The organism is Micromonospora sp. NPDC000316 (assembly GCF_042898885.1).
Lineage (GTDB): Bacteria > Actinomycetota > Actinomycetes > Mycobacteriales > Micromonosporaceae > Micromonospora.
On record NZ_JBIAZG010000003.1, the window covers coordinates 281636 to 395590 of the forward strand.

Consider the following 113955-nt stretch of genomic DNA (forward strand, 5'->3'; position numbering starts at 1 on the left):
CGAACTGCGGGGCGCGGCTGAGCAGCTCGCCGTCGGCGGCGACGATCATCGAGTCGCCCTCGAAGACCAGCTCGTCCTGGCCGCCGATCATGTTGACGTACGCGATGGCGGCGCCCGCCTCGGCGGCCCGGCGCCGGACCAGCGGCAGCCGTACGTCGTCCTTGTTCAGCTCGTACGGCGAGCCGTTGATGTTGACCACCAGGCCGACGCCGGCCTGCCCGGCGGCGGCGAACGGACCGCCGGCCTGCCACAGGTCCTCGCAGATGGTCAGCGCGACGTCCACGCCGCCGATGCGGACCACTGTCAGCTCGTCACCGGGGATGAAGTAGCGGTCCTCGTCGAAGACGCCGTAGTTGGGCAGGTGGTGCTTGAAGTAGCGGGCGGCCACCGCGCCCCGGTGCAGCAGCGCGGCGGCGTTGCGGGCGCCCCGGCCCGGCTCGGCGTCACCGCTGACCTGCGGTGGGCCGTCGGCGTCGAGGTAGCCGACCACGACCGGTAGGTCACCGAGGCCGTCGGCGGCGAGGTCAGCGGCGAGCCGTTCCAGGGCGGCCCGGGACGCGGCGATGAAGGAACGCCGGAAGACGAGGTCCTCGACCGGATAGCCGGTGAGCATCATCTCCGGGAAGAGCACCAGTTGGGCGCCGGCGTCGGCCGCCTGGCGGGTCCAGCTGCGGACCAGGTCGGCGTTGCCGGAGAGGTCGCCGACTCTCGGGTTGACCTGGGACAGGGCGAGACGCAGGGTGGGCATGTGTTCATCTTGCCCCAGCTTCGCCGGGGCAATCCGTACCCTCGGACGAGATGGCGGCCACGCTGCGCCACACCCGGCCGCCGGGCGCCCGCCGGTGCGGCGCGGTGCCGCTCGGCGGGCGGGACACGAGGGGACGGGCGGCGATGGTTCGCGTAACGTCTGCGTAACCAGGCCCGGGAACACTGGGCGATCAGGTCGGGTGCACCCGACCAAGGCGGACAAAAGAGTGTCGCGAGGGGTTGGGGAAGTGGACCGTCAGCAGGAGTTCGTCCTCCGCACGCTGGAAGAGCGGGACATCCGGTTCGTCCGGCTGTGGTTCACGGACGTGCTGGGCACGCTCAAGAGCGTCTCGGTGGCGCCCGCGGAGCTGGAGTCGGCCTTCGAGGAGGGCATCGGCTTCGACGGCTCGGCGATCGAGGGCTTCGCCCGGGTCTTCGAGTCGGACATGGTGGCCATGCCCGACCCGACCACCTTCCAGGTCTTCCCGTTCGAGGGCGGGGTCAGCGGCGAGAGCGCGCGCATGTTCTGCGACATCCTGCTGCCCGACGGCGGGCCCTCCTGGGCCGACCCGCGGCACGTGCTGCGCCGCGCGCTGTCCAAGGCCGCCGAGAAGGGCTTCACCTTCTACACCCACCCCGAGATCGAGTTCTTCCTGCTGGAGAATGGTCCGCAGGACGGCTCGGTGCCCACCCCTGTCGACACCGGCGGCTACTTCGAGCACACCACCCACGCGGTGGCCCGCGACTTCCGTCGGCAGGGTGTGCTGGCGCTGGAGCGGATCGGCATCTCGGTGGAGTTCAGCCACCACGAGGTCGCCCCCGGCCAGCAGGAGATCGACCTGCGCTACGCCGACGCGCTCACCACCGCCGACAACATCATGACCTTCCGGCACGTGGTCAAGGAGGTGGCGCTCTCCACAGGCGTGCAGGCCAGCTTCATGCCGAAGCCGTTCACCGACCAGCCGGGCAGCGGCATGCACACCCACCTGTCGCTGTTCGAGGGCGAGCGCAACGCCTTCCACGACAGCGGCGACCCGATGAAGCTCTCCAAGGTGGCGAAGTCGTTCATCGCCGGCCTGCTGGTGCACGCCCGGGAGTACACGGCGGTCACCAACCAGTGGGTCAACTCGTACAAGCGGCTGTTCCCGCAGGCCCTGCCGGACCGGATCACCGAGAGCCCGGCGTACGTCTGCTGGGGTCACCTGAACCGGTCCGCGCTGGTCCGGGTGCCCGCGTACGGCAAGCCCAACTCGGCCCGCGTCGAGGTCCGCTCGCCGGACTCGGCCGCCAACCCGTACCTCGCCTTCGCGGTGCTGCTCGGCGCCGGCATGAAGGGCATCGAGGAGGGCTACGAGCTGCCGCCCGGCGCCGAGGACGACGTCTGGTCGCTGAGCAGCGCCGAGCGGCGTGCCATGGGCTACGAGGCGCTGCCGGAGAACCTCGCCGAGGCGATCGACGTGATGGCCGAGTCCGAGTTGGTCGCCGAGGTGCTCGGCGAGCACGTCTTCGACTTCTTCCTGCGCAACAAGCGGGCCGAGTGGGAGCAGTACCGCCGCGAGGTCACCCCGTACGAGCGGCAGCGTTACCTGGCGCTGTAGTCCGGGGATGACCCGCTTGCGCGCTGCCGCTATCGTCTCGATCACCGCGCCGGTACCCCTTCCGGGCGGAGATTCGGGAGGCAGTCGGTGCTGGAGGATCTGTTCAACGGTGCGTGGCAGAGCATCGTGTTCGGTGTCGTGGGCGTCGGGCTCATGGCGGCCGGGTTCGGGCTGGTCGACCTGTTGACACCGGGCCGTTTGCGGGACCTGATCTGGGTCGACCGCAACGCCAACGCGGGGCTGCTGCTCGCCGCCAACCAGCTCGGCATCGCCGGGATCGTCTTCACCGCGATCCTCACCAGCTACAGCGACTTCGGTAAGGGGCTCGCCTCCACAGTGGTGTTCGGGCTGGTCGGGCTGGCCATCATGGCGCTTGCCTTCGTGGTGCTCGACCTGCTCACCCCGGGCAAGCTCGGCGAGGTCATCTGCTCGCCTGAGCCGCACCCGGCGGCCCGGGTCAGCGCCGCCACGCACTTCGGCGCGGCCCTGATCGTCTGCGCCTGCATCGCCTGAGGCTGTCGTACCCCGGATCTAGTTTCCGGGGGTGAACCGCACCGACCGCCTCTACGCCCTGGTCGAGGAGCTGCGCGCCATTTCGCCGCGCCCACGCAGCGCCCGCTGGCTGGCCCGCCACTTCGACGTCAGCACCCGCACCGTGGAGCGGGACATCACCGCCTTGCAGGGCGCCGGGGTGCCCATCTGGGCCGAGCCGGGCCGGGCCGGGCCGGGCCGGCGGCTACGTGGTCGACCGGGCGCGCACGCTGCCCCCGGTCAACCTGACGCCGGGTGAGGCGGTGGCCATGGCCGTCGCGCTGCACCGGCTGGGCGGCTCGCCGTTCGCCCCGGCCGCGGGCGCCGCGCTGCGCAAGCTGGTCGCCGTGATGCCGCCCGCCGCGGTGGCCGAGGCGCACCGGCTCGCCGGCCGGGTGCACCTGGTCGGCGGCGGGCCGGGCACTGCCGTCCCGGCCGCCGTCGCCGACGCGGTCGCCGCCGGGCGGGTGCTGCGGCTGCGGTACGCCGACCGCGACGGCACCGATTCGGCGCGTGACGTGGAACCGCTGGGCTATCTGGGCAACGAGACGCACTGGTACCTGGTCGCCTGGTGCCGACTGCGCGACGCTCTGCGCTGCTTCCGCACCGACCGGATCAGGTCGGTGCACCCGCTGGCCGAGCCGGTGACCCGGGAGTTGCACCCCGGCGACCTCGACGTCCCGGCCGGCCGGGTGCGCCCGCTGAGCCTGGTCTGATTCGGCGCCAAACACCGACAGGACGCTGTCGCGGGCCGGGACGACGCTGGTTTCCGACGACGCCGGCCGTCCGGCCGGCGCAACGAGGAGGCAACATGTCCAGTACGCCCGTGACCTGGTTCGAGATCGGCTCCGACCGGCCCGACGAGGCACAACGCTTCTACGCCGACCTGTTCGGCTGGGGCTTCGAGGAGCAGGGCGGCCCGTACCGGCAGACGACGGCCGGCGGTGAGCGGGGGATCGGCGGCGCGATCCGGGCCGTCGGTGGGGACGAGGCGAACTACGCGATCTTCTATGCCGAGGTGACGGACGTGGCGGAGACCTGCCGACGGGCGGAGGCGGCCGGCGGCACGGTGCTGGTGGCGCCGGTGACCACCCCGATCGGTCTGGCGCGCGCGTGGCTGAGTGACCCGTCCGGCAACCGGTTCGGCGTCTTCACGCCACCGGCCGGCGGCTGACCCGTCGGGTGCGTTCGTCGTCGCCCGGACGACGGCGAACGCACCTGACGCGGCTGCCCTTTGGGGTGATCCCCGAGGTCAGCGCCCGCTTTGTGGGACGGCACGGGCATCGCGCCGCCGAACGTTCCGTGGGATATGTCACCAGGACGGTTGGGTGTGTTGGCCGGGATCGGCCCCGCCCAAGGTGATCAAGGCGGGCAAATCGTCGGAACGCCCCTACCAGGGCGGATGCGCTGGCCCCGCCTGGTCGATGCGGGGCGGCTGCCTGCTCTCCGACGGCCGTCCAAACGGATCTTGGAGGCGTGCCGAGATGTGGATATGTTCGGCCTTCTTCGAGCCTGCTCAGCCAGTCGCGATCGGGCTCGGCACAGTAAGGAGAAAGAACATGACAAACGGCGCTAACCCCATTTCCCCCGTTACTGATGCGCTCGGCTCCACTGTGAACCGGCGTCGGATGCTGACCGTCGCTCTCGGTGGCGCCGCCACCGTGGCTCTTCCGGCCCCGGCGTGGGCGGCAAACGACGAGCGCCCCGGCGCGCAGCGGCCGCCCAAGCTCACCTCGGACGATCGCAAGATCATCGCTCAGGTTTCGGCCGAGCGGGCGCTGAAGCACCTGCGGGTCCTCAGCGAGGACATCGGCCCGCGCATCGGTGGCACGGCCTCCGAGCGGCGCGCCGCCGACTACATCGCCAAGCAGCTCGACCACCTCGGCTACCGCGTCGAGCTGGAGCCGTTCGCGGTGGCGGACAAGTTCCTCGCCCAGCTCTCCTCGCCGGCCGGTCTGCCCACCGACCTGAACTGGCAGGCCGGCGCCTCGCCGCAGGCCGCGCTGGACACCACGGTCCGCGGCGACGTTGTGGACGTGCGCGCCGGCGCACCGGAGAACTACCCCGCGAGCGTCGCCGGCCAGATCGTGCTGATCGACTACGTGGCGGCCCGGCGTGAGCAGTTGGTCGCCACCGCCGTGGCCCGCGGTGCGGCAGCCGTGGTGTTCCTCGCGGCCGACGGCGTACCGCCCCGGCGCAGCGGAACGTTCACGCCGAGCCTGCCGGGCTCGGCCAGCTCGCCGGTGCCGATCCCGGTGGTCGGGGTCGCGCAGTCGCAGAAGGAGCGCCTGCGTGCCCTGGTCGCCTCCGGGCGGCGGCTCACCCTCACCATCTCCACCACCGCGCACCGCAACCTGACTTCCAACAACGTCATCGCCGAGAGGGTCGGACGTTCCGGTGCCAACGGGCCGGTCGTGATGGTCAGCGCCCACTACGACACGGTCATCGGCGCCCCCGGCGCCAACGACGACGGCTCCGGCACGGTGCTCTGCCTCGAACTGGCCCGCGTGATGAAGGCCATCCCGGTCAACGCCACCCTCCGCTTCGCCCTGTGGGGCTCGGAGGAGCAGGGGCTGCTCGGCTCGCGCTACCACGTGCGGCAGCTGCCGCAGGCAGAGCGGGACCGGTTCCTCGCCGTGTACCAGAACGACATGGTCGCCACGAGCTGGGACCCGGCGACCCGGTACTGGCAGCTGTCCTTCGACGGGCAGGCCAACCGGGCCACCGACGAGGTGACGGCCGCCGGCCTGCGCCTCGGCTACGACCCGCGCATGTCGCCTGTGACGCAGCGCGGCTCCAGCGACCACCAGTCCTTCCAGGAGGTCGGCATCGCCAGTGCCAACTTCTCCTGGCGCGGTGAGGAGAGCCCGGCACTGCTGGAGCCTCCGTACCACACGCCCGAGGACACCATCGCCAAGAACATCAGCCTTGAGCGGCTCCAGGTGTCGCTCGAGCTGATCGGTTGCGCCGCGTACGCGACCGCTCGCTGACAACTGTCCCAGCCCGTGCCACGGGCCGGGACACCACGACGGGCGCCGCATCCGGGTACGTCCCGGTGCGGCGCCCGTTCGCGTGTGCGGTGCTGCGGCGTTCGCGTGTTACGCGGGCAAGCGCAACGCCTTGATCGACTCCGCTTCCTGGAAACCGGGGTGTCCCGGTGTGGGTGATGCCCCGGATTCCAGGAAGCCGAGTCGATCACCGGGAGCGGTGGCGCGGGGTGGTGGCCCGCCGGTGCCGGCCGGAGGAGGGGGGTCGGCGCCGGCGGGGCCACCGGTCACTTGCCGGTCTGGCCGGACTCGTCGTCCTGGGTGGGCTCGCCCTTCGGGGCGTCCTGACCGGGCTTGCCGTCCTGGCCGCCCTTGCCGTCCTGGCCGCCCTTGCCGTCCTGGCCGCCCTTGCCGTCCTGGCCGGGCTTGCCGTGCGGGCCGTCGTGGCCGGGCTTGCCGTGCGGGCCGCCCTTGCCGTGCGGACCGCCCTTGCCGTCCGGGCCGGGGAACACGCCGGCCTCGGCGGCCTTGAGCACCGCGTCGGCCTGCTCCTGGGTCAGCTTGCCGTCCTTGACGGCCTGGTCCAGGCGCTCCTTCAGGGCAGCCTGCTGGTCCTGCGTCGACGGCCGTTCCGGCCGGTCGCCCTGCCGCTGCTCGTGCAGCTTGTCCAGCGCGGCGGTGACCTGGTCGGTCGACACGCCAAGCTCCTTGGCGAGCGCCTCGGCGAACTCGGCGTGCCGCTGCTGGCGGTCGCCACCCTGGTCGGTGGTGCTGGCACTCGGGGACGGGGTCTTGTCGTCGGCGAGAGCCACCGTCGGGGCGGCGATCCCGACGCCGAGCACTCCAGCGGCGGCGAAGCCGGCCAGCAGGTGCTTCTTCGACATCTTGCGGATCATGCGAATCTCCTATCGGTGGTGATGCGATGACGTCACCGACAGTGACCACCGAAGCTGGGCGCGACCCATGGCGAACCTGTCAGCGGGCTGATAATCCGGGGGAAAGGCCGGATTTATTCGGGTTGCGTCACGTCAGGGCGGCCGGGAGGCTGGGCCAAACCCGACGAAGGGCCACCGCATGACACAGACAGTCATCCGCGAGGTCGCGCTCACCGGGCCGGGCTCCGGCCCGTACTCGATCGCGGTCGGCTCCGACGGCGCGCTCTGGCTGACGCTCGCCGGCTCCGGCGGCGTCGCCCGGCTCGGCCTCGACGGCGAGGTACGGACCTACCGCGCCGACCCACCGGACAGCCGCCCTCTGATCATCGTGGCCGGCCCGGACGGCGCGCTCTGGTACACCCGCTCCGGCGACGACCGGCTCGGCCGGATCACCGTAGACGGCCAGGTCGACTCGGTGGCGCTGCCGCCGGGCAGCGTGCCCTGCGGCCTGTCCGCAGGGGCGGACGGGGCCCTCTGGTACGCCGGTATGGGTGATGACACGGTCGGCCGGGTGACAGTCGACGGGGTGGTCACCACGTATCCGCTGCCGGTCGCCAAGGGCTTCCCGTCGATGCTGGCGGCCGGCCCGGACGACGCGCTCTGGCTCACGCTCAACCAGGCGAACGCCATCGCCCGGGTGGACCTCGACGGTGCGGTGACGGTGCACCCGCTGCCCACCGAGGCGGCCGGGCCGGTCGGCATCACGGCCGGCGGCGACGGCGCGCTCTGGTTCGTCGAGATCGCCGCCGGGCAACTCGGCCGGATCACGCCCGACGGCCGGGTCGACGAGTGCCCGCTGCCGGACCGTGCGTCCCGGCCGCACGCGATCGTCGCCGACCCGGGCGGCGGCTGCTGGTTCACCGAGTGGGGTGCCAACCGGATCGGTCACATCGACCCGGACGGCCGGATCACCGGCCATGACCTGCCAACCCCCGCCTCGGAACCGCACGGCCTCACGGTCACCCCGGACGGCGCGGTCTGGGCCGCCCTGGAAATCGGCGCGGTGGCCCACCTCGGGTGACGAGGTGAGTCAGCGCACCGCCGAGGTGACCGTCAGGGTGCCGGCGGTGGCGTCCAGGACGGCGGGAGTGCCGACCGGGACGGTGAGCTGCCCGGGGCCGTGGCCGATCGGCAGGCCGCCGAGCACCGGCACGCCGAGGTCGCCGAGCCGTTCGCCGAGCACGTCGGTGATCGTGGTGTCCCAGCCGTCGGCGCAGCCGGTGAACTGTCCCACCGCCACACCGGCCAGCCCGTCGAGCACGCCCGCCCGGCGCAGTTGGGTGAGCATCCGGTCGACCTTGTACGGGGGTTCCTGCACGTCCTCGACAAGCAGCACCGCCCCGGTCAGGTCGGGCAGGTCCGGCGTGCCGACCGACGCGGCGATCATGCACAGGTTGCCGCCGAGCAGGGTGCCGGTGGTCCGACCCGCGACGCGTACGTCGAAGGTGTCCTCGCCGGGCACCGCCGTGACCGTCACCGGTTCGGTGGTCATCAGCGCGGCGTGCAGCGACTCGGCCGACCGCAGCGGGGTGCGCTCGTCCCGCCAGGCGGCACCCGGGCCGTGCACGCCGGCCAGCCGGGCGCCCCGCCAGAGCGCGAACTGCAACGCGGTGATGTCGGAGAAACCGGCCACCACCTTCGGGTCGCGGCGGACGGCGGCCATGTCGAGGGTGTCCACGATCCGCTGCACGCCGTACCCGCCACGGGTGCAGATCACCCCGCGCACCAACGGGTCGGTGAACGCCGCGTTCAGATCCGCGGCGCGCAGCTCGTCCGCGCCGGCCAGGTAGCCCCGCCGGGCGTACGCGTTCGGCGCCAGCACCGGCCGCAACCCCCAACCGGTGAGCAGCTCCACCCCACGGGCCACCCGCTCGGGCGAGGTCGGCCCGGACGGCGACACCAGCAGCACCGTGTCGCCCGGACACAGCACTGGCGGGCGGACGACGCCGTCCACGGCACGATCATCGGGCACAGCGGCAGAGCTTAGCCGCGCTGACGACGGGCGTGTCGGCGTACCGCCCGGCCCGTCCACCGGCCTACGCCCGGGCCGTGGGACGGGCCGGCGCGCGAACACGACCCGTGGCGCGACTCGGGGCATCCGGCGCCCACCGGCTAGCCTCGACAGGTGGCAACCGCGCTGGTGATCGAGAACGACCCGACGGACGACGCACGCCGGCTGGGTGAGTGGCTTACCGAGGCCGGGCTGGAGCTGTGGGTGGTCCGCCCGCACGCCGGTGACGAGCTCCCCGCCGATTTGGAGGGGTACGCGGCGCTTGTGGTGCTCGGCGGTGAGCAGCAGGCGTACCCGCTGCCGGACGGCTCGCCCGGCGCCCCCTGGTTCCCGGCCGTGGAGGGGCTGCTGCGCAAGGCGGTCCGCTACCGGGTGCCCACCCTTGCCGTCTGCCTGGGCGCGCAACTGCTCGCCACCGCGCACGCCGGTCTGGTCGAACGCAGCGCGTCCGGGCCGGAGATCGGCCCCGGAGTGGTCGGCCGGCGCGACGCCGCCGAGGGCGACCCGCTGTTCCGGTACGTGCCGTTGATCCCGGACGTGCTCCAGTGGCACTCCGACGAGATCACCGAGCTGCCCCGGGGCGCGACACTGCTGGCCGCCTCCACGCGCTACCCGCATCAGGCGTTCCGGCTCGGCGACCGGGCCTGGGGTCTTCAGTTCCACATCGAGTGCGACACCGCGATGATCGCCGGCTGGGCCACCAGCTCGGCCCAGCTCGCCGAGCTGGGCTACGACCCGGAGCGTGTGGTGGCGGCCTGCGACGCGGTGATGGTCGACGTCGAGGAGGTCTGGCAGCCGTTCGCCGCCCGGTTCGCCGCGCTGGCCCTCGGTGAGCTTGACGACAGCACGATGCGGCGCGGCCTGCCGCTGCTCGGGCACTGATGAGTCGGCCGACCAGGACGCCCGGGCGGCTCGCGCGCTACGGCTTCGGGGTCGCGGACGGCGACGGCGGGGCACGCGCCGCCGACCTGCTCGGCCCGGACGGGCTGAACCTGTGGCGGCCGGCCGAGCAGGAGCCTGTCGACGAGGCGGCCGGGGAGCTGCTCGCCGGGCTGTCCCGGGCCGCCGACCCGGATCTGGCGCTGCGTCAACTGCACCGCATCGTCGAGGCCGAACGTCGCGCCGACCGCGGCACCCAACGCGCCGACGGCGTCACCGCCGGGCCAGGGCTGTTGGCGGAGCTGCACACCGACCCAGGGCTGCGGCGGCGGCTTGTCGCGGTGCTCGGCGCCTCGGCGGCGCTCGGCGATCACCTGGTGGCCCACCCCGAGCACGGCCTGACGTTGCGTACCGCCCCGGACGGGCTCGCGCCGATCGCCGAGGGCCGGCTGGAGCCGACCGACGGCGGCAACCCCGTGGCGGCGCTGCGGACCGCGTACCGGCTGGCGTTGCTGCGGATCGCGGCGGCCGACCTGACCGGCGGGCGTGCCCTGGAACAGACAATGGCCGCGCTGTCCGCGCTTGCCGACGCGACGCTTGCCGCGGCGTACGAGATCGCCGTCGCGGAGCTGGCGGACGGCACCGAGCGGCCCCGCCTCGCGGTGGTGGCGATGGGCAAGTGCGGCGGCGGCGAGCTGAACTACGTCTCCGACGTGGACGTCATATTCGTGGCCGCCGAGGACGCCGACCTGCCCGCCGCGACCCTTGTGGCGACACGGCTGATCCACATCTGTGGGCTTGTCGCGTGGCCTGTGGACGCCGCGCTGCGCCCCGAGGGCAACCGGGGCCCCCTGGTCCGGACCCTTGCGAGCCACCTGGCCTACTACCGGCGGTGGGCGCGCACCTGGGAGTTCCAGGCGCTGCTCAAGGCCCGCCCGGCCGCCGGTGACCTGCCGCTGGCCCAGGAGTGGATCGACCAGCTCGCGCCGCTGGTCTGGCGGGCGGCCGAACGTCCCGAGGCGGTCGAGGACGTCCGCGCGATGCGCCGTCGGATCATCGACCACATCCCGCCGAAGGAGTTGGAACGCGAGATCAAGCGCGGCCCGGGCGGGCTGCGCGACATCGAGTTCGCCGTCCAGTTGCTGCAACTCGTGCACGGTCGCGGCGACGAGACACTGCGGGCCCCCGGCACCATCCCGGCGCTGCGCGCGCTCGTCGCCGGCGGCTACGTCGGTCGGGCCGACGGCGAGGCGCTGCTGCGCGGCTACCGCTTCCTGCGCAGCGTCGAGCACCGCCTCCAACTACAGGGCCTGCGTCGCACGCACACCGTGCCGACCGAGCCGGGCGCGTTGCGCTGGCTCGCCGCCGCGCTGGGCTTCACGGCCACGCAGGGGCGCAGCGCCGTGGAGAGATTCCGGGCCGAGTGGGTCACCCACGCCGCCGAGGTACGCCGACTGCACGCCAAACTGCTCTACCGGCCGCTGCTGGAGTCGGTGGCCCGGGTGCCGGCCGACGGGCTGCGGCTCACCCCGGAGGCGGCCAGGAACCGGCTGGAGATCCTCGGTTTCGCCGACCCGGCCGGGGCGCTGCGGCACCTCCAGGCGCTCACCGGCGGGGTGAGTCGCACGGCGGCCATCCAGCGGACCCTGCTGCCCGTGCTGCTCAGCGAGTTCGCCGACGCGCCGGAGCCGGACCGAGGGCTGCTCAACTACCGCAAGGTCTCCGACAAGCTGGGCAGCACCCCCTGGTATCTGCGGCTGCTGCGCGACGGCGGCCCGGTCGCCCGCCGGCTCGCCCGGGTCCTCGCCCTGTCCCGGTACGTCGCCGACCTGCTCGCCCGCGACCCGGAGGCGCTGCGGCTGCTGGCCGAGGAGAACGAGCTGGCACCGCGCCCGCGCGAGGTCCTCCGGGAGGGGTTCCTGGCGGCGGCGACCCGGCACACCGACCCGGTCGAGGCCACCCGGGCGGTACGCGCGCTGCGCTGCCGCGAGCTGGTCCGGGTGGCCTGCGCCGACCTGCTCAGCCGCGCTGGCGCGCTCGCACCCAGCCCCACCCGACCGGACGGCACCACACGGCCCGCCCCGGGGCTCGCCGACATCACCGAGGTCGGCACCGCCCTCTCCGACGTCACCGACGCCACACTTGCCGCCGCGCTGCGCGCCGCCCGAGCCAGCCAGCCGGCACCGGAAGGGCTGCGGTTCGCGGTGATCGGCGTGGGACGGCTCGGCGGGTACGAGTCGAACTACCTCTCCGACGCCGACGTGCTGTTCGTCTACGACGCACCCGCCGGCAGCGGCGACAGCGCGGCCAGCGCTGCCGCGCACTCGATCGCCGAGGAGCTACGCCGGCTGCTCGGCGTACCCGCTCCCGACCCGCCGCTTGGCGTCGACGCCGACCTGCGGCCGGAGGGCCGGCAGGGTCCGCTGGTGCGCAGCCTCGCCGCCTACGCGCAGTACTACGCCCGCTGGTCGCGGGTGTGGGAGGCGCAGGCGCTGCTGCGCGCACGGTTCGTCTGCGGTGACGCCGACCTGGGCGCCGAGTTCGAGGCGATGATCGACCCGGTGCGCTACCCGGCCGACGGGCTGACCCGCGAACAGGTCGTCGAGATTCGCCGGATCAAGGCCCGGGTGGAGACCGAACGGCTGCCCCGGGGCGCCGACCCGGCGACCCACACCAAGCTGGGCCGCGGTGCGCTCGCCGACGTGGAGTGGGCCGTGCAGCTCGTCCAGCTCCGACACGCGGGAGCCGTTCCGGCGCTGCGTGGCACGCGTACTCTCGATGCCCTCGCGGCCGCCGAGCGGGCCGGCCTGATCGACCCGGCGGACGCCGCGGAGATGGCCGCCGGCTGGTCCCTGGCCGCGCAGGTCCGCAACGCGCTGATGCTCGTGCGCGGCCGGGCCGGCGACCAACTGCCCCGGCACGGGGTGGAGTTGGCAGGGGTGGTGCGGCTGCTCGGCCGGGACGACCCGGGGGAGTTCCTCGACGAGTACCTGCGCGTCGGCCGCCGCTCCCGCGCCGCGACCCAACGCGTCCTGGAGGCATAGGCCCGTTCAGCTGCCGAGCGTGTACTCGCCGGGGCGGGGGACCGTGACAGTGGTCCAGTCGCCGTCGGCGGTGACTGTGGCGCCACCGGACGCGGCAAGCCAACGGCTGTGCCGGACCCGGACCGCCACCGGGCCGGCGGCAGGTGCCCGGAAGGTCACCGCCGCGCCGTCGGTGCGGACCAGTTCGGCGGGCGCGGCGACAAGCGGCGTCGGGTCGGCCACCGCCCACACCCGCCAGTGCGCGCCCGACCAGACAGGCGTCAGGTACGGCAGCCCGCCCTCCACAAGCTCCGCTTCGGCCCGACCCACCCAGGACAGCGGGGCGTCCGGCACGGCCACGAACTGCACGGCGTTCTCCGCCAGCCATGCCCGGTAGGTGGCAGGGGTCAGCGGTACGCCTGTGCCGTCCGCGCCGGGCACCGTCGTGAAGAACAGCGGGTTGCGGTCGATGTCGGCCTGCCGCAGCCACCCCCGGGCCAGCGGCACCTCACCCAGCCGGGCAGCCTCCCAGTAGTTGCGCGTCGGCGGCACTTCGACCCGGCCGGTGAGCCGCTGCCCGGCCAGGAACGCGCGCAGCGGCGCGTGGTAGCCGGGCGCGCTCGTCGGATCGCCGATGCTCCGCAGGTCGGCGGGGACCACAGGCGGCTGCCAGACGCAGACCGCCACCAGCAACGCGGACAGGCCGACCGCGCCGATCAGCCGTCGTCGTCGAGTGCCGCCAGACGGCACGGCCGACCGTCGGGCCAGCCGGTCGACAAGCCAGGCCGGGGGGCGCGCGGCGGCGGCCAGCACCGGCAGCGCGAACATCGTCACCAGCCGGGTCGCGTTCAACCCGACAGGCGTGTGCACCAGAGCGGCGGCCAGCACCCCGGCGACGGAGAGCAGCGCGCCGAACCGCACCGGCCGGTATGCCACAAACGCGGCCACCACCAGACCGGTGAGCGTCGCGCGTAGCGTGTCGGTGCGGCTGATGTTCATCCAACCGCCGTCGCCGAAGAACAGCGCCGTCGCCGCCAGCGGCACCGCCGCCGCGACACCCAGCGCCAGGCCGTCGGCGTACCGGCGGGCAAGCAGCAGCGCCACGCCCGCGAGGCCGACGAACAGACCCGCCACCGGGCTCGTCGCCGAGGCCAACAGCGCGCAGGCCGCGGCAAGCCAAATCCTTCGGGGTACGCCCCGAGTCAGCGCGAGCAGCGCGGCAAGCCCGAACGCCACACCGAGCGCGTAGGTGACCCGGCCGGAGATCAGGTTGCCGGTCAGCGTGACCACCCCGACCAGGCTGCCCAGCAGCGGCCGGGGCACCGGGCTGCGGACCAACAACGCGGCAAGCGCGGCGGCCGACGCCACAAGCGCCAACACGCCGGTCACCCGCACGCCGAGCAGCGCCATCACCGGCTGGGACACCAGGCTGTAGCCGAACTGCTGCACCCCGCCGTACCAGCGCAGATCGAGCGGGGTGGGGCCGTGGGCGGCGAAGAAATCCGCCCGTGCGACCTGCGCGGCGAGGTCCGAACCCATAAGCGGCAGAGCCAGCCAGAGCGCGCCGAGCACGGCGGCGGCACCGGTGGACACCGCCACCACCCGACTGCGCCGCATGCCCACCTCCGTACCGCGACCACCGTACTGGCAGCATGTCCGGCGTGCCTCACCACCTCGCGCGTTGGACCGGACTCGCAGGATCAGCGCTGCTCGCCGTCGCCGCGTTCCTCGGCGGCGCCCTGCCCGACTCACCCCTGCGGGCCACCCCGGTCAGCATCTGGCAGGGCCCGAACGGGCCGCTGGTGATCGCCACCTGGCTGATCGGCACCGCGCTCATGGCGTACGCCTGGTGGTCGCTGCGCGACGGCGTGCCGTCGACCCGCTGGGCGCTGGTCACCGTCGGGCTGTGGCTGCTGCCGCTGCTGATCGCGCCACCGCTGGCCAGCCGAGACGTCTACGCGTACGCCTGCCAGGGCGCCAGCTACGCCGCCGGGATCAACCCGTACGAGCAGGGCGTCTCCGCGCTGCCCTGCCCGTGGCTGGACACCATCTCCTACATCTGGCGGGACAGTCCGGCGCCGTACGGGCCGCTGTTCGTGGTGCTGTCCGGCGCGGTGGTGAAGGCCACCGGCTCGCTGACCGCCGCGATCGTGGCGTTCCGGGTGATCGCCGTGGCGGGGGTGGCGCTGACAGCGGTCAGCCTGCCGGTGCTGGCCCGGCGAGCCGGCGTACCCGCCGGACGGGCGATCTGGCTCGCGCTTGCCTGCCCGCTGGTAGCCGTGCACCTCGTCTCCGGCGCGCACAACGACGCCCTGATGGTCGGCCTGCTTGTCGCCGGGCTGGCCGTGATCGCCTCCCGGCCCGGCCGCCCCGGCCCGCTGCTCGCAGGCGGCGCGCTGCTCGGCCTCGCCGCCGCGATCAAGGTGACCGCGCTTGTCGTGGTGCCGTTCGCCGCGCTGGCCGCGATCGTCGGCGGGTACTCGATCCGGGCACTGATCCGGCACGGCGGATGGGTGGTCGGCAGTTCCGTCGCCGTCGTGGCCGGAGTGACCGTCGCCGCCGGGCTGGACTTCGGCTGGGTCGGTGGGCTGGCCCGGGGTGGCGACGTGATCGCCTGGACGTCGCCGTCCACCGCCGTCGGGCAGACCGTCGGCTACCTGGCGGTGCCGTTCGGCGGGCACATCGACGCGCTGCCGGTCACCCGGGCGATCGGCATGGCCGTGCTGGCGGTGCTGCTGGTCTGGCTCTGGTGGCGGGCCCGCACCCGGGAGCCGCTGTGGCACGCCGGCCTGGCACTGGCCGCCACCGTCGCCCTCGCGCCGCTGTTCCACCCCTGGTACTGGATCTGGGCCCTGGCCGTGCTGGCCGCCACCGCCCGACGGACCGGATGGTTCACCGTGATCGCACTGGTCTCGTCGTTCCTGGTGTTGCCCGACGGCACCGGCCTGCCCCGGTTCACCAAGACGGTCGGTGCGCCGCTGATGACGCTGTTGGTGATCGTGCTGGTCGTCCGGTTGGTACGGTCGGCTCGGGCGGCCCGTCAGCCGGTCGCCGCCGACTGAGGGAAGGTGCGCCGGTGACCGCTCCCGGCGCACCGCCGCCGCCCGGCAGGTCGCCTGGCCCGTCGCCTGGCCCGGGTTCGTCTGGTCCGCCGCCTGGTTCGTCGTCGTCCGGTCTGCCGTCGTCTGGTTCGCGGAGGGCGGCTTCGGCTGCCCGGTACGCAGGGCTGGCCGGGGCGGTCCTGCTCGCCGTGGCCGGGTATCTCGGCGGGGCGCTGCCCGACTCCCCGCTCGGCGCGACGCCGGCGTCGATCTGGCGAGCCCCCGACGGGCCGGCGACGCTGATCTGCTGGCTGGCCGGCACCGCGCTGCTTGTCGGCGCGTGGTGGTCGCTGCGCGGAGGTGCGCCGTCGACCCGCTGGGCGTACGTCACCGCAGGGCTGTGGGTCCTGCCGCTGTTGGTCGCGCCGCCGCTGGGCAGCAGGGACGTCTACTCGTACGCCTGCCAGGGCTGGACGTACGCGCACGGCGTCGACCCGTACGCGGTTGGGGTGGCGGCGGCGGGCTGCCCGTGGGTGGAGACGGTGGCGCCGATCTGGCGGGACACCCCGGCACCGTACGGGCCGCTGTTCGTGCTGCTCGCGGCGCTCGCGGTAGGCCTCGGCGGCGGGCTCACCGGGACGATCGTCGCGCTGCGGGTGATCGCCGTGGCGGGGCTGCTGCTGGCCGCGCTCTGCCTGCCCGGCCTGGCCCGGGCGGCCGGAGTGCCGACCCGGCGGGCAGCCTGGCTGGCACTGGCCGGCCCGCTGATCGGCGTGCACCTGGTGGCCGGGGCGCACAACGACGCGCTGATGCTCGGGCTGCTGCTGTCCGGGCTGCTTGTCGTGGTCCGCCGACCGGGCCGACGGTCGGCGTTGCTGTTCGCCGGTGCGCTGCTCGGGCTCGCGGTGACGGTGAAAGCCAGTGCCGTGGTGGTGGCGCCGTTCGCCGCGCTGGCCGCCGTGCACGGTCGCTACACCGTACGAGCGTTGCTGCGCGACGGCGGCTGGCTGGCTGGCGGGCTGCTCGCCGCGCTGCTGGCCTCCTCGGCGCTGTCCGGCCTCGGATTCGGCTGGGTCGGTGGGCTGACCCACAGCGGGGACTCCGAGCAGTGGACGTCACCGCCCACCGCACTCGGCCTGGTGGTGGACTACGCGGGCGCGCTCGTCGGCCGCGACCCGCAGGCGGTGCCCGTGGTCCGGGCTGTCGCGCTGCTGCTGCTCGCCGGGGCGCTTGTGCTGCTGTGGTGGCGAGGCTGGCAGGCGCTACGCGCGTTGAACGACGTCCGGCAGCGGGTACCCCGGATCGAGACGGCACGGCCCCGGGTGGCGCTGCACGGCGCGGCGCTGGCACTTGTCGCCACAGTCGTCCTGTCCCCGGTCTTCCACAGCTGGTACGCCACCTGGCCCCTGGCGTTGCTCGCGCTCACCGCGTCTCGGACGACATGGTTCGTGCTGCCAGCCTCGGCGGCGGCCTTCCTCGCCCTACCCGACGGCACCAACCTGGCCCGCTTCACAAAGGCCCCCGGCGCTCTGGCGATGACCGCCCTGCTCCTGATCCTGCTGATCCGTGCCGTCCATTCCGTCCGTGCGCCCCGTGCCCTGCGTGCCCCCCGCGCCTCCCGAAACACCCGCCGTCCCTGAGCACCGCACGCGTCGCGTAGCCCGAGCTCTTGCCGGGGGAGGGGGCGACGGGGCGACTTGGCGGGGGAGGGGCCGGGAGGCGTAAACGGGCCGGGCCGGCTCCGCCAATTGCGGAGCCGGCCCGGCCGGTGGATCGGGTGACTGCTCAGCAGTCGTAGTACATGGCGAACTAACCGCGCATGGCGACTGACCTGGGGGAGGGGCGTCGATCAAGCCGCTGAGCAGGCCGTATGCCGTATATCAACTTCCATCGTTATCCACTGTTTCCAGGCGGTATCTGTACCCCTCGTGTACCTAATGATCATGGGGTGGTGTTGTGTGCGAGCGGTTCCGATGTTGACCGGTGCGGCATCCCGTCGCGCAGGCTCCGCCCTGCCGGGCCGCGCCGACCTGGTCCAGGTGGAGCGCCCCACTGGACGTACGACCTGGACCAGGTCGGCGCGGTCTGGTTGCCTCCGGTGTGCGACGGGTACCCGGTCCGGGCCGGGGCATCCCAGAGTCGCCGAGGGTTCGGGGCGAGTAGCCCCGGCCGCCGGAGGCCATCCCCGGGTCGTAGGGCCGGAGGCCCTACCCGCCGGAGGCTGGCCGGCGCGTGTCGGAGTCGGAGCCGCAGTCCTCAAACCATCCGTAGTCGTAGCCGATGTTGTCCCAGCAGGAGCGGATCCAGTGCTTTCTGTGCTCAGAGGAGGTTCGCCAGAGGTGCTGCAAGCCGTCGATGAGCACGTCTCGCCGTTCCGGCCCGAGCAGCAGGGGCAGGGCGTGGCAGATGTCGGCAAGGTCGTGGATCTTATCGCGTCGTCTGGTCAGGGTTTCGATCGACGGTTGCTCCTCGCGGGCGGACGCGAGGTGGCGGATGCGCATGAAGGTGAAGTGGAGCAGGTGGGCGGCGGCGCGTTCTGTCGCTGCCTGGGACGGGTCGTCCGTCGACATCGTGGGTGGTCTCCCAGTGAGAGGTATCGGCGCTCACCGTAGAGGTCGCCTTTGACCGCCGGGGCCCAGCATCGCCGCGAGTCGGGAGATGCTGGGCTTCGTGGTGCCCGCTTGTGGTTGGCACGGTCCGGGGTCGACGCGCCGGGAGCGAAGCGGCAAGGCGCGTCGTGCTCCGGAACCGTGCCAGCGGGCCGCTTGCGGCCCGCCTTGAAGACGTATGGAAAGTTCTCACCGGCGAGAACCCAAGCGTAGTTGACTGTTCGCGCTGCGGGCACCTCGCACCAGTCGGGCCGAGTCGAAGGACGGCGGCCGACGTCCCCGCTCTGCGAACGCATTGGCGGTTAGCTCGGGCTGCATAACGATACGCTTCGGCCCTCGGCGTCAGATAGCGGTTCCGAGGGCTTATCTTGTCCTTACCTGTTCACCCAGCCAAGCTCAATTGCATAATTCCGGAGCTTCTTGAGGGCGTAGATAGCGACGTCGGCGCGGTTGGCGGTGCGCAGTTGATCGCCCTTTCGCCACGCGAATTCGATGCAGTGGATCATATCCGCATCGTGGATCGAGACGTCCGGTATCAGGGGGATGAATCCAAGCCTTTTCTCGGACTCAACCTTCTGTGCCTGATCCTTGTCGTGCTCCTTAAGAAACTCAAAAAGCATCCGAGCGAGGGCGGTGTTCAGTTTCTTGTCTCGACCATTCGCGATTGCGCCCTGCTCGACAATGAGAGCGTAGGCGGCCTGCGAGGACCCGCCCGGGTTGCCACGAGTTTCGTACGCCGAACGCTTTTCGCCGAGCAGGTGCCGGCCGATATCGCTGCGCTTGATGATCTTAGCGATCTCAGAAGACCCCTTGCTGTCGACGCCCATCCCAGACAAGAGATCCTTTACCTCGTCAGGTCCATGCGTCCGTAGAATTGGCATCGTTACAGTCGGAGGTAACGCGAGGGCGTGTGCCTCCAGCGTGACAATCGTCTGCGTAAGGAGGCCTCGCCGGTTGCTCCACCACTTGCCCACCTCGCTGGTAGGTGTCACTCCGACAAGGGCGTTACCATCGAGCAGGCCAAACCGAGAGCCTGAAGTAAGCTGCGATAGAACTCCCGTGTCCGGCGACTCTGACGCGTAGAGGATCGTCAAAGACAGCGGCTTTCTAGCGCTCCTCGCTAGCGCGATCTTCTTGGTCATGAAGTCTGCACTGATGCGACGTAAGAACTCGCCGAGCGACGGGAAATCGTCCGGGTCGTAGTCGTGAGGATTAACTAGTAGGTCGATGGCATCGATCTTATTGACGAGCACGACCGTGTCCGTGGCGATCTGCCTCCAGCTCGCACGCGGCGGGCCGTCAACCTCCAGTGGAAGCTTAATGGGGGTCGATCCTGCAATGGTCGTGTACGTGGTCGCCAATTCCTCGGCCAATAACCTCTCGGTGGTGGGCCACAGCACCAGAGCATTCCGACCAAGTGGCTCCCGCAGGAACTGCTTAATCTCTGCTAATTCGATGGGCGAAGCGAGGGCGGCCTCTCGATGATCGATGTTAATCGGGAGAACCCTAGGGTCATTCTCGGTATAATGCTCCCGGCGGTGCAGTTCAACAGCTGCCTTGATGGCCAGAACTGAGAGTTCGCCCGTATAGCGAAGTGTTTTACCGAAGAGGTTGCCGAAGAAGACGGATAGGTTCGATGCCAGGGTTGTCTTGCCCGTGCCGGACGTCGCGACGATCGGGCAGAGAATGCCCTCATCGCGGTACCGCACAGCGTAGCCAGCTTCCTCGATAATCTCGTTGGTCTTCGCACTCGGTGAGACGAGGATTCGAGCGATCTCCTCGCCCAGGTGATCCACGAGGATCTCGTAGCGACTCGGGAACACCAGCTCGTTAAGAAGGTGGGTGCGGCTCAAGGGCACTCCTGCTGACTGGATGAACGATCCTTGCCTAACAGATAACTACACCTGGTCATACCACCCTGGCCGGCTGCGAATGCGCTGACCTAGGTCGGAGATCCAGACCTGTGTGCTTTGGACGGGCAAGCCCCACGGGACGAGCATACGTTCGGCACGGACCAGGGTGCTCTCGGGCCATAGGTGCGTTGATCGCCCGGCGCAGGCAGAATGGCGGATGTGACGAACCCTGATCCCGACGCGGAGTGGTGGACGACGTCGGACGTCGCTGCGTACCTCGGGGTGCGGGTCGGCACAGTGGCGACGTACCGGAAGCGAGGGCAGATGCCCCCGCCCGACCTCACCGTTGGGCGGACGCACGTGTGGCGCCCGGCGCACATTGTCGGCTGGCATGAGGCGCGACCGCGACCGGGTGTCGGCGGTAGATCGCGGACGGAGGCCCAATCGCCCTCGGGCGACGACGCCGAGCGCTAGGCGCTCGGTCCGGCCCTGACTGCCCGCAGCTCGTCCGCGAAGTCCCGCGTCTCTGGCGCGTCCGGGTACTGCTTCGACAGCACTGACGACAGGTCCGTGGCCACCATGGCGAGCGATGGCAGCGACCGGCGGTTGCCACTGAGCGCCTGGCGACCGAGGTCGACGGCGCGGTCCAAGTCGCCCGCTCGTGCAGCCACCACACCAAGAGTGATCTGCGCTTCCGCGACTCTCATCGGCTTACGCACGATGCCGCTGCTGTCCGTGGATGAGCGGATCACCTCGTCCGCGTAGACCTCGGCAAGCCCGTTCTCGCCGACGATCCGGTAGCAGTCCATCGCATAGAAGTCGAACTTGGCCGGGTCGACCACGAAGTGATGATCCAGGTTCTCCGGGTACGGCAGCCCTTCAAGAATGCGGCGGCCCTGGTCTAGAGCAAGCTCGACTTGACGCCGGTCCCCCATGCGTGCCCACGCCTTGGCCCGCTGGGCGGCCAGTTGGACCGCCACGCTGTGACGCGGCGCGGCTGCCTCGCCCGCTTCGGCGGCAGCAACTACACCACGAAAGTCACCTGCGGTCAGCGCGTACCACGCCCGCATCTCCTGCGCCCAACCGATGACGTTCACGTCCCCGGACTCTTCTCCGAGCTGCAACGCTGCCCTGCGGGTCGCCTCGGCTTCGGTGCGTCGACCCATGTCGTACTCGACGCAACCCACCAGAAGGGCGACCGTCCCCGCCAGAGTCAGCAACTCCCGGTGCTGGGCGAGCGTGAGGCGGGCGTCGAGCAGCGCCGTCATGCGCCGCAGCCACGCGTGTCCCTCGACGCGGAGGTCTGCCGAGTCGGCGTAGGGATACTCGCTGCAAAGCCTGTCGGCGGTGATCCTCAGCCCTTCGAGGGTCGCTTGGGATACGTCCGACGCGCGCATGCGGGTCACGATTTCGAGGGTGTCCATGCCAGTGCCGGCTATCAGGGTGTTGTCGATGTCCTCACGGCCACGTCGCGGGAAGAACGCAGCGGTGACGGTGCCGAACGTGGCCGCAATGAGGGCCTTGTAGAAGTCGTCCGGCTCGGCGTTACCCGCCTCCCAGCGCTTCCAGTTGCGAAGCAGGCTGCCGTTCGACGGCAGCTCGGATGAGGCGTGCGCCCGGAGGGCTTCAACCGCCCCTGCTTGCGACCACCCTCGGGCGGCCCGTTCGTTTCGGATGCGCCGAGCCCACAGAGGCCGGCTCTCGCCCGCGCTGCCCGTGTCTCCCATGAGCCCAGTATGGCCCCGCCAGGGGGGTGACAGGGAAGGGGACAGCGGCCTGACCCTGCAGTGACACCTGTCATTGGCTGAGTAGCTGAGCGATCGTCATATCTACAAGTTCCGTTGCCCGGAAGATCACTCGCCCGATGGGGCTGGCGATCAACGGCGCGGTGTCGTAACGTCCGAAGTACTAACTCGGTTAGTACTTCGGCTCATCGAGGGGAGTTGAAGCATGGCCGGAAGGATGTTCGGTGAGCGCCCGGTGGGCGCGGTGACGCTGGTGGAGACGCCGGTGTCGCGGTCGTATGCGCAGAAGGCGCGGGTGGCGTTCCTCGTCGTGGCGGCGTCCGTCGCCCTGGTGGTGGCCGCTACCGCGTCGGTGGCGCTGCCGCTGGTGCTCGCGGTGGTGGTCGGGCTGTTGTCCGGCGGCGTGTGCGGCCTGGTGGTCGCGTGCGTGGTCCGGGTGTGGCCGGCGCTGCGGGTGCTGTGGTGGTGGGCGTTGGAGATCGTCGCTGCGGTCACGGTGTTCGTGGGCATGGCGTACCTGTCTCGGGCGACGCATCCGGCGGTGCCGCTGGTGCTCCTGGCCCTGGTGCTGGGCGTGGTCTTCGGCGTCGGTCGGCTTCGTCGGCGGGTGTCGGCGTGGGTGTGGTGCGTGGTGGTGCGGCACCGGCTGCGGCTCTGCTTCACAGAGTTCATCCGCTCTGCGTCGCGGCTGCATCCGGGTCGGCTGCCGCTGATCCTGTGGGCGCGGCCGACGCCGGCCGGTGAGCGGGTGTGGGTGTGGCTGCGGCCGGGCCTGGACCTGACGGACCTGGATGGCAAGGCGGACAAGCTCGCGGTGGCCTGCTGGGCGGGTGAGGCGCGGATGGTCCGGGCGTCGGCCCGGCATGCCGCGCTGGTGCGGGTGGACATCACCCGCCGTGACCCGCTGACCGGCCTGGTGGCGTCGCCGCTGTCGGCCTGGGTGGCGTGGATGCGTGACGAGGACGCCCCGGTGTCGCCGGCTGTGCCGCCGCTGGGCTTGGACCTGCTCGACGTGCCGGAGCCGGCACCGGAGCAGCGCAACCCGCGCCGCTGAAACCAAGACTCACACGCCCTGACCGGGGTGTGTGCGGTGACCGCCAACAGAGCGGCTCACCTCCAACAATCTCGAAGGAGATCGCAATGGCAAACGACACGACCGTGACGGTGGTCGGCAACCTGACCGCCGACCCGGAGCTGCGGTTCACCCCGGCCGGGGTGGCGCTGGTGAAGTTCACCGTGGCGTCAACGCCTCGGGTGTTCGACCGCAGCTCGGGCGAGTACCGCGACGGTGACCCGCTGTTCCTGACCTGCACCGCGTGGCGGGACCTGGCCGAGCACATCGCCGAGTCCCTGGCCAAGGGCACCCGCGTGGTGGTGGCCGGGCGGCTGCGGCTGTCGCGGTGGGAGAACGAGGAGGGCGAGAAGCGCTCCGCGTACGGCCTGGACGTGGACGAGGTCGGCCCGTCGTTGCGGTTCGCCACCGCGTCGGTGAAGAAGATGGCCCGCTCCCGTACCGGGGACGGGTTCACTCCGGAGACGCCGGCGGACGACCCGTGGTCGACCGCCGCGCCGGCGTCGGCGGCCTGAGCGGAGGTGCGCTGATGTCGACGCTGACCGCCTCCGCCGTACCGGGTGGCATGCCCGCCGAGCCCGTGTCGATCTTCGACCCGGTGCATGTCGGGGTGGACGAGTTCGGCCACCCGGTGCGGGTCCCGCTGATCTACCGCAACTTGTTGATCGGTGGGGAACCGGGCGGCGGCAAGTCGACCCTGCTGAACCTGATCGTGGCTCACGCCGCTCTGTCGCCTGACTGCCGGCTGTGCCTGCTGGATGGCAAGCAGGTCGAGTTGGGTCAGTGGAAGAGCTGCGCCGACGTGTTCGTCGGCCCGGACATCATGCATGCCCTGGCCACGCTGCGGCGGATGCAGATCGTGATGGACAACCGGTACGCCTACCTGGAAGTGGTCGGCCGCCGGAAGACCCAACGCGATGACGTGTTCAGCCCGATCCTCGTCGCGATTGATGAGATCGCCTACTTCTCGGCCACGGTCGGGGACAAGAAGACCCGGGAGGACTTCGCGGGTCTGCTGCGGGACCTGGTGGCCCGGGGTCGGGCGGTCGGCATCATCGTCGTGGCGGCGACGCAACGCCCCTCGTCGGACATCATCCCGACGAGCCTGCGGGACCTGTTCGCCTGGCGGTGCGCGTTCCGGTGCACCACCAACGTGTCCTCCGACATCGTGTTGGGGCACGGGTGGGCAGAGCGCGGTTGGTCGGCCAACACGATCAGCCCGACCAATCCCGGCGTGGGTCTGCTCATCGCCGAGGGTGGCACCCCGCAACTGATCAAGGCCGCGTACCTCGATGACGCGGCCTGCGCTCGCATCGCCATCCACGCCGCCCGCATGCGGGCCAACCGTGGGGAGCGTGCGGCATGAGCATCCGTATCCGACCCCGGCCGGCCACGTCGCCAACCTGGCCGACCGCTACCGATGACCGCCTGTTGCACCCGGACTGGTGCGCCCGAGGGCACGCCTGCGGCCTGGGCGAGCACCGGGCACAGCCGGTGACCCTGCGGGTTCCCGGTCGCGGTGTGGTGGTCCTGACCCGGGTGCTGGCCGCCGACGGCAGCCAGCACGCCGAGATCCGCACCCGCATCAGCCTCGCACCGGGCGACACGAACGCCCGGTCGCACCTGATGCGGATCGTCACCGAGTTCGACGCGGCCCTGCGGCGGATGGTCCGCCCACAGCGCCGAACGCCATAAGAACGGGCCGGCAGCACCGGGATCAGCCCTAGGAAAGCACCCCGGACGCCGCCGACCCGCCCCATCAACAGCCCGGAAGGAGCTGCCGCGATGCACGCTACCCAAAACGCGGTCGCCGAGCAGGTGACCACCCCGGCCCGCACGCTGCGGGACGCCGCCCTGTACCTGTCCCGCCACGGCTGGACGCAGGGCGCCTACTACGACGCCACGTCGGGGTCGTTCACGCCCCCGGCCTGCACGGTCGGCGCGGTCGGCATGGTCTGCTACGGCGGACCTGTCGACGCCCCGGCGCAGATGTTCGACGCCCCGGAGTTCGCCGATTTCGAAGCGGCGTTGACCTACCTGGACTGGTACTTGGCCTGTCGGTTCTCTGACGGCCAGTACTACAAGGGGCTCGACAACGCCTACGACTTCAACGACGCCAAGGGTCAGACCGCCGACGCTGTCATCGCCGTTCTCAACGCGGCGGCCGACGCCTGGGACCGCACCAACGGTGGTGCGGCATGAACAAGAACACCGTCAAGCCCGGCTTGACGCGCACCCGCACCAAGCGCGCCAAGCGGTCGGTGGAAACCACCGAGTTCGACGCGTTCGTACGGCGCATCCTGCGGGCGTACGCCCGTCGGGTCGCTGCCGGCGACATCGAGGCACTGCGGTCGCTCGCGGTGCTGTCCACCGACGTGGACGCCATGACCCGGCTCGCTGTCACCGGCCTGCGTCAGCCTCCGTACCGGTACTCCTGGTCGGAGATCGCCGACCGGCTGGGCGTGTCCCGGCAGGCGGTGCAGATGCGCTACGGCGACCGCGCCGACCGGATCGCCCTGGACGAGCGGATCATCCGCGCCGGCCTCGGCGTCACGGTGGCGACCCTCGCCCAGGTGTTCGCCGATCACCACCCTGGTAGCCCGGCACGGTCACTGTGTCCGGGCTGCGGCTTCCGCTACCCCGACGGGGTGACGGACTGCCCGACCAACGCCACGGTTCGCCCGCTGCTCTACCGGCGGCGCGGCGAGGACACGCAGGCGCTCAGCGTGCTGACGCCTGACCAGTTCGCCGACCTGCACAACCTCAAGACCGCCCGGTCCAACCGGACGGCAACCCGCAGGGCGGCCCAACCCACGCCGCAGTCCTCCGGTGAGGAACCGACCCTGTTCGGCCTCACTGACGGGAGGGCCACGGCATGACCACCAACCCGACCAACCTTCGGCCGGCGGCCGGTGAGCCCCGGTTGGCGTCGATCGCCTCGTGGGCGGTGCTGGCCGCGTCGTTCGGCCTGTCCGCCTCCACCTGGATCGCGCTGGCCGAACTCGCCGGCTTCACCGCCCGCATCACAGTCCCCGGCACCTCGGTCAGTCTCGCCCTGGCCTGGCTGATGCCCATCGCGGTCGACGGCTACGTGGTCGTCGCCCTGGTGCTGTGGATGGCTCCCGTGCCCACACGGGTCGCCGCGTTCGCCAAGAAGAACACCTACGGCGCGGCCGGCATCGGCATCGCCGCCCAATCGGCGTACCACCTGCTCCAAACCAACGCCAACACCGACGAAACCTGGCGCGTGGCCATGGCCGCGATCGTCGGCGCACTGCCGCCGGCCGTCGCCGGCCTGGCCGTGCACATGCGCGCCCTGCTCCGCCGGGAAAGCGGCCGAACCCTGACCGTTGCCACCGGCACCCCGGCGTCCCCGGCACCCGCCGAGACGCCCACCTCAACCGTCACCGTTCCCGCCGTCCCGGCACCGACGCCCGGCCGGCCCGAGCTGCCCATCATGCCCACCATCGACACGGCCGAACCGGCACCGACGCCGGCTCAGCCCGAGATCCCGACCCCGGCCCAGCTCGCCACCCGGATCACCGCACCGCGACCGGCCCCGGCCCCGGAGCCGGCGACGCCCCGGCCCGATGCGACTGCCCGCCCCGCCAGTCCCCGTCCGAGCAAGCCTGATGTCACCCCGGCACCGACGTTGGCACCGTCCACCACTGACACTCCTGTCACCGCGTCTGACGCTGCCCAACTTCCGCTGCCGATCGTGGCCCCGGACCTGCTCGCCCGAGCGACCCGCGTCGCGAAGCAGTACCGCACCGAGCACGGCACGCCGATCACCCCGGGCCAACTGGCCGTCCGCCTCAAGGTGACCTCCGACGAGGCCACGCAAGCCCTCGCGGTCCTGGACCTCGACCCCAACACCGACAACCGACCCGTCCAGCCCGCCAACGGACGCCCCGTGAAGGCGACCCGTTGACCGTCTCGACGCTGACCGTCGTACCCGAAGCACCTGCTTCGGGTACGGCCCCGTGCGCCGAGCCGACCGCCCCACCCTGGTACGCCACCTCCTCCGACATCAGGCTGCAAGCCGCCGCCCGGCTCACCCAACCCGGCCTCGCCGAATGGCTGCGCCACGTCCGCCCGGCCGCCGGCTGCACTCGCCCGATCCGCCTGGTCGGCACCATGGCCACCGTCGAGGCAGCCACCGGCCGCATACTCGCCGAGCGGTCAACGGCCGACATGCCCGACGGCGTCATCTACAAGCCGTGCGGCAACCGCCGCGCCGCCGTCTGCCCGACCTGCTCCAAGCTCTACCAACGCGACGCCTACCAGGTCGTGCGCGCCGGCCTCGTCGGCGGCAAGGGCGTACCAGAGCAGGTCGCCCACCACCCGGCGGTCTTCCCGACCTTCACCGCCCCGTCCTTCGGCGAGGTGCACACCCGCTACGTCAAGCGGCACACCTGCACCCGGCGCACCTCGTGTGACTGCCGGCCCGAGCCGTGCCACGCCCGCCGGGAGTCGACCGTGTGCCCGCACGGCGTGCGGCTGGTCTGCTTCGCCCGGCACGAGGACACCGACGCCCGGTTGGGCACGCCGCTGTGCCTGGACTGCTACGACCACGACGCCCAAGCGGTCTGGAACCTCTCGGCCGGGGAGCTGTGGCGGCGCACCACCATCGCCATCAACCGCTACATGCACCGCCTGGCCACCGCTCGCGGCATCCCCGACGTCCCCGTGACCTCGCCGCGTACCGGTAAGACCCGCTGGGTGTCCCCGGTGCGGCTGTCGTTCGGCAAAGCCGCCGAGATGCAACGGCGCGGCGTCGTGCACTTCCACGCCATCATCCGTCTCGACGGCCGCGACGCGGGCGACCCGGACGCCATCGTGCCGGCCCCGCCGCAGCTCGACGCGGCCGACCTCGTGGCCGCCGTCGACCACGCCGCCGCCACCGTCGGCTTCACCACCGCCGACCACCCCGCCCACCCCGGCGGCTGGCCGATCGCCTGGGGCGAGCAGGTGCTGACCAAGGTGATCACCGTGGCCGGGCGGGGTGAGGTGACCGACGCCCAGGTCGCCGCGTACCTGGCCAAGTACGCCACCAAGTCGACCGAGGTGACCGGCCACGCCTCCAACCGGCTCACCGGCGACACCATCGACATCTACGCCGACGCGACCGGCACCCACACCGAACGCCTGGTCGACGCGTGCTGGATGCTCGGCACGCCCCGGGACTGGCGGCGGCTGCGACGCTGGGCGCACATGCTCGGCTTCGGCGGCCACTTCCTCACCAAGTCCCGCCGCTACTCGATCACCTTCGCCCTGCTGCGCAACCAACGCATCGTGTTCCGCCGCGCCCAGAGCAGCGGGCCGCAGCAAGCCGCGGCCGACACCGAGCCGACGACGCTGGTGGTCAACTTCCTGCAATTCGTGGGTGCCGGCTGGCACACCACCGCAGACGCGCTACTCGCCAACGCATCCGCCGCGATGGCCCGAGAGCACCAGGACGCGGCCCGCGAGTACCTACAGACCCTCGTCGCCTGACGCGCGATCCAGCGTCAAGCCCACCTTGACACCAAACCGGCCGACAGTCGGCCGTCGCACTCGTGGAATGGAGCACTGGACCGATGAGCACGCAGAGGCAGACAAGCGCTGTCGACCGGCTGTGGACGGTGGAGGATGTCTCCGCCTTCCTCGGCGTGCCGGTGGGCACCCTGTACCAGTGGCGGCACCGCCGTTTCGGGCCACCGGCGGCCAAAGTTGGACGGCACCTGAGGTATGACCCGCAGGATGTGCGGTCCTGGGTCGCGGAGCAGGCGGCGTAGGCCATGCCCGTCGATGACCTGTGGTACCTGAACGCGCGTGGCCCTGACGGTGCCCGGGTGCCGTCGAAGCGGCACGGGCGGGGCAAGCGGTGGCGGGTCCGGTGGACGGACAACCTCGGGGAGACGCGTACGCAGTTGTTCGAGCGGAAGGTGGATGCCGACCGCCACGACGCCAACGTGCGCGCCGACCTGAGCCGGGGCCAGTACATCGATGACCGGGCGGGCCGCATCACCGTCGCGGCCCTCGCCTCGCTGTGGCGGGACGCCCAACTCCACACCGACAGCACAACTGTCCGGGTGGAGCACGCTGTCCGGCTCCACGTGCTGCCGGGACTGGGCGCGCAGCAGATCAAGGATGTCCGCCCGAGCCACATCCAGGCATGGGTACGCGACCGGTCGACCGTCCTCGCTCCGACCACGCTGCGGGTGGTCTACACCTACCTCAGTTCGATGTTCGCCATGGCGGTCCGGGACCGGCTGATCTCGGCCAGTCCGTGCGACAAGGGCATCCGGCTTCCGCCGGTCAGCCGGGGGAGCAGGGTCCTTCCCACGGCGGAGCAGGTGCACGACCTGGCGCGTCTGCTGCCGGCCCGGTTGGCCGCGATGGTCTATCTCGCGGCCGGTTGCGGGCTGCGCCTGGGTGAAATCCTCGGCTTGGAGGTGGACGACATCGACTTCGACGTGCGGGAGGTGCACGTCCGACGCCAACTCAAGGTGCTCAAGGGCCGTCAGCCGTTTCTCGGACCGGTCAAGACCAGCACCAGCGCCCGCACCGTCGAGCTGCCTGATGTCGTGGTGGTGGCGCTGCGTCAGCACCTGGCCGACGGGTGCGACGCGGTCGAAGTCGACGACGACACGGACCGTCGCCGGTCGGTCCGCCGGGCCGCACGCCTGCTGTTCAAGGGTGTCGGCGGCGAGCCCGTCAACGCGGCGACCTTCTCGCGGACGTGGGCGAGCGCCCGGGAAGCGGTCGGCCTGCCGGCGCGGTGGGGGATTCACGGACTACGGCACTACTACGCGACGGTCCTGATCCACGCTGGCGCGTCGGTGAAGACGGTGCAGCTCGCGTTGGGGCACAGCACACCGACCATCACGCTCAACACCTACGTGCACGAGTGGCCGGACGTGCTCGACCGGACCCGGCTGCTCATCGACGGTGCGCTCGGCCGACACGAAACGGCGGCCACGCCGGCTGTGAGCCGGGCATGACCGCCGTCCGTGAGGTTGTACCCAACCTGTACCCAAGATCAGTAGTGATCCTGTTGGTGCAGGTCAGAGCCTTGATCAGGCTCAGCAGTCGTAGTACATGGCGAACTCGTGCGGGGTCGGGCGCAGACGCACCGGGTCGACCTCGTTGGCGCGCTTCCACTCGACCCAGGTGGAGATCAGGTCGGGGGTGAAGACGCCACCGTCGAGCAGGTAGTCGTGGTCGGCCTCCAGCGAGTCGAGCACGGCGGACAGCGAGCCCGGCACCTGCTTGACGTCGCCCCACTCCTCCGGCGGGAGGTCGTAGAGGTCCTTGTCGATCGGCGTCGGCGGCTCGATCTTGCTCTTGATGCCGTCCAAGCCGGCCATCATCATCGCCGAGAAGGCGAGGTAGACGTTTGCCGACGGGTCCGGGACGCGGAACTCGACGCGCTTGGCCTTCGGGTTGCTGCCGGTCACCGGGATGCGGGTGCAGGCGGAGCGGTTGCGCTGCGAGTAGACCAGGTTGACAGGCGCCTCGAAGCCCGGCACCAGGCGGCGGTACGAGTTGACCGTCGGGTTGGTGAAGGCCAGCAGCGACGGCGCGTGGTGCAGCAGGCCACCGATGTACCAGCGGGCCATGTCGGACAGGCCCGCGTAGCCGGTCTCGTCGTAGAAGAGCGGCTCACCGTTGAGCCAGAGGCTCTGGTGGGTGTGCATGCCGGAGCCGTTGTCGCCGAAGAGCGGCTTGGGCATGAAGGTGGCGGTCTTGCCGTTGGCCCAGGCCTCGTTCTTCACGATGTACTTGAAGAGCTGGAGCTGGTCGGCGGCGTGCAGCAGCGTCGAGAACCTGTAGTTGATCTCGGACTGGCCGGCGGTGCCCACCTCGTGGTGCGAGCGCTCCACGGTGAAGCCACCGTCGACGAGCCGGCGCACGATCGAGTCACGCAGGTCGGCGTAGTGGTCGACCGGCGGCACGGGGAAGTAGCCGCCCTTGTACGCGGTCTTGTAACCGCGGTTGCCGCCCGCCTCTTCGCGGCCCGTGTTCCAGGCGCCCTCGATCGAGTCGATGTAGTAGAACGACTGGTGCGCCGACGTCTCGTGGCGGATCGAGTCGAAGATGTAGAACTCCGCCTCGGCACCGAAGTAGGCGGTGTCGGCGATGCCGCTCGCCGCCAGGTACGCCTCGGCCTTCTTAGCGACATTGCGCGGGTCGCGGGTGTAGGCCTCACGGGTGAACGGGTCGTGAATGAAGAAGTTGAGGGCGAGGGTCTTCTGCGCCCGGAACGGATCGATGAAAGCGGTGGCGACATCCGGGAGCAGGAGCATGTCCGACTCGTGGATCGCCTGGAAACCGCGAATCGACGAGCCGTCGAACGCGAGGCCGTCGGTGAAGAGGTCGTCGTTGACAGACTCGACCGGCAGGTTGAAGTGCTGCATCACGCCGGGCAGGTCACAGAATCGAACGTCGACGAACTTCACGTCCTCGTTCTTGAGGTATCGCAGCAGTTCCTCGGGATTGGCGAACACACATCCTCCTGGCACGTCCAACGGGGTGGCTAGGCTTTCGGCGACGCTATGGCCGGGGGGTTGCCCGGCCATGTCTCCTGTGTTTCTGCCGTGTTACGTCACTCCCGGAGCGTCAGCAACACTCCTGTTCACGCACTCAGTCCACGTGATTCACGGTACCGGCTGTGCCAGTGTAATGACATCTGATGCCAATAGCCCGATTCGGCACGCAGTGGTGGCGTCACTTGTAGGACTGATTCCTGACGCGGATACCCTTGATCACTGTGACCAATCCGCCCGCCCCGGCAGCGCCGGCCGACGACCCCACTTTCACCCCACCGACCCTGGGACGACGGTTCGGGGCGCTGATCATCGACTGGGTGCTCTGCCTCCTGGTGGCCAACATCTTCGCCGACCCGGTGCGCGACGGCTGGGCGCCGGTGCTGGTGCTGATCCTGGAGTACGCCATCTTCCTCGGTCTGTTCGCGCAGACGCCGGGCATGTACATCACGAAGATCCGCTGCGTGAACTGGCTCGACGGTGGGCGGATCGGGCTGCTCCGGGCGCTGGGCCGGGGAGTGCTGCTGGCCCTTGTCGTTCCCGCGCTGATCATGGACGAGCCCCGTCGCGGCCTGCACGACCGGCTCACCGGCTCGGTCATCGTCGCCGCGCCCCGACCCTGACCCTCGCGGGGCAGGGCCAGCGCCGCCTACAACGCACAGGAGCCGGGCCCGTGGTGGGTCCGGCTCCCAGGCACAGGGTGTACGTCGTGAGCGTCAGCGCCGCGACTGGCGGAACGAGCCGCCCGGGGGCCGCATGTTCTTCGGAATCGCGCCCTTGGGCATCTGCGGCCGCGCGGTGAGCGCCTTGAGCCGCTTGTCCAGCGCGTTGACGTCCTTGCCGCTGAGCGCGCGAGGCAGCCGCAGCAGCGTGGTCCGCAGCTTGCGGATCGGCAGCTCGCCCTCTTCCTGCCCGATCACGTAGTCGTGCAGGGGAGCGGAGCCGATCACCTTGGCCAGGCGCCGCTTCTCCTGCCCGAGCAGGCCGCGTACCCGCTGCGGGTTGCCCTCGGCCAGCAGGATCACGCCGGCCCGGCCGATCACCAGGTGGACCATGTCCATCTGGGTGGTCGAGCTGACGGCGGGGGTCACCCGCCAGTCGCCGCGCATGTTCTCCATGATCTGTGCCGCCGCGCCGGGCTGCCCCTCGGCGGCGTTCATCATCGCCTTGTTGGACCGCAGGTTCAGCACGATCAGCACCGCGAGCAGGATGAACATGATGCCGATCGGCAGCCAGATCCAGCTCCAGAGGATGACCGCGACCACGGTGAGGGCGAGGGGGATGAGCACCGCGGCGGCGACAAGTGGCGCGAACCACCGGTCCTGCTTGGCGGTGAACTTGAACACCATCCCGATCTGCTTCAGCCGCTGGCCGAACGAGACCTTCTCCTGGGGCTTTGCCATGCCGCAGAGTCTAGTGGTCGCCGTCGGCCCCGTTGATCCGCGTCCGGCTGAGTACCTTACGTCGCCTCAGGCACCCCGACCGGGCAGGTAAGGAGGGTGCGGCCGAGGAAGATGAGGCACTGTGCCCATGCCCGGCGGGGGCCTTCGCGCGAAGAGTCGTCAGCAGAAGGACGACGACGCTACGAAGGAGCCCGACATGTTCGGCAACGACTCACATTTCCTGCTCTCCCTGCACCGTACCCACGCCGCTGAGCTGCGCGCCGAGGCCGCCGCGGACCGACTCGCCCGGTCGGTGCGGGTCCGCACCGGCCGCACCTGGCTGGGCCGCCGCCAGCACGCTCGCCGCACCGGCGACGAGCGGCGATGACCGCGACCGTCGGGCCCGCGCCGCCCGATCAGGCGCGGCCCACCCCGCCGCACCGGCTGATCGGCCAAGCCGGCGGTCGGGCCGGTCATGGCATGCTCGACCCTGTGACCGTACGTGCCGCGAGTTCCGTTCTCATCGGGCGCCAGCGTGAGATCGCGGCGTTACGGGCCGCGCTGGGTCGCGCCCGCGCGGGCGAGCCGGCCACGGTCCTGGTCGGTGGTGAGGCGGGAGTGGGCAAGACCCGGCTGCTGGAGGAGTTCGCCGACTCGGCCACCGGCGGTGGAGCGCGGGTGCTGGTGGGCCAGTGCCTGGAGTTGGGTGAGGCGGGCCTGCCGTTCGCACCGTTCGCCGCCGCCCTACGGGCGGTGCTGCGGGCCGACGGTGCCGAGGTGTTCGCCGGTTACGAGGCGGACTTCGCCCGGCTGCTGCCGGAGCTGGGCCGTACTTCGTCAGCGCTTGCCGAGCCGAGCACCCGGCTGCTTACCGACGCCCCGCGCGGATACCTGTTCGACCTGGTCGCCGAGCTGTTCCAGCGGCTCGCCGACGCCCGTCCGCTGGTGCTGGTGATCGAGGACCTGCACTGGGCCGACCGTTCCACCCGGGATCTGATCGGTTTCCTGGTGCGGGCGGCCCGCCCGGGTCGGCTGCTGCTGGTCTGCACCTACCGCACGGACGAGTTGCAGCGCGGCCATCCGCTGCGACCGTTCCTTGCCGAACTGGATCGGGCGCGCGGCGTCGAGCGGATCGAGCTGGGCCGGCTGGACCGCGACGGCACCCGCGCGATCCTCGCCGACCTGCTCGGCGCCGAACCGGCCGCCCGTGCCGTCGACGACATCCACGACCGCACCCACGGCAACCCCTTCTTCATCGAGGAGCTGGCCGTGGCCGGCGACCCGCTCGGCTGCGCGGCGCTGCCCGAGACGCTGCGCGACCTGCTGCTGACCCGGGTGGACCGGCTGCCCGACCCGGCCCAGCGGGTGCTGCGGATCGCCGCAGCCGGCGGCACCCGGTTCGCCCACGACCTGCTCGCCGAGGTCGCGGAGCTGCCCGAGGGTGAGCTGGAGGACGCGTTGCGCGCCGCCGTCGCCGCGCAACTGGTGGTGGCCGACCCGGACGGTGACTACGAGTTCCGGCACGCGCTGGTCCGCGAGGCCGTCCACGACGAGCTGCTACCCGGCGAACATGCCCGGCTGCACGCCCGCTTCGCCGCCGCGATCGAGGCCCAGCCGCACCTGGTCGCCGCCGGGCGCGCCCCGGCCGAGATCGCCCACCACTGGTACGCCGCGCACCACCACTCGCGCGCACTTGTCTCCGCACGGGTCGCGGCCTGCGCGGCGGCCGACCGGTACGCGTACGCCGAGCAGCGCCGGTTGCTGGAGCGGGCGCTGGAGCTGTGGGAGCTGGTGCCCGACGCCGCCGACCTGCTCGGCATGGACCATCTGGCGCTGCTGGAGGAAACCCTGGCCGCCGCCGTCACGGCCGGTGACTTCAACCGGGCTCTCACGTTGACCCGGGCCGGTCTGGCCGAAGTGGACGCCGACGCGACACCGCTGCGCGCCGCCCGCCTGCTGGACCAGCGTGGCCGCCTGCTGGCGTTGCTCGGCAAGAGCGACGGCCGCCGGGAGCTGGGTGAGGCGTACCGGCTGGCGGCCGGCGGCCCGTTCGGGGTGGAGCGGGTCCGGCTGCTCGCCGACATCGCCGCCCACCTCGTCAAGATTGATCCTGAGCAGGCGGCCCGGGTGGCCGCCGAGGCGGGTACGGACGCCGAGGAGCTCGGCGAGGAGTTGGCCCTGCTGCCGGCGCGGATCGCCCTGCTCTGCCACGTCGAGCGGGAGCGCGGTCTGGCCGAGCTGGCCCGGGCCGAGGCGGTCGCCCGGGCGGCCGGGGACACGTCGGCGCTCGTGCTCGCCAAGGTGTTCCTGTCGGACGTGCTGTGCGAGCTGGGCCGCTATGGCGAGTCCGCCGAGGCGGCCGAGGCCGGGGTGGCCGAGGCGCGTCGGGTGGGGATCAGCCGCTCGACCGGGGCGTACCTGTTGTCCAACCAGGCCGAGGCGCTCATCGCCCTGGGCCGGTGGGACGAGGCCGAGGCGGTGTGCGCGGAGGCCGCCCGGATCGACCTGTCGGGCGTCACCGGGCTGCACTGGCTCCAGTTGGGCGCCGGGCTGCGGCTGGCCCGGGGGCACCCGGGCGCCGACGAACTGGTCGGCCGGGCACTGGCATTCCTAGGCCGGCCCTACCTCTGGCCGAACCACCGGCTGCCCCTGCACGAACTGGGCATAGAGGCGGCGTTGGCCGCCGACGACAAGGTCGAGGCGGTCCGGGCGGCCCGCGTCGCGCTTGCCGACGAGTGTCTGCCGCAACTGCCTCGCGAGGGCTGGCCGGTGCTGAGCGCCGCCGCGCGTACCGCCGCCCGGGTGGGTGACCGGGAGTTGGCCGTTGCCGTCGCCGCGCTCGCCGCCGGTCTGCCGGCGCGGCACCCGGCCGCGCGGGCGCACGCCGCCCAGGTCACCGCTCTGCTTGCCGTCGGTGACCAGCGGCTGCCGGCGTGGCGAGCGGCGGTGGCCGCGTGGCGCGCCGACGGGCAGCCGTACCCGCTCGGTCGGGCGTTACTCGCGCTGGCCGAGGCGGCTGCCGCAGCGGGCGAGCGGGACGAGGTGTCGGCCGCGGTCACCGAGGCCACCGAGATCGCCCGCCGGCTGGGTGCGACACCTCTTGCCGAGACGGCCGCGACCCTGGCGCGCCGGGTCGGCCTGCGCGGGGCGGGCCTGGCCGGGTCCGGCACCGACCTGCTGACCGCCCGGGAACGGGAGGTGCTGCTCCTGGTCGCCGAGGGGCACAGCAACAGCCAGATCGCCGGGCGGCTGTTCATCTCCCCGAAGACGGCAAGCGTGCACGTCTCCCGGATCATCGCCAAGCTGGGCGTGACCAACCGAGTCGAGGCAGCCGCCCTGGCCCACCGGCTGGGCCTGCTCGGCGAGCCCGCCGCGCCTCGCTGACCGGCCGCCCCGATCCGACGCGACCACTGGTGGCCGACAGGCGCGACGCGGCCCCGGGTCCTCAGGCGCGGGGCAGATAGATCCGCCAGCCGTCGGTGGCGACCAGGTCCAGGCTGTCGGGGGCCGCGCGGAGTTGCTCGTCGAGCCGGGCCGCCAGCGGCGACCCGGTCGGCGCCACCCAGGCCGGCGCCGCCGCGCGTTCGACCTCCCGGCGGTACGCGGGGTAGCGGTCGAAGCCGGGACGCAACGTGTCGTCGACGACGGCGCAGACCACGTCCTCCGCGCTGGCGAAGGTGAGCCGGTTGCAGGTCCAGTAGCCGGCCCGGACGTGTCGGACGCCGAGCTGACGCAGCGTGCTCACCAACTCGGCGTGCCGGGCCTCGGCGGCTCGGGTCGCAGGGGCGGTCTGCGCGGCCCGCCAGGTGGCGTGTGCGGCGGTGCCAAGCGTGGCGACGAGCACGACGAGCGCGACCGGCCGGGCCACCGTCCACCCCAGACCGCGACGGGCTGACGTCGCGCCGGGTCGGGCCGCTGTCCACAGCGGCCAGAGCAGGGCTGGCAGGGAGATGAGCAGGCAGGACAGGTAGCGCGAACTCTCCACAGGGGTGAGCCCGGAGGCGCTGCTCAGGGTGTACGCGGCGAGGGTCGCCGCCGCGGCCAGCACGAGGGCCAGCCGCGTCGCGGCGGCCGCCCGGGTTTCCGGGTCGGCCGGAGCGTTAGACGGTCGACGCAGCGCCCGCCAGGCCGTGACGGCGACGACGGCAAGCAGCACCGGCAGCGCCAACGCCCACCACAGTTGCCACGTGGCGCACGAACTGGGATCGCAGAAGCCCATGCCCAGCGGCGGCCCGAGCAGCAGCCCGCCGTGCAGCCGGTCGGCCCAGCCGGCACTGGCGTCCGCACCACCGGCGGCGAGCACCGCGTGCAGCGGGTTCCGGCCGGTGAGCAGACTGTGCAGCAGCAGTGGGGCCGCCCCCAGCACGGCTGCCGATCCGAGCAGCGCGCCGGCCCGTCCGCGCAGCTCCCGATGGCGGAAGCCGACGAGCACCGCCCCGGTCGCGAGGACGTACGGCATCACCAGCGGGTCGACCCAGACCATCAGGCCGGCCAGGAACCCCCAGGCCGCCCAGCGCGGGAGGCGCCACCCCGGCCGACCGGCGGCCAGGTCCACGGCGAGCAGGGCGAGCGTCACCCCTGCCGCGTTCATCTCGGGATAGCCGCCGCCGGCGATGAGCTGGTTCTTGACGATCCGGTCGGAGCCGAGAGCCAGCAGCGCCACCACCAGCAGGCCGAACCAGCGGTCCCCGGTCAGCCGCAGCGTCAAACGCCAGGCCAGCAGCAGGAACACCGCGTACAACGCCAGGGTGGGCAGCCGCAGGCCGAAAAGGGACGGCCCGCCGGCAAGCGCGAACACAGGCGCGGCGAGGTACGCCTCCAGCGTGCCCATGTACTGCTGGCCGTAGAACCAGACCGGGAAACCCTCGCCCCGGGAGATGTGCAACGCGGCCAACCCCATTGTGGCCTCGTCGCTGTTCGTCGGCGGCGTGGCGTGGCCCAGCAGCCAGAGCCGGTAACCGACCCCGGCGAGCAGGGCCAGGCCGGTGAGCCAGCCGGCCAGCCCGAGGCGTACGCCGGGCCGTGGACGCGGTCGACCCGCGTCGCGCGGCTGCTGGCGTACCCCGGCGGTCATCGCACGATCATGGCACTCGGACGCCGAACGGTCCGCGCGACGCCGCCGGTCGGGTCAGCCGGCGGCGACGACCGGGGTGGCGGCGCGGGCGTCGAGCGCCTGCTTGTAGAGCCGGCCGGCCCGGTACGACGAGCGCACCAGCGGCCCGCTCATCACCCCGGCGAAGCCGATCTCCTCGGCCTCATCGCGCAGCTCCACGAACTCCTCCGGCTTGACCCAGCGGGTCACCGGGTGGTGCCGGGGGGTGGGGCGCAGGTACTGCGTGATGGTGATCAGTTCGCAGCCCGCCTCGTGCAGGTCGCGCAGGGCCTGGGACACCTCGGCCCGCTCCTCGCCCATGCCCAGGATGAGGTTGCTCTTGGTGACCAGGCCGTCGGCGCGGGCCTGCCGGATCACGTCCAGCGAGCGGTCGTAGCGGAACGCCGGCCGGATGCGCTTGAAGATGCGCGGCACGGTCTCCACGTTGTGGGCCAGCACCTCCGGGCGGGAGCCGAAGACCTCGGCCAACTGCTCGGGGACGGCGTTGAAGTCCGGGATCAGCAGCTCGACGCCGCAGCCCGGCTGGAGGGCGTGGATCTGCCGGACGGTCTCGGCGTACAGCCAGGCACCGCCGTCGGGCAGGTCGTCGCGGGCGACACCGGTGATGGTGGCGTAGCGCAGCCCCATCGAGACCACCGACTCGGCGACCCGACGCGGCTCGTCGGCGTCGAACTCGGCAGGCTTTCCGGTGTCGATCTGGCAGAAGTCACAGCGCCTGGTGCACTGGTCGCCACCGATGAGGAAGGTGGCCTCGCGGTCTTCCCAGCACTCGTAGATGTTGGGGCAGCCGGCCTCCTGGCAGACGGTGTGCAGCCCTTCGCGCGACACGAGCCCGCGCAGCTGGGTGTACTCCGGACCCATCTTGGCCTTGACCTTGATCCATGGCGGTTTGCGCTCGATCGGCGTTTCGGCGTTGCGCGCCTCGATCCGCAGCAGCCGACGCCCCTCGGGGGCCGCTGTTGCGGTGCGCGCTGCCTGGCCGGTCGTCGGCGCGGAGTGCTCGATCGTCACGAAAACGAGCCTACGCCCGACGGCACCTGTCTATGCGCGCCAGGCGACCGGCGTCACGCCGCGGATGTTGTGACGCCCGACACCAGTCCGCCGGAAAACGGCGTCACACTCGGTGGGATCGGCCGCGCTGGCTGCCCGCTGGTGACCGTGCTGGCTGATCCTCGGCCGGACCGGCGCGGGTCAGGCGGTGCCGGTTCGCCTGCGCATGTGCACGGGTTGGCGTCTCGGGTTGCGGTTCGGCCCCCGGACGCCAATGCCGGGGTGGTTCGGCCGGACGCTTTGGAGCTGATGTCGTAGACGACTCAGCTCCAAAGCGTGCGGGACAAGCAGGTGATCAGTGCTTGGCGCGTCCGGTGGAGCCCTCGTCCCGGTCGCTCCGTGGCGTGGGTGCTCAGGCTGGGGGGCCGAGGAGGTCAGTGGCGGTGACCAGGGTCGACAGGCGACGCTCGACCACCGGCAGCACGTCGGCCACGGTGATCGGGCGGCCCAGTTCGGCGGTGAGCGAGGTGACGCCCGCGTCGCGGATGCCGCAGGGCACGATCCGGTCGAAGTACGTCAGGTCGCAGTCGCAGTTGATCGAAAAGCCGTGCAGGGTGACGCCCCGGGCGACCCGGATGCCGATGGCGGCCACCTTGCGGGCCGGGCCCCGGTCGTCCTCGGGCACCCAGACGCCGCTGCGCCCCTCGACCCGGCCGGCGGCCAGCCCGAACTCGGCGCACACGTCGATAAGCAGCTCTTCGGTGCGGCGGACGTAGGCGACCACGTCCACCGGGTCGGGCAACCGCAGGATCGGGTAGCCGACGAGCTGCCCCGGCCCGTGCCAAGTGATCTTGCCGCCGCGGTCCACGTCGACGACGGGCGTGCCGTCCATCGGTCGGTCCCAGGCTTCGGTGCGCTTGCCCGCGGTGTAGACGCTCGGGTGCTCCAGCAGCAGCACGGTGTCGCCGCGCTCGCCAGCCACCACGGACTCGTGCAGGCGACGCTGCTCGTCCCACGCGGCCTGGTAGTCGAGCAGGCCGGCACGGACGGCCGTCAGGCCGGAGGTCGTCGTTGTCACGCCCCTCAGCGTAGTCCCGTGCGCGGCGATGATCGCTGGTGAGCCGCCTCACCGCGACCGGTCAGGCGGGCGGGATGCGCCAGACCCATACGTCGTCGACCCGCTGCGGTTCGCCGAACAGTTCGGTGGCGGTACGCCGCACCGCCTCCTCGTCGACCTCGAACTTGGCGCCGTGCACCGCATCCGGCAGGATCACCGCCTCGATCTGCCAGTGCTGCAGGTCGGCCGCCACGTCCCGCCTCGTGCCGTCGGTGATGATCGGCACCAGCCCGGTGCGGCCGGCCTGGTCCATCAGCGCGCTCAGCGGTCGGGGCACCGGCCCGATCCGGCCGCGCCCGTCCGGCCCGCCGGGTCCGAGGAAGAACCCGCCCGGGATCGCGAACTCACCCTGCCGGTGCGACAGCGCGTACGCCTGCCAGCGTTGGCCGTCCGGATAGATGTCCACGGCCAGCGGCACCGGGGTCAGGACCCCGCCCGGCGAGACGTAATCCCGCCAGGTGCCGGACGTGATGAACTGCGGGATCGGCTCCCGTTCGCGGGTCAGCAGAGGCGTGGGCACCAGCGGCAGCAGGGCCACCACGAAACCGACAGACCAGGCCAGCTCCGCCGAGCGGTGCCGGGGCGGCGAGGCGCGCAGGTGGTCGAGCGTGTACGCCAGCAGCACCCCGATCACCGGGGCGACAACCAGCGCGAGGCGGGCGGGCAGCGCGGCGTTCACCACAGGCAACTGCCCGAGCAGGTCGAACGGCATCGGCAGGTCGGTCCGCCGCCCGTCGATCTTCGCGACCGGCCCGAACGAGAGCACCGTGAAGATCACCGCGACGACGCCCAGCGCCCAGAGGATCGCCCGCCGGCCGGCGTCGGCCCACCGCCACAGCGCGACGAAGCAGACCACTGTGAGCACCAGCAGGGGTATGCCGAAGAACGAGTTCTCCTCGGTCGGGTTCGGTGCCAGGGAGGTGCCCAACCCGACCTCGCCGGCAAGTGAGCGGCGGGGGAAGGCGGCGAACGCGGCGATGTCCTCGGAATGGATCACCGGGTCGAAGCCTGTGCCGTGGAACCGTTGCGGCCCGGCGAAGTGCAACCACAGCGGGTACGACAGCAGCACGCCGGCCACGACGGCGGTCACCCCGAGCCCGCGCAGGAAATTGGGCAGCGCGGCGCGGGCCTCGGCCCGGTTGGCCGGGTGCAGCGCCCAGACGGCGACGAACACCCCGAGCGCCAGCGCGGTGAAGAAGAGCCCCTCGGCGGCGATCGAGAAGGCCACCGCCACAAGCAGGCCGAGGATCACCCCGTCGCGGAGCCAGTGCCCCGACTTGCGCAGCGCGAACAGCCGCCAGATCAGCAGCGGCACCAGCCAGCCGGCGGTCCAGTTGAGGTGGGCGTTGGCATGCGACACCATGCCTGGGGAGTAGGCGATGAACAGGGCGCCGACCCCGGCGGCCAGCCGACTGCGCACCAGGTGCCGGGAGAACAGCCAGTACCAGGCCAGCGCGGTGGCGAACAGGTTCAGGGTGAGGATCACCAGGAACGTCGCCGGTGGCCCGATCAGGTACGTGAGCGGGGCGAACACCACCGCGTACACGGTGATCGAGGTGTTGACCGCGAGGTTCACGCCGTCCGGCACGTTGATCAGGTACGTGAAGAGCGGGTTGTCCCCGTGGGTGACCGCGTGCCCGCCGAAGGCCAGCAGCCACTCGAAGAGCGCCTGGTCGCTGGAGTTGACGGTGATGGCGCGCCCGTTCGGGTCCCGCCACAGGCCGCTTGTCACCCAGACGGCGAGCGCGAGCGCCACCAGCACGACGATCAGGTCCGCCCGGCGGTCCCGGACAGCAGGCGGCGGTGACGTGGGTGCGGGGCCGGTGGCCAGCGACGGGGAGGACGGCACGCAGCGGACGTTACCAACCGGACCTGGACGGGCCGGTCATACGTGCAAGGAGGGGACCCCTGTTATCGCCTGAGGTTGTGCGGGCTTGCGTGGCGGACAGGTCGGCGCTCCAGCGAACACAACGTCGGTCGTGAATGTGTGCGTGCGCCCCATGTCATGGCGGCGACACATCGTCGTAACGTCTCGGCAATTCGACCGTGACCCAGTTCACAGTCTGCCCCTTCAGGAGGCCGCCGTGCGCCGCTCCTCGTCCACCCTCACCCGGCTGATCGGCGCGGTCGCCGGGCTCGTCCTCGCCGCAGCGGGCGCGGTCGCCATCGCCGCGCCCGCCCAGGCCGCGACCCTCACCCAGGTCACCAGCTTCGGCTCCAACCCCGGCAACCTCAGCATGTACGCCTACCGGCCGGACAACCTGCCGGCCAACTCCCCGGCCGTGGTGCTGCTGCACGGATGCGTCCAGAACGCCTCCGGCTACTTCACGAACTCCGGCTGGCAAAAGTACGCAGACCTGTGGAAGTTCACCCTGATCGTCGCTCAGCAGCCCGCCGCCAACAACGCCAACTCCTGCTTCAACTTCTTCGAGGCGGGGGACACCGCCCGGGGCCAGGGCGAGGCGCTGTCGATCAAGCAGATGGTCGACCACGCCAAGACCAACTTCGGCGTGAACGCCTCACGGGTCTACGTCAGCGGCCTCTCCGCAGGCGGGGCGATGAGCGCGGTAATGCTCGCCACCTACCCGGACGTCTTCGCCGCCGGGTCGATCATCGCCGGCATCCCGTACCGCTGCGCCACAAGCATGGTCAACGCGTTCAGCTGCATGAACCCGGGCGCCGACAAGACCCCTGCCGCGTGGGGCGACCTGGTCCGTGGCGCGTACGCCGGCTACACCGGCCCGCGACCCCGGGTGAGCATCTGGCACGGCACCTCGGACACCACTGTCACCCCGCTCAACGGCACCGAGTCCCGCGACCAGTGGACCAACGTGCGGGGCGTCTCGCAGACCCCGACCAGCACCTCGTCGCTGCCCGCCAACACAAGCCTTGAGGTGTACGGCAACGACGACGTACGGCTCTACCGCATCTCCGGGATGGGCCACGGCACGCCCGTCGACCCGGGTTCCGGGGCCGACCAGTGCGGCACCGCGGCCGCCTACTTCCTGGACACCATCTGCTCGACGTACCGCGATGCGCTCTTCTTCGGCCTGAACGGCGGCGGCGCCACCCCGACCCCGACGGCCACGCCCACGGCCAGCCCCACCCCGACCGCAAGCCCCACCCGAACCCCGACCCCGACCCCGACGCCGACCCCGACCCCGACGGTGGCACCGACCTGCGTGACGGCGAGCAACTACGCGCACGTGGTGGCCGGTCGGGCCTACCAGTCCGGCGGCTACGCCTACGCGAACGGCTCCAACCAGCGAATGGGCCTCTACAACACCTTCTACACCAGCACCCTGAAGCAGACCGCCCCCAACAACTGGGTAATAGGCTGCTGACCCCTCCGGACCCTGCCTCCGGGCACTGACCCCGGGCACTGACCCCGGTCGATCATGAAGTTATTGCCACGACGCGCCGATGACGCGGGCAATAACTTCATGATCACCGGGGGAGGCCGGGCCGGGGGAGGCCGGGTTACGGCGTGAGGGCGGCTTGTAGGGCTTCGGGGAGGTTGGGGTGGTGGTACTCGTAGCCGGCGCGGGTCAGGACGCCGGGCAGGACTCGGGTGCTGGTGAGGGCCTCGTGGGAGAAGCCGCCGAGCGCCACCTTGAGCGCCAGCGCGGGGATCGGGATGATCGCCGGCCGGTGCAGTTGGCGGGCGAGTTCCCGGGTGAACTCGGCGTTCGTCACCGGGTTCGGCCCCACCACGTTCACCGGGCCGGCGATCTCGTCGTGGGTCAGCAGGAAGACCGTCGCGTCCAGCCAGTCGACCATGGAGATCCACGGTAGCCACTGCCGGCCGCTGCCCAGCCGACCGGCGATGCCCAGCCGGAACGGCAGCAGTTGCGGCTTGAGCAGCCCACCGTCACGGTGCAGGGGCAGGCCTGTACGCAGTCGCACCACGCGTACCCCGGCGTCCTCGGCTGGCCGGGTCGCGGCCTCCCACACACGGCAGACGTCGGCCAGGAAGCCCTCGCCGGCCGGCGCGTCCTCCTCGACCACCCGGTCGCCGGTGTCGCCGTACCAGCCGACGGCCGACGAGTTGAGCAGCGCCCGAGGGCGGTCGGCGGCGGGCAGCCCGGCGATCGTGGTCGCCAGCGTGCCGCTGGTGTCGACCCGGCTCGTGCGGATCAGCCGCCGGTAGTCGTCGTTCCAGCGCTTGTCGCCGACGCCCGCGCCGGCCAGGTTGATCACCGCGTCCGACTCGGCGACCACTGCCGGGTCGAGATGCCCGGCGGTCGGGTCCCACCGTCGCTCCTGCGGATCGCGCGGCTTCCGGCGCACCAGCCGGGTGATCGAATGCCCGTCGGCCGCGAGTCGGTCACCCAACCGGGTGCCGAGGAAGCCGGACGCGCCGGCCAGAAGGATCCGCATACCCCATCCTTACCCAGAACGTCGTCCACGGACGCGCCCCGCCCCCACCCCTCGCCGATCTTGCACTTTGTGTCGCCCTTCTGCCCAGAAAAGTCCGTTCCGCCGGGGCAGTAACTGCAAGATCGACGAGGGGTGGGGGTGGGGCTCAGTCCAGGGTTGTTAGGCGGGGTAGGAGCGGGGTTAGTGGATCGAGGGCGTCGGCGCGTACCACGTAGCGGGTGACGCCCCAGCGCCGTCGGTGCGCCGCCACCGCCGCGACGATCTCGTCCGGGCTGCCGATCAGCACGAATGGGCTGGCCAGCAGCTCGTCGACCCGCAGGCCGGTCTCCTCGGCGGTCTCCTCGGCGGCGGCCCGCGCGCCGTCGCCCACGGCCACCCGCTGCACCAACGCCTCCAACGCCGGTGGCTCGGCCCGGCCGGCCGCGCCGGCCGCGACGGCGGCCAACTGCGCGTCGAGCTGCGCGGCCCGCCAGCGCACGTCGTGGCTGTGGCCGTCAGCGAGGGTACGCCCGAAGCCGGTCAGCCCGACCACGTCGGCGTACGCCCCGGCCCAGCGCAGCAGCTCCGTATTGGCCGTGCCGACGGTCAGCGGAATGTCAGGCCGCACCGGGTGGGGCCGGTCCAGCCGCGCGGCACGCATCACCAGGTCGGGGGAGTCGACTGTGACCTCGTCGCCGGCCAGCAGCGCGCGTACCGCCTCGGCCACCGCGATGCAGCGGCGCACCCGGCCGGCGACGTCGGGGCGCTCCCGTCCGACCGCCCGCCACTCGGCCGGGGTGTGGCCGGCGCCGATGCCGAGCCGGGCCCGGCCGCCGGAGACCAGGTCGAGGGTGGCCACGTCGGTGGCGAGCAGGGCCGGCTCGCGGACGCCGGCGTTTGACACGTACGAGCCGAGCCCGAGGGTCGAGGTGACCGACGCGGCGGCGGCCAGCGCGACGAACGGCGCGGGCACACCGCCCGGGTGGTCGCCGACCAGCAGCGCGTCGAAGCCGGCGGACTCGGCCCGGCGGGCCAGGTCGCACCAACTGGCGGCGTCGGACGGGCTCGCCTGGACCGAGAAGGTGATCACGCGCCCAGCCTGCCCGAGCTGCGGCCGGGGAGGCCAGCGGTTCTGCCGAGGGGAGAAGGCGGCCCGGCGCGACAAGCGGCCCGGCGTGGGCTCAGTCCGGCGTGGGCTCAGCGCGTCGTGGGGTCGTCCGGCTCGCGGACGTCGTGCCAGTGGGCCCGCCAGGCGGCCTCGCTGGCCTCGTGGGTGGTCCGTTCCTGGAAGACGACGCGCCGCAGCGCGTGCCGTGAGTCCGACAGCGCCAGCACCTCGACCGCCACCAGGCCGACGCAGATCACTGTGGCGAGGGCGAGCGCGCCAAGCGCCGGCAGATGCTGGCCGATCGGCAGGGCCACCGCCAGGGTCACGATCACCCCGATGCGGGTCCAGGTGACGGTGTGCAGGGTGCGCAGCTGGAACAGCATGTTGACGGCGAAGTAGCAGATCAACCCCCCGAACAGCATCGGTACGGCGGGTCCGTGGATCCGTTGGGCAGGCCCGCCGGCCGGATCGGTGACCTGGTGCAGGATTTCCTCGCTGCCGATGGAGAAGAGGATGATCCCGGCGATCATCGGCAGGTAGAGATACGCGTACGCGTCCCGGGCCATCGCCACCCGAGGGCTGCCCTCGGCGGCGTGCAGCGCGATCCGGGCCGCCGGCCCGATGAAGTCGAAGTGCGCCCACCACAGGGCGGCGGTGAGCACGATGCCGAACGTGGCAGCCGTCACCGCCGGCCAGGTGACCGGCTTGCCGATCAGGTTGCCGCCCACGCCCGTGGAGATCACCGACTCACCCAGCGCGATGATCAGGATGAGGTCGTACCGCTCGGTCCAGTGCTCGGCGCTTGTCACCCCCCAGCCCCAGGTGCCCACGATGAAGCCGGTGGCGTACTGGACCACCACCACGGTGATCCACAGGCCGTCCCGGACCATCGCGGCCTGGTCCGGGTCGCCGATCAGCGGCGGGATCAGCGCGGCGGCCAGCAGCAGCAGGATGCTCACCACCAACTCCGGGGCGAAGCGGCGCAGTTGCCGGCGCTCCTGTGGGCTGTCCCGGACCACATGCTGATACAAGATCATGTGTACGCCGCGGACCACCACGTAGCTGACCGCCACCAGCATCGGGCCGGAGGCGCTCCCCTTCGGATCGCTGAACGCCTGCGGCAGCGCCAGCGCGAACGCGAACAGCGCCGCCATGGCGATCACCATGAGCACCGGGACGTAGCCCTCGCCCAGCCGGACCCGGGTGGCGACGAGGCTGTGCACCACCCAGCACCACCAGAGCACGGCGAGCACCAGGCCGGCGTGCAGCAGTTGCCGGCCGGAGATGTTCGCGGCGGTCGCGCGGGTGATGATGAAGAACGAGAAGACGAATACCAGGTCGAAGAAGACCTCGAACTTGTCGACCCGTGCGCCGGGGGCGATCGGGACAGCGGGTCCCAACTGCCCACGTCGCCGAAAGCCGCCCACGACCTCACTCTGGCAGCGTCCGGCCTGGTCGGAGGCCGAACGGGTCAGCCGGCGCGGTGCCGCAGACCGTCCATCAGCAGGTCGAGCAGCCGGTCGGCCTGAGCGGGCTCACCGGCGGCCAGGGAGATCCCGCTCAGGCTGGCCAGCACGTCGCCGGGATCGACGTCGGCCCGGACGGTGCCGGCCGTCGCGCCCGCCGCGAGCAGCGCGCCGAGCGCCTCCAGCAGCCGGTCCCGGCTCTGCGCGTACGGGTTTGCGCCGGAGGCGATCACCAGGCGCAGCGCGTCGGCCATGCCCCGCTTCGTGGCGAGGTAGTCGATGAACCGGGACATCCAGCCCCGCAGCGCCTGATCCGGTGGCAACCGCCTGAGCAGTTCCGGTGCGGCGTCACAGAGCTTGCCCAGTTCGTTGCGGTACGCCGCCTCGACCAGCGCCTCGCGGGTGGGGAAGTGGCGGTAGAGCGTGCCGATGCCCACGCCGGCCTCCCGGGCGATGGCGTCGAGCGTTACCTCCGGCCCGGGGCGGGAAAACGCCTGGACCGCGGCCTCCAGCAGTCGCCCGCGGTTGCGCAGCGCGTCCGCCCGTAACGGACGGGGGCCGGTTTCCGGCACCGTCTCCTCCTCGACTCATACGGACTCGATCGTCCTGGGCGTGCTCGCAGTGCCCCGAACTGGCAAGCGGAGGAGCCTCCGGTTAGTCTCGACCGTAGCGGAGGATCCTCCGCTTCCATCGTACTGGCAGGGCCTACCGGCCCGCCCCACCCGGACAAGGATGGACAATGACGACGAGCAACCCGATCACCACCCCGTTCACCCACGCCTCCACCGCCATGGACGTGATCCAGGGCGTGGACCTCGGCGGACGGCGGGCGATCGTCACCGGCGGGTCGTCCGGCATCGGCGTCGAGACCGCCCGTGCCCTGGCCAGCGCCGGCGCCCAGGTCACCCTGGCCGTGCGCAACACCGACGCCGGGCAACGCGCCGCCGACGACATCACCGCCACCACCGGCAACGACCAGGTCCTTGTCGCTCCGCTCGATCTCGCCGACCAGGGTTCGATCGCCGACTTCGTGGCCAACTGGGACGGTCCGCTGCACATCCTGGTCGACAACGCCGGCATCATGGCCGCGCCCCTGAGCCGGACCCCGCAGGGCTGGGAGATGCAGTTCGCCACCAACCACCTCGGGCACTTCGCGCTCGCCACCGGGCTGCGCAACGCCCTCGCCGCCGCCGACGGGGCCCGGATCGTCTCCGTCAGCTCCGCCGCCCACCTGCGCTCACCGGTGGTCTTCGACGACATCCAGTTCGACGGTCGGGAGTACGAGCCGTGGCAGGCGTACGGGCAGTCGAAGACGGCAAACGTGCTCTTCGCGGTCGAGGCGAGCCGCCGCTGGGCCGACGACGGCATCCTCGCCAACTCGCTCATGCCCGGCGCGATCAAGACAAACCTCCAGCGGTACGTCAGCGAGGAGGAGCTGAACCGGATGCGCTCCGGAAACGCGGCGGCCTGGAAGTCCGTCGAGCAGGGTGCCGCCACCTCGGTGCTTGTCGCCGCCTCGCCGCTGCTCGACGGGGTCGGCGGGCGCTACTTCGAGGACTGCCAGGAGGCCGGCCCGGCCAAGCCCGGTGAGCGGAGCGGCGTCGCCGAGTACGCGCTGGACCCGGAGGCCGCCGAACGGCTCTGGCAGGTCTCGACGGCCCTGCTGAAGGGCTGAGAGCCGGACCGCGGGCTCCCGCTCGTGCGAGTCGGCCCCGTGCGGCGGCCCTGACACTCGCGCGAGTCGGCCCCGTGCGGCGGCCCTGACACCAGCCGAACGAAGAGGCGCCCCGGTCTCGACGACCGGGGCGCCTCTCGGCGTTGCTACGGAGATCAGGCCAGGCCCAGCTCCGACTCGAAGTTGCCGGCCTCCAGCCGCTCCTTGACAGTGGTCAGGAAGCGGGCCGCGTCGGCGCCGTCGATCAGGCGGTGGTCGTACGACATGGCCAGGTAGACCATCGACCGGACAGCGATGACCTCGCCCAGATCCGGGTCGTTGACCACGACCGGACGCTTCACCACGGCACCCGTGCCGAGCATCGCCGACTGCGGCGACGGCACGATCGGGGTGTCGAAGAGCGCGCCCCGGCTGCCCGTGTTGGTGAGGGTGAAGGTCGCGCCGGCGAGTTCGTCCGGGCTGATCTTGTTGGTCCGGGTGCGCTCGGCCAGGTCGGCGACCCGCTTGGCGATGCCGCCCAGGTTGAGGTCACCGGCGTTGTGGATGACCGGCGTCAACAGGCCACGCTCGGTGTCCACGGCGATGCCGAGGTGCTCGGCCTCCGGGTAGGTGATCGTCCCGCCCTCAAGATCCATGCGGGCGTTGACGATCGGGTACGTCTGCAGCGCCTCGATCGCCGCGAGCGCGAAGAACGGCAGGAAGGACAGCTTCACGCCGTGCCGCTGCACGAAGGAGTCCTTCGCCTGGGCCCGCAGCTTCGCGATCCGGGTGACGTCCACCTCGACCACTGTGGTGAGCTGTGCCATCTCGTGCAGCGACTCGTGCAGCCGCGTGGCGATGGCCTTGCGGATCCGGGGGAGCTTCTCGGTGGTGCCCCGCTTGCCGCTCGGCTGCGGCTTCGCGGCCGGCTTCGCCGGAGCCGCCGACGGCGCGGCGGCCGGCTGGGCAGCGGCGGGAGTGGCCTTGGCGGCCTTGGCCTTCTCGGCCGCGTCGAGGACGTCCTGCTTGCGGATCCGGCCACCCACGCCGGTGCCGTTGAGCGAGGACAGGTCGACGCCGTGCTCGCCGGCCAGCTTGCGGACCAGCGGTGTGACGTAACCGGCGGCCTCGTCGCCGCCACCCTGCGCCGAGCGCTGCGGGGCGGCGGTCGGCGCGGACGGCTGCGCGGCCTGCTCGGTCTTCGCCGGCTGCGCCGAGGTCTCCGTCTCCGCGGCCGGCTCGTTGTACGACGTGCCCGGGGTCGGCTCCTCGACCTTCGGCTCCGGCTTCGGCTCAGCCTTCGGCGCGGCCTGCGCCTTGGGCTCGGGCTTCGGCTCGGGCTTCGCCTGCGCGGGGGCCCCGCCAGCGGCGCCAATGATCACCAGTTCGGCGCCGACGTCGGCCGTCTCGTCCTCGGCGACCTTGATCTCCAGAACGGTGCCGGCGACAGGTGACGGGATTTCGGTGTCCACCTTGTCGGTGGAGACCTCCAGCAGCGGCTCGTCCACCTCGACGGTGTCGCCGACCTGCTTGAGCCAGCGCGTGACCGTACCCTCGGTGACGCTCTCACCCAGGGCCGGCATCTTCACCGCGGTGCCCTCGCCCGACGACGCGGCGGCCGGAGCCGGCGCCTCGTCCTGGGCCGGGGCCTCGTCCTGCGCGACCTGGTCCGCGGTGCCCTCGGCGGCGGCCGTCGGCTCGGTGGCCGGCTCGACCGCCTCGGCCGGTGCCTGCTCCTGCGGGGCGGCCTCGCCGCCGCCGGTCGACTCGCCCTCACCGGCGATGACGGCCAGCTCGCTGCCGACCTCGGCGGTCTCGTCCTCACCGACCACGATCCGGCTCAGCACGCCCGCCGCGGGCGACGGGATCTCGGTGTCGACCTTGTCGGTGGAGACCTCGAGCAGGGGCTCGTCGACCTCGACCGTGTCGCCCTCCTGCTTGAGCCAGCGAGTGACGGTGCCCTCGGTGACGCTCTCACCGAGCCGGGGCATGGTGACCGATACCGGCATGTTCTCCAGACTCCTTCATTCCCCTTGGGGGATCCTCGCCCGTCGCCGGACGCCGCGGTTGTGGATGATCAGGCGTGCGCGTGCAGCGGCTTGCCGGCGAGGGCCAGGTGCGCCTCGCCCAATGCCTCGTTCTGGGTGGGGTGGGCGTGCACGAGCTGGGCGACCTCGGCCGGGTAGGCCTCCCAGTTGTAGATGAGCTGCGCCTCACCGATCAGCTCACCCACCCGGGCGCCGATCATGTGCACGCCGACGACGGGGCCATCCTCGACCCGGACCAGCTTCACGAAGCCGGAGGTCTTGAGGATCTGGCTCTTGCCGTTGCCAGCCAGGTTGTAGTTGTACGTCTTGATCTTGTCGGCGCCGTACTGCTCCTTGGCCTTCGCCTCGGTCAGACCGACCGACGCCAACTCCGGGTCGCAGTAGGTGACGCGCGGGATGCCGACCTCGTCGATCACGGCCGGGGTCTGCCCGGCGATCTCCTCGGCGACGAAGATGCCCTGCTGGAAGCCCCGGTGCGCGAGCTGGAGGCCGGGCACGATGTCGCCGACCGCGTAGACGTTCGGCACGCTTGTGCGCAGCCGCTCGTCGGTAAGCACGAAGCCGCGGTCCATCTTGACGCCCTGCTCCTCGTACCCGAGGTTTGCGGTGTTCGGGCCGCGACCGACGGCGACCAGCAGCAGCTCGGCCTCGACGGTCTCGCCGCCCTGGATCGTCAGCTTGACGCCGTTGTCGGTCTTCTCGACCTTCTCGAACGGCTTGCCGACCTTGAAGTTGATCTTCCGCTTGCGGAACGCCCGCTCCAGAGCCTTCGACGACTCCTCGTCCTCGGCGGCGACCAGTCGGGGCAGCGCCTCGACGATCGTCACGTCCACGCCGAAGGACTTCCACACGCTTGCGAACTCGACGCCGATCACGCCGCCACCGAGCACGATCACCGACGACGGCACCCGGTCCATGGTCAGCGCGTGGTCGCTTGTGATGATCCGCTCACCGTCGACCTCGAGGCCGGGCAGGCTCTTGGCGTACGAGCCGGAGGCCAGGACCACGTTGCGGCCGGTGTAGCGCTTGCCGTCCACCTCGACGACGTTCTTGCCGACCAGCTTGCCGTGGCCCTCGACGACGGTGATCGACTTGTTGCCCTTCAGCATGCCCTGGAGGCCCTTGTACAGGCGGGCGATCACGCCATCCTTGTACGCGTTGACGCCGGCCATGTCGATGCCGATCAGCTCGGCCTTGACACCGAACTGCTCCGACTCGCGGGCCTGGTCGGCGATCTCCGCCGCGTGCAGCAGGGCCTTCGTCGGGATGCAGCCGTTGTGCAGGCAGGTCCCGCCGAGCTTGCCCTTCTCGATCAGCGCCACCTTCAGGCCCAGCTGGACGGCGCGCAGCGCGGTCGCGTAGCCGCCGCTGCCACCTCCGAGAATGACAATGTCGAAGGTCGCTTCGTTCGGCTCGCTCACGTCCAACTCCCAGGTCGCGTCGCTGCATCGGGGGTCACGGGGTTGTAACACGGACACACCCCACCTCGGTCATCTTGTCACCACTGGGCACAGGGCGCGTACCGAGGTGCCCAACGACACGTCATCGACACGTACCCTTGGCACCGTTGTCGACGACGGGGCCTTGGGGGAGATGTTCGGTGGGCTTGTTCCGACGCCGCAAACAAAAGCGTGTGCCAAGCCACGACCGCGCGGCCGACCGTGGCGATCTTGAGCACCTCGAAACCTTCATCCGCAGCCGGCGCGGCGTCGAGGCGTACATCGAACCGCGCACGACGGTCACCGAGACCACAGTCATCCTGATCGCCGACGACGGGGAGTGGACCCGCCGGCGCATCGACGGCCCGGACGGCGCGCGGCGCTTCGCGTACCGGATGGGCATTCCGGTGTACGACGTCCGGCTGATGGGCTACCCGCAGCGGATGCGTGACTTCAACGAGCGCCGCAAGCGCCGCCCCAACCAGATGTAAGGAAGGGCACCTTATTAACGCCTCGCGTTAATAAGGTGCCCTTCCTTACATCTCTCAGCCGTTGGCGGCTACGTCCTCCACGAGCTGCACCAGGGTGCGGACCGGAACGCCAGTGCCGCCCTTGGTCCAGTAGCCGGTCGGCTCACCCGAGTGGTAGCCCGGCCCGGCGATGTCGATGTGCGCCCAGGCCACGCCGTCGGCCACGAACTCCCGCAGGAACACGCCGCCCTGCAACATGTGCCCGGCGCGGTCCATCCCGGCGTTTACCTGCGAGATGTCCGCCACGTCCGACTCCATGCCCTTGCGCACGTCGTCCGGCAGCGGCATCGGCCAGGCGGGCTCGCCGACCGCGTCGCCGACCGTCCGGACCCGCTCACACAGCTCCGGGGTGCCCATCACGCCGGCCATCTTCTTGCCGAGCGCGATCACCTGGCCGCCGGTGAGCGTGGACGTCTCGAACACGTAGTCGGTGCCGTCGGAGCAGGCACGGGCGATGGCGTCGCCCAGGACCATCCGGCCCTCGGCGTCGGTGTTGAGCACCTCCACCTTCTTGCCGTTGAACATGGTGATGACGTCGCCCGGCCGGTAGCTGCTGCCCGACGGCATGTTCTCGGCCATCGGCAGGTAGGCGCTTACCGCCACCGACGGCTTCAGCGCGGCGATCGCCAGCATGGCGGCGCCCACCGCGGCGGCGCCCGCCATGTCGGACTTCATCTCCCACATGCCCTGCGCCGGCTTGATCGAGATGCCGCCGGTGTCGAAGGTGATCCCCTTGCCGACCAGGGCGACCCGCTTGCCGTTGCCGGCGTCCTGCGGGGTGTAGGTGAGCTTCACCAGCCGCGGCGGAGCCTCCGAACCCTGGCCGACCGCGACGATGCCGCCGTACCCGCCAGCGACAAGCGCCGCCTCGTCGAGCACCTCGACGTCGAGACCCGCGTCCCGGGCGGCGGCGGCCACGGCGTCGGCGAACGACGGCGGACGCAGCTCGTTCGGTGCGGTGTTCACCCAGTCCCGGCTGAGCCGGACCGCGCCGGCCACGGCCTGCGCCCGGGTGATCTCCGCCTGGGCGCCCGCGTCGCTGGCGTCCGGCACGGTGATCAGCGCCTCGGCCACCGGCTCGCGGCGGGTCGGCTGTGGCCGGGTCTTGTAACCGGCGAACCGGTACCCGCCGAGCAGCGCCCCCTCGGCGACCGCGCGCAGCGCGGCCAGCGCGTCCGCGTCGTCCGGCAGCGGCATGGCCAGCGCCACCTTCGACGCGCCGGCCACGGCCCGGATCGCCGACCCGGCCGCGCGGCGCAGCGCCTCCGGCGCCGGGGCGGCGCCCGACGGCTCCGGGCCGAGCCCGACGGCGGCGACAAGCGGGGCGGTGACCGTCCCGAGCGTGGCCAGCTTGATCACTTCGCCCGGGGCGCCGGTCGCGCCGAGCAGCGCGAGCGTCTCGGTCAGCTTGCCGTCGAAGGCGGCGGCGATGCTCTCCGCGCCGCTGGCGAGCAGCAGGGTGCCGGCGAGGCCGCTGGTGGCGCCCTGCTCTCCGGTCTGGCTGTGCACGCCGATCACGATCGCGTCGACGGCGAGTTCCGCCGGGTCGGTGTCGACCAGGCTCAGGGTTGTGGTGCGGGGGGATGTCACTGAAGCTACTCCGGGCGGGCCGGGCCGGCCGCGACGTCGCGTACCGGCGGTGAAGGTCTCCGACGGAACCTACCCGCCGGACATCAGGGCTGTCCCGTCGATGACGCCGACGGGGTCGCCGCCGATGCTAACCAGCGGTGTTGTCCCCGGTAAGTTGCCACCCATGACCGACGTGACCTCCGCCGCCGCCGCGACCCGGCTGCGCCGATCCCCGCTGCACGAGCGGCACACCGCCGCCGGTGCCAAGTTCGCCCCCTTCGGGGGCTGGGAAATGCCATTGGAGTACGCCGGTGGCGGGGTGCTCAAGGAGCACAACGCGGTGCGTACCGCAGTGGGGGTCTTCGACGTGTCGCACCTGGGCAAGGCCCGGGTCACCGGGCCCGGCGCGGCCGATTTCGTCAACGCCTGCCTCAGCAACGACCTCGGCCGGATCGGGCCGGGTCGGGCGCAGTACACGCTCTGCTGCGACGACGCCACGGGCGGCGTGGTGGACGACATCATCGCCTACCTGTACGCCGACGATCACGTCTTCCTCATCCCGAACGCCGCCAACACGGCCGAGGTGGTGCGCCGGCTGCGCGCCGCCGCGCCGAAGGGGATCACGGTCACCGACGAGCACGAGGCGTACGCGGTGCTGGCCGTGCAGGGCCCCCGCTCGGGCGAGCTGCTGACAGCGCTCGGCCTGCCCACCGAGCACGGTTACATGAGCTTCTCCGCCGCCACCCTTGCCGACGTGGAGCTGACCGTCTGCCGCACCGGCTACACGGGCGAGCTGGGCTACGAGCTGGTGGTGCCGGCCGAGCACGCGGTGACTGTCTGGGACGCGCTCTTCGCCGCCGGTGAGAGCTTCGAGCTGCGCGCCTGCGGGCTTGCCGCACGGGACACGCTGCGCACCGAGATGGGCTACCCGCTGCACGGGCAGGACCTCTCGCTGGACATCACCCCGGTGCAGGCCCGCTCGGGCTGGGCGGTGGGCTGGGACAAGCCGGCGTTCTGGGGCCGCGACGCGCTGCTCGCCGAAAAGGCCGCCGGCCCTCGGCGTACGCTGCGCGGCCTGGTGGCCGTCGACCGGGCCATTCCCCGCCCCGGCATGACCCTGCACGTCGGCGACAAGCAGGTCGGCGAGGTGACAAGCGGCACGTTCAGCCCGACGAGGAAGCAGGGCATCGCACTGGCCCTGCTGGACACCGACGCCAACCTGGCCGACGGCGACGAGGTCGAGATCGACATCCGCGGCCGCAAGGCCCTCCTGACCCTGACCAAGCCCCCCTTCGTAAACCCGTCCGTGAAGTAGCCCAGCCCTTCGTTGATCATGAAGTTATTGCCACCGTGACCGGCGCGTCATGGCAATAACTTCATGATCACCTGGGTGGGGCGGGGGGCTCGCCGGAGTCGAGGACGGCTTGGGTCCAGCCGCCCTCGATGACGCCTGTGGCGTCCAGGACGGCCCAGTCGACCACGTCGGTCACCTCCACCACCACGGGAGCGCCGATCCGCACGCTCGGATCGGTGGCGGCGTCGCTGGCGCTCACGCCGACGATCCGCTCCGGGGCCTCCCACGAGGTGACGCCCGCCCAGACGTACTCCGGGCCGTCGTCGCCGGGCAGGCCGTACTTGACCACCAGCTGCGACTCCGGCGGCAGTTGACCGGCGACGAACCGAGCCCGGGCGTCACCCAACGCCGCCCGGGCGGTGGCGACCGCCCGACTCATCGCGTCGCCCGAGCGGGCGTAGCGCACGTCCGGCTGGATGCCGGAGAACAGCGTCGCGCAGGCGGCGGCGTAGTAGCGCCCGTCCGACCCCGAATGCCCCGCCGGCGGGCGCAGACTCAGGAACGAGTCGGCCTCCGGGTCGGTCGCCGGGTCCAGTTCCAGGCGCAGCAGCACCGGCGCGGTCGCACCGTGCTGTTCCGGATTGCCGTACGCCACGGCGATGTCGTGCCCGGTCACCGTCGCCAGCACCGGGAGCTGCACGAACGCGGGCACCTCCTCGCCGGTCAGCCCGTCGGTCCAGTCCCGCAGCAGCCGGCGAGCCGCACCGGTCATCACCGCACCCCAGGCGCGGGTGAGGTGGTCGGGCACACCCTGGGTCTGCAACTCCAGCAGGCCGAAACGGCGTAGCCCCTTGGTGGTGAACCACAGCCCCTCGGTGTCCGACGAGTACGGCACGAGCACCCAGTCGACAAGCCGGATCCGGCCGTGCTCGTCGGGGAGCGAGCGCAGCGCCGTCGCCGGGTCGAGGAACTGCAGGCCGAAGACGTCCACCACGTCGCTGTCGACGGACTCGGCCACCGCCGCCGCCACGGCCCGCGCCGCCCACTCGTGCGCGGGCGGCCAACCGGGCCGGTATTCGGCCTGCACCACCACCAGGTGGGTCGCCGCGGCCAGCCGGGCCAGCTGCGCCTCGGTGGCGCCGAACGCGGTGAGCAGATCGGGCGGAAGCTCCGGGAACTCGCTGATGGGCCGGGTGTCCACGCTCATCAGCGGGCTGTCAAGCATCTGCCGGGCGAGCCCGTGCACAGGCTCGGCCAACCGGCCGGTAAGCGCCGCCACCGCGGTCTTGGCGCTGACCTTCGGCAGCCCCGCCATCGGCACCAGGTAGGTCGCGCTTAGCGACTCCGGGACCGGTACGGGCAGGAAGTCGTCCGTGATGAGCATGTGGGTTCCCCCGGTGGCGGCGCCGGTGCTGTCGAGCCGAACGCTACCCGGCCCGCACAGCCCGGTTCAGCCGGACAGCACCAGACCCAGGTAGACGAGCGTGGTGACCACCTCGACTGTCGCGCCGAGCACGTCGCCGGTGATCCCGCCGAGCCGGCGTACCACGTGGGTCAGCAGCGGCACCGCGACGGCGAGTGCGGCCACGACGGCAAGCGGCCCCTGCCACGGGCGGCCCGGCACCGCGGGCACCGCCAGCAGCACGACGGCGACCGTGCCGACCGCCAGGGCCACCGGGCCGACAGTGCCGGCCACAAGCGCGCCCAGCCCGTCCGGACGGGCCGCCGGCACGCCGCGCCGGCAGGCCATCGTCACGCCGAGCCGTCCGGCGGCGGTCGCCGCCACCACCGCCGCGAGACACGCCGGCCAGGAACGACCGGCCAGCTCCGCGAGTGCCGCGGCCTGCACAAGGAGTACGACCACAAGGGCCACCACGCCGAACGGCCCGACGTCCGGCTTCTTCATGATTTCCAGGGCGGCGGCGCCCCGCCGGTACGAGCCGAGCGCGTCCACGGTGTCGGCGAGCCCGTCCAGGTGCAGGCCCCGGGTCAGCAGGGCGGCGGCGCCCACCGTCACACCTGCGGCCACAAGCGCGGGTGCGAGGGCGCCGACCAGCAGCAGGACGGCGGCCAGCAGCGCGCCGAGCAGCGCGCCGACGGCCGGGGCGAGTGCCATCGCGGTGCCCGCCACCGGGCGGTCGATCCGCCCGGCGCGCACCGGGAGCGTGCTGAAGGTGGTGACCGCCAGCCGGGCTCCCGCGACGAGCCGCGACTCAGCCGGCACGCCAGCCCGACGCCGACTGCTCGTCCAGGGGGGTGCTTGTCGGGCCGGGCACGGTGTTCGTCGGGCCCGGCGTGGTGCTTGCCGGGCCCGGTCCGGCCGGCTCCGGCTCGACGAAGTCCGGCTCGGCGTCAGGGTCTTGCTCGACGAAGTCCGGCTCGGCGTCAGGGTCAAGCTCGGCGTCGTCCGGCTCGGCCCCCGGCTCGTCCTCGGCCGGGGCCGCGTCGCCGGCCAGCGACGGGTGGACGGGAAGCGCGGCGGCAAGCGCCAGCACCGAGCGCAGCAGCGGGAGCGCGGCCAGCGCGTTGGCCCCCTCGCCGAGGTCGAGTCGCAGGTCGAGCAGCGGGGTGAGGCCGAGTACGTCGGCGGCGAGCCGCACCGCGGGGTGCCCGCCGTGGTCGGCCAGCAGGCACCAGTGTCGCGCCTGCCCGGCCAGGTCCCGGCTGACCATGCCGGCGGCCAGCCCGACCGGCCCGTCCAGCAGCACCGGCACCCGCCGGGCTGTCGCGCCGAGCAGCACGCCGGTGGCGACAGCCACGTCGCCGCCGCCCAACTCGGACAGGACGTCCTTGGCGCCGCGCGGGGAGCTGCGGGTGCGGTGCAGCGCGTCGCGTACCGCCGCGCAGCGGATCATCCAGGCCGCGTCGTCGATCTCGCCGGCGTCGGTGATCACCCGGCCCAGCACGGCCGGCGGCTCCGCGCCCGCCGTGGCCGCCAGCACCGCCGCCGCTGCGGCCTCGGTGCCGACGCCGCACGCACCCAGAACCAACAGTTGTACGCCCGCGTCGGCCGCCTGCTCGGCCAGCCGCCAGCCGTAGCGCAGCGCCGACTCCACCTGCTCGGGTGTGAGCGCCGGCTCGTTCTCCATCGCCGCGGCGGCCGGAGTGTCCACCACCTGCAGACTGGCGCCGCTCTCGGCGGCCAGTCGGGCCAGCGCGCCCCGGCCGGCACGGGCCTGCCCGGCCCGGCGCGCCGACTCGCCGGCGACGGTGCCTGCCGACGCCCCGCCAGCGTGGTCGCCGTGCAGCAGCAGCACCCGCACCGACTCCCAGGCGAGCGGGGTCGAGGTGCCCTGGGTGGCGGCGGCGAAGCCGACCACCCGTTCCAGCACGCCCAGCCCCGCGCCCGGTACGTCCAACGTGGCCAGACGGTCAACCGCCTGCGGGCCGGCGTACTCGTCGGGCATTGGCAGCTCCATGCCCGGCTGGATGACCAGGCCGGTGGCGACCATCGGCAGCGTCATCGTCGGCGCGGCCCAGGGGTTGCCGGGCTCCTGGTTCGGGGCGACCGGCGGCGTGGGGGTCAGCACGTCGGGCAGCTGCACCTCGGGGGTGGGCTCGTCGTCGACAAGGCTCACCGGGGCCGAAGCGGCCACCGTCGTGGCGGCGGTAGCGGCGGCCGTGGGCGGGCCGGCGGTGGCGGTCGTGGGCGGGCCGGCGGTCGGCTTCAGCCAGGCCGGCTGGCCGGCGACCACAAGCACCACCGCGTCGCAGGCGTCGGCGACCGCGCGGTTGGCCGCGCCGAGCGCGTCGGTGAACGCCCTGCCCAGCGGCGTGGTCGGCACCAGCGACAGCCCCACCTCGGGGCTCACCAGCACCACCCGCGCCGAACAGGTGCGGATCGCCTCGGCCAGCTCGACGATCGTCGCCAGGTCGTCGGCGGGCTGGTGGTCCGGGTCGAGCAGCACCGTCACCCAGCCGCCCAGGTCGTCCACGAGCAGCGTCTCGCTGGGCTCGGCGGACTCGAGCACGTGAGCGAGCTGCCGCGGCTCCCCGGCGGTCTCCTCGGTGGTCCAGCTGCCGGGTCGCCGGGCGCGGTGCGCCGCCAGCCGGGTCGCCCACTCGGTGTCCTCCGGGTCGCCCTCCGGCGCGGTGGCGAGATACCGGACCACCGGCGCGTCGGCGACCAGCGACTCGGCGAACTCGGACTTGCCGGACCGGATCCCGCCGAGCACCAGGATCGTCTTCCACCCGTCAACGGACATGCTCGTACCTTAGAGCCAGCCGGAAGGCGCCGACAGCACAGGTGCGCTGTCCCGGTCTGGGATCACCGCTCGCCGGGTGCCCGGAATTGGTAGTCGTTGGGGTTGACGTCCGCCGGCTTCGGATCCTCCTGCCAGAGACCCTCGCCGGGCCGGGCGAGCAGGGAATCGACAAGTTCCTCCCGGTCCATCTCCCGTGCACCCTCGATACCGCCCCGTACCGCGATGTTCCGCAGATCAGCGGTGTCCCACTCCCGCAACGGCCTGCTCATCGTCTCGCCCCCCGTCGTACGCCGTCGGTTCGTGCCGATGCCGCCGGCATACCCTCAGGTACGCGTGGTGGAACCTCCGCGCGGTCCGGTCGTCGGCGTGGCCGACTACGCTTGCGAAGGTTTGTCCCGGCGGGACTCAGCGGCGAGGGGAGACGCGCAGATGGCGTGGAGCTGGCGGTACGAGGGCACGGACGGCCAGACGGTCGAGGGACCGGCGGAGTCGTTCAGCAGCCAGGCCGACGCCGAATCGTGGATCGGTCAGACCTGGCGTGAGCTCGCGGCGTCCGGCGTCACCTCGGTCGCGCTCGTGGAGGACGACCGGGTGGACTACCGGATGAGTCTGCTGCCCACGGCCGAGTGATGGGTTACGACCGGCCGGGCGGAGACGGTCTGGTGCTCGGCGTGCCCAGGGCGGCATTCCGGCCCAGCCCGGTCTTCCTCGGCCTGGTCGCCCTCTTCGCGGCCAGCGGCGTCCTGACCTGGAACGCGTACGGCAACGTCCGGTTCAACGTGTTCGTCTTCGTGGTCACCGGCTGGCTGGTGTCGCTCTGCCTGCACGAGTACGCGCACGCGGTGGTCGCCTACCGGGCCGGCGACCGGGACATCGCCCACCGGGGCTATCTGACGCTCAACCCCTTCAAGTACACCCACCCGCTGCTGTCGATCGTGCTGCCGGTGGTGGTGGTGCTGCTCGGCGGCATCGGCCTGCCCGGCGGTGCGGTGTGGGTCGACAGGCACTCCATCCCGGGGCGGCTGCGGCACACCCTGGTCAGCCTCGCCGGCCCGGCGACAAACGTGCTGTTCACGTTGGTGCTGGTGGCGGCGATACGGATCGGCACCCAGTCGGGCGGCCCCGTGGAGTTCTGGGCCGGGGTGGCGCTGCTCGGCTTCCTCCAGCTCACCGCGAGTTTCCTGAACCTGCTGCCGGTGCCCGGCCTGGACGGCGGCAACATGATCCAGCCGTGGCTCAACCCGCAGTGGCGCAAGATGTACGACATGTTCGCCCCGTACGGCTTCATTCTGCTCTTCGCGCTGCTGTGGAACCCGCGCATCGGCGGCTGGTTCTTCGACGCGGTCTTCGCCGTCGGTGACCTGCTCGGTCTGCCGTCGTGGCTCTACGCCACGGGCCTCGACCTGATCCGCTTCTGGCAGGGCTGAGCTGAGCTGAGCCGTCCGGCCCGGCCGGGCGCGGCAGATCCGCGCCGACCGGGCCAGACTCGCGTCAGGGCCGCTGGGCGGGGGACTCGGTCTTGGCCGGGTCCCGCTCGGTGATCGGCTCGATGATCTCGTCGATCGCCTTGAGCAGCTCGGCGTCGAGCTTCACGCCTGCCGCCTTCACGTTGTCCTGCACCTGCTCGGGGCGGGACGCGCCGATGATCGCCGAGGACACGTTCGGGTTCTGCAGCACCCACGCCACGGCGAGCTGGGCCATGCTCAGCCCGGCCTGCTCGGCGAGGGGCTTGAGCTGCTGCACCCGGGTCAGCACGTCGTCGCGCATGAACCGGGAGATGAAGCTCGCACCGGACTTCTCGTCGGTGGCCCGGGAACCGGCCGGCGGCGGCTGCCCCGGCAGGTACTTGCCGGAGAGCACGCCCTGCCCCATCGGCGACCAGACGATCTGCCCGATGCCCAGCTCCTCGCTGGCCGGTACGACCTCGGCCTCGATGACCCGCCACAGCATTGAGTACTGCGGCTGGTTGGAGACCAGCGGGATGTGCAGCTCCCGGGCGAGCGGGTGGGCGGCGCGCAGCTGCGCGGCCGTCCACTCGGAGACGCCGATGTAGTGCGCCTTGCCGGAGTGCACGACGTCGGCGAACGCCTCCATCGTCTCTTCCAGCGGGGTGCTGTTGTCGTACCGGTGGGCCTGGTAGAGGTCCACGTAGTCGGTGCGCAGCCGACGCAGCGAGCCGTTGATCGACTCCATGATGTGCTTGCGGGACAGACCGCGGTCGTTGCGGCCCGGCCCGGTCGGCCAGTAGACCTTCGTGAAGATCTCCAGGCCCTCGCGACGCTCGTTCTGCAGCGCCCGGCCGAGCACGTCCTCGGCCCGGGTGCCGGCGTACACGTCGGCGGTGTCGAAGGTGGTGATCCCCGAGTCGAGGGCGGCCCGGACGCACGCGAACGCGGCGTCCTCCTCGACCTGTGAACCGTGGGTGATCCAGTTGCCGTACGAGATCTCGCTGACCATCAGGCCGGAGCGGCCCAGGTGTCGGAATTCCATACTCCGACCCTAGACCCGGCGGATCATTGCCGCCGACCGGCGGTCAGAGCACCGGGTTGGCGTCGGTGAGCAGCCTGTCGATCTCCGCCAGCACCTCGGCGCGATCGCGGTGCACGGGGTCGATAAGCGGCTCACCCTGCCGGTCCAGCGCCCCCCACCGGCCGCTGCCGCTGCCGACCAGGAACGCCACCGGGTGGATGACAAGCATCGGGTACGCCGGCGGCACGATCACCGCCCCGTTCCGGTCCACCACACCGCGTCGACCTGCCACGTCGACAACCGCTAGGCCCTCGTCGGTGAAGCCGTCGACAGGTCCACCGTCGGTCAGTTCGGTGACGAAGCCGTGGTAGCGGGTGGGCACCACGATCCGTCCGGTCCGGTCGACCGCCCCCCACCCCTCGCGGCGTACTGCGGCCAACCCCCGCCGGAACGGCCGTACCTCGGCGAAGTTCGGTGGGACCTGCACCGCGCCGGTGGGGTCGATCGCCGTCCACCCGCCGTCGGTGACCACCCAGGCCAAGCCGTCGCTGAACGGACGCGCCGCGCGGTACGACGGCGGGATCACAGTCGTGCCGAGCAGGTTGATCAGGGACCACCGGTCGGTGTCCGGCCGCCGGACCCAGGCCAGGCCGTCGTGGAACGGCTGCGCCTCGGCGTACCGGGCGGGGATCACCACATCACCGTCCTGGCCGGCGTACCCCCACAGCGGCCCGTCCCGGTCCGGCCGCGGGGGCCGGTCACGGTCGAGCACCTCGTCCCGACTCCGGGGGTACGGGCCGAAGCCGTCGGCGGACGCCCGTTCGGTGACCGCGTCGAGCGCCACCCGGATCCGGTCCAACAGCTCGGCGTCGCCAGCGCCGCGCAGGTCGAGGGCCCACTCGAAGTGCTGGCAGGCCTCCATCAGCCGGCCCTGGTCGTAGCAGGTTCGCCCGGCGTGCTCGTGCAGGGCGGCCCGCAGCCGGTCGGGCAGCTCGACCGAGTTGGCCTCGGCGAAGAGTTGGTCGGCCTCGGCGAAGTCGCCACGCCAGCGCAACACGTGGGCCAGCCGCGCCTGGGCCAGTGCCGTCCGGCGCAGCTCGCCTGTCGCCTCGGCGTAGGTGAGGGCGAGCCGACCGTCGGCCAGCGCGTCGTCCAGGTCACCGAGAATTCGGGAGGCCACCGCCCGCAGGCTGAGCAGTCGGGCTCGGGCGCGGTTGTCGTTCGCCGAACCCAGCTTCTCGGTCAGCCGCCGCCGGAGAGCCCGCATGTGGTCCGGCTCCGTCAGCTCCTCCCGCAGGCTCACCGGGTCCAGCCGCCAGCGGTACGCCGCCAGCACGTGCTCCGGGTCGCCTTGGTCGGCCAGGGACGGGCGGATCGGCTCCGGCGCGGCGGGTGGCGCCGACACCGGCAGGTCCGCGTCCGCCGACCCGGTCCGTGGCGCAGGAACAAGACCAGCGGGTACGCCGGACACGGGCCGCGCGGAGACGGGTGGTGCGGAGGTGGGTGGCTCGGTGTCGTGCTCGGGTGGTCCGGCGGCGGGCGGCGCGGAGATGGGTGCTGCCGAGACGGGCCGCTCGGTGTCGTGCTCGGGCGGCGTGAAGGTCGCCCCTACCGACGGGTGGTCTTCGGTCGGCTCCTCGTCCACCGTGCCTGGTGCGAGGGCTTGCTGGTGCGCCTCGACCGAGGCTGGCGGTGCCGACGTCGACCGGTCCGGCGTCTCGGGATCGGCGTGATCGTCCATCGCCGAGTCGCCGAGGGCATCGGAGCTCGGTGCGCTCCGGAGATCCGTGCCCGCGTGGTCGGTGTCGAGGGCGGGTTCCGCGTGGTCCTGCGCGTCGGTGTCCGCCCGGACCGAGCGGTGTGCCTCGCTCGATGTCGGCTCGACAGTCGACTGCGCCTCGTCGAACAGGTCGTCCGCCCAGGTGCGCGGGGCACCGGACACGGGGCGTGCCGGTGGCGCGGAGACCGGGCGTGCCGGTGGTCCCGAGGCCGGTTGGAGTGCGTCGGTCGGCGTCGAGCCGGCTGAGGGCTGGCGATAGGTGACGTCGTCCTCGGCCCAGGCATCGCGGTCGTCGACGTCCACCTCGGCCGGCGGTGCGGATACCGGCCGGGCAGGTGGTGCGGATACCGGCGCGGTGACCGTGACGTCGGGCCGCTCGTCGGTCGGGGGGTCAGTGGCAGTGGGCTCGGCGTCCGCCGTGGACAGGTCGTGCTCGTCCACGGCCCGGGACGGGGAGGTGACCGAACTGCCGGAGGCCGGCCGATCCTCGGACGTCTCGGTCGCCTCGGTCGGCCGGCGTTCGGTCGTCGTCTCGTCCTGGTGCGACTCGACCGGCTCGGCAGGGCCGAACCAGGCGTCCGGCTGCCGAGCCGGCGCCTCGGCCGGCGCAGGAGGGGACGCCACAGGCGGTTCCGAAGGCGGCGGCGGTACGTAGCGGCGTGGCACGCCGGGCGCGATCGGAAGCGCCGGCTCGACATCGGCCGTCGGCGCTGGTGACGTGGGTGCTGAAGTCGGACGGGTGGCCGGCGGATCCGGGCGCTGCCAAGCGGGCGGCGGTGCGACCGGCGGGCGGCCGTCCACCCCGGACGGCCGGTCCTGCGGTGCGGGCCGGTCCTGCGGTGCGGGCCGGTCCTGCGGTGCGGGCCGGTCCTGTGGTGCCGGCCGGTCCTGTGGTGCCTGGCGGTCCTGTGGTGCGGGCCGGTCCTGTGGTGCGGGTCGCTGGGCGGGTGGGCGGTCCTGCGACACGGACCGGTCCGGTGGGGCCGGGCGGCGATCAGCCGGCGGGGTGGGGCCGAGTGGCTCTGAACCGTGCCGTCGGTCCCCGCCGGGCTCGGCGTCCCGCCGCCGCTCGGCCGAGCCATCACCTGTGCTCGGACCGGCGTAGCGCGGCGGCGCTGTGGATGGGGTGGCGGCAGTCGGGGCCGGCCCGGCCGACGCCCGCCGCTCTGGAGGCAGTGGCGGCTCGCGCCGGTCGGCCGGTGGTGGCGGCTCGCGCCGGTCGGCCGGCTGAGACGGGTTCCGCCGGTGGGGCGGCAGGGGCGGCTCGGGCTGCTCGTCGGGCAGTGGGGGGTCAACCGGGGCGGGCAGGAACTCCAGCCGGAGCCGGGCGGCTGGCGGGCCGGACACGGGTACGTCCCCCGCTGGGGAGATCGGCATGGCCGACACCTGTCGGTCCCGGTCGTGACCGGGGGGAGTGGACGGACGGCGCTCGTACTCGGCCGGGGCCGGCGAGATCGGGGCCGCCGAGATCGGGGCCGCCGACACCGGACGGTCCCGGCCGGGCGCGGCCGGCGACACGGGTGCCGGCGACACCGGCCGTTGCGGGGAATCCGGGCGAACCGGAACGCCGCGGCCGGTGCCCGCCGCAGCCGGTGAGACGGGTGCGGGCGGGACCGGCGTGGCCCGGCCGGGGGCGGTGGGTGCCGTTGCGGCGGGACGTGCCCGCCTGTCGTCATACCGAGAGGGTTCGGTCGGTGCCTGTGCGGGCCGAGTGGCCGGCCGCGACGGGACGCCCGGCTCGGCGCCGCGGTGCGGCTCGGTTCGGCGGCCGGGTTCCCGGCTGCGGTCCGGGCGCACCGGCCCGGGTGGCGGCCACGGAAGGGTGCCGTCCGGCCGAGGGCTGGGCTGCACCCGTGGCTCGCGGTGGATGTCCTCGCGGTACGCCGCCGGCCGGGTCTCCTCGCGCGGGCGTCGGTCCGGGTACGCCTCAGCCCGGGCCGCTGCCTCGCGGGGTTGCTGCCGGTGCTGCTCGGCGTCCGGTCGGCGGCGCTCGTCCCGGCGTGGCTGCTCCGATGGCTCTGGTTCGGGGCGGCGTCGCCATCCGCCGTCAGGTGTCGGTGGTGTGCCGTATCCCTCGTCCTGCCGGTACCGCCGCTCGGTGGGCGCGCCGGCGCCGCCGTCCGTGCGGCCTCGACCGGCCGGTCCGGTGTCATCGACGCCCCGCTCCGAGCGGCGGGCGTCGTCGGGCTGCCGCTCGGTCCGGCGGGCGTCGTCGGGCAACCGCTCGGCCCGGCGGGCGTCATCGGGCTGCCGCTCGGTCCGGCGGCTGTCGTCGGGGCGACCGTCGGCGCGGTGCCGCGTGCCGCCGTCCACGGGTGACCACTGGCCCGCCCCTTCGGCGGCCCAGTTGTTGGCGGGGCGGCCGTCGTGGCCACGGGTCGGCGGGGTGCCGTACCCGTCGGCGGAGCGTCGGTCGTGGCCGGGGCCCGGTCGCTCCGGTGTGCCCCGTCGGCGCGGCGTCTCGTCGGGTTCGGGCACCCAGCCGGCGTCGACCCGGGGGGCGGGGGAGACCGGCGGTGCGGTCGGGTACCCCCGGTCGGCCGGCGGTGGCCGGCGGCTGTCGTACCGCTCGGATGTCGCCTGCTCGCGCCGCTCGGAGGTCGGCTGATCGCGGTGCCAGGCGGCTTCCCGGCCCGGTCCGCGCTCGTCGCTGGGGCGCCGCTCGGACCAGGCGGTCCGTCGGTCCGACTCGGGGGAGCGGCGCTCCTCGCGGCGGGGTGGCTCGGGGAGCGGACGCCGGTACGGCTCGTGGTCGTAGTGGGGGGTGTCGGGCCGGCCGCGTGGAGGTGTCTCCGCCGGGCGGTCGTCGCCCCGGGACCAGCCGTAGCCCGGTGCACCGCCCGGCTCCTCGTCCGGCCAGGACCGGTCGTGGGCCTGCTCGGCAGGGGGTTCGTCGGACCAGGAACGGCCGAGGTAGGTGCCGTCCGGGCGGGTCGGCGCCAGCGGTGGCACATCGGTGCGACCGACCACTGTCGCCCGCCCGCGCGGTGGCGAGGGCGGCTGGTGGGAGGCGCCGATGTCACCGGGATAGCGCTGGCCAGGGAACTGGGGATGCCATTCGGTGGTCGGTTCGACCACCCAGGACGGTTCGTTCGGGTCCCGCCACTGGTCGGTGTAGCGACCGTTCATTCGTCGAGCCCGTCGCCGCACCCGGCCGCTCGGCCGATCCCCGTCGACGGTGACGTGTCCGGGCCCCCGCCGGGCGTCCGGTCGCCGCCTGCCACGCTCCAGTGGCCGGCTCGCGTCCGCTCGCTCACGGCGTTGTCACCTCGTTGCAAGTTGTCGCGCTGGGGCCTCGCGTGCCGGTCAGGTCGCCCGTTCCGGCAGGGCGTGGCTGCGGATGGAGGGTAACGGCGTGGGCTCGGTCACCGCCACTATGGCACCGCCCACGAGCGCAAACGTTATCCGATGGTTCCGGACATTTAGGTCGATAACCGTATCTGGGTTCCGACGATACCCCACCCGCCGGCCGGCCGGCCCGGGCAGGACCGCCCGTGCCGGGTCAGGGATGTTCCATGACGAGTACGGCGGACGTGCCGGGGAGTAACGCCTCGTAGCGGTGCGGGATGTCGCCGGGGAACGTCGCGTAGTCACCGGGGCCCAGGTCGACGGGGCTCCCCTCGGGGCCGACACGCAGCCGGCCGGCGGCCACCACCACGTGCTCGACACTGCGGGGGGTGTGCCCGTCCGCCTCCCGGATGGCGCCGGGCTCCAACTCGATCAGGTAGATGTCCCGCCGCAGGTGTGCCGCCCCGGCGCTGAGCAGCGTGCCGGTGAAGTCGGCCTGCTCGGAGCGGACCCGTGGCCCCTCCCCGGCGCGGATCACCCGGATGTCGTCGTCCACCGGTTCCACGAGCCGGCTGAACGGCACTCCGAGCGCCACCCCGAGCGCCCAGAGTGTCTCGACGCTCGGGTTGCCGGTGCCCGACTCCAGTTGGGAGAGGGTGGACTTGGCCACACCGGCCCGGCGGGCGAGCTCGGTAAGCGAGACGCCGACGCGCTCCCGTTCGCGGCGTAGGGCGGTGGCGATGGTGGCCAGCGGGGCGGCTGGTTCCGGCGGCATGTGTTCGCTCCATTGGATCAATGTTCGGTTTGACGAACAGGGGCGAGCTGTTCACTATGATGAACCATGCGTACGGTACAACGAACAGCCGGTGCCCGGGTGCTCCGCGATGTGCTCGCCCTGGGCGCGGCGATGGTCGCCGTGGGCGCCTCCTTCGGGGCGGTCGCGGTGGCTGCCGGGATCCCGGTGTGGGCAATCCTGACGATGTCCGCGGTCCTCTACGCCGGCGGCGCGCAGTTCATGGCGGTCGGCCTCGTGGCCGCCGGCAGCCCTCTGGCCGCCGTGCTGGCGGGGCTCCTGCTCAACGCCCGGCACCTGCCGTTCGGGCTCGCCCTCGGCGACAGCCTCGGCCCCCGGCTGCGGCACCGGCTGCTCGGCAGTCACCTGCTTACCGACGAGGCGACCGCCTTCACGCTGGCCCAGCCCGCGGGCGCCGCCCGCCGACGGGCGTTCTGGCTGGCCGGCACGCTGCTCTTCCTCGCCTGGAACGCGGGCACCCTGGTCGGCGTACTCGCCGGTGGCGCGGTCGGCGACCCGGCCGCGCTGGGCCTGGACGCCGCCTTCCCAGCCGGGCTGATCGCGTTGCTGCTGCCGTCCATGCGCGATCGGGACACCCGCCACGCGGCGCTGGGCGGGGCCGCCCTCGCGGTCATCGCCACCCCGCTGCTGCCGGCCGGGTTGCCGGTGCTGCTCGCACTCGCCGGCCCGGCCGCCATCGCCCTGCGCCGTCGCTCCACACCATCCGGCGGCACCGGGCCCGACCTGCCCGCACCCGCCGGCGCGGGACGTGCCGGGGAGGGGGCAACATGCTGATCGTCGTGATCCTGACGTTGGCCGCCGGCACCTACGGCTTCCGGGTGGCAGGTGTGCTCCTGCGGGACCGGCTCGACCTGCCCGAGTGGGCCCGGCTGCTGCTGCCGGTGGGCGCCGCAGCGCTGCTCGCCGCGCTGGCGGCGACGGCGGCGTTCACCGAGGCCGGCCGGTTCGCCGGCTGGGCCAGGCCGGCCGGGGTGCTCGTCGGCCTGCTGCTCGCCTGGCGGCGGGCGCCGTTCCTGCTGGTGGTGGCCGCTGCGGCCGGTACGGCCGCCGTCCTGCGCCTGCTCGGTGTGCCGTGAGCCGGGATCAGACCTTGTCGCCGAGATTGACCTGAGGGGCCGGGGCGCGCATCCGCCGGAAGGTGATCGACCGCATCACCGCGTACAGGTAGAGCGAGCCCATCCGCTGGTCGGTCTTCGGGAAGCGCTCACGGACCAATTTGCCGATCTTGCGGCAGATCAGCAGCGAGTCGATGACCACGCCCAGCGCCAGCGCGCCCCAGAGCAGGTTGGAGACCAGCCGGACCACAGGCGGCATCGCCGCGTTCGAGCCGATCAGCACGATCAGCGCGCCACCGAAGAACCAGGTGCCGACGGTACGACGTGAGTCGACCACGTTGCGGGCCAGCAGCCGCTCCGGGCCACGGTCGCGGGGGCCGCCCTCACGGCGGAACTCCGCGGCGGACTCGGCGCGCAGCTTGCGACGGCGCTCCCGCTCCTCCTCCTTGCTCAGAGGGCGGGTGGGGCCCGCGGGGCGCCGGCCGACGGTCGGTCGCTTGGGCGTCTCCCGACCCTTGGCCGGGGTGTAGCCCCGGGCCCGCTCGGCGGACTCCTCGGGAGTCACCTGGGAGACGGCCTCGTCGACGAGGTCGGTGGACTTGCGGCGAAAGAGCGACGGCACGCCGCAAGGGTAGCCAACGGTTCGCGCCCGGTGCACATCGCGGTGCACCGGGCGCGAAAGGTGATCGAGGTTACGGACGCTCGGTGTGCGCGCCCAGGTTGGCGAGCTTCGCCTCGAAGTCCTCGTAGCCCCGGTTGATCAGGTCGACGCCGTACACCCGGGAGGTGCCCTCGGCGGCGAGTGCCGCGATCAGGTGGCTGAAACCGGCCCGCAGGTCCGGGATGACCAGGTCGGCGGCGTGTAGCTTGCTCGGTCCGGCGATCACCGCCGAGTGCTTGAAGTTGCGCCGGCCGAAGCGGCACGGGGTGCCGCCGAGGCAGTCCCGGTAGACCTGGATGTTGGCACCCATCGAGTTGAGCGCCTCGGTGTAGCCGAGCCGCTGCTCGTAGACCGTCTCGTGGACGATCGACAGGCCGCGGGCCTGGGTCAGCGCCACGACCAGCGGCTGCTGCCAGTCGGTCATGAAGCCGGGGTGTACGTCGGTTTCCAGCGCCACGGCGTTCAGCTCGCCGCCGGGGTGCCAGAAGCGGATGCCGCCCTCCTGGCCCAGGTCGCCCATCTTCGGCGGACGGGCGTCGGTGACCTCGTACTCGCCGCCGACGGACCGGAAGATGTTCAGGAAGGTCATCATGTCGGCCTGCTGCGCGCCGAGCACTTCGACGTGACCGCGGGTGGCGAGCGCGGCAGCGGCCCAGCTGGCCGCCTCGATCCGGTCCGGGATGGGCCGGTGTGTGTAGCCGTGCAGCTTCGGCACGCCCTGGATCTCGATCACCCGGTCGGTGTGGACCTTGATGATCGCGCCCATCTTCTGCAGGATGCAGATCAGGTCGATGATCTCCGGCTCCACCGCGGCGTTGCGCAGCTCGGTGACACCCTCGGCCATCACCGCGGTCAGCAGCACCTGCTCGGTGGCGCCGACGCTCGGGTACGGCAGGGCGAACTTGGTGCCGTGCAGCCCGTTCGGCGCGGAGAGGTGCAGACCCTCGGGCCGCTTGTCGACAGTCGCGCCGAACTCCCGCAGCGCCTGCAGGTGGAAGTCGATCGGGCGCGGGCCGATGTGGCAGCCGCCCAGGTCGGGGATGAACGCGTGCCCCAGCCGGTGCAGCAGCGGCCCGCAGAACAGGATCGGAATCCGGCTCGAGCCCGCGTGCACGTTGATCTGATCGGTGCTGGCGCTCTCTACGTTCACCGGGTCGAAGACGAGCTCGCCGTCCTCGGCGCCGTCGGTCACCTTGACGCCGTGCAGTCCGAGCAGACCCCGGACCACCTCGACGTCGCGGATCTTCGGCACGTCGAACAGCCGGCTCGGGCTGTCACCGAGCAGCGCGGCGACCATCGCCTTCGAAACCAGGTTCTTCGCGCCGCGCACTCGGATCCGCCCTTCGAGCGGAGTCCCTCCGTGCACGACCAGGACGTCGTCGGTCAACGCAACCTCCAGCGCGTCGGTGCTGCTGTGTTGATGGTGGGGAGCACGAACATTGTCGTTACCCCGGATGCGGCCATATCGAAACGGCCCGCTTGCGTCGTCGCTCCGGCAGCATAGCCCTCGGTGACGAAAAAGGACTCGGTCACACCGGCGTGTGCGGCATTAATCGGTGATCCGGCACTTTTATGTACCAAGGTCGCTACGGAACGTGATCAGGTTGCCGCCGGGGTGACCCCGCCCGGCAGGGCGAGCATCTGATCCAGCGCCACCCGGGCGTGGTGGGCGGTGTCGGCGTCCACGGTGATCTGGTTGACCACCCGACCCGCGACCAGCTCCTCCAGGGCCCAGACCAGGTGGGGCAGGTCGATGCGGTTCATTGTCGAGCAGTAGCAGACAGCCTTGTCCAGGAACATGATCTGCTTGTCCGGGTGGGCCAGCGCCAGCCGGCGGACCAGGTTCAGCTCGGTGCCCAGCGCCCACGCCGAACCGGCCGGAGCCGCCTCGATCGTCTTGATGATGTATTCGGTGGAGCCGACGTAGTCGGAGGCGGTGACCACCTCGTGCCGGCACTCCGGGTGGACGAGCACGTTGACCCCGGGCACCCGCTCCCGTACGTCGTTGACGCTCTCCAGGGTGAACCGGCCGTGCACCGAGCAGTGCCCCCGCCAGAGGATCATCTTGGCGTCGCGCAGCTGCTCGGGGGTGAGCCCGCCGCCGGGCTTGTGCGGGTCGTAGAGCACACAGTCGTCGAGCGACAGGCCCATCTCCAGCACCGCCGTGTTGCGGCCCAGGTGCTGGTCGGGCAGGAAGAGCACCTTCGACCCCTGCTCGAACGCCCAGTCCAGGGCGCGCTTGGCGTTGGAGGAGGTGCAGACCACGCCGCCGTTGCGGCCCACGAAACCCTTGATGTCGGCCGACGAGTTCATGTACGTCACAGGAACCGTGTCACCGGCGATGCCCAGCTCGGTGAGCGTGTCCCAGGCGGCCTCGACCTGACCCAGCACGGCCATGTCCGCCATCGAACAGCCCGCCGCCAGGTCGGGCAGGATCACCCGCTGGGCGTCGGTGGTGAGGATGTCGGCGCTCTCGGCCATGAAGTGCACGCCGCAGAAGACGATGTACTCCGCGTCCGGGCGGGCCGCGGCCTCCCGGGCCAGCTTGAACGAGTCGCCTGTCACGTCCGCGAACTGGATCACCTCGTCGCGCTGGTAGTGGTGCCCCAGCACGAAGACCTTGCTGCCGAGCTTCGCCTTCGCCGCCGCGGCCCGGGCCACCAGATCGGGATCGCTGGGCGCCGGCAGGTCGCCCGGACATTCGACGCCGCGCTCGGTGTCGGGGTCGCTGCCCCGACCGAGCAGCAGCAGAGCCGTCGCCGTGTTGGAAGGTTCCATCCAGGTCGAAGTCACGTGATCCATGGTCCCACAGCGCGAGCACGGCGCAGCTCCGCTCGGTGTGGGCTGCCACACTGCTCGGCATGCGTGTGCTGCTCTGCCCAGACAAGTTCGCCGGCACCCTGCCCGCACCGGAGGTCGCCGCCGCGGTGGCCGCCGGGTGGCGCACCGTCGCCGCCGAGGACGACCTGCTGATCCGGCCCCTCGCCGACGGTGGGCCGGGCTTCGTGGAGGTGCTCGCCGAGGCCCTCGGTGGCCGGCGGGTGCCGGTGCCGACAGTCGACCCGCTGGGCCGGCCGGTGGCCGGTGAGATCCTGCTCACCGTCGACGGCGCCACCGCCTACCTGGAGAGCGCCCAAGCGTGCGGCCTGCACCTGCTCACCCCCGCCGAGCGTGACCCGAAGGCCACCACCTCGTACGGGCTGGGCCTGCTGTTCACCGCCGCGGTGGAGAGCGGGGCGCGCACGGTGGTGATCGGGCTGGGCGGCTGCGGGACCAACGACGGCGGCGCCGGGATGCTTACGGCGCTCGGCGTCACCCCGCTGGATGACGCCGGCCGCGCCTTGCCGTACGGCGGCGAACCGCTCGCCGCGGTCGCCGCGGTGGACGGCGTTCCCCGCCTGCGCGGCATCCGGCTGGTCGCCGCCACCGACGTCGACAACCCGCTGCTCGGCCTGCACGGCGCGAGCAACGTGTTCGGCCCGCAGAAGGGCGCCGACCGGGCCGACGTGCTGCTGCTCGACGCCGCGCTGGAACGCTTCGCCGCGGTGCTGGAACGGGACCTGCCCGGCTGCCCGGCAGGGCTCGGCGCGCTGCCCGGCGGCGGTGCCGCAGGCGGCCTCGGCGCGGCCATCCTCGCGCTCGGCGGCAGCTGCGAGTCGGGCATCGGTCTGGTCACCCGGGCCACCCGGCTGGACGCCGCGCTGGACACCGCCGACCTGGTGATCACCGGTGAGGGTTCCTTCGACCACCAGTCGCTGCGCGGCAAGGTCGTGGCCGGTGTGGCGGGCGCCGCCCGGGACCGGGGGGTCCCCTGCGTGGTGGTGGCCGGTCAGGTGAGCACCGGTCGGCGGGAGGCCGCCTCGGCGGGGGTTACCGACGCGTACAGCCTGGTGGAGCACTTCGGCGGGGAGGAGGCCGGCGGGCTGGACGCCGCGCTCAGCCGGCCCGCGGACGGGCTGCGCGAGCTGGGCGCCCGACTGGCCCGGCAGTGGAGCCGCTGAGCGCTCCGCCAGCGCGGTCGGCACCGCCACGTCCGGGGCGACCTGCGATGCCGGTCCCGCCACGCGGGTGCGTCCGGCCGGGGCGGCGTACGATCGGAACTGGACCACAACCGGGAATCACTGGACGGCGCGCGGCGTTGGCTAGTGCGTCCGGACCCAAACCGCGCAGGGAGACTTCCACGTGACCACGCCAGCGCAGACCGAGTCGACCGAGGCCCAGGCCGCCCCTACTTCCGTCGTCCTCACCGACGTCGCGGCGCAGAAGGTCAAGGCTCTGATCGAGCAGGAGGGCCGCGATGACCTGCGGCTCCGCGTCGCGGTGCAGCCGGGTGGCTGCTCCGGCCTGCGGTACCAGCTGTTCTTCGACGAGCGTTCGCTCGACGGTGACGTCGTCACCGATTTTGATGGCGTCGGGGTCGTCGTCGACCGGATGAGCGCCCCCTACCTGTCCGGCGCGACTATCGACTTCGCTGACCGGATCGACGCACAGGGCTTCACCATCGACAACCCGAACGCGGGCAACTCCTGTGCCTGCGGTGACTCGTTCAACTGAGTCGCGCCACAACCAGCACGAGGCGGGGCCGTCCTTCGGGGCGGCCCCGTCGCCGTTCGGGGTGACCGTCGGAGCGGGCCCGGCTCGCCGGTTACCGGCGGGTTGCCATTGTCCGACCGAGCCGACGCCACAGGGTTGCCGGGCCGGTAGGCTGACCGCGCCCTGCTCCCGACCCCGAGGGTTGACATGAAGATCGCCGTGACCGGCTCGATCGCCACCGATCACCTGATGAGCTTCCCTGGCCGGTTCGCCGACCAGCTCATCGCCGATCAGCTGCACAAGGTTTCCCTCTCCTTCCTGGTGGACGACCTGGTGCTCCGCCGTGGCGGGGTGGCGGCGAACATCTCCTTCGGCATGGCGCAGCTCGGGCTGCGTCCGGTGCTGCTCGGCGCGGTGGGTGCCGACTTCGCCGACTACCGCTCCTGGCTGGAGCGGCACGGCGTGGACTGCGACTCGGTGCACATCAGCGAGGTGGCGCACACGGCACGGTTCGTCTGCACCACCGACACCGACATGTGCCAGATCGCCTCGTTCTACGCCGGCGCGATGAGCGAGGCGCGCAACATCGAGCTGGCCCCGGTCGCCGACCGGCTCGGCGGCCTGGACCTGGTGCTGGTCAGCGCCAACGACCCGGAGGCGATGCTGCGCCACTCGGCCGAGTGCCGCAGCCGCGGGTACGCGTTCGCCGCCGACCCCTCCCAGCAGCTCGCCCGGATGCCTGGCGAGGACGTGGTGGCGCTGATCGAGGGCGCCGAGTACCTGATGACCAACGACTACGAGAAGTCGTTGCTGCAGAGCAAGGCGAAGTTGAGCGACGACCAGCTGCTCGACCTGGTCAAGGTGCGGGTCACCACGCTTGGCAAGCACGGCGTGGAGATCGCCGGGCGGGGCATCGACCCGATCCACGTGCCGATCGCCCGGGAGATCCGCGCGGTCGACCCGACAGGGGTGGGCGACGGCTTCCGCGCCGGCTTCTTCACCGCGCTGTCCTGGGGCCTCGGCCTGGAGCGGGCAGCCCAGGTCGGCTCGCTGCTCGCCACGCTGGTCCTGGAGACCGTCGGGACTCAGGAGTACGACGTTCGCCGCGACCTGTTCGTGAAGCGGCTCGCCGAGTCCTACGGCGATGCGGCCGCCGACGAGATCCGCCCGCATCTGCTGCCATAGTCGGCTTGTCCGATTGTTGACAACCGCTGACGGCAGGCATTGCTCCTAGCCGGAGCGAGCCTCGACCGTCAGCGGTTGCAGCTTTCCGTCGGGTTCCGACAGCCAGAGCACCGACTGCAGGTTGACCACTGTGTTCGCGTTGTTGGGAAATATGCAGACCCGGGATCCGACCGGAAGGCGTACCTGTCGGTCGATCACGCTGTGGTGGTCGAATATGCGATCAATTGTGACGCGGGGCAGATCCACCAGTTCGCCGTATCCGTCGAGCCAGGCGGGTCGGTCGCGGCCAATGGCTTTCGCTCCGGCGTCCAGCACGGCGCGGTCGGAGCTGCTGTGGACCACCGTCGCGACGACGCACAACGCCGACCGAGCGCGATCCATGCCCAGCGCGACCTGTTGGCGATCTCCCAGGGCGTACGTCCCCGGGCGGTATTCGGTGACGATGTCGGAGCCGCCGTGGCTCATGGTGGGTGTTGATCCCGCACTGACGACAAGATTGGTCAGGCCGCGTTTTTCCATCTGAGACAACGCAAGGCCAAGGGCCTGGGTCTCCTCGGCGGAAGCGGCTGCGGACTTGCCGGGAAGATAGGACTGCCCCGGATAGGTGTAGATGCCCCGCACGTCGAAATCCAGCTTGCCGAGCGCCACTGCGAACTCTCCCGCATCCGCGGGGTTGATTCCCGAGCGGCGACAGCCGCAGTCGACCTCGATCAGCACCTTCGGCCGCCCGGCCGCCGACAGGCACTCACGAAGTGCCCGGGCGGCCGGCACCGACTCCACGCCGAAGAGCACGTCGCCGTCCTCGTGGACGCGTTCGACGGCGCGTCGATTGGATCGGTCGGCGATGAGGGGAAAGGCGATGAAGACGTCCTCGATGCCGGAGGCGATCAGGGCTTCGGCTTCGTGCAGGTTCGCACAGGTGGCACCCTTGGCTCCTGCCGCGGCCTGCATGAGGGCGATCGCGCTGGACTTGTGGGTCTTGAAGTGCGGGCGGAGGCTCGCACCCCAGCCGTCGACAAGCCGCTGCATGGAGACGATGTTCTTCTCCAGTTTCGCGCCGTCGATCAGACAGTAGGGCGTGGGGATCTCCGCCTCAACGCTGCTCATCCGGCTTCCCTGAGACCACGGCGACCCCCCTCAGATAGCGGCGGAACCCGTCCACGGGCGCGTTGAACTCCAGGGACCGGTACAGGGCTTGAGCGTTCGTCCGGGCGCTGTTGGAGATCAGCTGGATCTTGTAGCAGCCCTTTGCCTCCGCGAACCGCACCGTCGCCTCCATCAGGGCGCGGCCGATGCCCAGGCGGCGTTTGCCCGGATCGACCACCAGGTTCTCGACGATGGCCCAGGGGCTTCCGTCTCGGGACAGGTTGCTGACGACCACGACATCGACGGTGCCGATGACCTCGCCGTCCACGTCGGCGACGAGCACCTGGCGATTCTCCTGCCCCAGCATGTCCTCGAAGATCTCCACCTCGCGGTCGGAGGCGGGCGCCTTGCGGTCGCCGTCGTGCATGAGTTCGAGCAGGCGGACGAGGTCGTCCACATCCGAGGATTTCGCCGGCCGCACGTAGTTCTCATTTGTCATAGTCGCCTCGTTCGGTAGACATCGCTCATCCTCCACGGAGCGCTCAACGGTTGCTTCGTTTCCCGCCCGACGAAGTCTGGCTTGATCGAGGATGCCGGGTGCGAGAAGAGCGAGACGGTCTTGATCGTAGCGGGGGCCTTGGACTTGGCGAGCTCAAGGGCCGCTCGCAGATCCTGCCCCGAATACAATTCGCCCACCGCAAGTAGCAGTCTCTTTCCGGCGAGATCCGGTAGCACCTCCGGATATCGGATATGGGCGGCGCTCAACCCGTCCGTCTTGTCGAGTATGGTGTCGATCACGAACAGGGGAAGGTGGCCCATGTTCCCGGCAAGCATTCCGCCGAGAATCGCACCGCCGCGTCCGACTCCGATGACCACGTCAGGATCGAAGCTCGACGCCTGTATCTCTTTCAGCAGCGACCTCGTGCACGTCTCTACCATTCTCCACGAGATCTTGTTTCGCTCGCGGATGAGCCGGATGGACAAAAAGATGGTGAACAGGCTCGCTATGCTCGAAATAACTAATGACGCTGCGTTGACTATCGCCACTAGGTCCTCCGTCTGAGGCTCAGTTAGAGGCAGCATGGTAACGGGCTACGGCTAAACCCGGTGCCCTTCCGACAAGCAGCGATCAGCGATGGTTGACAGCGGGAGTATCGTCGGATAGTCCCGCTTCCCGAGACGTCTTTCCCGGAGGCGAAAAACCCCCGGTGATGCGATTTATTGCCCTCTTTCCGGGAATATGGGCAACAGCGAAAGCTGGGACGGTCAGTGGGAGCGGCGGACGTCGTAGGCCGGGCCGTCGGGGCCGGTGATCGCGCCGACGAACTCCTGACCGCGCATCCGGCACCAGGCGGGGATGTCCACCGCCGCCGCCGGGTCGTCGGCGAGCACCCGCACCACAGTGCCCACCGGCACCTCGGGCATCCGTCGGGCCGCCGCGATCACCGGCAGTGGGCAGCGCTGGCCCCGGCAGTCGAGCACCTCGTCGGGCATCGTCACAGCCCCACCACCCCGGCCTCGGCGCGCAGCCCGGCGACGATCCCGGGCAGCTCGGCGAGGAACCGCTCGACATCCGCCTCGGTCGTCTCCCGGTGCAGGCTGACCCGGACATTGCCGTGCGACAGCACACCCATCGCCTCCAGCACGTGCGACGGCCGCAGCGTCGACGACGTGCAGGACGAACCGGACGACACCGCGAAGCCTCGCCGGTCCAGCGCGTGCAGCAGCGTCTCACCGTCGACGTACAGGCAGGAGAACGTCACCAGGTGGGGCAGCCGCAGCACCGGGTCACCGACCACCTCCACGTCGGGCACCTCCGCCGACACCCGCGCCCGGATCCGATCCACAAGCGGCGCCAACCGGGCCTGCTCGGCCGCCGCGTCGGCCGCCGCCGCGCGCAGGCTCGCCGCCGCCGCCACCACCGCGGGCAGGTTCAACGCCCCCGGGGTACGCCCACCCTCCCGCTCGTCGGCAGGCCACGGCGACTCCCAGCGGGTGCCCTTGCGGACCGCCAACACTCCCACGCCGGGCGGCCCACCCCACTTGTGCGCGCTTGCGGTGAGTACGGACCAGCCGGCCGGCAGCGGCACCCGGCCGACCGACTGCGCCGCGTCGACATACAGCGGCACCCCGACGTCAGCGCAGGCGGCAGCCGCCTCGGCGACAGGTTGCACGGTGCCCACCTCGTGGCTCGCGCTGATCAGCGCGGCCAGTGCGACGCCGGGCACCCGGACGGCGTCCGACCAGGCAGCCAGGTCCAGTCGACCCCGCCGGTCGACGGGCACCGAACTGGCGGCGCCGCCAGCCGCGACGTGCCGCTCCGCCGCGTGCAGGACGGCGGAGTGCTCGATCGCCGAGTGCACGAACGTCGACCCGACTCTGCGCCGCCCCGCCAGGCCACCGAGCACTGCCGCGTGCGCTGCCGTCGTACCGCTGGCAGTGAAGGACACCTCGTCGGCGCGGACGCCGAGCGTCTGCGCGGTGGCCTCGCGGGCGGCGTCGAGCAGTTGACGAGCACGACGAGCCTGGGTGTAGAGCTTGCCCGGATCGGCCCAGCCGTCCTCGAGCGCGGCCAGCAACGCCTGCCGGGCGACCGGATGCAGCGGCGCGGCGGACGCCGCGTCGAGATAGACCGGGGAAGCGCTCACGGGACCGCCTTTGCTCGCGGCTGCGGTGCTCGCAACCCCGGCTCACTCCTCACGCTCACGGGACCGCCTTTGGTCGCGGCTGCGGGGCTCGCAACCCCGGCTCACTCCTCGCGCTCACGGGACCGCCTTTGGTCGCGGCTGCGGGGCTCGCAACCCCGGCTCACTCCTCGCGCTCACGGTTACCAACGCTATCGCGGCGGTATGCGCAGGATCCCCCCGATGGGGGCGGAGAGTGACCCCACCACGGCCGAGCCCGTCATGGTCGAGTAATCTGCGACCGTCGGTGACGCCTTTGCCGCCGGTGCTGACGGAAGACGCACCGCGGCGCGCTAGGGAGGCAGGACCAGGTGGTCGCAAGGAGTTCGGAGGTACGGCCGTCGGCCGTACGGCACAGCGCTTCGCCAGGGTTAAGTGGACCCCGGGGACGTGGTGCTGGTCGGTTGGCCGGGCTCGGTCTCGGTGGCGTGGCGCTGCTGGTCCTGCTCACGGGTTGTGACGTCGGCGCGACGTTCGGCGGCTTCGGCTGGCCGCAGGGCGGCATCACGCCGGAGTCGCGGCGGATGTACGACCTGTGGATCGCCTCCTGCATCGCCGCGCTCGCGGTCGGGGTCTTCGTGTGGGGCCTGATCTTCTGGTGCGTCGTGCGCTACCGCAAGCGTGGCAACGCGCTGCCGGTGCAGACCCGCTACAACCTGCCGATGGAGTTCCTCTACACCATCGCGCCGATCCTGATCGTGTCTGTGCTGTTCTACTACACGGCGATCGTGCAGACCGACGTGGACAAGCTGTCGAAGAACCCGGACGTCACGGTCGAGGTCGTCGCGTTCAAGTGGAACTGGCAGTTCAACTACCGCGACGGGCAGGGCCCGGACGCCCGCACCACGGCGTCGACGCTCGGCACCAGTGACGTCATCCCGGTGCTCGTGCTGCCGACCAACCGGTCCATCCGGTTCGAGGAGACCAGCCGCGACGTCATCCACTCCTTCTGGGTGCCGGAGCTGCTGTTCAAGCGGGACGTCTTCCCGGGCAACGTCCGCAACGTGTTCGAGGTTTCCAGCCTGGACGCCGAGGGCGCCTACGTCGGCCGCTGTGCCGAGCTGTGCGGCAGCTACCACGCGTTCATGAACTTCGAGCTGCGCGTGGTCTCGCCGGAGAAGTACGACCAGTTCCTGGCGGCCAAGCAGGCGGGCAAGTCCACCCAGGATGCGCTTGCCGAGATCGGTGAAGAGCCGTACGCGGAGACCACGCGGCCGTTCGACACCCGGCGGACGCAGAGCAACTTCAACCCGGACGACGCTCCGGCCATCCCGGGAAGCTGAGGCAGCCGCATGAAGACCGAGTGGCGAATCTTCCTGATCATCGCCGGGTTCCTCTTCGGCGCCACGATCCTCTACGGCGCCTGGACGCACGGTGAGTCCGGCCATGTCGAGTGGGTGGGCACCGTAGCCCTGCTGCTGTCGTTCCTGCTCTGCACGATGTGCGGTGGGTTCTTCTGGTTCGTCTCCCGCCGTATCGACCTGCGCCCTGAGGACCGGCCGGACGCCGAGATCGCCGACGGCGCCGGCGAGGTGGGCTTCTTCAGCCCGGGCAGCTACTGGCCGTTCGGCCTGGCGCTGGCCGCCGCGATCGCCGCTCTGGGCATGGTGTTCTGGCAGTACTGGCTGATCGGCGCCGGTCTGCTGGCGGTCATCTTCAGCGCCTGTGGGCTGCTGTTCGAGTACTACTCAGGCACCCGGCGTACCGCGGAGCACTGATCACCCGGCCGCGCTCGCGGCCGACCCGTACCGCATGACGAAGGCCCGTTCCCCGGATGGGGGAGCGGGCCTTCGTCATGCGGTACGTCGGAGCTGGTCGACAGGTCAGGCGGCCTGCCGGCGGGTGGGCTGGCGGTGCCGGCGGTCGGTCAGCCGGGTGACGGGCACGGTGAACGTGGCGATCACCACGGCCGTTCCGCAGCCGGTGCAGATCAGCTCGGGACAGTCGGTGCCGTGGCCGTCGACGCAGGGCGGCGCCTCGAACGGTGCCACGCCCTCGCAGACGTCGCAGTAGAGCTCGCGGTCCGACACGGGCGTCTCCTCTCACATTTCGGGCCACCCGCTCCGGTGCGACAGCGGCACACGAGAGCGGCGGAGAACTACTCGCCTGTAGTTTCCCACCCGGGTCCGACAACTCTCCGCCGGCATGACCCTCCACCGCGCCGCACGTGTCGCCGCGGCGCCCGTCGAGGGCAGGTCAGACGGTGGTGGCGGTCTCGATCCAGCGGTCGAGGGTGGCCGCTGCCGCACCGGAGTCGATCGACTCGGCGGCGCGGTCCAGGCCGGCGCGCAGCGCCTCGGTCAGGTCGCCCTCCAGCGAGCCCTGGGTGGCGAGCGCCGCCGCCGCGTTGACAAGCACCGCGTCGCGCACCGGCCCGGTCTCGCCGGCCAGCAGGCGACGGGCCACGCCGGCGTTGTACGCGGCGTCACCGCCCCGCAGGTCACCGAGGGTGGACCGGGGTACCCCCAGGTCCGTCGCGTCCAGCACAGCCTCGCGTACGGTGCCGCCCTGAGCCGCCCAGACGCGGGTCGGCGCGGCGGTGGTGAACTCGTCCAGCCCGTCCTCGCCGCGCATGACCAGCACCGAGTCGCCGCGGGCGGCGAACACTCCGGCCATCACCGGCGCCATCCGCGCGTCGAAGCAGCCGACAGCGCCGGCGCGCGGCCGGGCCGGGTTGGTCAGCGGGCCGAGGAAGTTGAACACGGTGGGGACACCCAGCTCCCGGCGGACCGGCCCGGTGTGCCGCATCCCGGGGTGGAACCGGGCCGCGAAACAGAACCCGATGCCGGCCTCGGTGACACAGCGCACGATCGCATCCGGGTCGAGGTCGAGCGGGATGCCGAGGAACTCCAGCAGGTCGGCGGTGCCGCAGGAGGAGGACGCGGCCCGGTTGCCGTGCTTCACCACCCGGACGCCGGCGCCGGCCACGACAAGCGCGGCCATCGTGGAGATATTTACCGTGTGCGCGAGATCACCGCCGGTGCCGACCACGTCCAGGGCTGTCGAGCGCAGCTCGTCGGGGAGGTCGACCGGGACCGCCCGGCTCAGCATGGTCTCCACCAGGCCGGCCAGCTCAGCCGAGGTCTCGCCCTTGGCCCGCAGCGCCACCGCGAAGCCGGCGACCTGTGCGGCGCCCGCCGAACCAGCCATGATCTCACCCATCGCCCACGCCGTGTCGGCGCTGGACAACTCTTCGCCGCGCAGCAGCGAGGTGAGCAGGTGCGGCCAGGTCCGATCGCCCATGGCGGGCCTCCCGAGCGTGCGAAGTGCGGGTGGGCTGGAACCGGCGCCGATCACCCCGGCGCCGCGTCGGTGCCGGAGAGCGGGGGACGTCAGGCGGGTGCGTGCGTCCGCAGCAGCTCGGCCACCGTATTGCCGGTGGTCACCGGGTCGAGCGGGTGCACGAGCGTCCCCTCGACCTCGGCGTACGCGGCGAGCCATCGGTCCGCGGCGCGGGCGATCACCAGGCAGACCGGGGGAGCGTCCTCCCGGTCGTCCTTGATCTGCCGGGCGATGCCGATGCCGCCGCCCGGGTTCGCCTCACCGTCGAGCAGCATGAGGTCGATCTCATAGTCGTCGACCAGGCGGATCGTCTCGGCGTAGGTCGACGCGTCCACGAACTCGACATGCAACCCGGGCGCGGGCCGGGTGCCGACGGCGAGCCGCATCCGGTCACGGACCTGCGGGTCGTCGCTGTAGAGCAGGACGGTACAAAGTCGATCGCTCATGCCGGCACTCCGCTTCGCTCCGTGCCGTCATGAGGAACCATCGCACTGAGCCCGATGATTCGTTCGCTGTGCTCACTCATGCCGGCACTCTGCTTCCACCTCGAAAAACTGCGCCGATCGTACCGGGCGGCGTGACGTAGCCGACACGCCGCCTGCCGCCGTCGGCTCCGCGTACCGTCGTCGCAGCTCAGGCGGTCGTGGCGTCGGCGGCGCGTTCGCGTGCCTCCTGGCGGTCCAGCTCGCGATCGAGTCGGCGGGCCTCCCGCTCGGACTGCTTGATCCACTGCACGACGAGCACCGCGATCATCGTCACGCTGACGAACTCGCCACCCGCCCAGAGGATGCCGCCGGCCAGCACCTGGTCGGCCTTCGGGTCGGCCCAGCCCAGGTTGAGCGACGGGTACCAGTCGCCGCCGAACAGCGTGCTGCTCTGCATGATGGTGAGCCCGAGGACTGTGTGGAACGGCACGGAGAGCAGCATCAGCAGCGCGCGAGCCGGGTACGGCCAGCGTCCGGGCAGCGGGTCGAGCCCGAGCAGCGGCCAGAAGAAGACGCAGCCGGTCATGATGAAGTGCGCGTGCACCAGCTCGTGCGCCCAGGCGTGCTCAAGCGTGTAGCGGTACAGGTCGCTGAAGTACAACACGAACGGGTTGACCACGAAGATGGCGAACGCCACGAGCGGGAAGCTGTAGACGCGGGCCACACGGCTGTGCACGATCGCCAGGAGGCGCTTGCGCGGCCCGACCGGCAGGGTCCGCAGGGCAAGCGTCATCGGCGCGCCAAGCGCGAGGAAGATCGGCGCCACCATGGAGAGCACCATGTGCTGGATCATGTGCACCGACAGCAGCGCGGTGTCGTAGGCGTGCAGCCCGCTGACCGTGACCAGCGCGATGCCGCCCAGGCCGGGCCCGAGGAAGAACGCCGTACGGGCGACCGGCCAGCGGTCGCCACGGACGCGCAGGCGGTGCACCCCGTAGAGGTAGAGACCGGCGGCGAGCACCAGGCCCAGGGCCAGCCAGCTGTCCAGTCGGGTCTCGGTCAGGACCGCGCCGACGGTGAACGGTGGCGGGGTCGCCTCGGCGCTGGCGGCCAGCGTGGACGAGCCCACCGGAGTGGCCGCGAGCACAACGGCCGGGACGGCCGAGGTGGCGGCGAGGATCGGATCGACGTGCAGCACGCTTTTCAGGCTAGGCCAGGCGAACCGGACCCTGACGGTCGGCCCACGGAAGGCGCAGGTTTGCCACCCCGCTGATCGCCGGCCCCGGTCAGGGGCAATAATGACGGCGTGACTGCGGCCCCAGCCATTGACAAGAGCCGGATCCACTCTCTGACGCGACCCAACATGGTCAGCGTCGGGACGATCGTGTGGCTCTCCAGCGAACTCATGTTCTTCGCGGCGCTGTTCGCGATGTACTTCTCCATCCGCGCTGCTGCGCCGGAGCAATGGGAGAAGCACACCGAGCACCTGAACATTCCGTACGCGACCACCTTCACCGTGATCCTGGTGCTCTCGTCGGTGACGTGCCAGCTCGGTGTCTTCGCGGCGGAGAAGGGTGACGTGCACGCGCTCCGGCGCTGGTTCACCGTCACGTTCGTGATGGGCCTGATCTTCGTACTCGGTCAGTTGAACGAGTACCGGGAGCTGGTCCACGAGGGCGTCAAGATCAACGCCGACGGGTACGGATCGATGTTCTACCTGACGACCGGCTTCCACGGCCTGCACGTGACCGGCGGTCTGATCGCCTTCATCATCTTCATGGTCCGCACGACCATGGGTCGGTTCACGCCGGCGCAGGCGACCTCGGCGATCGTCGTGTCGTACTACTGGCACTTCGTCGACGTCGTGTGGATCGGGCTGTACGCCATGATCTACTGGCTTCAGTGATCTTGGCGCGTCACGAACCGCGCCGCTGCTTCGTCCCCTGAGACAAGGTCCAACCGGTTAAGGACACCGCTCATGACTTCTGACAACGACCGCCGACGCGGCCTGCTCGCGCGGTTGCGCGCGCGGCCCGCCGCGCGCAGCAGGGGCCGCCGCCGGCTGGGCGCCGCAGTCCGGCTGATCGCCGCGCTGATGCTCGCCGGCGGTGCCTACACCGTCTTCGCCCCCGGTGCGCAGGCGCAGGACAACACGCCGCTGACCGGCGCCGCAGCCGAGGGCAAGGCGCTGTTCGACGTGAGCTGTGTGACCTGCCACGGACGCAACGCCCAGGGCGTCGAGGGTCGCGGCCCGAGCCTGGTCGGCGTCGGCGCCGCCTCGGTCGAGTTCCAGGTCAGCTCCGGCCGGATGCCGATGGCCCGGCAGGAGGCGCAGGCCCACCGCAAGCCCCCGCTCTTCACCGACGAGCAGACCCGTCAGCTCGCCCAGTACATCCAGGAGCTCGGCGGCGGTCCGGTCGTGCCGGAGGGCGACGTGCTCCGCGACGGCGCCAACGTCGCGTCCGGCGGCGAACTGTTCCGGATCAACTGCTCCCAGTGCCACGCCTTCGGCGGCGGCGGTGGTGCGCTCTCCTCGGGCAAGTTCGCCCCGAGCCTGCACCCGGCGACCGACCGGCAGATCTACGCGGCGATGTTGAGCGGTCCGCAGAACATGCCGGTGTTCGGCGACAACCAGCTCCGGCCGGAGCAGAAGGCCGACATCATCGCCTACATCCAGGAGACGCTGAAGCACGACCAGGACCCGGGCGGGTTCAACCTCGGTCGGTACGGACCCTCCACCGAGGGCCTGGCGATCTTCCTGGTTGGCATCGTGGCGCTCGTCTTCGCCAGCCTGTGGATTGCGGGCAAGTCGTGACCGAGCGGACCATCAGATTCCGTGCCGTGGTGCCGCTCGGCGCCACCCGTAGCGAGGTGACGGCATGAGCACCCACACCGAGCACCCGGCCTCCCACGGCCCGGAGCCGCTCGACCTGAACGACCCCAGCCTGACCCGGTTCGACATCGTCCGCGAGGGTGCTCGTCGGGACGACATCGAGATCGTCCACTACGAACCGCAGGTGCTGCCCGGCACCAAGGCCGAGCGTCGGCTGACCCGTGTGGTTGCCGCGTTCTTCCTGATCACCGGCCTGGCGGCCACCGCGTTCCTGGCCGTCTACATCTGGTGGCCGTGGCAGTACGAGCCGGGCCGAGGCGGCGACAAGCTCTACACGCCGCTGCTCGGCGCCACCCTCGGTGTGGCGCTGCTCGCCGTCGGCTTCGGCATCCTGACCTGGGGCAAGAAGTTGCTGCCCAAGGAGGTCTCGATCCAGGACCGCCACGAGGGCACGGTGGACGCCGAGGGCCGCACCATCACCGGGCAGACCATGCTCTACATGGCCGACGAGTTGGGTGTGAAGCGTCGCCCGCTGCTCGGCATCTCGCTGCTGGCCGGTCTCGCGCCGGTCGCCGCTGTCGCTGCGGCGCCGCTGGTCGGCGGGTTGATCTCCAACCCGCACAAGAACAACCAGATGTTCCGCACCGGCTTCTCCCCCACGGAGGGTGGCCAGCGGATCCGCCTGGTCCGCGAGGACGGCCGTCCGATCCGCCCGGCGGACGTCAGCGCCGGCGGTCAGCTGACCGTCTTCCCGGGCATCGAGCACGGCGTGAGCAACCTGCACGCCGACTCGCCCACGCTGCTGATCCACCTGCGTGACTCGGATGCGCAGGAGTCCCGCCGGGCCAACGAGAAAATCGGCCACGGCGACTACATGTGGGGCAACTACGCGGCGTTCTCCAAGATCTGCACGCACGCCGGCTGCCCCGCCAGCCTGTACGAGCAGCAGACCAACCGGCTGCTCTGCCCGTGTCACCAGTCCCAGTTCCTGATCACCGACAACGCCAAGCCCGTCTTCGGCCCTGCCAGCCGGCGGCTGCCGCAGCTGCCGATCGAAGTGGACTCCGAGGGTTTCTTCGTGGCGAAGTCCGACTTCACCGAGACCGTCGGGCCTGATTTCTGGGAGCGGCCATGAAGCGTCGAAAGCTTGACCTGAAGGCGACGCCGGGCAAGGCCGCGGTGGGAGTGGACGACCGCTTCGCGGTGGCCACCCCGCTGCGCAAGCTGCTGAACAAGGTCTTCCCGGACCATTGGTCGTTCCTGCTCGGCGAGATCGCGCTGTTCTCGTTCGTCGTGCTGCTGCTGACCGGTGTCTTCCTCACCTTCTTCTACGAGCCGGCGATGACCGAGGTGGTCTACAACGGCAGCTACGCCCCGTTGCAGGGCACCCCCATGTCCGCCGCGTACGCCTCCAGCCTGGACATCTCGTTCGACGTCCGCGGCGGCCTGGTGATGCGGCAGATGCACCACTGGTCGGCGCTGCTGTTCATGGCCGCGATCGTCGTGCACATGCTGCGGGTCTTCTTCACCGGTGCCTTCCGCAAGCCGCGCGAGACCAACTGGATCATCGGCTCGCTGCTGTTCTGGGTCGGCTTCCTGGCCGGCTTCACCGGCTACTCGCTGCCGGACGACGGCCTGTCCGGCACCGGCCTGCGGATCGCCTCGGCGATCATGCTGTCCATCCCGGTTATCGGCTCCTGGGTCACCTCGTCGGTCTTCGGCGGCGAGTTCCCCGGCACGATCATCATCAGCCGGTTCTTCATCGCCCACGTCCTGCTCATCCCGGGCCTGCTTGTCGCCCTGATCAGCGTCCACCTGGGCCTGGTCTTCAAGCAGAAGCACACCCAGTGGCCCGGCCCCGGCCGGACCAACAACAATGTGGTCGGCGAGCGGATGTTCCCGCGGTACGCGCTGAAGCAGGGCGGCTTCTTCATGGTCGTCTTCGGCGTCGTGGCGCTGATGGGCGGTCTGTTCCAGATCAACCCGATCTGGCTGTTCGGCCCGTACGAGGCGTGGGTGGTCTCGGCCGCCAGCCAGCCCGACTGGTACGTCATGTTCCTCGACGGCTCGACGCGACTCATGCCGGCCTGGGAGATCAACATCCCGATCGGTGACGGCTACGTCATCCCGCCGCTGTTCTGGCCGACTGTGGTGCTGCCCGGCATCCTGGTGGGCATGTCGACGCTGTACCCGTTCCTGGAGGCGCGTCACCTCAAGGACCGCAAGAGCCACAACCTGCTCCAGCGGCCCCGCGACGTTCCGGCCCGGACCGCGCTCGGCGCCATGGCGGTGTCGTTCTACATCGTGCTGACGCTCTCCGGCGCCAACGACGTGATCGCCGACAAGTTCCAGATCAGCTTGAACGCGATGACCTGGGCCGGCCGGATCGGCCTGCTTATCGTCCCGCCGCTGGCGTACTACGTCACCTACCGGCTCTGCCTGGGTCTCCAGCAGCACGACCGGGAGGTGCTCGCGCACGGCGTGGAGACCGGCATCATCCGACGTATGCCGGACGGCCGGTTCGTCGAGGTGCACCAGCCGCTCAGCGCGGCGAACGGGCACGGCGACGGCCACGGCGAGCTGGAGTACGTCGGCTGGGTGGTGCCGAAGAAGATGAACCGGCTCGGGGCCCTCGGCCCGGCGATCCGGGGCTTCTTCTACCCGATCGAGAAGCCTGTGGAGGCGCCGGTTTCGCCGGGGCACCCGCCGGTCGAGCCTCGAGGAGAGCACGAGGAGATCGGCAGCGGCGAGAGCCGCCGCTGACCTCCCGAACCCCGCGTCACGTGGCGCCCGCCGGACTCCGGCGGGCGCCACGCCGTTTATCAGCCGTCGTCACCCAACCGGCCAGGAGTCGGACGGTCGACGCGGGACCGTCGACCCCGCGCGACGGGCGATCGCAGGAATAACCCCCGTGAGCCGGGTATCCGTGCGGTCCAACGTCTCAAGGGGGGGAAGCATGTTGGGTATCAAACGCCTCGGCCTGTTGGCCGCGCTGGTACTTGTCGGCGTCGCGCCGGCTGCGGCCGCGCAGGCCGCGGCACAGCCGTCAACGCAGGACACCCAGTATCTGCAGGCGGTGCACCAGGTGAACCTGTTCGAGATCACCGCCGGTGGCCTGGCTGAGCAGAAGGGCCAGGACCAGGGGGTGAAGGACCTGGGCGCGATGTTGAAGACCGACCACACGTCTCTGGACCAGACAGTGCAGCAGACCGCGTCGCAGCTCAACGTCGAACTGCCTAAGGAACCCACTACCGATCAGCAGGCGGTCATCGACAAGCTGAACAACGTCAGCGGCGCGGAGTTCGACAGGCTCTGGGTGACAAGTGAGCTGGCTGGTCACGTCCAGGCCATCCAGGCCACCCAGACGGAGATCTCGCAGGGCTCCGACCAGTCGGTGGTCCAGTTGGCCCAGACCGCCCTGCCGACGCTCCAGGCGCACTATGACGAGCTGGTCCAGCTCGCCAACCAGTTGGGTATCCCGGTCCCGCAGACAAGCGCCAGCGGTACGCCCAGCCCGGGCGGCACCGGCACTGAGTCGCCGGCTCCGGGTGGCACCGGCACCGAGTCGCCGGCCCCGGGTGGCACCACCGAGTCGCCGGCTCCGGGCGGCGGCACCACCGAAACGCCGGCTCCGAGCGAGAGCTGACGTAAGCGGTAACAGGACGGCCGGTTCACCCGCTCGGGTGGACCGGCCGCCGTGTGTCCGGGTCGGCCACAGTCGGCCGACAGGCGTCAGTCGGTGCTGGCCAGACCGATCGCGAAGGCCTGCTCGAGGTCGTGCTGGGAGTACGCCCGGAACGCGATGTGCGACTCGGTGTTGAGCACGCCCGGCACCTTGGAGATGCTGCCCGCGATGACCTGGGCGATCTGGTCGAACTCGCGGACCCGGACGATGGCGATGAGGTCGACGTGCCCGGCCACCGAGTAGACCTCGCTGACGCCGGAAACGTTGGCCAGGGTCTCCGCCACCTCGGGGATCGCATCGGTGGCGCAGTCGATCAGCACGATCGCGGTGATCACGGCACATTGCTCCGTTCGTCGGCGTCGTCGCCCATGCTAGATGTTCACACCGTGCCCGGAGACAGGAGCCCGTGCCGCTCAGCCGTGTGCGGTGGCCGGCACGGTGCCACCGTCGGTGGACCGGATCGCGTCGTGCAGCCGTTCACCCGGGTGCACTGTCGCGCCCGGCCACACCACAGTGCGGCACACGTCGCCGTCCACCCGCGCACCGGCGCCTACCACCGACTCCACACAGCGACCGGTGACAATCGCCGAGGGGTCGACCAGGCTGCCACCGGCGGCGGCGTGCAGGTTCGCCCTCAGGTAGTCGGCGGGGGTGCCGGTGTCGTAGAAGGTCCCCCGGTAGGGCACCACCTCCAGCGCGCCGGCCGCCTCGGCCGGCCGCCAGACGGCGCGGACCAGGTCGGAGAGGACCACGGGCAGGTCGCGGACGAGCCGCCAGGGCAGCAGCGACAGGCCTGTGAAGCAGTGCCCGGCGAAGGTGCCCGGTGCCGTCGGGTTCGCGGCGGGCTGACCGAGCAGGCGTACGGTGTGCCCGTCCCAGCCGTCAAGCATCGCTGCCACGTCGGGGCCCGGGGGAGCGGCGGGGTCGGCCAGGTACGCGTCCGCGTTGGCGACCAGCACCGGCCGTCCGTCGATCCAGCCGCGCAGGTTGGCAAGCCCACCCGCGGTGCCGAGCGGATCACCCGGCTCCACCGACAGGTGAGCGCGGTCGCCGACGTGTGCCACCACCTGGTCGGCGAGGTAGCAGGCGTTCACCGCGACCCGGGCCGCGCCGGCCAGGTCGAGCCCCGCCAGCCGGGCCAACGCGCGATCCAGCAGCGGCACGTTGCCCACCGGGCAGAGCGCCTTGGGCACCCGTTCGGTGAGCGGGCGCAGCCGGGTGCCCTCGCCGGCGGCAAGCACCACCGCGCAGACGTCCGCCGGCCCGCCCGCCCCGGTCATGGCGCGGTGTCGGGGATCGGTGGCGGGAACTGCCCGGCCAGCGGGCCGATGTCGTAGTAGGCGAGCAGCCGGGCTGTGGGCCAGGTCAGCTTGGGCAGGTCGTCCAGCGGGTGCCACGCGGCCTCGAAGACTTCCGCGCCGTCGACCGCCAGCGCGGTGTCGGACGCCGGCACCTCCGTCTCGAAGACCATGTCCACCCAGCCCTTGGCGTGCACGATCGCGTTCGGCACCGCCGGGCGCAGCCGCGACGGGGGGAGCCGGATGCCGGACTCCTCGAACAGTTCGCGGGCCGCGCCCACCACCGGCGCCTCGGCCCGATTGAGCAGGCCGGCAGGGAGCGACCACGCCCGGCCGGGCGGCTGCCGCAGCAGCAGCAACCGGCCCGCGCCCGTGGCCTCGGCGTCGCGGACCAGTGTGACCGCGCCGACGATGTACTTCGGCACGGCCAGCCGGACCAGGCGTCGGCGCACCGGCAACGGCAGCCGATAGAAAGCCTGGTAGAAGATGGCCCGACCAGCGGCACGGGAACGGGGGATCATGACCCCAGGCTAGTGGTCACGAATGTCCCTCGGATGCCTTGGGGCCGGGCCGGTCACTGCCGATGGTCGACCAGGTCGATGAGCTGGCGTACGACGGTGTCGGGTTCGAGCACCCGGTCGAAGACCGCGACCAGCAGGGTCTCCAGGTCGGGGTAGCCCAGCTCCTCGGAGAGCCGCAGCAGCGGCAGGTCGCTGGCGAGGCCGCGATTGTGCTGGCGCAGGGCCAGCCCGATGGTGGCCCGCCCCAGGCGGACCTTGTCGCTAATGGTGATGCCCGGCTCGGTGTGCTCGGCGAACCAGCGGTTGATCTGCATCTGGGCGTGCGGCGACTTGACGAAAGTGAGCCATTCCCGGCGCGGACCTCGCCGTTCCTCGCCGGCCTCGAAGCCGCTATCGCTGTCGTTCTCGGTGAAGATCTCTACCACGTCGCCCTCGTCCAGCTCCGAGCTCAGCGGCGCGAGCCGGCCGTTGATCCGGGCGGCGAGGCAGTGGTCGCCCCGCTCGGTGCCCAGCTCGTAGGCCACGTCGACAGGCGTGGCACCGGCCGGAAGCACCACCGGACGCCCGTCGGCGAAGACCTGGATCTGACCCTCGGCGAGGTCGCAGCGCAGCGATTCGAGGAACTTCGCCGGGTCGGCGGCGTCCGGTTCCCAGTCGAGCACCCGGCGCAGCCAGTCCAACTGCTCGGCGCGGGCAGCCGCGCTGCCCCGGCCGGAGCGCGGGAAGCGGAAGTCGGCGGCGATGCCGTACTCGGCCGACCGGTGCATCTCCTCGGTGCGGATCAGCACCTCGACAGTGCGGTTCTGCGGGCCGCAGACGCTTGTGTGCAGTGAGCGGTAGAGGTTGTTCTTCGGCGAGGCGATGAAGTCCTTGAAGCGGCCGGGGACCGGTCGCCAGGTGCCGTGGATCGCGCCCAGCGCTGCGTAACAGTCGGTGGCCGGGCCGTCGACCACCACCGAGATGCGGGGCAGGTCGTACGGGGCGGTGTGACCGCCGGCGACGGTGTCCTTCCAGATCGAGTAGAGGTGCCGGGGGCGCGGGGACACCTCGGCGTCGACCCGGCTGCGGCGCAGCGCCACCCTGGTCCGTGTCACCACCGAATCCAGGTATGCGTCCCAGCCGGGCCGGTCGTGCACGTGCCGGGCCAGCCGGGCGTGCTCCTCGGGCTCCAGGTGCAGCAGCACCACGTCGTCCAGCTCACGCTTGAGGCTCTGGATGCCCAACCGGTCGCAGAGCGGGACCAGCACCTCCTGGGTCTTGCGGGCGATCCGTTCCCGCGATGCGGCGGAACGCACGCCGAGGGTGCGCATGTTGTGCAGCCGGTCGGCCAACTTGATGATCAGCACCCGGACGTCCTTGGCGGCCGCGACGATCATCTTGCGGATCGTCTCCGCCTCGGCGGCCTTGCCGTAGAACGCCTTGTCGAACTTGGTCACCCCGTCGACCAGGTGGGCCACCTCGCCGCCGAAGTCCTCGGACAGCGCCTGGAGCGTGTAGCGGGTGTCCTCGACGGTGTCGTGCAGCAGCGCCGCCACCAGAGTGGTGGTGTCCATCCCCAGTTCGGCGCAGATCTGCGCCACCGCGAGCGGATGGGTGATGTACGGTTCGCCGCTCTTGCGGAACTGCCCGCGGTGCATGTTCTCCGCGATGGTGTACGCCCGGCGCAGCACCGCCGGGTCGGTGCCGGAGTGGATGCTCCGATGGGTGCGAACCAGCTGGGTGACCGGGTCGGAGTCGGTGGTCGGCCAGGTGAGTAACGACCGCAGGCGGCGGGTCAGTGGCAGCTCACCCGACTGGGTCGGCAGGGCGCCCCCCAGGGCGGCGCCGTGTCCGGCGTCGACGTCCACGAGGGACACCTCCTCACCCCGGCTCCCCGCCCGCCGAACCCGGCGAACGGGAGCAGGCCCACGAAACGGGCAGGACTGCACTCCTCTAACAGCCTAAGCGAGCCGACGTAGTCCGATCGGACACTTGGTCATGAGCGTTCGGTCGAGAGTTGGTGGGACGCTCCGCTCTCGGCCTTCGCCAGCAGGTCACGGAAGCGGCCCGCGCCACCGGCCGGGGAGGACCATCCGGAGGACATCTCGACGAGCCGGGTCTCGGATCGCTCCAACCAGGACAGGATGCGTTCGGACTCCTCCGCCGTGGCCGACGGCACCGGGCCGTGCCCGCCCGGCACCGTCTCGGCGGTGGCCCGGATGGTGTTGAGCGTGGGTCGCGGGTGGACGCCCGGAGGGGACACCCCGGCGCCGGCCAGCCGGCCGTGGCGGACCAGGGCCAGCTCCCAGCCGCCCCGAGCGGCCGGCCGGGCGGCGGCCAGCTCGGCGATTCCGGTGAGCGCGGCAAGCCGCTGCATCCGCACTGTGGCGCGCAGCACCGCGGCCAGCCGGGACCGCGTCACGGCGGCCTCCTCGTAGCGCTGGTCGCGGGAGAGCACCTCGATCCGGGCGAGCAGCGCGTCCACCACCACCTGCGGGTCGCTGGCGGTCGCGGTGCGAAACGGCGCCGCCGCGCGGTCGTCGTACTCCGCAGGGGTGATCTTGTGCTCGCAGGGTGCCGGGCAGCGACCCAGCTCGGCCAGGGCGCAGGCCGGCGTGATGGTGCGCAGCGAGAGCCGGTGGGTGCACTGGCGCAGCGGCACGGCGTCGTGGAAGCCTGCGGCGGCCAGCTCGGCGGATCGCCGGGAGGTGAAGGGCCCGAGGTAGGCGGTGTCCGCCGGGGAGATCTCACGGACGATCGACAACCGGGGGTACGGCCCGTCGGTCAGCTTGAGCCAGACCATCCGCTCCGGGTATTTCGACCGCCGGTTGTACGGCGGCGCGTGCGCGGCGATCAACCGCAGCTCTCGGACCTCCGCCTCCAGGGAGTGTGCGCACTCCAGCGCCTCGACCCGTTCGGCCGCGGCAAGCATCTCGGAGATCCGGGCGCGCTTCTCGCCGGCGGTGAAGTAACTGCGCACCCGTGTCGCGATGTCGCCGGAGGTGCCGACGTAGAGCGGTCGGTCGTCGGCCGCCCGGAAGATGTAGACCCCGGGGACCTTCGGCAGCCCGTCGGCCAGGTGGCGCTTGCGGCGCTGGGTCGGTGTGACGGCGCGGGCGAACTCGATGGCCTCGCCGACGGTGTCCACCCGGTGGCCGCCGAGCCGGCCGATCAGCCCGTGCAGCACGTCGACAGTGGCCTTCGCGTCGTCGAGCGCCCGGTGGTTGGGCTGGGTGGCGGTGCGGAAGTAGGCGGCCAGGGTGCCCAGCTTGCGGTTGGGCACCTCGTCGCGGGTCAGCACCCGACGGGCCAGCGCGGCCGTGTCCAGCACGCGCGGATTGGGCCAGCGGTAGCCGTGCTTGGCGCAGGCGGCCTTGAGGAAGCCCACGTCGTAGGGGGCGTTGTGGGCCACCAGCACCGCGTCGGCGAGAAACTCCAGAAAGCTCGGCAGCACCTGCTCGATCGGCGGCGCCGGCACCAGCATGGCCTGGGTGATCCCGGTCAGCACGGTGATGAACGGCGGGATCGGCTGCCCCGGGTTGACGAGGGTGGCAAGCACGCCCAACTGCTCGCCCCCGCGCACCTTCACCGCACCGATCTCGGTGATGCCGCCGCCGTCAGGTGCCCCGCCGGTGGTCTCCAGGTCGACCACCACGAAGGTGGTCGCATACAGGGGCAGCGCCGGGTCCACCCCGCCCACCGGGTCGAGACCGGCAAGTGACTCCTGGACGTACTCCGCCTGTGCCATCGGCGGCACGCTAGCGCCCCGGTCCGACACTCCCGGCACAGAGGCCCCACCAGTAGTCATGGGGCTAGGATGAGAGATCGGCTCACTCACCGGGCGGTGGGCCCACCAACGGTGGGAGACTTGCCACATGCCCCTCACCGAGCCGTACGACGACCACCTCCCGCAGGAGGATCCGGTCGCGGTCGACGGTGCCGTGGGCGACCCCGACGCGGGCCCCGACGCCGCGTCGGCTCCCGACGGTGAGCAGGTCATCGAACCCGAGCCCACGTTGCCCGAGCCGGTCCGACAGCGGATCGTGGCCTTGACCGCCGCCGTGCTGCCCACCCTTGTCGCCGACGAGGTGCCGGTGCCACTGCGCCGGGTGGCCAAGTTCGCACCGAACCGGCGGGCCCGGCTCGGCGCGCCGGCCATCGCCGCCCAGCTCGCCGCTGATCCGCTGTTCCGGCAGCGGGTCACCGCCCGGGTGCTGACCGACGCCGGCGACCTCGGCGCGGCCGTGATCGAGGGCACCGCGCCGGCCGCCGCCGACCCGGTCGAGGTGGCCGCGCTGGCCTACCTGGCCCGGCCCCGCAGCTGGCGCGAGTTGATCGACGCCAGCGGCGCTGCCGTTCGCGCCGAGGCCGACAGCGCGGTCGTCGCCGAGTTGGTCCGCGAGGCCGAGCAGCGGGCCACCCGTGCCGAGCACGACCGGGCGGTGGCCCGGGTCGAGGCCGAGAAGCTGCGCGGCGAGCTGTCGCGCGTCCGCGAGGAGCTGGGCCAGCTCCGCGAGGAGTCCCGCCAGCTCGCCCGTACCCTGCGGGAGACCCAGGCCCGCGAGCGCAAGGCCACCGAGCTGCTGGCCACCGAGCGTGGCCGGGCCGCGCGGGCGAGCGCCGACGTCGACGCCGAGCTGCGTCGCGCCCGCGCCCGGCTCGCCGAGGCGGAGGCGGCGGCCGGGGTGGCCCGCGCCAGCGCCAAGGAGGCGCGCTCGGTCGACGATGCGCGGCTCTGGCTGCTGCTGGAGACCATCGGTCAGGCAGCCGTCGGGCTGCGCCGCGAGCTGGCCCTCGACCCGGTGGACAAACTCCCCGCCGACTTCGTGGCCGACGCGTTCGCCGAGCAGCCGGGCACCGCCCCGGCCGGTCCGGCCGCCCGTGCCCGCGACACCGACGACCCGGCCCGGCTGGACCAACTGCTCGCCCTGCCCCGGGCGCACCTGGTGGTCGACGGCTACAACGTCACCAAACGCGGCTTCGGCGAGATGTCCCTGGAACAGCAGCGCAAGCGCCTGATCACCGGGCTGGGCGGGATCGCCGCGCAGACCGGCGACGAGGTCACTGTCGTGTTCGACGGGGCGGAGCGGATGCACGGGCTGCCACCGGCGCCCCGCGGCGTTCGGGTGCTCTTCTCCCGCAAGGGAGAGACGGCCGACGAGCTGATCCGGCGGCTGGTCCGCGCCGAACCGCCGGGGCGTCCGGTGGTCGTGGTCTCGTCCGACCGCGAGGTCGCCGACGGGGTCCGCAGGCACGGCGCCTACCCGCTCGGCGCCGACTCGCTGCTGCGCCGCCTCGCCCGCTCCTGAGCCCGTGCCTGGCTCGGGCCGGCCGCGGGGCCGTGCCCTGCACGAGGTCGGTGAGGTGGGGGTGTCCTGCCGAGCGGGATAGCCCGATATCGCTGATCTGGAGTCGATCTCGCCCTCAAACGGTCGCTCGGGGCGGTTGGCCGGTTTCTGTCGTACCCGGTGGCTAGCGTCGATGTGACCGAGGGTGCTCGGGCGGTGGCGACGGTGCGCCGGCCGGGCATCGCGAGCCGATCAGGAGGCGTGATGCTCATCGACTGCGAGGGGTGCCCGAGCCAGGGGGCCGGTTGTTCCGGCTGCCTGGTGGCCGCACTGTTCGACGAGTCGTCCCCGGCGGCCGGGCTGGTCGCCGCCGAGGTCCAGGCCATCGAGGTGCTCGCTCGGGCCGGTTTCGACGTGGAGGTGCTGGCAGCGCCCGCACGCCCCAGCGCCGCCCGCCGCCGCGACTCCCACCGGGTCGCCTGAGCACCGCACCGCGCCCGGAGCCGGCTTTTCGCGGACCATAGGATGGGCGGTCACGGCGGGAGGAGCGGCGGGGATGAGCGGGGTACGACGCGACGACGGCGAAGCCGTCCGTGGCACGCTCGGCGTCGGCGTCGGCGTCGGCGTGACGGTGCGCCGGTGACCCCGCGCGGCTGGGCGCTGCTGACCCTCGCCGGGTTGACAGTGGCGCTTGTGGTGGTCGCCGCGCTGCTCATTCCGTGGCACCGGCCGCCGGCCCCCCACGCCGACCAGTTGGCCGCGCTGCGCGACCTCCCGGCCGAGCAGGTGGCCCGGGGGCGGGAGTTCCGGGCCGCGCTGCGCCCGGGCGGATACGCGGCGCTCGCCATTGGGCTGCTGATCGCCCTCGCGCTCGGCCTCACCCCGCTGGGCAGCCGCCTGGTCGAGCTGGTGGGCCGGCCGTTCGGAGGGCACTGGATCGCGCAGGCGGTGCTCGGTGGGCTCGCCGTGGTGCTCGTCGCCGACCTGCTCACCCTGCCGTTCTCAGCCTGGCGGCAGAGCGTGCTGACGCGGTACGGGCTGAGCACCAACGGCTGGAGTGGCTGGGCTGTCGACCTGCTCAAGTCGTACGCCGTGAGCGCCGTGATCGGCGCGGTCGCCCTGTTCGGCTTCTACGCGGTCATCCGGCTCGCGCCGCGCTGGTGGTGGGCGGTCGGCGCGGCCGGCGCCGCGCTGCTTGTGGTGCTGCTGTCGTTCGTGCTGCCGGTCCTCGTGGAGCCGGTGTTCAACAAGTTCACCCCGATGGAGCAGGGGCCGCTGCGCACCGAGTTGATGAGCATGGCCGCCCGCGACGGCGTGCCGGTCCGCGACGTGCTCGTCGCCGACGCCTCCCGACGCACCCGTGCGGTGAACGCGTACGTCTCCGGTCTCGGGCCGACCCGGCGGGTTGTCGTCTACGACACGCTGCTGCGCGAGGCGACCCCGGCCGAGGTGACGGCAGTCGTGGCGCACGAGTTGGGGCACGCGAAGGACTCCGACGTGGCGGTGGGCACCCTCACCGGGGCGTTGGGCGCGGCGGCGGCGGTGGTGGCTCTCTACCTGCTCGGTTCGTGGGGGCTGCTGTTGCGGCTGGCAGGCGTCGACTCGGTCGCCGATCCACGCGCGTTCCCGCTGTTGGTCGCCCTGGTCACGGTGGCCGGTCTGGTCGCGGCGCCGGCGCAGGCGCTGATGTCCCGCCGGGTGGAGGCTCGGGCCGACGCGCACGCGCTCGCCCTCACCCGTGACCCGGAGGCCTTCGAGTCGATGCAGCGCCGGCTCGGGTCGGTAAACCTCGGCGATCCCGACCCGCCGCGCTGGGAATACCTCTACTCGGCCTCGCATCCGTCCACCGTGGAGCGGATGGCCGCCGCTCGCGCGTACGCCCGGGAGGCCGGCCGATGAGCCGCACACTGCTGATCACCAACGACTTTCCGCCGCGCCCCGGCGGGATCCAGTCCTTCGTGCACAACCTGGCGGTGCGGCAGCCGGCCGGCTCGGTGGTGGTCTACGCGTCGAGCTGGCGGGGGGCGGCGAAGTTCGACGCCGACCAGCCCTTCGAGGTGGTTCGGGAACGCACCCGGGTGCTGCTGCCCACCCCGCTGATCGCCCGGCGGGCGGCTCGGCTGGCCCGCGCGTACGACTGCGACACGGTGTGGTTCGGCGCGGCGGCGCCGCTCGGGCTGCTCGCCGCGGGCCTGCGCCGCCGGGCGGGGGTGCGTCGGGTGGTGGCGCAGACCCACGGTCACGAGGTCGGCTGGGCGGCGTTGCCCGCCGCGCGTCCGGCGCTGCGCCGGATCGGCCGAGGCGTCGACGTGACCACCTACCTCGGGGAATACACGCGCAGTCGGTTGGCCCGGGTGCTCGACGGCGTGACCGACCTGCGCCGGTTGGCGCCCGGTGTGGACGTCGACACCTACCACCCCTCGGTGGATGGCGAGCCGATCCGCGTCCGGTTGGGGCTGGCCGACCGGCCGGTGGTGGTCTGCGTGTCCCGGCTGGTGCCGCGCAAGGGGCAGGACATGCTGATCCGGGCACTGCCGGAGATCCGCCGCCGGGTGCCCGACGCGGCGCTGCTGATCGTCGGCGGCGGGCCGTACCGGGCGACATTGGAGAAGCTGGCCCGGCAGGCCGGTGTCGAGCGGGACGTGGTCTTCACCGGCTCGGTGCCGTCGGCCGAGCTGCCGGCGCACTACGCGGCCGGCGACGTGTACGCGATGCCCTGCCGCACCCGCAACCGTGGCCTGGACGTGGAGGGGCTCGGCATCGTCTACCTGGAGGCGTCCGCCACCGGCCTGCCCGTGGTGGCGGGCGACTCCGGGGGCGCGCCGGACGCGGTCCGCGAGGGCGAGACCGGGTTCGTGGTCCCGGGGCGGGACGTCGCCCAGCTCGCCGACCGGGTGGCCCGGCTGCTCGCCGACCGGGATCTGGCCCGCCAGTTGGGCGCGGCGGGCCGGGCGTGGGTGGAGCGGGAGTGGCGCTGGGAGGCGCAGGCCGAGCGGATGGCGGCCCTGCTCGCCGGTTGACAGCCGCTCAGCTGCTCGCCGGCCGTGGCGGGGCGTGGTGCGGCACGTACTCCTGGCCGGTGAGCTTCTGGATCGCGGCCATCACCTCGTCGGTGACGGTCCGGATGTCGCGCGGCCCGTGGATGCGGCCGGCGACCGGGATCGGCGGGCCGAACCGCAGGGTGATCGGGTGGCGGCGGGGCAGCCGCGCGTCGACGGGCAGCACCTCGGCGGTGCCGAGCACGCCGACCGGGATGATCGGCACCTCGGCGTCGCGGGCCAGTCGGGTCATGCCGGTGCGGCCTCGGTAGAGCCGCCCGTCGGGGGAGCGGGTGCCCTCCGGGTAGATGGCGACGAGGCCACCGGCGCGCAGCACCGGCACGGCGGCGTCGAGGGCGCTGAGTGCGGCCCGACCGCCGCCGCGTTCGACAGGGATCGCGCCCATGCCGTGGACGATCTGCCGGTTGAGCCAGCCGCTCGGGCCATGCCCGGTGAAGTACTCCGACTTGGCCCAGAAGGTGACGTGCCGGGGGGCCGCCGTGACCAGGAACAACTCGTCGGCGACGGACAGGTGGTTGCCGGCCAGGATCGCGCCGCTGTGCCGGGGGAGATGCTCCAGCCCGTGCACCTGGGGCTGCCAGCCCAGCCGCAGCGCGGCGCCGACGGTCAGCTTGGTGATGTCGTACAGCAGGGGCACGGGTTCTCCGGGTGGTTGGGGTTCACCTGGCGGCGGGGCCGAGGTGTGCGTCGAGTGCGGCGTGCAGCAGTGCGTCGTCGTCGGTGGTGCCGGTGGCCAGCGGCAGGCTGCCCCACGCCCAGAGTTGGGCGATGCCGTGCAGGTTGGCCCAGAGCGCGCCGGCCAGGACCGGGACGGGGGCGTCGGTCGGCCGGCGTACCTGGGCCACCAGGTCGGACAGGTCGGTGAAGAGCGGCAGGCTCGTCTCGCGCAGCCGCAGGCGGCCGCTGGCCAGCAGGTCGTGCCGGAACATCAGCTCGAACATGCCACGGTGCTCCGCCGCGAAGTCCAGGTACGTCCGTCCCAGGGCCACCAGGCGGGCACGCGGGTCCGGCCCGGCCTCGCGCATCGTCTGCTCGATGCGTTCGCTGAGGTCGGCGTAGCCCTCCCGGGCGATGGCGGAGAGCAGGTCGACGTGGGTGGGGAAATAGCGGCGTGGGGCGCCGTGGGACACGCCCGCCCGGCGGGCGATCTCCCGCAGCGACACCGCCGACTGGCCCTCGCGCAGCACCAGGTCGACCCCGACGGCAACCAGCCGGGCCCGCAGACTCGCGTCCTCCACGCTCATAGACAATGTCTACCAGGTGTCGTAGACAGTGTCTACTGCTTCTGACTGGGAGATGTCACACGCCGCCCTGCCGGTCCCGGCGCGGCGCCGATCAGCGGATGCGGGCAAGAATGCGGTCGGCGGGCGCGGGCGGGCCGAAGTGCCAACCCTGCGCGGCGTCGCAACCGATCGCCCGCAGCCGCTCGGCCTGCCCGGCGGTCTCCACCCCCTCGGCGGTGACCGTCAGGTCCAGTGCGTGCGCCAACGAGACAAGCGACGCGAGAATCCGCTCGTCGGTACGCCCCACCGCGGGCGACCGCAGGCCTGCCACGAACTCCCCGGCGACCTTCAGTTCGGTGACCGGCAGGTCCCGCAGGTACGCCAGATTGCTGTAGCCGGTGCCGAAGTCGTCGATGGCGATCCGCACCCCGAGATCGGCAAGCACCCGCAGCGCGCGTACCGGCTCCTCGGCGGTGCTCATCATCGTGCTCTCGGTGATCTCCAGTTGGAGCCGCTCCGGCGGAAGCCCGGTCTGCTGGAGCAGGGCGAGCACGTCCTGCACCAGGCCGGGCCGATGCACCTGCCGGACGGCCAGGTTGACGCTCACGAACGGCGCCTGCGCGCCACCGGCCGACCAGGCCTCCGCCTCCCGGCACGCCTCGGCCAGCACCCAGCCGCCCAGTTGCACGATCAGGCCGGTCTCCTCGGCCAACTCGATGAAGCTGTCCGGCCGCAGCACGCCCAACTCCGGGTGGCGCCAGCGGACCAGCGCCTCCACGCCGAGCAGCCGGCCGTCGCGAAGCGAGGTGAGCGGCTGGTAGTCGAGGTAGAACTCGCCACGGTCGAGGGCCGCCGGGATGGCCGCGGAGAGGGCGTACCGGGCCAGCTCGCGGCGGTTGCGCTCGGCGTCGTAGAGCGCCCAGCGCGCCCCGCCGGCCGCCTTCGCCCAGTGCAGGGTGCTGTCGGCGGCCCGCATCAGGTCGCTGGGGTCGGCCCCGGCGACCTGGCGCTCGACGATGCCGATGCTCGCCGACACCTGCAACTCGTGCCCGTCGACCGACCTCGGCTCCCGGACCGCCGCCAGGGCGGCCTCGGCCACCTTCACCATGTCGTCGGTGCCACCGCTGCCCTCCACCAGGATGACGAACTCGTCACCACCGAGCCGGGCCACCAGGTGCTCGCCGAGCGTCTGGTGCAACTGCTCGGCCACCATTGTCAGCAGCCGGTCGCCGACCTGGTGTCCCAGGCTGTCGTTGACAACCTTGAACCGGTCCAGGTCGAGGAAGCACACACCGACGCGCTGGGCGCCCCGACCCGGCTCGTTGAGCGCGGCGGTGAGCCGCTCGGTGAACAGCGTCCGGTTCGGCAGGCCGGTGAGCGGGTCGTGGGTGGCCTGGTGGCGAAACCGCGCCTCGCTGGCCCGCAGGGCGCGCTCGGCCTGCGACCGGGCCATCATCGCGGCCCGGCGGATCGACTCCTGCTCGTCGAGCGTCCGGTCGCGAAGCGCGCGGGCGTAGCCGGTCGCCACCGCTGCCAGCAGCCGCGCCATCCGGTCCTCGACGTCCTCGGCCACCAACCCGAGGTCACGCACGAGCCGCAGCTGGATCACCTCGACGGTACGACCCAGCCCTTCGGCGGAGGCGATGTGCGCGGCGACCAACTCGGCGCCGACCCGGTGCCCGGACCGCAGGTCGAACGGCTCGGCGAGCAGCGCGCCGGCCAGCTGCCCGGTGAGCCGGTGCAGCAGGGCTTCGAGCTGGGCCTGGGTCATCGGCAGGTAGCTCGTGCCGGAGACCGCCTTGGCCCAGGCGCGGGCGAAGGTGCCCGGGTGGGTGTCCGCCCCGGGCGACTCACTCACCGAGTCGCCCGACGCCGCCCATGAAGACCGCACGCTCGGCGTCCTCCGCGCTCTCCGGGGTGTCCGGTCGCCACTGCGGCACCCAGACCACGCCCGGGTCGACAAGCTCGAAGCCGTCGAAGAGCGCGGTCAGCTCGGCCCGGCTGCGGACCCACAGCGGATTGTCGGTGCGCTGGTAGACCCGCTCCGCCTCGGCCCGCTCGTCCTCGCGGCGTCCCTCGTCGCTTGCCTGCGACAGCACCAGGTAGCTGCCGGGGGCCAGCGCGTCGCGCAGGGTCCGCAGCACCTCCGCCGGCCGGTCCTCGTCGGAGACGAAATGCAGCACGGCGACGATCATCACGGCCACCGGCTGGCTCAGGTCGAGCAGCTTGCGAACGTCCGGGTGGGCCAGGATCCGCTCCGGGTGCCGCAGGTCCTCCTGCACCACGGCGGCGCGGTCGTTGCCGGCCAGGATCTCCCGGCTGTGCGCCACAGCGACCGGGTCGACGTCCACATAGACCACCCGCGACCGCGGGTCGATCCGCTGGGCGATCTCGTGCACGTTGCCGACAGTGGGGATGCCCGAGCCGATGTCCAGGAACTGTCGAACGCCGGCCTCGGCGAGGTGACTCACCGCTCGGCGCAGAAACGCCCGGTTGGCCTGGGCCATCAACGGCGCCTGCGGGACGGCGGCCACCATCGCCTGAGCCGCGGCTCGGTCGACGGCGAAGTTGTGCGAGCCGCCGAGGTAGTAGTCGTACATCCGCGCGACGCTCGGGCGCTCGATGTCGATGGTGTCGGGTGCCCAGTCCGGCCGCTGCATGCGCTCACCCCTTGAGTCCGCGATGCGAGCATCGCCCGCGCGGGTATTGTGCCCCCGTCGGGACCGCCAGACCATAGCCTGCCGCCAGGTTGCCCGCGACAGCGGTCGATACGCGAAGTCCGCGCCAGCGGGAAGCGGGCGCGGACTTCGGGCGGGGCGATCCGCTCGATGAGCGGGTGGGGCTCAGAACTTCGGGGCGTCCGGTGCCTCAAGAAGGCCCAGCCGCAGCGCCGTCATCAGCGCCTGCGCCCGGTTGGCGGCCCCGAGCTTCTCGTAGAGCTTGGAGATGTGCGTCTTGGCCGTCGACTCGCTGACGAACAGCTGCTTGGCGATGCCCGCCACGCTCATCCCGTCGGCCAGCAGTCGCAGCACCTGCCCCTCGCGGGGGGAGAGCTGCGGGCCGGACGGCGCGAGTCGACGCTTCATCGCCTCGGCCAGGTCGGCGGCGGTGAACGCGCTGGGGGAGGAGGCGGCGTGCCGCGCGGCGGCCACCACCTCGTCGGCCGGCGCGGTCTTCGGCACGAACGCGCTGGCGCCGGCCTCCAGAGCACCGAAGAGCTGGTCGTCGCCGGCATACATGGTCAGCACCACGATGCCCATCGACGCGCTGGACTTGCGCAGCGCCCGCGTGGCCTCCAGGCCGCTGCCGTCGGGCAGCCGCAGATCCATGATCACAACGTCCGGCTGTAGGGCACCGGCCTGGCGTACCCCCTCCGCCGCCGTGGCGGCCTCACCGACGACCTCGAACTGGCGGTCACGCTCGAAGGCGTGCCGCAGGCCCTTACGAATGAGGTCATGATCGTCGACAAGGAGGACCTTGGTGCGGGTGGCCGGTGTCGGACTTGTGGTCATCCTTGGGTTACTCCCCTTCTGATGCTGCGCTACCGCGCACGTTATCGCGCCGGGACGAGGTGCCAAGAACCACCGCCACGGTCGTGCCGCTCGGCTGTCGCGGCCTGATCTCCAACCGGCCCCGGATACGTTCCGCCCTCTCGGCCATGATCGCAAGACCGTACCGCCCGTCGGGGCGCTGGTCAGCCATCCCCTGACCGTCATCCGACACTTCAATTTGCGCGTAGGGTGGATCAACCTCACAGGTGACCCATAGGTTGGATGCCCCCGCGTGCTTGCGGGCGTTGGTCACCGCCTCCTGGGCGATGCGCAGCAGTTCGGCCTCGGTGGCGGCCGGCAGCCGAGCGGTCGACTCGTCGAGCGACAGGTGCACCCGCAGGCCGCCGGAGGCACCCACTGTCCGAGCGTACTCGGCGATCGCCGCGGCCAGCCCACCCTGCCGGTCCACTTCACTGCGCAACTCGAACAGGCTCAGCCGCAGCTCAGTGATCACCCGCGTCACCTCGGCGCGCAACGTCCGCAGCGCCTCGGCGGTCTCGTCCGCGTCGTCGAAGACCGTGGCGAGGGCGTTGTCGATGCCGTAGCCGACCATCACCAACTCCTGTGCCACCCCGTCGTGGATCTCCCGGGCCAGCCGCTGGCGCTCCTCGTTCGTCGCAAGCGAGCGCACCTCGTCGAAGAGCAGCGCCGCCTCCAGCCGCAGCGCGGCAGGCTGGGTCAGGCCGGTCACCCGGGACACCACCGGCGGGGGGTACGCCTGCGCGGCGTCGGCCTCCAGCACCACAAGCCCCACCGTGCGCACCCCGGCGACCAGCGGGACGATAAGCGCGGAGACGTCGCCGCCCCGGTGCGAGCGGGTCTGCGACCGCGCCGCCGTCTGCGCCTGCTGACTGGCCCAGGCGTCGGCGATCGCCGAGTCCGCGTCGAGCGTCGTCTCCCAGTCCACCCGGTCCACCCCGGCCTGGGCGAGCACCACGAGCCGCCCGCCTCCGCTGGCCGACAGCACCGCGCCCCGGTCGGCACGGGCGACCGTCCGCAGCTCCTCCAGCAGGTGCTCGGAGATGCCGCCCGGGTCCAGCGTCGCGCCGGGCAGTTGCCGGGCCACCGTCCGCAGCTGGGTCAGCAGCCGGGTCGCCTCGGCGTACGGCTGCGGCTTGCTCTCGGCGCGTACGGCGATCATCCGGTGCAGGGTGCTGGCGGCGTAGAGCCCGAAGGTGGCCAGGACCAGCCACTGCGCACAGACCGCGAGGTAGCCGAGCTGCCCGAGCTGACGCCCGTCGCCGACCTCGGTCAACGCGCCGCTGACCAGCAGCGTGGCGGCGGCCACCACGAGCAGCGCGGCGCTCTCGGCGAAGCGGCGACGCAGCGCGGTGACGGTCACCGGCACCGCCAGGTAGGGGAGCACCGCCGAGGCGCCGAGCCCGCCGACTGTGCCGTCAGTCGACGCGACCGCGGCCACCTGGCTGGCGGCCAGCCCCACCACCACGACTTCGGCCATCCGGCTCAGCGGCCCGATCAGCCGGTGCTGGGGGGCCAGCAGCGCGGGCAGCCCGGCGACCGCCAGCAGCGCGATCCACCACAGTTCGGTGACGTCGCTTGTGGCGAACAGGGTAAGGATCGCCACAAGCGCCAGCATCACCAGGCGGGCGGCCAGGGCGAGGGGATGCGGCTGCGATGCGGCGGTTGTGGATGCGGGCACGTGACGGATGGTAGTCAGCCCCGATAGATATCGGCGATTTCCGCCGCGTACGTCTTGTGCACGACCTGTCGCTTGACCTTCAGCGACGGGGTCAGCTCACCTGTGGTCTCGGTGAAGTCCTGCGGCAGGATCCGGAAGACCTTGATCGCCTCGGCCCTGGAGACGGACTGGTTCGCGGTGTCGATGGCGGACTGGATCTCCGCCCGCAGGGCCTCGTGCTCGCGCAGCTGCTCGACAGGTGTGCCGGCGGTCAACCCGGCGTTCTCCAGGAACGCCGGCAACGCCTCCTCGTCGATTGTGACAAGCGCCGCGATGAACGGCTGGCGGTCGCCGACGACCACGCACTGGCTGATCAGCGGATGTGCCCGGACCAGGTCCTCCAGCACCGCCGGGGCGACGTTCTTGCCCGCCGCGGTGACGATCAGCTCCTTCTTGCGGCCGGTGATGGTGAGGTAGCCGTCGTCGTCGAGCTGGCCCAGGTCGCCGGTGCGGAACCAGCCGTCGGGGCTCAGCGCCTCGGCGGTCGCCACCTCGTTGTGCCAGTAGCCCTGGAAGATCAGCTCGCCGGCGATCAGGATCTCGCCGTCGTCCTCGATGCGCACTGTCACGCCGGGCAGCGGACGCCCGACCGTGCCGATCCGGGTGCCGGTGGGCAGGTTCGCGGCGGCGGCCGGCGAGGTCTCGGTCAGCCCGTAGCCCTCCAGGATCGTCACGCCGATGCCGCGGTAGAAGTGACCGAGCCGGGCGCCGAGCGGCGCGCCGCCGGAGATGGCGTCGCGGCACCTGCCGCCGAGCGCCGCGCGCAGCTTGCGGTAGACCAGCCGGTCGAAGACCGCGTGCTGGGCGCGCAGCACCAGGCTGGGCCCGCGCGGCGTCTCCAACGCCTCGCTGTACGCGATGGCGACCTGCTCGGCGCGGGCGAAGATGCCACCCTTGCCGCCGGCCTCGGCCTTCTGCTTGGCCCCGTTGTAGACCTTCTCGAACACCCGGGGTACGGAGAGCACGAATGTGGGCCGGAAGTCCTGCAGATCGGCGACGAGGTTCTTGGTGTCGGCGCAGTGGGCCATTGTGGCGCGGGTCTGCACCACGCCGATCTGGATGAGCCGGGCGAAGGCGTGCGCCAGCGGCAGGAAGAGCAGGGTGGCCGCGCCGGCGTTGAACAGGTTCGGCAGCACCGGCACCGCGTTGGCGATGTCGGCGTACATGTTGCGGTGGGTCAGCATGCAGCCCTTGGGCCGGCCGGTGGTGCCGCTTGTGTAGATGATGGTGGCCAGGTCACTGGCGCGAACGGCCTTGCGTCGCTGCTCCACCTCGGCCAGCTCGACGGCGGCGCCGGTGCCGACCAGTTCGTCGACCGCGCCGCGCTCGATCTGCCAGACGTGGTCCAGCTCGGGCACCCGGTCGCGTACTCCGGCGATGAGGTCGGCGTGCGCGTTGGTCTCCACCACCACGGCGACCGCGCCGGAGTCGGCGAGGATCCAGGCGGCCTGCTCGGCGCTTGAGGTCTCGTAGATCGGGACGGTGACCGCGCCGGCCGTCCAGATGGCGTAATCCAGCAGCGTCCACTCGTAGCGGGTGCGGCTCATCAGTGCGACCCGGGAGCCCGGCTGGATGCCAGCGGCGATCAGCCCGCGGGCCACCGCCGTCACCTCGTCGCGGAACTGCAGGCATGTCACTTCCGCCCAGGTGGTGCCGGTGCCGTCGGGGGACGGGGTGGCGCGGGCGAACTGGACGGCGTCCGGTGCGACCTCAGCGTTGTCCCAGACCGGATCGGTGAGGTTGGCCGCCTCGCCAACGGTGACGATCGGCGGAACAGAGAACTCGCGCACCTGCACTCCTTCGTGCTCGCACTGGCCAGGCGGCCGCCGCCCGGGGGTGGCGGCGCTGTCGAAACTACCCGGCGGCCGGAGGGGATGGCACACGCAGGATGCCTGTTCGGGCTCGTGGCGGCCTGTTCAGCGCGTGGCCGGGGGCGGCGCGGCGCGCGGGAGGTACCCGCCGGGTAGCCTTCGCCCATGGCGGACTCCTCCACCCAGTCGATCATCATCGGCGCGTCACCGGACCGGGTGGCGGCGGTCATCTGTGACTTTTCGCGGTACCCCGAGTGGTCCGAGGCGATGCGGCACGCCGAGGTGATCGAGGAGTACGAGGACGGCTACGCCAGCCAGGTGCGTTTCACAATCGACGCCGGGGTGATGGCCGACGAGTACGTGCTCGCCTACGAGTACGCCGAGGACATCTCGCGCATCGAGTGGCACCTGGTCACCCCCTCGAAGATGCAGAAGAGCCAGCGCGGCTCGTACGACCTGGTGGCCAACCCGGACGGCAGCACCACGGTGACCTACACCCTGGAGGTCGAGCTCTCCGTGGGGATGCTCGGCATGTTCCGGCGCAAGGCCGAAAAGATGATCATGGACACGGCGTTGAAGCAGCTCAAGCGCCGGGTAGAAACACCCGGTGCGGCGCAGTGACGTGTCCGGCAGCACGGTAGGGGAGCCGAGGGTGGGCGAAACGGATCCGGGTTCGGCCCGGGAAGAGGCGGAACGGCTTGTCGCCACCCTGCTGGCGGGGGCGCGACTGGCCTCCAGCGGGGCGGCCGGTGGTGCGTTCGGCCCGTTGGGCGGGATGTTGTCCGGTGTCCTCGGTCACAGTGCCGCACCGGGCGGCGGCTCCGGCGTCGGCGGTGGTTTCGCCACCGGTTCGGCCGAATGCTGCGTCTGCCCGGTCTGTCGTGGCATCGCCGCTTTACGTGACCCGAGTCCGGAATTCGCCGAGCGTCTCGCGACCGGAGCCGGCGACCTCGCGGCCGGTGTGGCCAGCCTGCTCCGCGCGTTCGCCCCGACCGAGTCACCAACGTCGCCCTCCGCGCCAACCCCGCCGGCACCTGCGGGAACGGCCGACCCGGGCAGCGGCGGCGAGACCCCGCGGGCCGACCGGGCCGACCGGCCCGGCACCGCCGACGACGATCACGTGTGGCGCGATGCCACCCGCAGCGTGCATGATTCTCAGCCGGCACCGGAGCGAGACGTCTGGTCGGTCGCCACCCGGACGGCGGGCGCACCCGCCCCGGCCACCGCAGCACCCGTCGACGAGGCCGGGTCGGTGGCCGCACCGGCACCGACCAGCCGACCCGTGGTGCCCGCATCGCGGGTGCCCGACGACACCGGTGCGGACGCGCCGGGCGACGTCGCCTGAGCGCGGGACATCCTGACCCGGACCGGCGTGCCGTCGGCGCGTGGGCCGGACAGCAGAGGGGAGCGGCAGCGGTGACGCTGACCATCGGAGTCGACGTCGGTGGCACGAAGGTGGCCGGTGGTGTCGTGGACGACACCGGCAAGGTCCTCGTGCAGGCCCGACGGGACACTCCCGCCGATGACGTCGGCAAGACCCGCGACGTCATCATCGAGTTGGTCGGCGAGCTCTCTGCCGAGCACGCGGTCGAGGGGGTCGGTATCGGCGCGGCCGGCTGGATCGACGCCAACCGCTCGACAGTGCTCTTCGCCCCCAACCTGGCCTGGCGCGACGAGCCGCTGCGCGAGTACGTCAGCACCGCCGTCGGCCTGCCGGTGATCGTGGAGAACGACGCGAACGTGGCCGCCTGGGCCGAGTTCCGCTACGGCGCCGCCCGCGCCGCCGACGATTCCATGGTCATGTTCACGATCGGCACCGGCGTCGGCGGCGGCATCGTGCTCGGCGGTGAGCTGGTGCGTGGCGCGCACGGCATCGCCGCGGAGCTGGGCCACATGCTGGCCGTGCCGGACGGCCACCAGTGCGGCTGTGGGCGGCTGGGCTGCATCGAGCAGTACGCCAGCGGCAGCGCCCTCGTCCGCTTCGCCCGGGCCGGAGCACGGCAGGAGCCGCAGCGGGCCGCCGCGCTGCTGGACCTGGCCGGCGGCGAGGCCGAGGCGATCACCGGCCCGATGGTGACCGCCGCCGCGCAGGGCGGCGACCTGGTCTCCGCCGAGGCGTTCGCGCAGATCGGCCGGTGGCTGGGCACCAGCCTCGCCGACATGGCGCAGATCCTGGACCCGCAGACCCTTGTCGTCGGCGGCGGCGTGATCGACGCCGGTGACCTGCTGCTCGGTCCGACGCGGCGCTCCTACCTCGACGCGCTCGCCCAGCGGGGCCGCCTGCCGGTGGCCGAGGTGCTCCCCGCCGAGTTGGGCAACAGCGCCGGGGTGATCGGCGCGGCCGACCTGGCCCGGCGGATCTGAGGCGATCGGGATGGGCCAGGGCTCGGGCGTACCACTGCGTGTGGTGTCGTACAACATCCACAGCCAGCGCGACGACACCGCCGCGTTGGCTGCGGTGGTCCGGGCCGCACGGCCGGACGTGGTGATCGTGCAGGAGGGGCCGCGCCGGTTCCGGTGGCGGCAGAAGTCCGCCTCGCTTGCCGAGTCGTTCGGCCTGGTGGTGGCCGCCGGTGGGCTCCCCGCGCTCGGCAACCTGCTGCTGACCAGCCTGCGCGTCCAGGTGCCGAGCAGCAGGTGTCAGCGCTTTCCGCTGACACCGGGCCGGCACCTGCGCGGTGCCGCGTACGCCGAATGCCGTGTCGGCGACGCCCGGTTCACCCTCGCCGGCTCCCACCTGTCCACCGACCCGACCGAACGTCCCGGGCAGGCCGCCGAGTTCAAGCGTGGGCTGGACGCGGCGAGTGGCCCGCTGGTGGTCGGGGCCGACCTGAACGAGGGGCCGGACGGGTCGGCCTGGGCCACTGTGGCGCACGGCCTGACCGACGCGGCGGTCGCGGCCGACCGGGCGGACCGGCTCACCTACTCGTGCGCGAACCCGCGCCGGCGCATCGACGCCCTCTTCGTCGACCCACGGATCACAGTGGTCGACTACGACGTGGTGGACACCCCGCAGACCCGGCGGGCCAGCGATCATTTTCCGGTACTCGTCGACCTGCTGCTGCCCAGCTCCGGCTGACCCCCTCGCCCGCAGGAGCCGCCGATCGGTCCGCGTCGGGGCTGGACATCCGGCTCCGATGTGGGGAGGATTTCGCGGCGACCGGCAGCCGTGCCGCACAAAAGGAGATGTTCCGGTGTCCACCTCCACCGACCATGGCCGGCCCGACCCGGAGGCGACCCCGTCCGCGCAGAGCCGCGACGATCGCCCGCTCTCCGACCGAGGCGACACGGTCTGCGTCATCGGGGCCGGGGCCAGCGGCCTGACGGCCATCAAGAACCTGCGGGAGCACGGCTTCGGGGTGGACTGCTACGAGCGGGAGACCGGGGTCGGCGGCGCCTGGAACTGGCGCCACGACCGCAGCCCGGTGTACGCCAGCACCCACCTGATCTCGTCGAAGCCGTTCACCCAGTTCCCCGACTTCCCGATGCCGGACTCCTGGCCGGACTACCCGCACCACAGTCAGCTGCTCTCGTACTTCGAGCGCTACGCCGACCACTTCGACCTGCGGTCGCACATCTGGTTCGGCACCGAGGTGGTCCGCGTGGAGCCCGCCGAGGGGGACCGCTGGGACGTGACCACCCGCTCCACGGGCGGGTACGGCCCGGAGCGCACCTCCCGCTACGCCGCCGTGCTGATCGCCAACGGGCACAACTGGTCGCCGAAACTGCCCCGCTACGAGGGGCTCGAAGAGTTCCGTGGCGAGATCATGCACGCGTCGTCCTACAAGGACCCGGCGCAGTTGCGCGGCAAGCGGGTCCTCGTGGTGGGCGCCGGCAACACCGGATGCGACATCGCCGTCGAGGCCGCCCAGCAGGCGTCGCGCTGCTGGCACTCCACCCGGCGTGGCTACTGGTACGCCCCGAAGTACGTCGCCGGTCGTCCCGCCGACCAGGTCAACGACAGCCTGCTGGCGCTGCGGGTGCCGCGGCGGGTGCGCCAGTGGCTCTATCACCTGACGCTGCGGCTGACCGTTGGCGACCTGACCCGTTTCGGCCTGCCCAAGCCCGACCACCGCGTGTACGAGACGCACCCGATCGCCAACAGTCAGCTCGTCTACTACGTGGGCCACGGCGGGATCGGCCCGGTGCCGGACGTGGCCCGGTTCCACCCGTACGCGGTGGAGCTGGCCGACGGCCGCGAGATCGACCCGGAGCTGGTCATCTTCGCCACCGGCTACCTGCCGCGCTTCGAGTTCCTCGACGCGTCGGTGTTCGGTGACAGCGCCGGCACGGGTCGGCCCACGCTGTGGCTCAACGCGTTCACCCCGGGGCATCCGACGCTGGCGGTGGCGGGTCTGGTGCAGCCGGATTCGGGGATGTTCCCCCTGGCGCACTGGCAGACGGTGCTCTTCGCCCGGCTGCTGCGGGCCCGCCGGGACCGGCCGCAGCGGGCCGAGGCGTTCGCGCAGCGGGTGCGGGAGCGGGCCGGGGAGCGCTACTCCGGGCAGGTCAAGGACAGCAGCCGGCACTGGTTCGAGGTCGGTCACGCCGACTACCTGCGCGCCGTCCAGCGAGCCCTCCACGACCTGGAGGGCAAGTGAGCGCGAGGAGTGAGCTTGCGAGCCCCGCAGTCGCGAACGAAAGGCTGGTCTGGTGAGCGCGAGGAGTGATCTGCGCATCATGCGGGGCCGGGAGTGGTCCCGTCCGGTCCGGCCGGCGCGGCGTGAGGTGGTCAGCGCCCTTCCCGAGGTGGAGCAGGGGCGGCCTCCGCTGCTCTTCGTGCCGGGCTTCGGGCATGGCGCGTGGGCGTTCGCCGAGCACTGGTTGGGGCACGCCGCGTCGCGGGGCTTTCCGGCGTACGCGATGAGCCTGCGCGGGCACGGCGGTAGCGAGCCGGCGCCGGAGGCGACGCTGCGGGCGTACGCCCACGATGTGGCCCAGGTGGCGGCGGGCCTGCCGCACCAGGCGGTGCTTGTGGGGCACGGCGCCGGGGCGCTTGTGGTGGCGCACGCGCTGGCCCGCTACCCGGCGCGTGGCGCGGTGCTGGTGGCGCCGGTCTTCGGCGGCTGGGGGGTGTTCGGGACGGCGGTGCGCCGCAACCCGGTCGGTACGCTTCCGGCGGTGTTCGGTGGGCGGCTGCGGCTCAGCCGTGGGCAGCTGTTCAGCCGCGAGTTGCCCGACGAGGAGGCGCGGCGGTACACGGCGCGGCTCGGCCGGGCGGGCCGGCGGGCGCAGTGGGCACTGCTGGGCGAGCCGGCCGCGGAGCCGCCGGTGGGTGCGCCGCCGGTGCTGGTGCTGGGCAGCCCGGACGACCGGGTGGTGCCGTCGTCGGCGTTGACGCGGGTGGCCCGCCGCTACGGTTCGGCGCCGCTGCTGTTCCCCGGGATGGGGCACGACCTGATGCTCGACGTGCGGTGGGCGGAGCCGATCGACGCGATCCTGGACTGGCTGGAGAAGGAGCCGGTGGCACGCTGAGCGAGCGGTCGGCCGCTCGTCAGCCGGTGATGTGCTGGGTGGCAGGGTCGGCGGGCCGGGGCACCCGGGCGGTGCTGTCGGCGGCGCCGTCGGTGCTGGTCCAGCGACTGACCAGGGCGCCGTTCTCGTCGAGCGCGCTGAGGTAGGAGCGCGCCCAGGCCCGGATGTCGTGCTGGTGCAGGTGGGCGCGCATGGCCCGCATCCGTTCGGTGGTGTCGGCCGGGCTGGCCCGCAGCGCCGTTAGGATCGCCTGCTTGAGCCCTTCGAGGTCGTGCGGATTGACCAGGTACGCCTGGGACAGCTCGGCGGCGGTGCCGGCGAACTCGCTGAGCAGCAGCGCGCCCGTGTCGTCGACCCGGGCGGCCACGTACTCCTTGGCGACCAGGTTCATCCCGTCGCGCAGCGGGGTCACCGCCATCACGTCGGCGACCCGGT

The 113955-nt window shown here is 71.9% G+C and carries 103 protein-coding genes and 1 pseudogene (2 of these 104 only partly in view); 52 read left to right on the plus strand and 52 right to left on the minus strand.

Annotation, left to right across the window (positions count from 1 at the left end):
- Positions 1-748: the beginning of an NAD+ synthase gene (locus ACFY2Q_RS09565; protein WP_387128783.1), read on the minus strand. The gene continues 1010 nt to the left of window position 1, outside the view; only the first 748 of its 1758 coding nucleotides appear in the window; its start codon is at positions 746-748; its stop codon lies off the left edge, out of view.
- Positions 749-995: 247 nt separating this feature from the next.
- On the opposite strand from ACFY2Q_RS09565, the gene glnA (ACFY2Q_RS09570) reads away from it, so the two are divergent.
- The 6 genes from glnA (ACFY2Q_RS09570) (at position 996) to ACFY2Q_RS09595 (ending at position 5866) form a co-directional block, all read left to right on the plus strand.
- The gene (gene glnA, locus ACFY2Q_RS09570; RefSeq protein WP_355597812.1) at positions 996-2345 is read left to right on the plus strand and encodes a type I glutamate--ammonia ligase; all 1350 of its coding nucleotides are present in this window, start codon (positions 996-998) and stop codon (positions 2343-2345) included.
- 87 nt (positions 2346-2432) lie between these two features.
- A complete protein-coding gene (locus tag ACFY2Q_RS09575; protein WP_387128784.1) occupies positions 2433-2858 on the plus strand; it encodes a DUF350 domain-containing protein in 426 nt (141 codons plus the stop codon).
- A 31-nt stretch (positions 2859-2889) separates the two neighbouring features.
- Entirely contained in the window at positions 2890-3135 is a 246-nt protein-coding gene (locus ACFY2Q_RS09580; RefSeq protein WP_387128785.1) for a helix-turn-helix transcriptional regulator, read from the plus strand.
- A gap of 10 nt (positions 3136-3145) precedes the next feature.
- Positions 3146-3592 carry a helix-turn-helix transcriptional regulator gene (locus tag ACFY2Q_RS09585; protein WP_387128786.1) on the plus strand — a complete coding sequence of 149 codons (447 nt, stop codon included), beginning with the start codon at positions 3146-3148 and terminating at the stop codon, positions 3590-3592.
- 95 nt (positions 3593-3687) lie between these two features.
- Entirely contained in the window at positions 3688-4050 is a 363-nt protein-coding gene (locus ACFY2Q_RS09590; protein WP_387128787.1) for a VOC family protein, read from the plus strand.
- Positions 4051-4435: 385 nt separating this feature from the next.
- Positions 4436-5866, plus strand: a complete 1431-nt coding sequence (locus ACFY2Q_RS09595; RefSeq protein ID WP_387128788.1) for a M28 family peptidase — start codon at positions 4436-4438, stop codon at positions 5864-5866.
- A 449-nt stretch (positions 5867-6315) separates the two neighbouring features.
- Here ACFY2Q_RS09595 and ACFY2Q_RS09600 read toward each other — a convergent pair.
- Positions 6316-6759, minus strand: a pseudogene (locus tag ACFY2Q_RS09600) (hypothetical protein); the annotation flags it as partial.
- A 178-nt stretch (positions 6760-6937) separates the two neighbouring features.
- Between ACFY2Q_RS09600 and ACFY2Q_RS09605 the strand changes: the two are divergent.
- A complete protein-coding gene (locus tag ACFY2Q_RS09605) occupies positions 6938-7819 on the plus strand; it encodes a virginiamycin B lyase (protein WP_387128789.1) in 882 nt (293 codons plus the stop codon).
- A gap of 9 nt (positions 7820-7828) precedes the next feature.
- Here the strand turns inward: ACFY2Q_RS09605 and ACFY2Q_RS09610 are convergent, their stop codons facing one another.
- Complete coding sequence (locus ACFY2Q_RS09610) at positions 7829-8770, minus strand: LD-carboxypeptidase (protein WP_387128790.1); 942 nt, start codon at positions 8768-8770, stop codon at positions 7829-7831.
- Positions 8771-8923: 153 nt separating this feature from the next.
- Between ACFY2Q_RS09610 and ACFY2Q_RS09615 the strand changes: the two genes are divergently transcribed.
- Together ACFY2Q_RS09615 and ACFY2Q_RS09620 are read left to right on the plus strand one after the other, a co-directional pair.
- A complete protein-coding gene (locus ACFY2Q_RS09615) occupies positions 8924-9691 on the plus strand; it encodes a type 1 glutamine amidotransferase (protein WP_387128791.1) in 768 nt (255 codons plus the stop codon).
- Positions 9691-12732 carry a bifunctional [glutamine synthetase] adenylyltransferase/[glutamine synthetase]-adenylyl-L-tyrosine phosphorylase gene (locus ACFY2Q_RS09620; protein WP_387128792.1) on the plus strand — a complete coding sequence of 1014 codons (3042 nt, stop codon included), beginning with the start codon at positions 9691-9693 and terminating at the stop codon, positions 12730-12732. Before ACFY2Q_RS09615 ends, ACFY2Q_RS09620 begins: the two co-directional genes overlap by 1 nt.
- A 6-nt stretch (positions 12733-12738) precedes the next feature.
- Here the strand turns inward: ACFY2Q_RS09620 and ACFY2Q_RS09625 are convergent, their stop codons facing one another.
- Positions 12739-14328: a hypothetical protein gene (locus ACFY2Q_RS09625; protein ID WP_387128793.1), complete on the minus strand. Its 1590-nt coding sequence runs from the start codon at positions 14326-14328 to the stop codon at positions 12739-12741.
- A 44-nt stretch (positions 14329-14372) separates the two neighbouring features.
- Here ACFY2Q_RS09625 and mptB (ACFY2Q_RS09630) point away from each other — a divergent pair, with 44 nt between their 5' ends.
- Complete coding sequence (gene mptB / locus ACFY2Q_RS09630; protein WP_387128794.1) at positions 14373-15773, plus strand: polyprenol phosphomannose-dependent alpha 1,6 mannosyltransferase MptB; 1401 nt, start codon at positions 14373-14375, stop codon at positions 15771-15773.
- A gap of 113 nt (positions 15774-15886) precedes the next feature.
- On the plus strand, positions 15887-17392 hold the full coding sequence (gene mptB / locus ACFY2Q_RS09635) for a polyprenol phosphomannose-dependent alpha 1,6 mannosyltransferase MptB (protein WP_387129122.1): 1506 nt from the start codon (positions 15887-15889) through the stop codon (positions 17390-17392).
- 567 nt (positions 17393-17959) lie between these two features.
- Here the strand turns inward: mptB (ACFY2Q_RS09635) and ACFY2Q_RS09640 are convergent.
- The 3 genes from ACFY2Q_RS09640 to ACFY2Q_RS09650 form a co-directional block, all read right to left on the minus strand.
- A complete protein-coding gene (locus ACFY2Q_RS09640; protein WP_387128795.1) occupies positions 17960-18322 on the minus strand; it encodes a hypothetical protein in 363 nt (120 codons plus the stop codon).
- Between the two features lie 413 nt (positions 18323-18735).
- Positions 18736-20214, minus strand: a complete 1479-nt coding sequence (locus ACFY2Q_RS09645) for a hypothetical protein (protein WP_387128797.1) — start codon at positions 20212-20214, stop codon at positions 18736-18738.
- Between the two features lie 470 nt (positions 20215-20684).
- Complete coding sequence (locus ACFY2Q_RS09650) at positions 20685-21941, minus strand: XRE family transcriptional regulator (RefSeq protein ID WP_387128798.1); 1257 nt, start codon at positions 21939-21941, stop codon at positions 20685-20687.
- Positions 21942-22164: 223 nt separating this feature from the next.
- Here ACFY2Q_RS09650 and ACFY2Q_RS09655 point away from each other — a divergent pair, with 223 nt between their 5' ends.
- From ACFY2Q_RS09655 to ACFY2Q_RS09700, 10 genes are all read left to right on the plus strand, one after another.
- Entirely contained in the window at positions 22165-23013 is an 849-nt protein-coding gene (locus tag ACFY2Q_RS09655) for a hypothetical protein (RefSeq protein WP_387128799.1), read from the plus strand.
- 68 nt (positions 23014-23081) lie between these two features.
- On the plus strand, positions 23082-23546 hold the full coding sequence (locus tag ACFY2Q_RS09660) for a single-stranded DNA-binding protein (protein WP_387129124.1): 465 nt from the start codon (positions 23082-23084) through the stop codon (positions 23544-23546).
- 14 nt (positions 23547-23560) lie between these two features.
- Positions 23561-24397 carry an FtsK/SpoIIIE domain-containing protein gene (locus tag ACFY2Q_RS09665; protein WP_387128800.1) on the plus strand — a complete coding sequence of 279 codons (837 nt, stop codon included), beginning with the start codon at positions 23561-23563 and terminating at the stop codon, positions 24395-24397.
- Positions 24394-24726, plus strand: coding sequence for a hypothetical protein (locus tag ACFY2Q_RS09670; protein WP_387128801.1), 333 nt, complete (start codon positions 24394-24396; stop codon positions 24724-24726). The genes ACFY2Q_RS09665 and ACFY2Q_RS09670 overlap by 4 nt, the downstream gene beginning before the upstream one ends.
- Positions 24727-24816: 90 nt before the next feature.
- Positions 24817-25233: a hypothetical protein gene (locus tag ACFY2Q_RS09675; protein ID WP_387128802.1), complete on the plus strand. Its 417-nt coding sequence runs from the start codon at positions 24817-24819 to the stop codon at positions 25231-25233.
- On the plus strand, positions 25230-25910 hold the full coding sequence (locus tag ACFY2Q_RS09680) for a hypothetical protein (RefSeq protein WP_387128803.1): 681 nt from the start codon (positions 25230-25232) through the stop codon (positions 25908-25910). The genes ACFY2Q_RS09675 and ACFY2Q_RS09680 overlap by 4 nt, the downstream gene beginning before the upstream one ends.
- Positions 25907-26962 carry a hypothetical protein gene (locus tag ACFY2Q_RS09685; protein WP_387128804.1) on the plus strand — a complete coding sequence of 352 codons (1056 nt, stop codon included), beginning with the start codon at positions 25907-25909 and terminating at the stop codon, positions 26960-26962. The genes ACFY2Q_RS09680 and ACFY2Q_RS09685 overlap by 4 nt, the downstream gene beginning before the upstream one ends.
- Complete coding sequence (locus tag ACFY2Q_RS09690; RefSeq protein ID WP_387128805.1) at positions 26959-28527, plus strand: replication initiator; 1569 nt, start codon at positions 26959-26961, stop codon at positions 28525-28527. The genes ACFY2Q_RS09685 and ACFY2Q_RS09690 overlap by 4 nt, the downstream gene beginning before the upstream one ends.
- 83 nt (positions 28528-28610) lie before the next feature.
- Positions 28611-28808 (plus strand): helix-turn-helix domain-containing protein, encoded by a 198-nt coding sequence (locus ACFY2Q_RS09695; RefSeq protein ID WP_110565749.1) that lies wholly within the window; start codon positions 28611-28613, stop codon positions 28806-28808.
- A 3-nt stretch (positions 28809-28811) separates the two neighbouring features.
- Entirely contained in the window at positions 28812-30017 is a 1206-nt protein-coding gene (locus tag ACFY2Q_RS09700; protein ID WP_387128806.1) for a tyrosine-type recombinase/integrase, read from the plus strand.
- Positions 30018-30098: 81 nt separating this feature from the next.
- On the opposite strand, the gene glnA (ACFY2Q_RS09705) is transcribed toward ACFY2Q_RS09700, so the two are convergent.
- A complete protein-coding gene (gene glnA, locus ACFY2Q_RS09705) occupies positions 30099-31523 on the minus strand; it encodes a type I glutamate--ammonia ligase (RefSeq protein ID WP_357010745.1) in 1425 nt (474 codons plus the stop codon).
- A gap of 263 nt (positions 31524-31786) precedes the next feature.
- Between glnA (ACFY2Q_RS09705) and ACFY2Q_RS09710 the strand changes: the two genes are divergently transcribed.
- Complete coding sequence (locus tag ACFY2Q_RS09710; protein ID WP_387128807.1) at positions 31787-32185, plus strand: RDD family protein; 399 nt, start codon at positions 31787-31789, stop codon at positions 32183-32185.
- A gap of 93 nt (positions 32186-32278) precedes the next feature.
- On the opposite strand, the gene ACFY2Q_RS09715 is transcribed toward ACFY2Q_RS09710, so the two are convergent.
- Entirely contained in the window at positions 32279-32965 is a 687-nt protein-coding gene (locus ACFY2Q_RS09715; RefSeq protein ID WP_387128808.1) for a DUF4191 domain-containing protein, read from the minus strand.
- Positions 32966-33161: 196 nt separating this feature from the next.
- Between ACFY2Q_RS09715 and ACFY2Q_RS09720 the strand changes: the two genes are divergently transcribed.
- Together ACFY2Q_RS09720 and ACFY2Q_RS09725 are read left to right on the plus strand one after the other, a co-directional pair.
- Positions 33162-33332 carry a hypothetical protein gene (locus ACFY2Q_RS09720; protein ID WP_387128809.1) on the plus strand — a complete coding sequence of 57 codons (171 nt, stop codon included), beginning with the start codon at positions 33162-33164 and terminating at the stop codon, positions 33330-33332.
- A complete protein-coding gene (locus tag ACFY2Q_RS09725; RefSeq protein ID WP_387128810.1) occupies positions 33329-36328 on the plus strand; it encodes an AAA family ATPase in 3000 nt (999 codons plus the stop codon). Before ACFY2Q_RS09720 ends, ACFY2Q_RS09725 begins: the two co-directional genes overlap by 4 nt.
- 61 nt (positions 36329-36389) lie before the next feature.
- Here ACFY2Q_RS09725 and ACFY2Q_RS09730 read toward each other — a convergent pair whose 3' ends face one another.
- From ACFY2Q_RS09730 to ACFY2Q_RS09745, 4 genes are all read right to left on the minus strand, one after another.
- Positions 36390-38018: a hypothetical protein gene (locus ACFY2Q_RS09730; RefSeq protein WP_387128811.1), complete on the minus strand. Its 1629-nt coding sequence runs from the start codon at positions 38016-38018 to the stop codon at positions 36390-36392.
- Positions 38019-38072: 54 nt separating this feature from the next.
- Positions 38073-39068 (minus strand): lipoyl synthase, encoded by a 996-nt coding sequence (lipA, locus tag ACFY2Q_RS09735; RefSeq protein ID WP_387128812.1) that lies wholly within the window; start codon positions 39066-39068, stop codon positions 38073-38075.
- Between the two features lie 391 nt (positions 39069-39459).
- Positions 39460-40125 carry a lipoyl(octanoyl) transferase LipB gene (gene lipB, locus ACFY2Q_RS09740; protein WP_387128813.1) on the minus strand — a complete coding sequence of 222 codons (666 nt, stop codon included), beginning with the start codon at positions 40123-40125 and terminating at the stop codon, positions 39460-39462.
- A gap of 61 nt (positions 40126-40186) precedes the next feature.
- Positions 40187-42013, minus strand: coding sequence for a DUF2079 domain-containing protein (locus ACFY2Q_RS09745; RefSeq protein WP_387128814.1), 1827 nt, complete (start codon positions 42011-42013; stop codon positions 40187-40189).
- Between the two features lie 235 nt (positions 42014-42248).
- Here ACFY2Q_RS09745 and ACFY2Q_RS09750 point away from each other — a divergent pair, with 235 nt between their 5' ends.
- Positions 42249-43508, plus strand: coding sequence for a PHB depolymerase family esterase (locus ACFY2Q_RS09750; RefSeq protein WP_387128815.1), 1260 nt, complete (start codon positions 42249-42251; stop codon positions 43506-43508).
- Between the two features lie 136 nt (positions 43509-43644).
- Here the strand turns inward: ACFY2Q_RS09750 and ACFY2Q_RS09755 are convergent, their stop codons facing one another.
- The 4 genes from ACFY2Q_RS09755 to ACFY2Q_RS09770 form a co-directional block, all read right to left on the minus strand.
- The gene (locus tag ACFY2Q_RS09755) at positions 43645-44544 is read right to left on the minus strand and encodes a TIGR01777 family oxidoreductase (protein ID WP_387128816.1); all 900 of its coding nucleotides are present in this window, start codon (positions 44542-44544) and stop codon (positions 43645-43647) included.
- A 145-nt stretch (positions 44545-44689) separates the two neighbouring features.
- Complete coding sequence (locus ACFY2Q_RS09760) at positions 44690-45613, minus strand: LLM class flavin-dependent oxidoreductase (RefSeq protein ID WP_387128817.1); 924 nt, start codon at positions 45611-45613, stop codon at positions 44690-44692.
- A gap of 107 nt (positions 45614-45720) precedes the next feature.
- Positions 45721-47058: a low temperature requirement protein A gene (locus ACFY2Q_RS09765; RefSeq protein WP_387128818.1), complete on the minus strand. Its 1338-nt coding sequence runs from the start codon at positions 47056-47058 to the stop codon at positions 45721-45723.
- A 44-nt stretch (positions 47059-47102) separates the two neighbouring features.
- Entirely contained in the window at positions 47103-47669 is a 567-nt protein-coding gene (locus tag ACFY2Q_RS09770) for a TetR/AcrR family transcriptional regulator (protein WP_387128819.1), read from the minus strand.
- A 167-nt stretch (positions 47670-47836) separates the two neighbouring features.
- Between ACFY2Q_RS09770 and ACFY2Q_RS09775 the strand changes: the two genes are divergently transcribed.
- Positions 47837-48772, plus strand: a complete 936-nt coding sequence (locus ACFY2Q_RS09775) for an SDR family NAD(P)-dependent oxidoreductase (protein ID WP_387128821.1) — start codon at positions 47837-47839, stop codon at positions 48770-48772.
- A 155-nt stretch (positions 48773-48927) separates the two neighbouring features.
- Here ACFY2Q_RS09775 and sucB read toward each other — a convergent pair whose 3' ends face one another.
- On the minus strand, positions 48928-50760 hold the full coding sequence (gene sucB, locus ACFY2Q_RS09780) for a 2-oxoglutarate dehydrogenase, E2 component, dihydrolipoamide succinyltransferase (protein ID WP_387128822.1): 1833 nt from the start codon (positions 50758-50760) through the stop codon (positions 48928-48930).
- Between the two features lie 68 nt (positions 50761-50828).
- Positions 50829-52220 (minus strand): dihydrolipoyl dehydrogenase, encoded by a 1392-nt coding sequence (gene lpdA, locus ACFY2Q_RS09785; protein ID WP_387128823.1) that lies wholly within the window; start codon positions 52218-52220, stop codon positions 50829-50831.
- 179 nt (positions 52221-52399) lie between these two features.
- Here lpdA and ACFY2Q_RS09790 point away from each other — a divergent pair, with 179 nt between their 5' ends.
- Positions 52400-52729 (plus strand): hypothetical protein, encoded by a 330-nt coding sequence (locus tag ACFY2Q_RS09790; RefSeq protein WP_387128824.1) that lies wholly within the window; start codon positions 52400-52402, stop codon positions 52727-52729.
- Between the two features lie 54 nt (positions 52730-52783).
- Here the strand turns inward: ACFY2Q_RS09790 and ACFY2Q_RS09795 are convergent, their stop codons facing one another.
- Positions 52784-54358, minus strand: a complete 1575-nt coding sequence (locus ACFY2Q_RS09795) for a leucyl aminopeptidase (RefSeq protein ID WP_387128825.1) — start codon at positions 54356-54358, stop codon at positions 52784-52786.
- 163 nt (positions 54359-54521) lie between these two features.
- Between ACFY2Q_RS09795 and gcvT the strand changes: the two genes are divergently transcribed.
- Positions 54522-55652, plus strand: coding sequence for a glycine cleavage system aminomethyltransferase GcvT (gcvT, locus tag ACFY2Q_RS09800; RefSeq protein WP_387128826.1), 1131 nt, complete (start codon positions 54522-54524; stop codon positions 55650-55652).
- A 67-nt stretch (positions 55653-55719) separates the two neighbouring features.
- Here the strand turns inward: gcvT and ACFY2Q_RS09805 are convergent, their stop codons facing one another.
- The 4 genes from ACFY2Q_RS09805 to ACFY2Q_RS09820 all read right to left on the minus strand — a co-directional run bounded on the left by ACFY2Q_RS09805 (position 55720) and on the right by ACFY2Q_RS09820 (position 60105).
- Positions 55720-57015 (minus strand): DUF2314 domain-containing protein, encoded by a 1296-nt coding sequence (locus ACFY2Q_RS09805; RefSeq protein WP_387128827.1) that lies wholly within the window; start codon positions 57013-57015, stop codon positions 55720-55722.
- A gap of 66 nt (positions 57016-57081) precedes the next feature.
- Positions 57082-57855 (minus strand): adenosylcobinamide-GDP ribazoletransferase, encoded by a 774-nt coding sequence (locus ACFY2Q_RS09810; RefSeq protein ID WP_387128828.1) that lies wholly within the window; start codon positions 57853-57855, stop codon positions 57082-57084.
- On the minus strand, positions 57845-59836 hold the full coding sequence (locus ACFY2Q_RS09815) for a bifunctional adenosylcobinamide kinase/adenosylcobinamide-phosphate guanylyltransferase (RefSeq protein WP_387128829.1): 1992 nt from the start codon (positions 59834-59836) through the stop codon (positions 57845-57847). Before ACFY2Q_RS09815 ends, ACFY2Q_RS09810 begins: the two co-directional genes overlap by 11 nt.
- 62 nt (positions 59837-59898) lie before the next feature.
- A complete protein-coding gene (locus ACFY2Q_RS09820) occupies positions 59899-60105 on the minus strand; it encodes a hypothetical protein (protein ID WP_387128830.1) in 207 nt (68 codons plus the stop codon).
- Positions 60106-60265: 160 nt separating this feature from the next.
- Between ACFY2Q_RS09820 and ACFY2Q_RS09825 the strand changes: the two genes are divergently transcribed.
- Together ACFY2Q_RS09825 and ACFY2Q_RS09830 are read left to right on the plus strand one after the other, a co-directional pair.
- Entirely contained in the window at positions 60266-60466 is a 201-nt protein-coding gene (locus ACFY2Q_RS09825) for a hypothetical protein (protein WP_357010793.1), read from the plus strand.
- On the plus strand, positions 60466-61263 hold the full coding sequence (locus tag ACFY2Q_RS09830) for a site-2 protease family protein (protein ID WP_387128831.1): 798 nt from the start codon (positions 60466-60468) through the stop codon (positions 61261-61263). Before ACFY2Q_RS09825 ends, ACFY2Q_RS09830 begins: the two co-directional genes overlap by 1 nt.
- 64 nt (positions 61264-61327) lie before the next feature.
- Here ACFY2Q_RS09830 and ACFY2Q_RS09835 read toward each other — a convergent pair whose 3' ends face one another.
- The 3 genes from ACFY2Q_RS09835 to ACFY2Q_RS09845 all read right to left on the minus strand — a co-directional run bounded on the left by ACFY2Q_RS09835 (position 61328) and on the right by ACFY2Q_RS09845 (position 68148).
- Entirely contained in the window at positions 61328-62326 is a 999-nt protein-coding gene (locus ACFY2Q_RS09835; protein WP_387128832.1) for an aldo/keto reductase family protein, read from the minus strand.
- Between the two features lie 43 nt (positions 62327-62369).
- Positions 62370-67214 (minus strand): WG repeat-containing protein, encoded by a 4845-nt coding sequence (locus ACFY2Q_RS09840; RefSeq protein ID WP_387128833.1) that lies wholly within the window; start codon positions 67212-67214, stop codon positions 62370-62372.
- Between the two features lie 373 nt (positions 67215-67587).
- Positions 67588-68148, minus strand: coding sequence for a helix-turn-helix domain-containing protein (locus tag ACFY2Q_RS09845; RefSeq protein WP_387128834.1), 561 nt, complete (start codon positions 68146-68148; stop codon positions 67588-67590).
- A 66-nt stretch (positions 68149-68214) separates the two neighbouring features.
- Here ACFY2Q_RS09845 and ACFY2Q_RS09850 point away from each other — a divergent pair, with 66 nt between their 5' ends.
- Together ACFY2Q_RS09850 and ACFY2Q_RS09855 are read left to right on the plus strand one after the other, a co-directional pair.
- Entirely contained in the window at positions 68215-68961 is a 747-nt protein-coding gene (locus tag ACFY2Q_RS09850; protein ID WP_387128835.1) for an AzlC family ABC transporter permease, read from the plus strand.
- Entirely contained in the window at positions 68955-69263 is a 309-nt protein-coding gene (locus ACFY2Q_RS09855; RefSeq protein WP_387128836.1) for an AzlD domain-containing protein, read from the plus strand. The genes ACFY2Q_RS09850 and ACFY2Q_RS09855 overlap by 7 nt, the downstream gene beginning before the upstream one ends.
- 7 nt (positions 69264-69270) lie before the next feature.
- On the opposite strand, the gene ACFY2Q_RS09860 is transcribed toward ACFY2Q_RS09855, so the two are convergent.
- The 3 genes from ACFY2Q_RS09860 to nadA all read right to left on the minus strand — a co-directional run bounded on the left by ACFY2Q_RS09860 (position 69271) and on the right by nadA (position 72696).
- The gene (locus ACFY2Q_RS09860) at positions 69271-69864 is read right to left on the minus strand and encodes a DUF3043 domain-containing protein (protein ID WP_387128837.1); all 594 of its coding nucleotides are present in this window, start codon (positions 69862-69864) and stop codon (positions 69271-69273) included.
- 70 nt (positions 69865-69934) lie between these two features.
- Positions 69935-71290 (minus strand): UDP-N-acetylglucosamine 1-carboxyvinyltransferase, encoded by a 1356-nt coding sequence (gene murA / locus ACFY2Q_RS09865; RefSeq protein WP_387128838.1) that lies wholly within the window; start codon positions 71288-71290, stop codon positions 69935-69937.
- Between the two features lie 212 nt (positions 71291-71502).
- Complete coding sequence (nadA, locus tag ACFY2Q_RS09870; protein ID WP_387128839.1) at positions 71503-72696, minus strand: quinolinate synthase NadA; 1194 nt, start codon at positions 72694-72696, stop codon at positions 71503-71505.
- A gap of 68 nt (positions 72697-72764) precedes the next feature.
- On the opposite strand from nadA, the gene ACFY2Q_RS09875 reads away from it, so the two are divergent.
- From ACFY2Q_RS09875 to ACFY2Q_RS09885, 3 genes are all read left to right on the plus strand, one after another.
- Positions 72765-73904, plus strand: coding sequence for a glycerate kinase (locus ACFY2Q_RS09875; RefSeq protein WP_387128840.1), 1140 nt, complete (start codon positions 72765-72767; stop codon positions 73902-73904).
- A 181-nt stretch (positions 73905-74085) separates the two neighbouring features.
- Positions 74086-74457: an iron-sulfur cluster insertion protein ErpA gene (gene erpA / locus ACFY2Q_RS09880; RefSeq protein ID WP_387128841.1), complete on the plus strand. Its 372-nt coding sequence runs from the start codon at positions 74086-74088 to the stop codon at positions 74455-74457.
- A gap of 186 nt (positions 74458-74643) precedes the next feature.
- Entirely contained in the window at positions 74644-75621 is a 978-nt protein-coding gene (locus tag ACFY2Q_RS09885; RefSeq protein ID WP_387128842.1) for a carbohydrate kinase family protein, read from the plus strand.
- 45 nt (positions 75622-75666) lie between these two features.
- On the opposite strand, the gene ACFY2Q_RS09890 is transcribed toward ACFY2Q_RS09885, so the two are convergent.
- From ACFY2Q_RS09890 to ACFY2Q_RS09910, 5 genes are all read right to left on the minus strand, one after another.
- On the minus strand, positions 75667-76728 hold the full coding sequence (locus ACFY2Q_RS09890; protein ID WP_387128844.1) for an alanine racemase: 1062 nt from the start codon (positions 76726-76728) through the stop codon (positions 75667-75669).
- On the minus strand, positions 76715-77188 hold the full coding sequence (locus ACFY2Q_RS09895; protein ID WP_355593165.1) for a GNAT family N-acetyltransferase: 474 nt from the start codon (positions 77186-77188) through the stop codon (positions 76715-76717). The genes ACFY2Q_RS09890 and ACFY2Q_RS09895 overlap by 14 nt, the downstream gene beginning before the upstream one ends.
- A gap of 14 nt (positions 77189-77202) precedes the next feature.
- Positions 77203-77754, minus strand: coding sequence for a phosphoribosyltransferase (locus ACFY2Q_RS09900; RefSeq protein ID WP_387128845.1), 552 nt, complete (start codon positions 77752-77754; stop codon positions 77203-77205).
- A 219-nt stretch (positions 77755-77973) separates the two neighbouring features.
- A complete protein-coding gene (locus tag ACFY2Q_RS09905; protein ID WP_387128846.1) occupies positions 77974-78207 on the minus strand; it encodes a sulfurtransferase TusA family protein in 234 nt (77 codons plus the stop codon).
- Positions 78204-79355, minus strand: coding sequence for a cysteine desulfurase family protein (locus ACFY2Q_RS09910; RefSeq protein ID WP_387128848.1), 1152 nt, complete (start codon positions 79353-79355; stop codon positions 78204-78206). Before ACFY2Q_RS09910 ends, ACFY2Q_RS09905 begins: the two co-directional genes overlap by 4 nt.
- A 347-nt stretch (positions 79356-79702) precedes the next feature.
- On the opposite strand from ACFY2Q_RS09910, the gene coxB reads away from it, so the two are divergent.
- Together coxB and ACFY2Q_RS09920 are read left to right on the plus strand one after the other, a co-directional pair.
- Positions 79703-80674, plus strand: a complete 972-nt coding sequence (gene coxB, locus ACFY2Q_RS09915) for a cytochrome c oxidase subunit II (RefSeq protein WP_387128849.1) — start codon at positions 79703-79705, stop codon at positions 80672-80674.
- Between the two features lie 9 nt (positions 80675-80683).
- A complete protein-coding gene (locus ACFY2Q_RS09920) occupies positions 80684-81109 on the plus strand; it encodes a cytochrome c oxidase subunit 4 (protein WP_387128850.1) in 426 nt (141 codons plus the stop codon).
- A 105-nt stretch (positions 81110-81214) separates the two neighbouring features.
- On the opposite strand, the gene ACFY2Q_RS09925 is transcribed toward ACFY2Q_RS09920, so the two are convergent.
- From ACFY2Q_RS09925 to ACFY2Q_RS09940, 4 genes are all read right to left on the minus strand, one after another.
- The gene (locus tag ACFY2Q_RS09925) at positions 81215-81421 is read right to left on the minus strand and encodes a hypothetical protein (protein ID WP_387128851.1); all 207 of its coding nucleotides are present in this window, start codon (positions 81419-81421) and stop codon (positions 81215-81217) included.
- A gap of 166 nt (positions 81422-81587) precedes the next feature.
- Positions 81588-82634 carry an anthranilate phosphoribosyltransferase gene (gene trpD / locus ACFY2Q_RS09930; RefSeq protein WP_387128853.1) on the minus strand — a complete coding sequence of 349 codons (1047 nt, stop codon included), beginning with the start codon at positions 82632-82634 and terminating at the stop codon, positions 81588-81590.
- Positions 82635-82723: 89 nt separating this feature from the next.
- Positions 82724-83119: a hypothetical protein gene (locus ACFY2Q_RS09935; RefSeq protein ID WP_387128854.1), complete on the minus strand. Its 396-nt coding sequence runs from the start codon at positions 83117-83119 to the stop codon at positions 82724-82726.
- Positions 83120-83306: 187 nt separating this feature from the next.
- Entirely contained in the window at positions 83307-84296 is a 990-nt protein-coding gene (locus ACFY2Q_RS09940) for a cytochrome c oxidase assembly protein (RefSeq protein ID WP_387128855.1), read from the minus strand.
- A 108-nt stretch (positions 84297-84404) separates the two neighbouring features.
- Between ACFY2Q_RS09940 and ACFY2Q_RS09945 the strand changes: the two genes are divergently transcribed.
- The 5 genes from ACFY2Q_RS09945 to ACFY2Q_RS09965 all read left to right on the plus strand — a co-directional run bounded on the left by ACFY2Q_RS09945 (position 84405) and on the right by ACFY2Q_RS09965 (position 89577).
- Positions 84405-85004 (plus strand): heme-copper oxidase subunit III, encoded by a 600-nt coding sequence (locus tag ACFY2Q_RS09945; RefSeq protein ID WP_387128856.1) that lies wholly within the window; start codon positions 84405-84407, stop codon positions 85002-85004.
- A 72-nt stretch (positions 85005-85076) separates the two neighbouring features.
- On the plus strand, positions 85077-85913 hold the full coding sequence (locus tag ACFY2Q_RS09950) for a cytochrome c (RefSeq protein ID WP_387128857.1): 837 nt from the start codon (positions 85077-85079) through the stop codon (positions 85911-85913).
- 64 nt (positions 85914-85977) lie between these two features.
- A complete protein-coding gene (locus ACFY2Q_RS09955) occupies positions 85978-87066 on the plus strand; it encodes a ubiquinol-cytochrome c reductase iron-sulfur subunit (protein ID WP_387128858.1) in 1089 nt (362 codons plus the stop codon).
- Positions 87063-88694 carry a cytochrome b N-terminal domain-containing protein gene (locus ACFY2Q_RS09960; protein ID WP_387128859.1) on the plus strand — a complete coding sequence of 544 codons (1632 nt, stop codon included), beginning with the start codon at positions 87063-87065 and terminating at the stop codon, positions 88692-88694. Before ACFY2Q_RS09955 ends, ACFY2Q_RS09960 begins: the two co-directional genes overlap by 4 nt.
- A gap of 193 nt (positions 88695-88887) precedes the next feature.
- Positions 88888-89577 (plus strand): DUF4142 domain-containing protein, encoded by a 690-nt coding sequence (locus ACFY2Q_RS09965; RefSeq protein WP_387128861.1) that lies wholly within the window; start codon positions 88888-88890, stop codon positions 89575-89577.
- 86 nt (positions 89578-89663) lie between these two features.
- On the opposite strand, the gene ACFY2Q_RS09970 is transcribed toward ACFY2Q_RS09965, so the two are convergent.
- The 5 genes from ACFY2Q_RS09970 to ACFY2Q_RS09990 form a co-directional block, all read right to left on the minus strand.
- Entirely contained in the window at positions 89664-89951 is a 288-nt protein-coding gene (locus ACFY2Q_RS09970; protein WP_387128863.1) for an Lrp/AsnC family transcriptional regulator, read from the minus strand.
- A gap of 78 nt (positions 89952-90029) precedes the next feature.
- Positions 90030-90896 carry an NDP-sugar synthase gene (locus tag ACFY2Q_RS09975; RefSeq protein ID WP_387128864.1) on the minus strand — a complete coding sequence of 289 codons (867 nt, stop codon included), beginning with the start codon at positions 90894-90896 and terminating at the stop codon, positions 90030-90032.
- Positions 90893-91435: an NUDIX hydrolase gene (locus ACFY2Q_RS09980; protein ID WP_387128865.1), complete on the minus strand. Its 543-nt coding sequence runs from the start codon at positions 91433-91435 to the stop codon at positions 90893-90895. Before ACFY2Q_RS09980 ends, ACFY2Q_RS09975 begins: the two co-directional genes overlap by 4 nt.
- Before the next feature lie 53 nt (positions 91436-91488).
- Positions 91489-93282, minus strand: coding sequence for a RelA/SpoT family protein (locus tag ACFY2Q_RS09985; protein WP_387129125.1), 1794 nt, complete (start codon positions 93280-93282; stop codon positions 91489-91491).
- 128 nt (positions 93283-93410) lie between these two features.
- The gene (locus ACFY2Q_RS09990; RefSeq protein ID WP_387128867.1) at positions 93411-95162 is read right to left on the minus strand and encodes a DEDD exonuclease domain-containing protein; all 1752 of its coding nucleotides are present in this window, start codon (positions 95160-95162) and stop codon (positions 93411-93413) included.
- Between the two features lie 127 nt (positions 95163-95289).
- Between ACFY2Q_RS09990 and ACFY2Q_RS09995 the strand changes: the two genes are divergently transcribed.
- From ACFY2Q_RS09995 to ACFY2Q_RS10010, 4 genes are all read left to right on the plus strand, one after another.
- Positions 95290-96723 carry an NYN domain-containing protein gene (locus ACFY2Q_RS09995; protein ID WP_387128869.1) on the plus strand — a complete coding sequence of 478 codons (1434 nt, stop codon included), beginning with the start codon at positions 95290-95292 and terminating at the stop codon, positions 96721-96723.
- Between the two features lie 243 nt (positions 96724-96966).
- Positions 96967-97185 carry a hypothetical protein gene (locus tag ACFY2Q_RS10000; RefSeq protein ID WP_387129127.1) on the plus strand — a complete coding sequence of 73 codons (219 nt, stop codon included), beginning with the start codon at positions 96967-96969 and terminating at the stop codon, positions 97183-97185.
- 156 nt (positions 97186-97341) lie between these two features.
- Positions 97342-98601: a M48 family metallopeptidase gene (locus ACFY2Q_RS10005; RefSeq protein WP_387128871.1), complete on the plus strand. Its 1260-nt coding sequence runs from the start codon at positions 97342-97344 to the stop codon at positions 98599-98601.
- The gene (locus tag ACFY2Q_RS10010; protein WP_387128873.1) at positions 98598-99722 is read left to right on the plus strand and encodes a glycosyltransferase family 4 protein; all 1125 of its coding nucleotides are present in this window, start codon (positions 98598-98600) and stop codon (positions 99720-99722) included. The genes ACFY2Q_RS10005 and ACFY2Q_RS10010 overlap by 4 nt, the downstream gene beginning before the upstream one ends.
- 7 nt (positions 99723-99729) lie before the next feature.
- Here the strand turns inward: ACFY2Q_RS10010 and ACFY2Q_RS10015 are convergent, their stop codons facing one another.
- The 7 genes from ACFY2Q_RS10015 to ACFY2Q_RS10045 form a co-directional block, all read right to left on the minus strand.
- On the minus strand, positions 99730-100398 hold the full coding sequence (locus ACFY2Q_RS10015) for a lysophospholipid acyltransferase family protein (protein ID WP_387128874.1): 669 nt from the start codon (positions 100396-100398) through the stop codon (positions 99730-99732).
- A gap of 22 nt (positions 100399-100420) precedes the next feature.
- Positions 100421-101005 carry a TetR/AcrR family transcriptional regulator gene (locus tag ACFY2Q_RS10020; RefSeq protein ID WP_387128876.1) on the minus strand — a complete coding sequence of 195 codons (585 nt, stop codon included), beginning with the start codon at positions 101003-101005 and terminating at the stop codon, positions 100421-100423.
- Between the two features lie 91 nt (positions 101006-101096).
- Positions 101097-102755, minus strand: a complete 1659-nt coding sequence (locus tag ACFY2Q_RS10025; protein ID WP_387129128.1) for a putative bifunctional diguanylate cyclase/phosphodiesterase — start codon at positions 102753-102755, stop codon at positions 101097-101099.
- Positions 102756-102834: 79 nt separating this feature from the next.
- Positions 102835-103644, minus strand: coding sequence for an SAM-dependent methyltransferase (locus ACFY2Q_RS10030; protein ID WP_387128877.1), 810 nt, complete (start codon positions 103642-103644; stop codon positions 102835-102837).
- Positions 103645-103827: 183 nt separating this feature from the next.
- Positions 103828-104496: a response regulator transcription factor gene (locus ACFY2Q_RS10035; protein WP_007072219.1), complete on the minus strand. Its 669-nt coding sequence runs from the start codon at positions 104494-104496 to the stop codon at positions 103828-103830.
- Between the two features lie 7 nt (positions 104497-104503).
- Complete coding sequence (locus ACFY2Q_RS10040) at positions 104504-106195, minus strand: GAF domain-containing sensor histidine kinase (protein ID WP_387128878.1); 1692 nt, start codon at positions 106193-106195, stop codon at positions 104504-104506.
- Between the two features lie 14 nt (positions 106196-106209).
- Positions 106210-108024, minus strand: coding sequence for an AMP-dependent synthetase/ligase (locus tag ACFY2Q_RS10045; RefSeq protein WP_387128880.1), 1815 nt, complete (start codon positions 108022-108024; stop codon positions 106210-106212).
- 186 nt (positions 108025-108210) lie between these two features.
- Here ACFY2Q_RS10045 and ACFY2Q_RS10050 point away from each other — a divergent pair, with 186 nt between their 5' ends.
- The 6 genes from ACFY2Q_RS10050 to ACFY2Q_RS10075 all read left to right on the plus strand — a co-directional run bounded on the left by ACFY2Q_RS10050 (position 108211) and on the right by ACFY2Q_RS10075 (position 113520).
- Positions 108211-108666, plus strand: a complete 456-nt coding sequence (locus ACFY2Q_RS10050) for an SRPBCC family protein (protein ID WP_387128881.1) — start codon at positions 108211-108213, stop codon at positions 108664-108666.
- A gap of 31 nt (positions 108667-108697) precedes the next feature.
- Entirely contained in the window at positions 108698-109390 is a 693-nt protein-coding gene (locus ACFY2Q_RS10055) for a hypothetical protein (RefSeq protein WP_387128883.1), read from the plus strand.
- Between the two features lie 71 nt (positions 109391-109461).
- The gene (locus ACFY2Q_RS10060; protein ID WP_387128885.1) at positions 109462-110409 is read left to right on the plus strand and encodes an ROK family glucokinase; all 948 of its coding nucleotides are present in this window, start codon (positions 109462-109464) and stop codon (positions 110407-110409) included.
- A gap of 10 nt (positions 110410-110419) precedes the next feature.
- Positions 110420-111124 (plus strand): endonuclease/exonuclease/phosphatase family protein, encoded by a 705-nt coding sequence (locus tag ACFY2Q_RS10065; RefSeq protein WP_387128886.1) that lies wholly within the window; start codon positions 110420-110422, stop codon positions 111122-111124.
- A 115-nt stretch (positions 111125-111239) separates the two neighbouring features.
- Positions 111240-112646: a flavin-containing monooxygenase gene (locus tag ACFY2Q_RS10070; protein WP_387128887.1), complete on the plus strand. Its 1407-nt coding sequence runs from the start codon at positions 111240-111242 to the stop codon at positions 112644-112646.
- A 79-nt stretch (positions 112647-112725) separates the two neighbouring features.
- Positions 112726-113520, plus strand: a complete 795-nt coding sequence (locus ACFY2Q_RS10075; RefSeq protein ID WP_387129130.1) for an alpha/beta hydrolase — start codon at positions 112726-112728, stop codon at positions 113518-113520.
- A 19-nt stretch (positions 113521-113539) separates the two neighbouring features.
- On the opposite strand, the gene ACFY2Q_RS10080 is transcribed toward ACFY2Q_RS10075, so the two are convergent.
- Positions 113540-113955, minus strand: partial view of a trehalose-6-phosphate synthase gene (locus ACFY2Q_RS10080; protein ID WP_387128888.1) — the 3' portion only. It continues 1069 nt past the right edge of the window; 416 of the gene's 1485 nt are visible here — the last part of the coding sequence; its start codon lies beyond the right edge, outside the window; its stop codon occupies positions 113540-113542.

Bases quoted from the DNA above. Each gene is read 5' to 3' on its own strand.
- ACFY2Q_RS09585 (WP_387128786.1), top strand. From the start codon at position 3,146: ATGGCCGTCGCGCTGCACCGGCTGGGCGGCTCGCCGTTCGCCCCGGCC.
- ACFY2Q_RS09590 (WP_387128787.1), top strand. From the start codon at position 3,688: ATGTCCAGTACGCCCGTGACCTGGTTCGAGATCGGCTCCGACCGGCCC.
- ACFY2Q_RS09595 (WP_387128788.1), top strand. From the start codon at position 4,436: ATGACAAACGGCGCTAACCCCATTTCCCCCGTTACTGATGCGCTCGGC.
- ACFY2Q_RS09605 (WP_387128789.1), top strand. From the start codon at position 6,938: ATGACACAGACAGTCATCCGCGAGGTCGCGCTCACCGGGCCGGGCTCC.
- ACFY2Q_RS09620 (WP_387128792.1), top strand. From the start codon at position 9,691: ATGAGTCGGCCGACCAGGACGCCCGGGCGGCTCGCGCGCTACGGCTTC.
- ACFY2Q_RS09625 (WP_387128793.1), bottom strand. From the start codon at position 14,328: ATGCGGCGCAGTCGGGTGGTGGCGGTGTCCACCGGTGCCGCCGCCGTG.
- ACFY2Q_RS09640 (WP_387128795.1), bottom strand. From the start codon at position 18,322: ATGTCGACGGACGACCCGTCCCAGGCAGCGACAGAACGCGCCGCCGCC.
- ACFY2Q_RS09650 (WP_387128798.1), bottom strand. From the start codon at position 21,941: ATGGGAGACACGGGCAGCGCGGGCGAGAGCCGGCCTCTGTGGGCTCGG.
- ACFY2Q_RS09655 (WP_387128799.1), top strand. From the start codon at position 22,165: ATGGCCGGAAGGATGTTCGGTGAGCGCCCGGTGGGCGCGGTGACGCTG.
- ACFY2Q_RS09665 (WP_387128800.1), top strand. From the start codon at position 23,561: ATGTCGACGCTGACCGCCTCCGCCGTACCGGGTGGCATGCCCGCCGAG.
- ACFY2Q_RS09670 (WP_387128801.1), top strand. From the start codon at position 24,394: ATGAGCATCCGTATCCGACCCCGGCCGGCCACGTCGCCAACCTGGCCG.
- ACFY2Q_RS09675 (WP_387128802.1), top strand. From the start codon at position 24,817: ATGCACGCTACCCAAAACGCGGTCGCCGAGCAGGTGACCACCCCGGCC.
- ACFY2Q_RS09680 (WP_387128803.1), top strand. From the start codon at position 25,230: ATGAACAAGAACACCGTCAAGCCCGGCTTGACGCGCACCCGCACCAAG.
- ACFY2Q_RS09685 (WP_387128804.1), top strand. From the start codon at position 25,907: ATGACCACCAACCCGACCAACCTTCGGCCGGCGGCCGGTGAGCCCCGG.
- ACFY2Q_RS09695 (WP_110565749.1), top strand. From the start codon at position 28,611: ATGAGCACGCAGAGGCAGACAAGCGCTGTCGACCGGCTGTGGACGGTG.
- ACFY2Q_RS09700 (WP_387128806.1), top strand. From the start codon at position 28,812: ATGCCCGTCGATGACCTGTGGTACCTGAACGCGCGTGGCCCTGACGGT.
- ACFY2Q_RS09715 (WP_387128808.1), bottom strand. From the start codon at position 32,965: ATGGCAAAGCCCCAGGAGAAGGTCTCGTTCGGCCAGCGGCTGAAGCAG.
- ACFY2Q_RS09720 (WP_387128809.1), top strand. From the start codon at position 33,162: ATGTTCGGCAACGACTCACATTTCCTGCTCTCCCTGCACCGTACCCAC.
- ACFY2Q_RS09725 (WP_387128810.1), top strand. From the start codon at position 33,329: ATGACCGCGACCGTCGGGCCCGCGCCGCCCGATCAGGCGCGGCCCACC.
- ACFY2Q_RS09730 (WP_387128811.1), bottom strand. From the start codon at position 38,018: ATGACCGCCGGGGTACGCCAGCAGCCGCGCGACGCGGGTCGACCGCGT.
- ACFY2Q_RS09755 (WP_387128816.1), bottom strand. From the start codon at position 44,544: ATGCGGATCCTTCTGGCCGGCGCGTCCGGCTTCCTCGGCACCCGGTTG.
- ACFY2Q_RS09775 (WP_387128821.1), top strand. From the start codon at position 47,837: ATGACGACGAGCAACCCGATCACCACCCCGTTCACCCACGCCTCCACC.
- sucB (WP_387128822.1), bottom strand. From the start codon at position 50,760: ATGCCGGTATCGGTCACCATGCCCCGGCTCGGTGAGAGCGTCACCGAG.
- gcvT (WP_387128826.1), top strand. From the start codon at position 54,522: ATGACCGACGTGACCTCCGCCGCCGCCGCGACCCGGCTGCGCCGATCC.
- ACFY2Q_RS09805 (WP_387128827.1), bottom strand. From the start codon at position 57,015: ATGCTCATCACGGACGACTTCCTGCCCGTACCGGTCCCGGAGTCGCTA.
- ACFY2Q_RS09815 (WP_387128829.1), bottom strand. From the start codon at position 59,836: ATGTCCGTTGACGGGTGGAAGACGATCCTGGTGCTCGGCGGGATCCGG.
- ACFY2Q_RS09820 (WP_387128830.1), bottom strand. From the start codon at position 60,105: ATGAGCAGGCCGTTGCGGGAGTGGGACACCGCTGATCTGCGGAACATC.
- ACFY2Q_RS09825 (WP_357010793.1), top strand. From the start codon at position 60,266: ATGGCGTGGAGCTGGCGGTACGAGGGCACGGACGGCCAGACGGTCGAG.
- ACFY2Q_RS09830 (WP_387128831.1), top strand. From the start codon at position 60,466: ATGGGTTACGACCGGCCGGGCGGAGACGGTCTGGTGCTCGGCGTGCCC.
- ACFY2Q_RS09835 (WP_387128832.1), bottom strand. From the start codon at position 62,326: ATGGAATTCCGACACCTGGGCCGCTCCGGCCTGATGGTCAGCGAGATC.
- ACFY2Q_RS09840 (WP_387128833.1), bottom strand. From the start codon at position 67,214: ATGAACGGTCGCTACACCGACCAGTGGCGGGACCCGAACGAACCGTCC.
- ACFY2Q_RS09845 (WP_387128834.1), bottom strand. From the start codon at position 68,148: ATGCCGCCGGAACCAGCCGCCCCGCTGGCCACCATCGCCACCGCCCTA.
- ACFY2Q_RS09850 (WP_387128835.1), top strand. From the start codon at position 68,215: ATGCGTACGGTACAACGAACAGCCGGTGCCCGGGTGCTCCGCGATGTG.
- ACFY2Q_RS09855 (WP_387128836.1), top strand. From the start codon at position 68,955: ATGCTGATCGTCGTGATCCTGACGTTGGCCGCCGGCACCTACGGCTTC.
- ACFY2Q_RS09875 (WP_387128840.1), top strand. From the start codon at position 72,765: ATGCGTGTGCTGCTCTGCCCAGACAAGTTCGCCGGCACCCTGCCCGCA.
- ACFY2Q_RS09885 (WP_387128842.1), top strand. From the start codon at position 74,644: ATGAAGATCGCCGTGACCGGCTCGATCGCCACCGATCACCTGATGAGC.
- ACFY2Q_RS09890 (WP_387128844.1), bottom strand. From the start codon at position 76,728: ATGAGCAGCGTTGAGGCGGAGATCCCCACGCCCTACTGTCTGATCGAC.
- ACFY2Q_RS09920 (WP_387128850.1), top strand. From the start codon at position 80,684: ATGAAGACCGAGTGGCGAATCTTCCTGATCATCGCCGGGTTCCTCTTC.
- trpD (WP_387128853.1), bottom strand. From the start codon at position 82,634: ATGGGCGATCGGACCTGGCCGCACCTGCTCACCTCGCTGCTGCGCGGC.
- ACFY2Q_RS09935 (WP_387128854.1), bottom strand. From the start codon at position 83,119: ATGAGCGATCGACTTTGTACCGTCCTGCTCTACAGCGACGACCCGCAG.
- ACFY2Q_RS09950 (WP_387128857.1), top strand. From the start codon at position 85,077: ATGACTTCTGACAACGACCGCCGACGCGGCCTGCTCGCGCGGTTGCGC.
- ACFY2Q_RS09955 (WP_387128858.1), top strand. From the start codon at position 85,978: ATGAGCACCCACACCGAGCACCCGGCCTCCCACGGCCCGGAGCCGCTC.
- ACFY2Q_RS09960 (WP_387128859.1), top strand. From the start codon at position 87,063: ATGAAGCGTCGAAAGCTTGACCTGAAGGCGACGCCGGGCAAGGCCGCG.
- ACFY2Q_RS09965 (WP_387128861.1), top strand. From the start codon at position 88,888: ATGTTGGGTATCAAACGCCTCGGCCTGTTGGCCGCGCTGGTACTTGTC.
- ACFY2Q_RS09975 (WP_387128864.1), bottom strand. From the start codon at position 90,896: ATGACCGGGGCGGGCGGGCCGGCGGACGTCTGCGCGGTGGTGCTTGCC.
- ACFY2Q_RS09980 (WP_387128865.1), bottom strand. From the start codon at position 91,435: ATGATCCCCCGTTCCCGTGCCGCTGGTCGGGCCATCTTCTACCAGGCT.
- ACFY2Q_RS09990 (WP_387128867.1), bottom strand. From the start codon at position 95,162: ATGGCACAGGCGGAGTACGTCCAGGAGTCACTTGCCGGTCTCGACCCG.
- ACFY2Q_RS09995 (WP_387128869.1), top strand. From the start codon at position 95,290: ATGCCCCTCACCGAGCCGTACGACGACCACCTCCCGCAGGAGGATCCG.
- ACFY2Q_RS10000 (WP_387129127.1), top strand. From the start codon at position 96,967: ATGCTCATCGACTGCGAGGGGTGCCCGAGCCAGGGGGCCGGTTGTTCC.
- ACFY2Q_RS10010 (WP_387128873.1), top strand. From the start codon at position 98,598: ATGAGCCGCACACTGCTGATCACCAACGACTTTCCGCCGCGCCCCGGC.
- ACFY2Q_RS10020 (WP_387128876.1), bottom strand. From the start codon at position 101,005: ATGAGCGTGGAGGACGCGAGTCTGCGGGCCCGGCTGGTTGCCGTCGGG.
- ACFY2Q_RS10025 (WP_387129128.1), bottom strand. From the start codon at position 102,755: ATGACCCAGGCCCAGCTCGAAGCCCTGCTGCACCGGCTCACCGGGCAG.
- ACFY2Q_RS10030 (WP_387128877.1), bottom strand. From the start codon at position 103,644: ATGCAGCGGCCGGACTGGGCACCCGACACCATCGACATCGAGCGCCCG.
- ACFY2Q_RS10035 (WP_007072219.1), bottom strand. From the start codon at position 104,496: ATGACCACAAGTCCGACACCGGCCACCCGCACCAAGGTCCTCCTTGTC.
- ACFY2Q_RS10050 (WP_387128881.1), top strand. From the start codon at position 108,211: ATGGCGGACTCCTCCACCCAGTCGATCATCATCGGCGCGTCACCGGAC.
- ACFY2Q_RS10065 (WP_387128886.1), top strand. From the start codon at position 110,420: ATGGGCCAGGGCTCGGGCGTACCACTGCGTGTGGTGTCGTACAACATC.
- ACFY2Q_RS10075 (WP_387129130.1), top strand. From the start codon at position 112,726: ATGCGGGGCCGGGAGTGGTCCCGTCCGGTCCGGCCGGCGCGGCGTGAG.